The following is a 111,969-nucleotide window of genomic DNA, read 5'->3' as shown; positions in this document are numbered from 1 at the left end:
ACACCCTCCCCAGCTACATGCTCCCCGCCGCCGTCGTCATCCTCGACACCCTCCCCGTCACCGCCAACGGCAAAATCGACCGCCGCGCCCTCCCCACCCCCGACTACACCAGCACCACCGAAGGCCGCGCCCCCCGCAACACCACCGAACAAACCCTCTGCACACTCTTCGCCGACGTCCTCGGACTCACCACCGTCACCATCGACGACCGCTTCTTCGACCTCGGCGGCCACTCCCTCCTCGCCACCAAACTGGTCAGCCGCATCCGCACCGCCCTCAGCACCGAACTTCCCATCCGTGCCCTGTTCGACGCCCCGACCGTCGCCGCCCTGGCCGCCGTCCTGCCCGCCTCCGGCACGGCCCGTCCGGCCCTGCGGCCCATCGACCGGCCCGAGCGCATCCCGCTCTCCCCGGCACAGCAACGCCTGTGGTTCATCGACCAGTTCGAGGGCCCCAACGCGCTCTACAACACCCCGTGCGCGGTGCGCCTGACCGGCCGGGTCGACGCCCCCGCCCTCCAGGCGGCGCTGACGGACGTCCTCGACCGCCACGAGGTGCTACGCACCGTCTACCCGACCACCGACGGCCAGCCGCACCAGCTGATCGTCGAGCGTCCCGAACTCCCGCTGCACACCGTGTCGGTGGCCACCGAGGAAGCGCTCCAGGACGCCCTGGCCGAGGCCGGCGGGGAGGTCTTCGACCTCGCCCACGACCTGCCCGTCCGCGCCACGCTGTTCTCCCTCCCGCACGACGAACACGTCCTGCTCGTCCTCATGCACCACATCGCCACCGACGGCTGGTCCGTCGCCCCGCTCCTGCACGACCTCGCCACCGCCTACGAAGCCCGCCTCGCCGGCACCGCACCGCAGTGGGAGCCGCTGCCGGTGCAGTACGCCGACTACGCCCTCTGGCAGCACGAACTCCTCGGCACCCCGCAACAACCCACCACCCTGCTCACCGAACAACTCGCCCACTGGCAGCAGGTGCTGTCCGGCCTCCCCGAGGAACTGGCGCTCCCCTACGACCGGCCGCGCCCGACCGCGCCGACCCGTCGGGGTGCGGCGGTGGAACTGCACCTGGACGGCGAACTCCACGGCGCCCTGGTCGAGTTGGCGCAGCAGAGCCGAGCCAGCGTGTTCATGGTGATGCAGGCGGCACTCGCCACCACGCTGGGCCGCCTGGGCGCGGGCACCGACCTGCCGATCGGCACCGTCGTCGCCGGGCGCACCGACGAAGCGCTCGACGACCTGGTCGGCTTCTTCGTCAACACCCTGGTGCTGCGCACCGACACGTCCGGCGACCCGAGCTTCCGGGAGCTGCTGGAGCGCGTCCGGATCGGCGCCCTGGACGCCTTCGGGCACCAGGACGTGCCCTTCGAGCGCCTGGTCGAGCTGCTCAACCCGGCGCGCTCGACGGCCCGGCACCCGCTCTGCCAGGTGATGCTGACCTCCGGCGGCGACGCCGGAACGATCCGCCTCGGCGGCCTGCCGGGCCGGGTCGAGGCGCTGGATTCGGACCTCGCCAAGTTCGACCTGACCTTCGCCTTCAGCGAGGCCTTCGACCGTGACGGCACCCCCGCCGGCCTGGAGCTGACGGTCGAGTACGCCGTCGACCTGTTCGACCGGGCCACGGCGGCGGCGACGGCCGCGCGGTTCGAGCGCGCCCTGCGCGCGGTGCTGGCCGACCCTGACCAGCGGGTGGGCCAGGTGGAGATCCTGGCGCCGGAGGAGCGCCGACAGCTGATCACGGCCTGGAACGACACCGACCACTCCGTCGCCCCCGCCACCTTCCCGGCGCTCTTCCAGGCCCAGGCCGCCGCCCGCCCCGACGCCGTCGCCCTCGCCTTCGGCGCCGAGCAGCTCACCTACGCCGAGCTGAACGGACGCGCCAACCGCCTCGCCCGGCTGCTCACCGCACACGGCGCGGGCCCCGAGCGGTTCGTCGCGATCGCCCTGGAGCGCTCGATCGAGCTCATCGTCGCCCAGCTCGCCGTCCTCAAGGCCGGCGCGGCCTTCCTCCCGCTCGACCCGCGCTACCCGGCCGACCGCATCGCCTACATGCTCGCCGACGCCGCCCCCGTCCTGGTCCTCACCACCGGCACGGTGGCCGCCGGCCTGCCGGCCGACAGCGCCGTCCCGCGCCTGCTGGTCGAGGAGCTCGACACCTCCGGCCACCCGGCACACGACCTCACCGACGCCGAAACCGACGCCGAAACCGGCACCGAACCCGACGCCGAAACCGGCACCGCCACCACCCCCGACGCCGCCGCGTACGTCATCTACACCTCCGGCTCCACCGGCCGCCCCAAGGGCGTCGTCGTCCCCCACACCGGCCTCGCCGCCCTGGTCGAGAGCCAGCGCCAGAGCCTGGCCGTGACCCCGGACAGCCGCTACCTGCTGTTCGCCTCCCCCTCCTTCGACTCCGCCGTCGCCGAACTCAGCCTGGCCCTGCTCACCGGCGCCCGCGCCGTCCTCGCCGACGCCGACCAGCTGCTGCCCGGCCCCGCCCTGGTCGAACTGATCGCCGAGCAGGGCGTCACCCACGTCACCCTGCCGCCAACCGCCCTGGCCGTCCTGCCCCCCGACGCGCTCGCGCACGTCGAGACCCTGGCCGTCGCCGGGGAGGCCTGCCCGCCCGACCTCGTCGAGCACTGGTCCGCCCGCCTGCGGATGGTCAACGCCTACGGGCCGACGGAATCCACCGTCTGCGCCAGCATGACCACCCCGCTGTCCGGCCGGATCGCACCGCCGCTGGGCCGGCCCATCCTGAACACCCGGCTGCACGTCCTGGACGCCGCCCTGCAGCCCGTCCCCGCCGGGGTCGTCGGCGAGCTCTACCTCGCGGGCTCCGGCCTGGCCAGGGGCTACCTCAACCGGCCCGGCCTGACCGCCGAGCGCTTCGTCGCCAACCCGTACGGCGCCCCCGGCAGCCGGATGTACCGCACCGGTGACCTCGCCCGCCGCCGGGCCGACGGCTCCCTGGAGTACCTCGGCCGCACCGACCACCAGGTCAAGGTCCGCGGGTTCCGCATCGAACCCGGCGAGATCGAGGCCGCCCTCGTCCGCCACCCCTCCCTCGCCCAGGCCTTCGTCCTGGTCCGCGAGGACCGCCCCGGCGACCGGCGCCTGGTCGGCTACGCCGTGGCCCGGCCCGGGCAGACGGTCGACCAGGCCCTCCTGCGGGCCCACGTCGGCGCGACCCTGCCCGACTACATGGTGCCCTCCGCCGTCGTGGCCCTGGACGCCCTCCCCCTCACCGCCAACGGCAAGGTCGACCGCCGCGCCCTCCCCGCCCCCGACACCGCCGCCTGGCCCGGCGCCGGGCGGGCGCCCGGCACGCCGCAGGAGGAGGTGCTCTGCGGGCTGTTCGCCGACGTGCTCGGGCTCGAACGGGTCGGTGTGGACGACAACTTCTTCGAGCTGGGCGGGCACTCGCTGCTGGCCGCCCGGCTGGTCGCGGGGCTACGGGAGCTGGTCGGCGCGGGCGAGGGGATCGGGGTCCGCACCGTGTTCGAGGCGCCGACCGTCGCCGGGCTCGCCGAGCGGCTCGCCCGGGGGCCGGGCGCCGAGAGCTTCCCCGTCCTGCTGCCGATCCGCACCCGGGGCTCGCGCCCGCCGCTGTTCTGCGTCCACCCGGCCGCGGGCATCAGCTGGGTGTACACGGGGCTGCTGCGCCACCTCGACGCCGAGCAGCCGATCTACGGCCTCCAGGCCCCGGGCCTGGCCGATCCGGGCCACCGCCCCTCCTCCGTCGCGGAGTTGGCGCGCGACTACCTCGCGCAGATCCGCGCCGTCCGCCCCGAGGGCCCGTACGCCCTGCTCGGCTGGTCCTTCGGCGGGGCCGTCGCCCACGCGATCGCCGCGCTGCTGCGCGACCAGGGCGAGGAGGTCCGGCTGCTGGCCCTGCTGGACGCCTATCCGGGCGCCGGCGAGGCCGGGCCCGAGCAGTGGCGGAACGACCCGGAGCAGCTGGCGGTGATCCTCGACTCGCTCGGCCACCCGGCCGGGGAGATCGGCGCCTGGCCCGAGGACGAGGACGGCTACGCCGAGCTGGTCCGGCACGGCGAGGGCCCGCTCGCGGGCCTCAGCGGCGCCGCGGTGGCCCGGGTGGTCGCGGTCTTCCAGGCCAACGCCGAGCTGGCGCACGCGCTCCCGCTGCCCGGCTACGACGGCGACGCGGTGGTCTTCACCGCCGCCAAGGACCGCCCGGCCGACGCCCCCGACCCGGACGGCTGGCGCCCCCACGTGGGCGGCCGGATCGACGTCCACGAGGTGCCGAGCACCCACGGCGCCATGACGGGCCCCGAGGCGCTCGCCGTCATCGGCCCGGTGCTCGCCGGCCGCCTGACCGGCCGACCGGCCACCTGACCGCCTGACCGACCGGCCGCCGACCGGCCTCCTGACCCGCCGACTTTCGCATCCCTTCCGACCGCAGGCCACCGACCTGCACCCACCGCGCGGGCCGCACCCGGCCCGCCCACCGAGAAACGGACACCACCATGACCACTGCCGCCATCCCCGACACCTGGCGCGGCGTCACCCCGTCGCCGATCACGTCGACCGACGCCTACAACGGCTTCATCGCCGCCAACGTGATCTTCGCGCTGGACCGGATCGGCGTGCTGGAGAAGCTCGGGCGCGGCGAGCCGCTCTCGGCCGTCGAGGCCACCGCCCAGGGCGGTGACACCGCCCGGACCGAGGCCGTCCTGCGCGCCGCCGCCGACTGCGGCTACGTCAAGGCCGACGGCGGCACCTACGTGCCCACCGAGGTGGGCCTCGAAGTCGCCGCCGCGCGCGGCTACTTCACCTGGGCCGTCGGCGGGTACCACGACGTGTTCGGCCGCGCCGGGCACCTGAGCGCGGGGACGCACCGCTACAGCGAGGACGTCCTGCGCGACGAGGCGATGGTCGCCCTCGGCTCCGCCCAGTGCGACCAGTCGCTGTTCGCCGCGCAGCTGACCGACGTGCTCTCCGGCATCGACTTCCGCACCATCGCCGACCTGGGCAGCGGCACCTCCGCCCGGGTGCGCCGGGTGGTCGGGCAGCGCGAGGGCACCCGGGGCCTGGGCATCGACATCAGCCGCCCGGCCACCGACATCGCCCGTCGCGACATCGTCACGGCCGGGATGCAGGACCGCGTCACCGCCGTCCGGGCCGACGTCCTGGGCCTGCTCGGCACCCAGATCGACAACGACGCCGAGGCCGCCGAGGTGGCCGAGGTCGACACCGTGATGAGCTTCTTCCTGCTGCACGACCTGCTGGCCGACCCGGCCACCCGCTCCTCGATCTTCACCCGGATGCGGGAGGCCTTCCCGAAGGCCCGCACCTTCGTGCTCGGCGACACCATGCTGCGCGGCCCGGGCGAGTCCCAGAGCGCCCTGCCGGTCTTCTCGGTCGGCTTCGAGCTGGCGCACGCGATGATGGGCGTGCCGCTGCACACCAAGGAGACGTACGAGGAGCTGTTCACCGACGCCGGACTGCGGATCGACCGCGTCGAGGCGCTGGCCACCCCGCACTCCTGGCTCTACGTCCTCCAGGCCGACTGATGGCCGCCGCCGCCAGACACCTGCTGGCGCAGAACGAGCACCCGGGCCCGCCGCTGCCGTCCGTCGTGGCCGCCCTGGCCGCGGCCGCCGGCGACCTGCACCGGTACCCGGACTTCCGCCCGCAGCGGATCGAGGGGATCATCGCCGACTGGCAGGGCGTCCCGGCCGCTCAGGTCGTGGTCGGCCACGGCTCGGCGGGCGTGGCGCTGGACCTCTTCCACGCCGTCGTCGGGCCCGGCGACAACGTGGTGCACTCGGCGCCCTGCTTCGACGCGTACCCGCTGTTCTGCGAGATCGCCCGGGCCGAGGCCCGGGCCGTCCCGCTCGGCCCCGACGCCCGGCACGACCTGGCCGCGATGGCCGATCGGCTGGACGAGCGCACCCGGATCGTCGTGCTGTGCAACCCGCACAACCCGACCGGCACGGTCTACTCCTGGGCGGAGCTGACGGACTTCTTCCGCCTGGTCCCGGCCACGGCGCTGATCCTGCTGGACGAGGCGTACGTCGACTTCGCCCGGGACTGGGCGGCCCCGGCGGTGCCGGACCGGATCTCCGAGTGGCCGAACCTGGTGGTGCTGCGCACCCTCTCCAAGTCGCACGGCATCGCCGCCCTGCGGATCGGCTACGCGCTCGCGGAGGAGTCCGTGGCCCAGCGGGTACGGGACCACCAGGTCCCGTACGCGGTGAACCGGCTCCAGGAGGCGGGCCTGCTGGCCGCCGTCTCGGCCCAGGACGAGGTGGACCGGCGGATCGCCGAGATCGCCGCCGAGCGGGAGCGCCTGCGGGCCGAACTGCTGCGGCTGGGCTGGACGGTGGCGCCCAGCCTGACCAACTTCCTCTGGGTCGTCGCGCCGGGCGACCAGCTCCCCCTGCGGGCGGAGCTGGAGCGCCGAGGGGTGGCCGTCCGCTACTACCCCGGCCAGGGCATCCGGATCGCCGTCGGTGAGAAGGACGCCAACGACGCGGTGATCGAGGGCTTCACCGCCACCGCGCCCGCCGCTCCCTGACCGCACCCCGCGCCCGCGCATCCCGGCCGTCTCCGCACGTCCCAGCACGTCCCCGCACGTCCCCGCACGTCCCCGCGCACGGCGCGTGAGGGCGCACCGTCCGCGCCCCACGCGCCGAGCAGCCCAGCACCCTCAGCAACCCAGCACGCCCGGCACGCCCAGCACCCGAAGCGCCGTCGGCGCAGCGAAGGAACCGCGATGCACCCGCTGTTGGCCCGCCCGGAGTTCCGGCGCTACCTCGCCGGGCAGACCCTGTCCGTCCTCGGCGACAGCGCCCTCTCCATCGCCCTCGGCATCTGGGCCAAGGTGCTGACCGGCAGCAACTCCGCCGCCGGGCTGGTGCTGTTCTGCTTCGCCGCGCCGCTGCTGCTCCTGCCGCTGGGCGGCCTGCTCGCCGACCGGGTCCGGCGCAGACCGCTGCTGGTCGGCGTCAACCTGATAGTGGCAGTGGGGTTGACGCCCCTGCTGCTCGTCGACGGTCCGGACCGGGTCTGGATCATCTACTGCACGGCCTCGCTCTGCGGTCTCGCCGGGGCCGTGCTGGCCCCGGCGCAGAGCGCCCTGCTGCGGACGATCCTGACGGATCGTCAGGACTTCGGCGCGGCAGCCGGGTTTACCCAGAGCGCCCGGGCCGGCACCACGCTGGTCGCGCCGCTGCTCGGCTCGGGCCTCTACAGCTGGCTGGGCGGGCACGCCGTGGCGCTGGCCGACCTCGGCGTGCTGCTGCTGGCGGCCCTGGCCTTCCTCGGCCTGCGGGCGGACGAGCCCAGGCCGGAGCCCTCGGGCCTCCGGTGGCGCACCGAGGTGCTGGCGGGCTTCGCCCACCTGCGCGGTGCGACCGGGCTGCGCCCGCTGGTGGCGGCCACCGCCGTCACGGGCTTCGTGCTGAGCCTGCTCCAGCCGGTGCTGTTCGCGCTGACCCAGCACGGGCTGCACCGCCCGCCGCAGTTCCTCGGCGTGCTGGAGACGACCGAGGCGGTCGGGGCGCTGGGCGGCTCGGTGGTCGGCGGTCTGCTGATCGGCCGGCTCGGACCGCGCCGGACGGTCATGGCGGGGTCGGTGGTGTTCGGCCTCGGCACGGTCCTGCTGCTCGCGCCGTCCCTCCCCGTGGTGGCGGCCGGCCTGGTGATCGCCGGGGCGGGCATCCCGGCCGCCATGGTCGGCCTCGCCACGGCCGCCCAGGCGGCCACGCCGCCCCAGCTGATGGGCCGCGCCCAGGCGGCCGTCAACCTCTCGCTCACCGCCCCGCAGGCCCTCGCGGTCGGCGTCGGCTCCGGACTGGTGGCCGCCCTGGACTTCCGGGTCGTGCTGGCCGTGATGGTGCTCGGCGCCCTGCTCGCGGCCGCCCACCTGCTCGGCAAGCCCGAGGCCCCGACCGGGCCCGAGGCCCCCGCCGGCACCGAGACCTCCGCCGAGACCTCCGCCGAGCCCGCGGCCCCCGAAGAGCCCGAGAGCCCCACCGAGCCTCCGGCCGGCTCCGAGAGCCCCACCGAGCCCGGGAGCGCCCCGGACCTCCAGCGCACCTGATCGCCCGATCACCCTCGACACCTCCTCTCCTCCTCACCAGAAAGCTCCTCAGATGACCGACCGCTCCTCGCCCACCACCGCCCCGCTCCCCGTCGAACTGGACCACGTCGAGTTCTACCTGTCCGACCTCACCGCCGAGACCGCCCGGCTGACCAGCGAGTACGGCTTCGAGCTGCTCGTCCCGCCCACCGAGCGCGGCGAGGCCGCCGAGCGCTGCCTCTCGGCGCTGGTCGGGCAGGGCACCATCCGGCTGCTGCTCACCCAGCCGCTGGCCGGCGGCCACCCGGCCACCGACTACCTGGCCCGGCACGGCGACGGCGTGGGCGCACTGGCCCTGCGGGTGCCGGACGCCGCCGACGCCTACCGGACGCTGACCGGCCGGGGCGCCGACGGCCTGCGCCCGCCGCAGGCCGCGCACGGCTGCGTCACGGCGGTGGTCGGCGCCTTCGGCGACGTGGTGCACACCCTGATCGAGCGCGGCCCCGAGGCCCCCGCCGACCGGATCCCCGGCCTGCCGGACGCCGCCCCGGTCACCGACACCGGCACGACGGGGCTGCGCTCCGTCGACCACTTCGCGGTCTGCGTCCCCTCCGGCGAGCTGCGCGAGACCGTCCGCCGGTACTGCGAGGTCTTCGGCTTCCGGATGATCTTCGAGGAGCGGATCGAGGTCGGCGCGCTCGGCATGGACTCGGCGGTCGTGCAGAGCGCCGACCACAGCGTCACGCTCACCCTGATCGAGCCGCTCAGCCCGGACGCGGGCGGCCAGATCGCCTCCTTCCTCGCCGACCACGGCGGCGCCGGGGTGCAGCACGTGGCCTTCTCCTCCGCCGACGCCGTGCACTCCGTCTCCGCGATGGCGGAGCGCGGCGTGCCGTTCCTGCGCACCCCGGGCGCGTACTTCGACGCGCTGCCCGCCCGTCTGACGCCACTGCGGCACTCGCTCGACCAGCTGCGCGCCCTGCACCTGCTGGTCGACCAGGACCACGACGGCCAGCTGTTCCAGATCTTCACCCGCTCCCAGCACCCGCGCGGCACCTTCTTCTTCGAGGTGATCGAGCGCATCCGGGCCCGCACCTTCGGCAGCAACAACGTCCGCGCCCTCTACGAGGCCGTCGAACTCCAGCGCAGCGCCAGCGAAGTGGCCGGATGAGCGCGCCGGCCCTGACCGGGCACCAGCCCTCCCCCGCCCCGTCGCCCTCCTCCCCGTCACCCTCCCCCCAGCCGCTCTCCGTCGCCGAGTACGCGGAGCCCGCCCGGGCCGTCCTCGCGCCCGAGGTCTGGGACTGGCTGGAGGGCGGCGCGGAGCGCGAGAGGACCCTCGCCGGCAACCGGGCGGCCTTCGACCAGCTGGCCCTCGTGCCCCGAGTGCTGGCCGACGTCTCCGCCTGCGACACCGCCACCACCCTGGTGCGCAGCCGCGCGACCGTGCCGGTGGCGGTGGCGCCCGTCGCGTACCACCGGCTGTTCCACCCCGAGGGCGAGCTGGCCTCGGCCCGGGCGGCGGCCGCGGCGGGGGTGCCGTTCACCGTCGGCACGCTCAGCAGCGTCGGCTTCGAGGAGCTGGCCGCGACGGGAGCCACGCTCTGGTTCCAGCTGTACTGGCTGCGCGACCGGGGGCGGCTGCTCGACCTGGTCGCGGCAGCCGAGGCGGCGGGCAGCGAATGCCTGGTCGTCACCGCCGACGTGCCGTTCATGGGCCGCCGCCTGCGCGACGCCAAGAACGCCTTCGCGCTGCCCGCGGACGTCCGCGCGGTCCTGCTCGAAGACGGCGCCGCCGGGCGGGCCCACCAGGCGACCACCGCTGTCTCGGCCGTGGCCGCGCACACCGCCGAGCTGCTCTCCCCCGCCGTCACCTGGGCGGATCTCGCCTGGCTGCGCGAGCACACCAGCCTGCCGCTGATGGTCAAGGGGGTGCTCGACCCGGCGGACGCGGTGCGGGCCGCCGAACTCGGCGCCGAAGCCGTGGTGGTGTCCAACCACGGCGGCCGCCAGCTCGACCGGGCCGTCCCCTCGATCACCGCGCTGCCCGCCGTCGCCGAGGCGCTGGCCGGCCGCGCCTGCCAGGTGCTGCTGGACAGCGGGGTGCGCGGCGGATCGGACGTGCTCACCGCCCTCGCCCTCGGGGCGTCCGGGGTGTTGCTCGGACGCCCGATGATCTGGGGCCTGGCGGCCCGGGGCGAGGCCGGCTGCGCCCACGTGCTCGACCTGCTGGCCGCGGAGCTGCGGCACGCGCTCGGCCTCGCGGGCTGCGCCGACCTGAGCGCGGCCGCCGCGCTGCGCACCACCCCCATGCCCTGCCCCACCTGGAGTGCACCGTGACCACCACCGCCCCACCCCGCGGCCTGCTGCGGGCCGACCTGCACCCCTCCCTCGCCGACCCGGCGATGACCTCGATGAACCTGCTCAACGAAATCTCCATCCGCTACCCGGAGGCGGTCTCCTTCGCCGCGGGCCGCCCGGCGGAGCAGTTCTTCGAACTCGACGCCGTCCACCGCCACCTGGACCGCTACGTCGCCCACCTGCGCGCCGAGCGCGGGCTCTCCAAGGAGGCGGCCCGGCGGCAGGTGCTCCAGTACGGGCGGACCAAGGGGATCATCCACGAGCTGATCGCCACCCACCTCGCGGTGGACGAGGGCATCGAGGTGCCCGCCGAGTCGATCGTGGTGACGGTGGGCTGCCAGGAGGCGATGTTCCTGGTGCTGCGGGCGCTGCGCCGCGGCCCCGAGGACGTGGTGCTCGCCGTCTCGCCCACGTACGTGGGGCTGACCGGCGCGGCGCTGCTCGCCGACCTGCCGGTGCGGCCGGTGGCCGACGGCCCGGACGGCGTGGACCTCGCCGACCTGCGCCGCCAACTGGCCGCCGCCCGGGCCGAGGGGCTGCGTCCGCGCGCCCTCTACCTGGTACCGGACGTCGCCAACCCGAGCGGGGCCAGCCTGCCGCTGGAGCTGCGGCGGGAGCTGCTCGCCCTGGCCGCCGAGGAGGACTTCCTCCTGCTGGAGGACAACCCGTACTGCGTCTTCGCCGGCGAGGAGCGGCTGCCCTCGCTCAAGGCCCTGGACACCGAACGGCGGGTCGTCCACCTCGGCTCCTTCGCCAAGACGGCCCTCCCGGGCGCCCGGGTCGGGTACGTGGTGGCGGACCAGCCGGTGGCGGACGGCGCGGGCGGCACCGACCTGCTGGCCGACCTGCTCGGCATGATCAAGAGCATGACCACGGTGAACACCTCACCGATCGCCCAGGCCGTGATCGGCGGGGCGCTGCTCGAACACGGCTACAGCCTGCGGGCCGCCAACACCGAGGTCGCCGCGCTCTACCGGCGCAACCTCGCGCTCGTCCTGGCAGGCCTGGCCCGGCGCTTCCCGCCCGGCAGCGGGGTGAGCTGGAACGAGCCGCGCGGCGGGTTCTTCCTGGTGGTCACCGTGCCGTTCGTGGTGGACGACGCGCTGCTCGAACTCTCGGCCTCGGAGTACGGGGTGATCTGGACCCCGATGTCGCACTTCTACCCGGACGCGGGCGGGGAGCGGCAACTGCGGCTCTCCGTCAGCCAGGTCGACCCGGACACCGTCGACCGCGGGCTGGACGGACTGGCCGCCCTGATCTCCGCACGGTCCTGATCTCCGCACGGTCCTGATTTCCGTACGGTTTTGATCGCCACACGGTCCTGATCACCGTACGGTTTCGATCGCCGTACGGTCCTGACCTCGGAGGGGGCGCCCGCTCCGGCGCCCCCTCCTTGCCGGCCCCGCGTCAGGGGCAGCGGTTCGGGCCCGGGTCGGCGATGCCGACGCTCCCGGGCGCCCGGTCCGCCGGCGTGGCGTCCTCGGACAGCATCTTGATCCGGACCTGCCGCACATACCGGTCCACCAAGTGGCGCAGCACGCTGACCGTGGCGGCGACGTCCGGCGCCGGAATGCCGTCCAGCGCATTGGCCAGACCGGCGATGTTGGCCTGTTTCAGACGGTTGAGCATCGCCCGCCCCTCGGCCGTGAGCGCCACCTGGCGGGCCCGGCGGTCCAGCACGTCCGGAGTGCGTTCCACCAGTTGCTGGGTCTGCAGCCGGTCGATCTGCCGGGTGACGTGGGAGGGCTTGACCATCAGCCGGGCGGCCAGGTCGCCCACGCGGCTGACCTCCTCGGCCTCGGCGAGCGCGCGCAGCAGGTAGACGTCCGAGCGCGCCGCCGTGATGCCGGCCCGCGCCGTCTGGCGCTCGTGTTCCTGCGAGCGGGTCAGCAGGTAGGCCAGCGAGGCCAGCACCTCCTCCAGTTCGGAGGTGGCGGTCGGATTGTCTGTTGCGTCCGGCATGGGGGAACTGTAGCGACCCCGTTCGGGGAGTGGCTCCCCTCTCGACCACTGACCGGTTTCCAGACAGATTCGTTCGCCACCGGATGGGCCCTTTCGCCACCACTGACCGCGAGTTAGCGTGACGGTGAGTTAGTTGCTTAGGGCATGCAACGGTCCCGGGCGCTACCCCACGGCACCGCAGGCCCATCCGCTCGGCGCCACCGGCAAATCCGCTCCGCGAAGGGAGCCCATGATGGCCACCGCCGCTCACAACCCCCGGTTCACCCACCCCGCCGCCCGTGGCGGCTGCCCGTTCGACCCGCCGCCGGCCTACCAGCAGGCCCAGCAGGACGAACCGATCAGCCGGATCACCCTCTGGGACGGCGCCCCCAGCTGGCTGGTCACCCGCCACGACGACATCAAGGCCGTGCTCAGCGACGCCCGCTTCAGCTCGGACGCCGCCCGGCCCGGCTTCCCGTTCATCAGCGCCGGAGCCCGGCAGCTGAGCACCGGCCAGCGGACCTTCATCCGGATGGACGACCCGGAGCACGCCCACCTGCGCCGGATGCTCACCAGCGAATTCATGATCAAGAAGGTCGAGGCACTGCGCCCCGAGGTCCAGCGCATCGCCGACGAACTGCTCGACGAGCTGACCGCCGGCCGCAACTCCGGCGACCTGGTCCACGAGTTCGCGCTGCCGCTGCCGTCCCTGGTCATCTGCCTGCTGCTCGGCGTCCCCTACCAGGACCACGACTTCTTCCAGGAGTGCAGCCGGGTCCTGCTGCGCCGCGACTCCTCGGCCGAAGAGGTGCAGATCGCCCAGAAGAACCTGGTCGACTACCTGGTCAAGCTCACCGACTCCAAGCGCACCGAGCCCGACGACGGCATCCTCAGCCGCCTGGTCGCCCGCGGCGAACTGAGCACCGAGGAGATCGGCGCCATGGGCCGGCTGCTGCTGGTCGCCGGACACGAGACCACGGCGAACATGACCGCGCTCTCCATCCTGGCCCTGCTGCAGAACCCCACCCAGCTCGCCCACCTGCGCGAGCACCCGGAGTCGGTCGCCGGCGCCGTCGAGGAACTGCTGCGCTACCTCACCATCGTGCACTCCGGCCTGACCCGGGTCGCCACCGAGGACGTCACCGTCGGCGGCGTCCGGATCCGAGCGGGCGAGGGCGTGATCTGCATGATCAGCACCGCGAACCGGGACGAGCAGAAGTTCCCCGACGGCGACGAGCTCGACCTCTCCCGCGACGCGCGCCTCCACCTGGCCTTCGGCTTCGGCGTCCACCAGTGCCTCGGACAGCCCCTGGCCCGGCTGGAACTGCAGATCGCGCTGAACTCCATCCTGCAGCGACTGCCCGAACTGCGCCTGGCCGTACCGTTCGAGGAGATCCGCTTCCGGGGCGACATGCTCATCTACGGCGTCCACGAGCTCCCCCTCGCCTGGTAGCGGCCCCCCGCGTCCGAACCGATCCTCCGAAAGGAAAGCCATGCTCATCCACATCGACCAGGAAAAGTGCTGCGGCGCCGGCCACTGCGTACTGGCCGCCCCCGAGGTCTTCGACCAGCGCGAGGAGGACGGCATCGTCATCCTCCTCGACGCCGCACCCCCCGCCGACCTCCACCAGGCCGTCCAGGACGCCGCCGCGGTCTGCCCGGCCGCGGCCATCCGCCTCGAACACCTGTAATCACCCCCACTCCCCAACCCGCCGCCGGGCGAAGACCTTGACCGCGCGTCGGGTCCGGCCGAACCGACCGGTCCCGACCGAGGCCGAACCTCGACATCCACGCCGTGGAACAATGGACGGACCTCGCGAGGGGAGGCGGCGAGCATCGAAGGAGCGGCGGGTTGGCAGGGCTGGTGACCGACTGGATCCGGGTTCCGGTGGGCGAGGACGCTTCGAGGTGGACCACCCGCGGTGGCTGCCGCCGGGTTCTCCTCGTCGTCCACAACGTGACCTCCGCGACCCGTCTCCTGGACGTCGTTCCGCTGTTCCGCGACGACCTCAGGATCCAGCTGCTGGCCGCCTGTACGGGATCGTCCCCCTTCAGCGCAGGAGTCGCCGAGCTGCTGAGCTCCCTCGGGGTTCCGGTACTTCCGTGGGAGCAGGCCAAGCAGACACCCGTCGACCTCGCCCTGTCAGCCAGCTTCGGCGGTGAACTCTCCGTTTTTCAGGGGAAGTTGGTCGTCCTCTCGCACGGAACCGGATACAATAAAAGGCTTGCGACACCGAACACCGAACACCGAACACCGAACACCGAACACCGAACACCGAACACCGAACACCGAACACCGAACACCGAACACCGAACACCGAACACCGAACGCGCCGCATGCCCCTGTCTTCGGCCTGGCGCCCGAGTGGCTGCTGTCCGACGGGGTTCCGCTCGCCCGGGCGATGGTGCTCTCCCACCCCGAGCAGCTCGGCCGGCTGCGCGAAGCCTGCCCCGAGGCCGCTCCGACGGCGGTGCTCGGCGGCGACCCCTGCTTCGACCGCATCCTGGCCGCCCTTCCGTACCGGGAACGCCATCGCCGCGCGTTCGGCGTCCGGCCCGGACAGCGGCTCGTCGTGCTCAACTCCACCTGGAACCCGCAGTCGCTCTTCGGGGACGCCGGCACGGACGACCCGCTGCCGTGGCTGCTCGACCGCCTCACCGCCGAACTCCCGGTCGACGACTACCGGGTGGCGGCCGTCCTCCACCCGAACATCTGGCACGGCCACGGCCCCGGCCAGGTCCGCCTCTGGCTGGACCGCGCCGAGCGGGCCGGCCTCACCCTGATCGACCCCCTGGACAGCTGGCGACAGGCGCTGATCGCCGCCGACGCGGTGATCGGGGACTTCGGCTCGGTCAGCTACTACGCCGCGGCGCTGGGCACCCCCGTTCTGCTCGGCACGGCCTCCGACGAGGTCCTGGGCGCCACCTCGCCGGTAGCGGCCTTCGTCCGCGAAGCCCCCCGACTCGCCCTGGACTCCCCCCTGCGACCACAGCTGGACCAACTCCTGACGTTCCATCAATCCATGACCAGTGCCAGCGAATTGACGACCTCGGCGCCCGGCGAGGCGGCCGGCCTGCTGCGTTCGCTCTTCTACGAGGTCATGGGGCTGCCCGAGCCGACAGAGCCGGCTCTCCTGGACCTTCTCCCACTCCCGGACTACCGGCCACCGACCCGAACCGTGCCGCTGCGGGTCCGCACCCGCCCGGGGCCCCGCCCGCACGAAGTCACCGTCGAGCGGGTCGCCGAAGGCCGGTACGGGCCTTCCGGGCCCGGCTCCGATCACCTCGCGGTGCACGAGGACACCCTCGACCAGGGCCTCCTCGGTCTGGCCGACGCGATCCTCCGCTACGGGGAGGCCGACGACCCCCGGATCGGTCCGCCCCGGGAGTGGGCCGCGGCGACGCTCGCCCGCTACCCGAACTGCTCGCTCGCGGCCTTCGTCTCCGGTCCGGACACCTGCGAAGTGCTGATGCGTGAGTGGGGATTCGTCCGCCTCACCAGCCCCTCGCTCGACCCGGCGGCGGCCGCCTCGGCGCTGTTCGCCCAATTGGACGGCGCCGCCGTCCCCCGACCCCTGCGACCCCTGCCGCCGATGGAGCTGACGGTGCGCACCGGCGGCGCGTCCCACCCGGTCCTGGTCAGTCCCGTTCCGTGAGGCACTGCTGCCGCAGGCCCGCCAGGTAGCGCAGATGGGGCTCCGCCTGCTCACGGTCCAGGATCGCGGTGGCCTCGTCGATCGCGGCCAGCGCCTGATCCGTCGCCGAGGTGTCCGCCCAGGTCTCCGCGAGATTGGTGAGGGTGCGGGCCGCGTTGTAGTTGTCGCGCAGACGCCGGAATTCGGACAACGCCTCCGTCAGCCAGACCCGGGCCCGCTCGTACTCGGCCAGGCCTCGCAGCGCCCGCCCCCGGTGCCGCTTCAACAGCGCCCGGGCCCGCGGAACGTCCCCCGCCCGCTCGTGGTCCGGGCCGATCGAGGCGAGCAGTCCGTCAGCCCGCTCGAAGCAGTCGTACGCGGGCTGCCACCGCCACTGCCGAAGCCTCAGCAGCCCGAGCGACTCGACGGCCGTGGCCTGGCCCAGCAGGTGGCCGGCCCGTTCGAACGCCGAGGAGGCGTCGACCAGACAGCTCTCGGCCTCGGCCAGCAGGTCCAGTTCCATCAGGGCGAACGCCAACTGGGTGTGCATCCGGCCGGCCATCGCCGAGTCCGGGTCGTGCGCGACCGCCGCCCGCACGGCGGTTCGCAGCGCCGGCAACAGGGCCTCGTGCCGACCGGCCTTGAGCTGCACCGCCCACGACGCCTCCGCCAGCTCGCACGCCGTGGCCGGCGCGGCCAACTCCTCGGCGGCGAGCACCGCCTCGACCAGGTTGCCCACCTCCGCGGCCAGAGCGGCCAACGCCGCACCGGCGTCCGGGTAGTCGCCGGGCCCGAGCTCGCGGTAGAGCGGCCCGACGTGCCAACGCTCCCGCAACGCCGCGTAGTCGGCCCGGACGGCGAAGCGCAGCAGGTGCTCCACGGCACGCGTCACCGCACCCGCGCACGCGGCCAGCCCGTCCACCCGCGCCGCCTGCTCCTCGGCGAACCGGCGCACGGCGGGCCGGTAGCGGTAGCGGCCCTCGGGTGTGGCCTCCACCAGGCCGGCCTCGGCGAGCCCGGCCAGCAGGACACCAGCACGCTCAACCGTGGGTCCGCCGGGGCCTGCGACCGCCACGGCCAGCTCGGGACCGACGGCCGGCCACGGCCGCAGGGCACAGAGCCGGAACAGCCGGGCCTCCTCCGGCTCCAGTACCTCGTACGACTCCTGCACGGCGGCGCGCACCGGATCACCCGCGTGGGGATCGCCACCGCCGTCGCCACCACCGCCCCGGCCCCGGCGCTGCTGGGGGATGAACGCCAGCCGGGGAGCCGCGGCGCGCAGGGCGAAGGGCGATCCGCCGCACCGTTCGAGAACACCCGACAGGGCGGGGCCGGCGGCGGAGACGGTCTCCTTCCCCGCGAGGTCCGTGAGCAGCCGCCTGGCGTCCTTGTCGGACAGCGGCCCCACCGGAATCGGAACGGCGTCGAGACCGGTGAGCGGACGCCGGGCCACCACGACCGTGACGACGCCCGGGGCCGCGGTGATCAACGGCCGGACCTGGGCCGCCGAGCGGGCGTGGTCCAGCACGACGAGCAGCTGCCGCTCGGCGACCAGCGACCGGAACCGCTCGACCCGGTCCTGCGCGGCCGGCGGAACCCGGTCCGCCGGCATGCCGAGGTGGATCAGGAACTGCCGGAGCACAGCGGCCGCATCGGGTGCGGTGGCCGGCGACCCGCCGGAGAGGTCCGCGTAGAGCTGCCCGTCCGGAAACCGCTTCCGCTGCAGCGCGCCCCAGTGAACGGCCGCGGCGCTCACACCCATTCCCTGAGGCCCGTACAGGACACTGACGCGGGGCGTGCCGTCCGCCTTCCGTCCGGCCTCCTTGTCCAGCAGCGCCAGCACCTTGCGCCGGTCGGTGAAGAAGCGGTCGGAGGGCGGCAGCAGGGAGGGCGCCGCCAACGGCCCGGACCAGCCCCCGCCCTGGCCACCCAGCCAGGCGCGAAGCGCCCTGGCCTGCGCGGGATCCGACCCCGCCGCATCCAGCAACAGCTGCGCCACAGTGGCCCGTTCGGCGGCATCGGTCGGCGCCGGCACGTCCCGCCCCGTCACCCGGCGGACGAAGGCACCCGCCGACTCCCAGGCCCACTTGCCGGCCTCGTTCGCCACGCTCGCACCCACGGCGCCGAAAACAGCGGCCACCGCCGACAGCGACACCGGCTCGAACACCCCACACCCCCTGGTCCATCGCGGCACACCCGACCAGCAGCCGCCGCACCCTCGCGTCCGGCCCCACGGTAGCCTGCGCAACCTCACCGTGGGTGCACAGCCGCCTGCTTGCGCACGGGCGGGTCCGGTTCCGTTTCCTCCCCCCGCGGACCGGGGTCCACGACGCCTACGCCCGACTCGTGGCCCGCCGGGCCCTCCGCGCGCCGAACGAGGCGTCCTCCGCCACGCCGGCCGCGTTCATGGAGAGCATCATCCTCAACGGCCGCATCCGCCTCATCGACGGCCGCAACCTCAAAGCCCTGCCCGCCGAGCACCTGACCATCGACGTCCCGATCGAACTGTCCAGGGTCCCCTGAGGCTGGCAGGCTGGCAATCTCATGTAAGGGCGGCTGTGGGGACGCCGCAGCAGGTTGCAGCAATCCTCCAGCTGGTCCCCGGCAAGATCGCAAGACGCCGGTGCCACGGCCATCGATCACCTGTCGGCCCATCAACAAAAGGGCCGCTGACCTGGGATTCCTCCCGGCCAACGGCCTTTCCGACTCGCGTCGGGACGACAGGATTTGAACCTGCGCCCCCTTGACCCCAAGCGGTCGAAAGAGCGTCCAGTTGGCATTCGACAGTCTGAATCCCGCAGGTCAGGGCCCATCCCGTCCAGCCCACATGACGCCCGATGGCATCTCATGACGCCCAGTCCGTGAGAGGCGCGTGAGAGGCGGCGAGCGAGGGGGAGTTCGAGCGTGATTTGCCGCGCATCCCCATGGTGGCGCTACCCAGCAGGCTGAAGCCATCCCACGCAGTAAACCGCCCGCCGCGGCCCGGTGACCCACCCGAGCACCTCCGCCCCACCAGCCAGCTCGCCGCAGCCCCGCGCAGTGATCGACTCCGACACGTCCACCAGCCTGGCCACTGCCGCGATCCCGTCCTGATATCGCGAGGAGTACCAATAGCGGGCTAGGCATTTCGCCCAGGTGGCCGCATTGTTGGGGTGGTCCTGAGGCTATAGTCGCCAGCTCATATGAGCACAGTCCGACGGCTCGCCGGGGCCTTTCGCGTGCTGTCAGCCCGCGGCCAGGCCGGCCAGGGCCTGCTCGATCGGCAAGGTGCCGGAGATGACGTCGAGGGCGCGGTTCCGGGCGGCCGGGTGGGAGAGGGCGGCCACCACGACGGCAGCGAGGTCGTCGCGGGGGATGCTTCCGTCGGGCAGCGCGGGGGCGAGGGCGATGCGCCCGCCGCCGCTGCGGTCGGTGAGGCCGCCCGGGCGCAGGACTGTCCACTCCAGGCCGGAGCGAGCGAGCACGAGGTCGGCCTCGTACTTGGCGCGCAGGTAGGAGCGGAAGCCCAGCGGTGCCTGGTCGGCGCGGTCCGCTGGCATGGCGGAGACCTGGACGTAACGGCGGACGCTGGTAACCTGGGCGGCCTCCACAGCGGCGATCGCTCCGTCGCGGTCCACCCTGAGAAGGTCGCGCGAGCGGGGGCTGGACACCCCGGCGCAGTTCACCACGGCATCGCTGCCGGTCAGGAGCTCGGCCAGGGCAGTGGTCCCTGCGGTCAGGTCGCCGAGGACCGGGGCCGGCCCCTGCTGCCCGCCGGTCCCGGTTCGCTTGCGGTCGCGCGAGACCGCACGGACCTGGTGACCCGCGTCGAGCAGCAGGGAGACGACCCGGGAGCCGGTCCGGCCGGTCGCGCCGAACACAGTGATGATCACGATTTACGTCCTTGGAGGTGTCACGAGCGGTCGATGGCATCGGCAGGGCCCGCGGCGGAGATCGTCCTGGGTGCCAGGGTGGCGTTCCAACTGGCCAGCAGCCGCAGCACGGTAGCCGCGTCGGAGCCCGCCTCGGCGGCGTACGCGATGAGCTTCTGCTCCGGGTCCTCCGTCAGCTGGAACGTGCTGAAGTGGAGCTTGACCAGCCCGACTTCGGAGTGCCGGAAGGTCTTGGTGCCGAACGTCCTGGACTTGACGTCGTGCCCCGCCCACCAGTTGCGGAACTCCGGGCTCCGGAGCGACAGGTCGCCGATCAGTCCGGCCAGCCGGGGGTCGTCGAAGTGGCGCCCGACCTCCAGCCGGAGGTTGCCCACCACGTTCCTGGCGATGTGCTCCCACTCCGGATAGATCTCCCGGGCGCGCTCGTCCAGGAACACCAGGCGGGCCAGGTTGCGCTCCTTCGGGGTCAGCGCCGGGAAGTCCGCGACCAGCGCCCGAGCCATCTCGTTCCACGCGAGGACGTCCAGCCGGCGCCCCACGATGTAGGCGGGGACGTCGGTCAGCGCGTCGAGCATGATCCGCAGCCCCGGCCGGACGCGCTGCTGCGCCGGTTCCCGCGACGCCTGACGAGAGGGCTGCGCGAGATTCCGGAAGTGCTCCTGCTCGTGCTGGTCCAACCGCAGCGCGCCGGCCAGCGACTCAATCACGCTGTCCGAGACCCGGCGGATCCGGCCCTGCTCGACCCGGGTGTAGTAGTCGACGCTTATTCCGGCCAGTTGGGCCAGTTCCTCCCGGCGCAGTCCTGCGACCCGGCGGACTCCGGGGACCGGCACCACGCCGACCTCCTCGGGCCGCAGGCGCGCGCGTCGGGTCCGAAGGAACTCGCTGAGTTCGGCGCTCGGGTTCATATGGTCGAGTATCGCCCGGCTCCCCGCTCCCAGCCTGGCCCAGTTTTGACCAGGCTGCGGAACCGGGCCCTGGGGCATGCTGATCTGGACTGCGCCTGACGCCAGGTGACTGATCGTCACGCACATGGCATGAAGCGGCATGTGACGCATGGGGGTTATGGAGATGCCGAGGAGCACTGGCGCCGCCGTCGCGTCGGCGGCCGACTACCTGGACAGCCGTAGGGCCGACATCCTGCGGACGTACCGGGCCGGTCTGCGGGAGATCGGCAGCGCACTGGACAGCCAGGAGGATGCCTGGCAGGAGTTGGAACGTCAGGCCGGCCAGGTGATCAGCGTCTGCGTGGCAACGCTCGCTCGGGGAGTGCCCGTCCCGGACCGGGTGGCGTCCGACCCCCTGGAGCTGATCAACGCGGGACGGGCGGTACGCCACCTGCACCCCATCGAGGCCCTGCGGGCGAATTCGCTGCTCTTCGACGTGATCATGGCGGAGATCACCAAGGCGCTGGACAGGCACCCGAACTCCGAGGACCTGCTCGGGACTATGGCCCACGTGCTGAACCGGAGCGTCAATCAGCGAGCCGAGGCCATGATGACGGGCTACGACGCCTTCCTCTACCGCCGGTTCAAGGACGGCCACCTCGCCGAACGGCGCCGGCTCGCCCGCGAGATCCACGACCACATCAGCAACAGCGTGAGCGCCGCCCTGCGGGGCCTCGAACTGTACGAGATCTACCGTGACAACGCGCCGACGGTCGCCGCCGATCGGTTCGACCAGGCCCGGGCGGTGCTGTTGGAAGCGCTCTCCGCCATGCACAGCACCATCGCCGAACTGCGGATGTTCAATCCTCCGGGCACGGTGGCGAGCGGTCTCCAGACCTTCCTGGCCTCGGTCCAGAACGGCGACATGGTCGACATCCGGGTCACCGGGAACGAGTGCTGGCTGCCCGGCGAGCACCGCGAGCAGATCTTCGTGATCATCCGTGAGGGGCTGCGGAACATCTTCGCCCACTCCCACGCCACCAGGGCGACCGTCCGGCTGGACGTCACGCCCCACCGTGCCCGGGTGGTGATCGAGGACGAGGGCGTGGGGTTCGACGTCGCCACCGTCCTCGCGCAGGGCCGTTCGCACGGGCTGGCGTCGATGCACGAACGGACCGAGCTGCTCCGCGGCCGAATGCGGCTCGCCAGCGTCCCTGACGTGGGAACGGTGATCGACCTCTCGATCCCGCTGCCGCCGTGCGAGTGCGACCACGAGGACCAGCCTGGTAACACGATGCCTAGGCAGAGTTGAGCACTGGTTGTGGCGAGCGCCCGACGGAACGCTGGTGGATGCCCGGCCGGAGCAGCCAGGCCGGGACCGACAGCGCGAGATTCGGAGTTCCATGTCCACATCCCACAACGCACCGCAACACTCGGCCAGCCGCCCGGCGGGCGAAGACGGCTGGTTGGAGACGGTCGAGACGATCGCCGGCGCACCGGCGGCCGGGCCCGACGAGCTGCAGCACGTCAAGGTGCTGAAGGTCGGCCCGGCCGAGGCGACCAGGGTGCTGGTCCTGCTCGGCGGCCGGGAGGGCGCGGCCGGCGGATTCCGCGTCCTGGCCCGTGAACTCGCCCGCACCGTACCTGGGCTTCAGGTCTGGGCGGTGGACCGGCGGGAGCAGAACCTCGCCGACCTCCGGGACTACCAGGCCGACCTGAACACCGCCATCGACTACTACCTCGGCGGGAAGTACACCAGCCTGGAGGGTTCCGGCGCACCGTTCGCCGGCTCCTGGGGGCTCGACGTACTGCTTCGGGACGTCCGGCAGGTGGTCAAGGCGGCAGCCGACGGCGGGCGACGCGACGTCGTCCTCGGTGGCCACTCGGTCGGCGGCGCCGCCGTCGCCCACTATGCCGCGTGGGACTTCGACGGGACCCCGGGCTACCTCGACCTGTCCGGGCTGGTGCAGATCGACGGCGGCGTCCGGGACGCCTTCAAGGGCGCGGGAATGGAGTTCTCGCTGACCGCCCAGGACGCCATCGGCTGGCGGAGCGTCATCACCGACGGCTCCGTGTTCGAGAACGCGACGAGCTTGGCCGTCCGGGCGGGCGACCGTCCGGAGGACGCCGCCATCCTCTACCATCTGGCCGCCCGCTGCGCCCTCGCCGACCCGCACGGCCCGGCCCGGCTCACCGGCGGGCTCCCGGCGGCCTACGCGACCGGCGGTCCGCTGACCAACGCCGGCCTCTTCGGCAAGCTCGTCGACGCCGCCGTCGGCCACCCCGGGTACGCCGTGCACTCGGGACGGATCGGTCAGGACGGGAACTGGATCGACGACGGCCCGACGCCGCTCGCCCGGGTCGCCGAAGCCCACGCGGAGGGTCCGTCCGGGGCCTTCATCTGGTACACCCTGAACCGCGTGATGCTCGACTACGTGGCCGGCAACGCCTTCACGGACAACGACGTCACCCGGGAACTCGGCCTGCGCCTGCACCACGTCGAGGCCATCGACATCCCGCTGTACGCCTTCGGTAGCAGCCTGACCAACGGTACGGTGGCCGCCGCCGCGGAGCAGTTGGGGGCGAGCACCGCGATCCCCGCCGTCACCACGTACACCGACCTGGAGCTGACGCACCAGGACCTGCTGTACGCCGTCCCCGAGCAGAACCGCCTCCTGCGCACCCTGGTCGAGTTCCTACGGACGCTCCCGCACCGCTGACCGGCCCATCGAGCTCCGGGCGACCCCTGCGCCCGGTGACACCTTCCGGGCCCGCCCCGGGGCGGGCCCGGAAGGCCCCCTCCTCAGACCGCTCCGTCCACACGCCCCTCACGCCAGGGAGTCGACCCACCATGAGCTCTTCACCGCCGGGCGGCACCACGCAGCCCCGGGAACGACTGGTCCTGCTCGCGATCTGTCTCGCCGTCCTGATGGTCCCAGTGTCGCTGAGCGGCACCTCGCTGGCCCTCCCGGCGATCAGCCGGTCGCTGGACGCCGACATCGTCCCGCTGCAGTGGGCGGTCAACGCCTACAACGTGACGGCGGCCAGCTTCATGCTGGCGGCCGGGTCGCTGGCCGACATCATCGGCCGGCGCAGGATGTTCGTGATCGGCACCACCCTGTTCGCCGCCGGTTCGCTCGCCTGCTCACTAGCCGGCGACATCTACCTGCTCGACGTCGCGCGCGCGGTGGCCGGCATCGGTTCGGCCGCGATCCTCACCGCCGGCACCGCCGTCCTGGCGAGCACCTTCGACGGCCCGGCGCGCAACCAGGCGTTCGCCGTGACCGGTGTGGTCATCGGGGCCGGCCTGGCCCTCGGCCCGACCACCTCCGGCTGGCTGATCTCCCTCATGGGCTGGCGCGGCATCTTCCTGACCCAGCTCGCCATCGCGGCCGTGGTGCTGCTGCTCGCCCGGATCATCCCGGAGTCCCGCAACTCGCAAGGCAGCAAGGTCGACTGGATCGGCACGGTGCTGTTCACCTCGGCCCTGTCGGTGCTGACCATCGCGGCCGCCGAGGGATCGCAACTCGGCTGGACCGGGCCGGAGATGATCGCGCTCGCGGTCCTCTTCGTGGTCCTGATGACGGCCTTCGTGCTGGCCGAGCGCCGACAGGCCCAGCCGATGTTCAACCTCGGCCTCCTCGCCAGGCCGCGCTTCGTGGCCCTGTGCCTGCTGCCGGTGATCTTCTCCTTCGGCTTCGTCGGCCTGGTGGTGCTGGTGCCCTCGTATCTGATCGGCGCCGACGGCCTGTCAAGCGGCGACGCCGGCCTGACCATGCTGCTGCTCACCGGGCCCGTCCTGGTCGTCCCGCTGCTGGCCTCCCGGATGCTCCAACGCGGCCTCTCCAGCCGGGTGCTGCTGACGGTCAGCCTGCTGGTCACCACCCTGGGGGTGGCCTGGCTGTCGGTTATCCACCCTGGCATCGGGCCGCTCGCCCTGGCCGGGCCGCTGCTGACCATCGGGGTGGGCCAGGGCCTGTCCTCCGGGCTGATGGACGGCGCCGCCGTCTCCGCCGTGGAACCGGCCCGGGCGGGCATGGCCGCGGGCATGTTCAATACCATGCGGCTGGCGGGCGAGGCGGTGGCGATCGCGGCCATGGGTGGGGTGCTGGTCTCGCTGATCAAGGGCCGGCTCGCGGACGGCATCGATGCCTTCGCGGGGAAGACCCCGAGCAACGTCGGCAGCCTGGCCGACAGCGTCGCAAGCGGCGACCTCACCGGACCGGCCGCCCAAGTGCCCGCCGCCGACCGGGGCGCGTTCACGGACCTGCTGGCCAACGGTTACACCGGTGCGATGCACACCATCCTCTGGGTGGTGGTCGGCCTCTGCGCCGTCGCCACGGTCGCGGTGTGGTTCCTGCTCGCCGAACGCCGCGCGGACGAGCCGGACGAGCCGGACGAGCCGGCGGAGGCGGCGGAGGCGGCGGAGGCGGCGGAGGCGGCGGAGGCGGCGGAGGCGGCGGAGGCGGCGGAGGCGGCGGAGGCGGCCGCGGAGCCTGCGGGCCGGTAGCCGCCCAGGCCCGGGAACGCGAGGGGCACCCGCCGGGCCGATGGCCCGACGGGTGCCCCTCGCCGCGGGTCGTGGAGAGTGGATCAGTGCCCCATCCCGTGGCCGCCGCCGACCGGGACGACCGCGCCGGTGACGAAGCTCGCCTCCTCGCTGGCCAGGAAGCGGACCACAGCGGCCACCTCGGCCGCGGTACCTGGGCGGCGCAGTGCCGTCCCGGCGACCAGCTCGGCGCGGCGTTCCGGTGTGAGGTGGGCGATCATGTCGGTCTCGATCAGCCCGGGTGCCACCACGTTGACCGTGATGTTGCGCCGGCCGAGCTCCCAGCACATCGACCGGGCCAAGCCGATCAGGGCGGACTTGGAGGCGGCGTAGTTGGTCTGGCCGGGCGAGCCCGCCATCCCGACCGTGGAGGACACCAGGAGCACCCTGCCCCACCGTGCCGTGGCCATCCGGACGGCCGCCCTACGGGCCACCCGGAACGCCCCCATCAGGTTGGTCTCGATGACGGCCGCGAAGTCCTCCTCGGACATCCCGAGCATCAGCATGTCCCGGGTCGCGCCAGCGTTGGCCACCAGCACCTCCACCGGTCCCTGCTGGGCTTCCACCTCGGCAAAGGCCCGCTCGACCGACTGCGGGTCGGTGACGTCACACCGTACGCCGAACAGGCCGGCCGGCGGCTCCCCGGACCGGTAGGTGACCGCGACCTTGTCGCCGGCCTCCGCGAAGGTACGGGCGACCTCAAGCCCGATTCCGCGGTTGCCACCGGTGACCAGTACGGAACGACTCATCGCTTCCCCTCCTGGGCGGATACCGACAGGTCCGCCGGCGCCTCACCCCCGGCATCGGTGAGACCGGACAGCCGGGCCAGGGCCTCGGCCGTGCCGGTGAAGTGCGCGGCGTGCCAGCCCGCTGCCCGGGCGCCCGTGCAGTTGGCGCCCAGGTCGTCGACCAGGAGGCACTCCTCGGGCCTCAACCCGAGGCGCTCGGCAGCTAGTCGGAAGATCCCGGGCTCCGGCTTGCGGTGCCCGACCTGGAAGGAGAGCACGATCTCGTCGAACAGCTCGACCGGGACCATCCGCCGCCAGTGCTCGTCCCAGCTGGGCACCATGTTGGACAGCACGCCAATCCGGTACCCGGCATCGCGGAGCTCTGCAAGCCTCGCCAACCACGGTTCGTTGACCTGGCGGTCGGTGAACCACTTGGCGGCGAAGTCGGAGAGGTCGACCACCGCGCCGTGTTCGGTCCGCAGCACCTCCTCCACCTGCCGGGACCACTCCGACTCCGAGACCAGGGGCGTGTCCAGCGGAGCCATCACATCGGTGCCGTACCGCGCCGCCACCTCGTACATGGCCCGCCGGAGCAACTCCGGTTCCAGGCCCATCGGACGGCAGAACGCCGCCATGGTCACCTCGATCGGCGGGGTCAGCACGCCCCCGAAGTCGGTCCAGACCGCGCGGATCGCCATGTCAGTCCTCCTCGACGGAGTTGGCGGGGGCCAGAGTCACCGTCGTCTTCGCGACGGTCACGTCCCCCTGGGTGAACGCCACCGGGACCGTCCACCGGCCGGCCGGGCTCTCCGACAGGGCCGCGGGTACGGCCACCGTCACCGGCTCGTCCAGTTCGGTGAACCGCCGGAACCCGGCGGTGGCACCCACCACCGCGACGCGGCCCGCCACCCGGCCGGCGCCCTCGGCGAAGGCCAGCAGCGCGAGCTGCCGGGCGGCCTCCAGCAGCACCATCGCCGGTAGGTGGTCGTAGGCGTGGTCGAACAGGCTGCGGTTGTCAAAGCGCGGGGCGACGACGGCGCGGAGCATGCCCCCGGCCCACCCCGGATCGGCCAGGACCACGTTGTCGGCCCGTCCCCGTCCCACGCGTTCCGGCACCACCGCCGTCCCTGCGGGGGCCGGTCCGGCGTCCGAGGTGGAGGACGGGGGGTCGCGCCGCTGCAGGTAGCGCAGGGCGTCATGCTCCCGGGCGGTGAGGGCGCTGACGGCCATGGTCGCCGAACCGACCGGGGAGCCGTCCAGGTAGAGCCGCTGGTCCACGACGATGCTCCGGATCCGGTCGCCCTTCCGCGTGACCTCCGGGTAACCGGTGCTGATGTGCAGCTCTCCGGGCAGTCGGCCGCGGAGCGCCGCCGTGGGACCGTCCAGTTCGATCGCCAGCGTGTTGACCAGGAACGCGGTCCGGACCGGCACTTCGAGGAACCGGTGCGCCCCGTAGACGGCGGCCTGCCGGGACGCTTCGAGCAGCAGCAGGAGGTCGAAGGCCGCAGCGGCCAGGTGATCGCTGTAGTAGGAGTGCGCCAGCGGCAGTTGCGCGCCGGCCAGGTAGCGGTCGCCACCAACCGGCCTCATGTCCGTCACGAAGACCTCGGCGAGCGCGGTGCGGTGCACCAACTGCCGCTCCACGGTTCGACCGAAGCTGATCACGCCGACTGCCTCCGGGTTGGTGTCACTCAGTTGATTCGACGTCATGCCCGCAGGATGGGCCACCGCCGCGCCCCTCCACCCGGCCGATCAACCCAAGAGCCGGGTACACCCATCACTTTGGTTATATCCGGCACTCCTCTTGGTGATAGGCGGCAACCGAGAGCGGATCGACCCCGCCTAGCGTGGCTGACGTCCGCAAACCCGGAAGGAGTTCGCACCATGGCCCCGAACAGCACCGAGCTCACCACCGACCGGCAGGAAGTGATCCGCCGGATCGTCGCCGAGGAACTGGACCTGGAGACCGCCGAGCTGAGCGGAAGCGCGCTCTTCATCGAGGACCTGGAGGCCGATTCGCTCTCCCTCATCCAGATCTTCTCCCGCATCGAACGGGAACTGGCGGTCTCCATCCCGCAGAGCCAGATGACGGCGATGGTCAGCCTGGACGCCATTGAGGAGGTCGTCGCCCGGTACGTCGACGGGGGACCGAGCGGTGCCTGAGTTCACGCACCGGCGGGTCGTCATCACCGGCCTGGGAGCGGTCAGCAGCCTCGGCATCGGCGCCGGCGCCTTCAGCGACGGGATCCGCGCCGCCCGCAGCGGCGTCTCACCGATCACCAGCTTCGACGCCGCCGGATTCCCGTACATCAACGCCGGCGAGGTGAAGGACTTCGAGCCGTCCGCGATCCTGGAACGGATCCGCCCCGAGCGCTGGGGCCGCAGCAGCCTGCTGGCCGCGGCCGCGGCCCGGTTGGCCCTCCAGGACTCGGGCCTGGACCCGGACGAGCTGTCCCGCTCGGCCGCTGGCTCGGTGATGGGAACGACGAGTGGAGAGTCGACCGTCGTCCAGCAGCTCACCGAGCAGTGGGTGGCCCACGGCCTCCAGGGGCTCGACCCCGCCCTGATCGCCCAGGTCCCGGCGAGCCGGATCGCCAACGCCGTCAACCACGAGCTACAGCTCACCGGGGACGCGCAGACCATCCCCACCGCCTGCTCCGCGAGCAACTACGCGCTGGGCTACGCCTACGACCTGGTCCGCACCGGCGAGGCGGACTACATGCTGGCGGGCGGTGCCGACTCGGTGAACCGCTACACCCACGCCGGCTTCTACCGGCTGGGCGCCCTGGCCGAGAACACCTGCCGCCCGTTCGACGTCGACCGGGCCGGCATCATCACGGCCGAGGGCGGCGTCTCGCTGCTCCTCGAACCGCTGGAGGACGCGGTCCGGCGCGGCGCGCGGATCTACGCGGAGGTCCTCGGATACGCCGTGAACTGCGACGCCGCGCACATGGTGCACCCCGACCCGACCAGCATCGCGAACTGCATCCGGCAGGCGCACCGGAACGCGGGGATCGAGCCCGACCAGGTCGACTACATCTGCGCGCACGGCACCGGCACCCCCACCAACGACGCCACCGAGGTACGGGCGGTCCACGAGGTGTTCGGGGACCGGCTGCCACCGATCAGTTCGATCAAGTCGATGATCGGCCACACCATGGGGGCCGCCAGCGGTTTCGGTGCGCTGGTCTGCTGCAAGGCTTTGGAGGGCGACTTCCTCCCCCCGACGGCCAACGTGCGGACCGTCGACCCCGCGCTGGGACCGGGGCTCGACTGCGTCCCCGGGCAGGCCCGGCCCGCCCGGCTCGACGTGGTGCAGAACCACGGCTTCGCCTTCGGCGGGAACAACGCCATCACTGTTCTGGGGAGGTTGACGTAATGCCGAAGACCCTTCCTCGGGGGACGGTCGAGCCCCTCGCGATCACCGGCGCCGGCGTGGTGTCGGCAGCCGGGCTCGGCCTGGCGGCGCTCGGTGACGCGATCGCCGGGAAGCCGCTCGCCGACTCGCCGCCGGCCGACCCGCAGCCGGGCGACTACCCGGCTGGCCCGATGAGGCCCGTGCCGCCGGTGGACTTCGCCGAGCACCTCGGCAGAAAAGGGCTGCGCCACCTGGACCGGACCACCAAACTCGGACTGCTGGCATGCAAGTTGGCCTTGGACAGCACCGACGACCAGGCCTCGGATCCGGCCACTGGCGTGGTCATGGGCACCAGCACCGGAAGCATCCGCAGCACTGCGGAGTTCTGCCGGGACACCCTGGTCCACGACCGTCCGTACCTGGTGGACGCCGGCTCGTTCCCGAACACGGTCATGAACTGCTGCGCCGGCCAGATCGCTATCCGCTACGGCCTGCACGGCGTGAACGCGACCCTCGCGGGCGGCCAGCTGTCCAGCCTGCTCGCCCTCCGGTACGCGCGCAACGCCCTGGTCGGGCGGCAGTCCCCACGCCTGCTGGTCGGCGGCGTGGAGGAGCTCGGACCGCAATCGGCCTGGGCCTGGCACCTCGCGGGCGGTCTGGCGCCCGAGGCGGGGCTGGGCGAGGGGTGCGCGGTGTTCGCCGTTTCCGGCGCCCCGGAGGCGGCTCCGGACGGCGGAACTGCGGACCCTACCGGAGACGGTCGATCGGCCGCCCCGCCACTCGCCTGGCTGCTCGCCTGCGAGGTCGCCTATCTGGGAGGCGAAGTCCATCGGGGCCGCCTAGCCGAGGGCCTGGCCAGGGTGATCACGCGGGCCATGGGGCGGAGCGGCGTTCGCCCCGAGGAGGTCGACCTCGTCTCCATGGGCGCCTGCGGCCACCGCGGACTGCGGCGGATCGAGGAGCGCGCCGTGACCGCGGCGCTGGAGCGGGTGCCCGAACGGGTCCTGCGCGCCGGGGAAGCGCTCGGCGAGTGCTACAGCGCGGCCGGCTCCCTGCAACTGGCCGCCCTGCTGGGCGAATGGCAGGAAAGGCCGGACTCGGCCGGCCGGGTCGGGCTCGTCACCGCGGTCGGATCGGACGGGAATGCTGGATGTGTCGTGGTGCGCGCACCGGCTCCGGTCGGCTGATCAGCGAGGCCTCGACAGCCTTGTTCACCGCGTCGATCCGGGAGACCGCGTCGAGCTTGCGGAAGACGTTGCGCAGGTGGAGCTTTACGGTGCCCTCGGCGATCGACAGCCGCGCCGCGATCTGCCGGTTGCTCATTGCGCCCGCGACCAGCGCCAGAACCTCCTGCTCGCGGGTCGACAGCAGCTCGGCGTCGCCGACGGCCGGGGTGAGCTGGATGCTGTCCCTTGTCACGGAGAGGATCACCCGGTCGCGGTCCTGCCAGACGCCCCTGATGGCGGCGGCCAGATCGCGCTGGCTGATGGTCTTGTGCAGGTAGCCGCGGATGCCCAGTTCGAGCAGTTCCTGGATGAGTCTCGGGTCCGCGTACATGCTGAGGATGATCACCTGCGTCCGGGGCGAGGCCTCACGCAGCCGGCGCACGGTGAGCAACGGTTTGCTGCCGGGCATCTCGATGTCCAGCAGCGCGATGTCCGGCTTGATCCTGGCGCTCAGTGCGACCGCATCGGACCCGTCCCCTGCCTGGGCGATCACATCGAAGTCGGACTGCGCGGAGAGCACCTCACACAGCACCTCGCGCAACAGCGTGTGATCGTCGGCGACGAGGATGCGGATAGGGTTTTCCATCGTTGAAATCACAGACAATCCTCCCGTGGGGAATGTTTCCAATCCCAAAGCCTGCCTTTCCCACATCATAACCCGCCGATCAACCCTCCAGCCTCTCATTCGGCTGGCGCGTCTCGGCTGGTCGAAAACTAGCCATCCGGCACAGAACGACCACGTGTAAGAAAGTTCACGAGAGCTCTGCGTTTGAAATCCTATGCGCCCCGCATTCATGGAAGATTTCCGAAAGGATTCATGATGTCTGATTCATCCGGCGTTCTCGTCGTCGGCGCCGGCCCGACCGGTCTGACCCTCGCCGTCGAACTGCTCTCCCGAGGCACCTCGGTACGTGTGGTCGACCGCGCCGAACGCCCGCACCCGCACTCCCGCGCGCTCGTGCTGTGGCCCCGAGCCCTCGAGGTGCTCGACCGGCTCGGGGCCGGAGCGGCTCTGGCCCGGCAGTCGATGCCCATCCACGGCCAGGTCTACTACTCCGGCGGCAGCCGCAAGGCCAGGGTCGACTTCGAACGGCTGGCCGGGTCCCGTTTCACCTCTCCGGTATCAATCCCACAACTGGAAACCGAAAAGGCTCTACGGGAACGATTTGCGGAAATGGGCGGGCAAATCGAGTTCGGCGTCGAATTGGCCGACCTCAAAGATACCGGCGGGAAGGTCGAGGCGACGCTGGTATCCCCGGGGTCAGACCGGGCCGAAACCGTCCGGACTGATTGGCTGGTGGGCTGCGACGGGGCGCACAGCAAGGTCCGTGAACTCATCGGGGTCAGCTTCGAGGGCGCGCCGTACGAACAGAAATTCGTACTCACCGACGGAGCCTGCGCCACCTCGCTGGCCCACGACGAAGCCCACCACTTCATGACCGACACCGGCGTCCTGACCGTCCTGGGCCTGCCCGGAGGCGACTACCGGGTCGTCGCCAGTGTCGCCGCGGACATGAAGATCGACGACCCGGTCGCCTTCGTCCAGGCGGCCGCCGCCGAGCGCTGCCCGGTGCCGCTCCAGTTGCTCAGGAAGCAGCGGACCGGGGACTTCCGGGTCCAGCGGCGACTGGCCGGCGCCTTCAAGGTCGGCAGGGTGCTGATCCTCGGCGACGCGGCCCACGTCAACAGCCCGGTCGGCGCCCAGGGGCTCAACACTGGCATCGAGGACGCCCACGGGCTCGGCTGGCGGCTCACCCAGGTGCAACGAGGCATCCACTCCGAGGAGGTGCTGGAGGAATGGGCCGCCGAGCGGCGCCACATGGCTGGCATCGTGGTCGCCGACACCGACCGGCAGACCCGGATGTGGATGCTGACCGGCCGGCGAGCCACCGTCCGCGACCTCGCCCTCGCGGCGGCCCAGCGCACCGGGCTGCTCAACCGCTACATGCCCGCCAGGTTTGCCCAGTTGAGCAACTCCTACCCGAGCGACGGGCCCGGCATCGGCTCGCTGCGGGCTGGCATGCGCCTGCCCGACGTCCGCTTCGAAGGCGGGTGGCTGCGGGACCTGCTGTCTCCCGACGACCTGCTGCTGCTGGTCCTCCCAGCCGACCGGCGCGACCCCGGCCGGCTCGCGTCGGCCCAGCGACTGGTCTCGCGGGTACGGGACCATGCCGCCTCCAGCCCGGTCGGGATCCGTCAGGTCGTCCTGTCCCGGCGGGCGGCCGCCACCGACCCCGCGGACTCCACCGGCGCGGCGCACTCCGCGCTGGAAGCCCGGGAACCGAGCGTGATCCTGGTCCGTCCGGACGGGATCATCGCGCTGGCCTGCCGGTTCGACGATCCCCGGATCGCCCGCCGGATCCGGGAGCTGGCCCCCGCCCGGCGCACGCCACGACTGGCGGCCGACCCGGTATGACCCTCCTCCACCCCGGCCCCACCCGCCCTCCGGGGCCCCGGGATGCGACGCACCGGGTCGTGCTGGTGCACCACGCTGGCGGCTCTGACGTGGAATATCGGCGGTGGGCCCGGTACTTCCCGCCCGAGTGGGACGTCTTGGCCGTCGGGCTGCCCGGCCGGGGCGGCTCCCGCGGAGCACCGGTCGTGCGCACCATCGCGGAGCTGAGCGACCGGCTCGTCGCCGAACTCTCCTCGCTGCCCGACCGGCCACTCGCCCTGTTCGGCCACAGCATGGGCGCGCTGGTCTGCTACGACCTGGCCCGCACCCTGATCGTCCACGGCCTGCCTGCGCCGCTGTGGCTCGGCGTCTCCGCACACCCCGGCCCCGCCCACCACGTCGGCGGCCGGCCCGCCCCGACCGCCCTGCCCAGCGAGGAACTGCGGGCGCTGGTCAGCGAATGGGGCGGGCTGGAGCCCCGTCTCCTCGCCGATGACACCCTCTGGTCCTTCGTCGAGCCTCCCTTGCGCCAGGACCTGGATCTGGTGGCCTCCTGGTCGCGGGACCGGCTCGGCGCCCCGCTACCCGTCCCCCTGACCGCCTTCTGCGGCTCCGCGGACCGCCTCGCCCGCCCGGCCCAGGCCGCCAGCTGGGCCGAGCACACCGACCACTTCCTCGGCCTCAGAGTGCGGACCGGGGGCCACTTCTACTTCCGCGGCGACGTCCGGACCGTCATCGACCAGATCGTGTTCGAGATCCGCTCGGCCGCCCGGCACACCACAGTTCGCCAGTCCCGCCGACGACCCAGGAGCCGATCAGCGTGAAGGAACGAACCGCTGCAACCCTCCGCCGCGCGGACGAGGACCGCCCCGCCCCCGACGTCCTCAGCGTCGACCCCTACGGCGAGCTCGTACGGCTCGGCCTACTGCCCGGAGCCCGCAACGACGCCCGCCCCGCCGCACCGGAGGCTCCGCGCGCCGAACGGCTCCCACCCGAGTAGCCGCACCGCTTCGCCGACGCGCAATCTCGCCTACCGGCGGGGGAGGCTGGGGATGCGACAGGAGGGGCCACGGAGTAATCCGAGAGACTGCGAGTGCCGGGAAAAGTCAGGCCAGCGGGTATCTGGCCTGGTCTCAGCTCGGTGAGCTCTCCAGGAGCTCGAACGTGTACGCCGAAGGCCGCTTTCTCGTGAACGAGAAAATGGCCTCTGGCCTACGACTATGGAGTTGAACTCCACTCGAGACGACAGGAGTTGAACCTGCGACACCTTGACTCCCAAGTCAAGAGGTTCAACTATCGTCGGGAACAAGGACCTTGAGGTCTCGGGCTCTTGCTTCCCAACCATCTTGAGGAACCCGCGAGTTGGTGGTTTTCGACGAGAGCGATACGGCGAGGAGCTGACAGTTCGCCAATGTTTGCTTTGCGCACAAGCGTCCGCTTTCGCCCATCGGCGTTCATGAGCGCTCATCCTGCGTGGTCCCAAAATGGCCCCCAGGCCGACCACCCCGCGACAGCTACTGCTCGTGACCGAGATCTGTCGGCTCCTCAGCAAGCACCACCGCGTGATCCCGGCAGCCGCTGCGCCGACGGCGCCGGTCAGCTCGCAGGGCCGCCTCCTACGGGCGGATCACGCTCGCTTACCCACCGGTTGCGGATCGTGATCGTCCGGACGGTGTGTCGTCTTGAGCGTGTCGTCTCCAGATGGTTCTGACGCGCTTCGTGCACCGCCCCGCACGCTCTGCCGCCACACCCGACATGGCAGCCACTCTTATCCCAGAGGCACCACCCAGTCCGAGAGAAGGGGAAGCTCATGGGACAACGTGCGCAGCGTGGCCGGGTCTATCGGCGGTGTGCTTGTTCGGACGGGCACGAGAGGCAGTTGGGTCCGTGGTGTGTGCGGTTGCTGGAGGAGGCGGGTCGCGGGTCGTGGACGTACTGCGTTGACCTGGCCCCTGAGTACGGGAAGCGAAAGACCCGCCGGCGGGGCGGGTTCGCCAGCCGTGCGGAGGCGGCCCGGGAGATGAGGGCGGTGCTGGACGGTGAGCTGCGCGGCCTGTACGAGGACCGCCGCATAACCGTGGCGGGCTTCCTGCGGCAGTGGCTGGCGGTGAAGATGGAAGAGCTCGCTCCGAACACCGACGCCGGCTACGAGGCGTGCGTGGAACGGGACCTGATCCCCGCACTCGGCCGCTACCGTCTCCCGGACCTACGCCCGAAGCACATCGCGCGCTGGATCGCCGCCCAGCGCAAGGCCAAGCGCGGCAAGGTCACCATCTACCGGATCGTCTCCACCCTTCGCAACGCCATCAACACCGCCGTGCGCACCTGGGGGCTGCGCTACAACCCCGCCAAGCACTCTCCCGCCCAGGCCCCGCGCTGCCGAGCGCACCTGCTGGACCCCCGAGCAGGCCGCCACCATCCTGCGCCGAGCACTACGCCGACCGGCTGACCGACCTCTTCGAGGTCATGCTCGACACCGGCATGCGCCGTGGCGAGATCCTCGCCCTGCACTGGTCCGACGTCCACCTCATGGACCGCCAGCTCTACGTCCGCTGGACCCTCGCCGCCATCGACAACGGGAAGACCCACCTCCGCGAGCCCAAGACCGAGGCCAGCCGCACCTGGATCAACCTCTCCCCCGGAGTCATGACGCCCTCCAGGTGGAGAGGTGAGGTTCACGGACGCCGTGGTGGCCGGCAGCGCAGCGATGTGGTGTAGCAGTGACCGAACCCCTCGGAGTGAACGGACAGGTCGTTTGACTGCGTTTGCTCGTCGACTGGTTGCACCATGTGCACAGAGCTGACACGGCGGCGACCAAGATCCCCGACAGAGTCACGCTCAGTCGGCCTCACTGTCACGGGCGGCGGTGCTCGGCGGGACGGGTCCGGGGCCGGCACCCGGCGCCGCCTTCTCCAGGTGCCCTGTTGATCCCCGGCAAGCAAGGCCCCGCACCCGGCACACTCGAACGAAGACCTTGCCTGTCGCGTACAGCTACGGCCGCCCGGTCAGGACCAGGTCTAGCGGCCCCCGGCGTGAACCGGGCCCATCAACCGCCGCTCTTGCGGCGAAAGTTGCGCTTACCGCCCACCGCGCCGTGGGCGCCGTGGATCTTCGAGTCGCCATTCAGGCCGCTGGCCACGCTATCGGCCCGCTGCCAGAGGTCGATCTGGCGGTGGACGGAGGCGAGGACGGGCGCCCAACCTTCTTCGAAAACCCCGGCGATGGCCCTGCCACCGGCGTCTGCCGCTTTCAGGCCTGTGATCTCCCGCGTGCGCAGACCTCTCTCAGGGCCAGACCGAACGCACGGTCCGCGGGGGGGGCGAGGCCGGGGCGGTCTTCGTCTCCACCATGGTGGCCTCGACAGCCGGAAGAATCAGCGGGTCGTGTCCGACCGCGAGTTCGTCCTGGTGTCAGCCCCGGTCCTGCAATACCTCGTGCGCCTGCCGCCACGCGTTCTGGCCCGTCATGCGCCACACGCTACGGATACGGTACTGAATCCGGTCGCTCAGCGCCGCGGCCAACAACCGAGCCGCCCTGCCGCGCCTCGCCGCCCGGCCAGCCCACTGCCCCGAGTCCGGGCGAACTCATGATCACTCTCCGGCAGCGAGATAGCTCGACCACCCAAGAAGGTCGGCGGCAACCAATGACCTCTGCCTGCCGACCGGTCCGCCTCAGAAGTCCCTGAACACCCCGTCCTCATCGACGGCGTCGGCAAATTCGTCGAAGTCCATGTTCGCGATCGACAGGTTGTTCTCGATCCCCCAGAGCTCAGCGGCGACAACCCTGATGCAGCGCCCCGGCTCACCCCACAGGTCCACGACGACGACCGGCAGTTCGGCCGAGCCGAGCGCATCCGCGTCCGCCAGGACGAGCAGTGCGTGCCAGTAATCGCCCGGCAGCAGGTTCCTCGCCTCAGCACAGGTCGCACCCGCGAAATAGGGATTGTCCACAAGCTCTACGCCGGGAAGGAAACCGTACTCGTTCGGGGTGGCCAGGACCTCGCGCAGACGCTCCCACGACACGGGGCTGGAGAAGTCGGTACGCACCACCAATGTGGCCAAACTACTGGGAAGCGGCGGCCTCCGCGGGTGATCCGGGCGGCAGTGTGCAGGAGGCGGTAGCGGAGCTTCTTGGGTTCGGCGGTGGCCAACTCGCCTTCTAGCAGCGGGGTTCGGGTCCAGGCGAGCAGGTCGAGGGCGGTCAGGGACAGTTCCAGCCAGGCCTGGTTGATGGCGAAGTGGCGGGAGGGGAAGCGGCCGAAGCCGGTGCTCTTGCCGCAGCGGATGTGGTCCTCGATGCGGGCGTGGGCGCGGTGGACCTCCAGGTGCTGCAGCGAACCTTCGCCGACCGGGGTATCTGTGAGGAACGCATGGTGGCGCATGCCTTCGTCCTGGTCGAGCAGGGACAGCTGGGCGCCGGGGTGGGGACGCTCGCGGCGGACGATGATGCGGGTGCCGTCCGGGTGTCCGGTGAGGTCGACCAGGCCGGTCAGCTCGGCGACCTCGGCGCCGGCACGGAGGGAGCCGTCCTGTTCCAGCGCCGGGTGCCAGACCTGTTCGGGTAGGGCACGGATGGCTTTTCGGACCTGTTCGGTGACGGCGTGTCCGACGGAGAAGGTGGTCCGGATCCCGTGTTGCCGCAGGGCGCGCAGGTGGGCCAGGAAGGCCTTGGCGCCGCCCGCGCTGTCGGCGCGGACGAGGATCGGGGTGCCGTGGCGGTGGGCGTCGGGGATTTGGGCGAGGGCCTGGTCGAGGACGGTGATGTGGTCGGCGGCGGTGTTCGCTCCGGCGTTGCCCGGTCGCAGGATGCCGGCGAGGGCCTCACCGGTGTTGTCGAGGAAGCAGAGCATCGGGTGGTAGCCGAAGCCACGTTTGTAGGTGGCGGCGGCCTGTTCCTTCTCGGAGTGGCAGGTGACCAGGGTGGCGTCGATGTCCAGGACCAGGCCTGGTAGTTGATGTATTCCGGCATGCGAGGCGGGTATCGGGCGTGCGGTCTCGCCGGCCTGCAGCCAATCGTTGCAGCTCAGAAGGCACTTTCGCTTTTCCGATCATGATCCGGACGTGACCCCAGATGAAACGCGCAGGCTAGTTCCGCAGCCCGCCGTGGCCAGCCTGGCCAACTACGCTTCGGGCGGATTTCATGCTGTCCAAGACGGTGCCGATGGCGTCGTAGCGCCTGGCGGACGACTGCTTGATGGGATGCTCGGCCATGGCCGCCGGATGAATGTTCGCGAAACCGGCCCCTACAGCCCCGGCCACTATCCACCCTCCCGGCCGGCGAGGTTAGAGTCCACGAACTCCGATTACCTTCGGCTGGTAAAGCTTCGGAGCGAGTCATCGACGAGCGTCCGGAGCTCTCCGTCGAGGTCCTCCACGGACAACGAGTCAAAGGATATGAAGGCCTGAAGCCTCAGGATCCGTTTCAGGAGGTCTCGGAGGAAGCCCCGCTCGGTCACCGTCTCCAGGGGGATATCTACTGTCTGCCAGACCCTGAGGATCCCGCGCACGATGTGGGGGCTGCCGCCGATGGAGGTCCGGCGGGCGTAGATCTGGTCGAAGGCGGACTCGCCGAGGACGGAGAGGGCGGCGTAGAGGTCCTCGGACTCAACGTCCCGATCGTGGACGAGATGGGCCCGCCACCAGAGACGACCGAAGACGTGCCGGGTGACGTCCGTACCCAGGACCCGGTCGTGGTGGAAGTCGGTGTATCGCCACGCGGCCACGTCGGGCATGACCACGAGGGAGAGGAAGGCCCAGAGATCGCCCACGACCGCCTCGGCGGGGATGATCCCCGAGTCCCGATGGAGGATCTCGGCCACGGCGATGTCGAACCCGCCGGCCTGCTTCCGGTTGTGTGGGGCCGGGAAGCCTCTCTCGCGGGCCGCGTCGACGATGGCGGCCCGAAGCCTCAGCAGTCGCTCCGGGGGTAGCCGTACGCCACCGGTCGCGGCGTAGAACATGGCGAGGTGCGACTGCGCGGCACAGCCGCTCAGTTCGTCGGGCGACTTGTCGAGGTACGACGCCCTCAGTTCCTTGGCCGCTCCGGCGAGCAGGCGTGGGTAGAGATACGCCATCACGAGTCCTTCGCGAAGAGGCCGACGGCACTCTGCACACAGGCGGAGAAGTACGACGGGTCGCTGCGTCGCATGAGTCTGAGCGAGGCCAGCGGCGTGCCGGGTAGGTGTGTGCGGACTGCGCCGAGGAGCATGTGGCCCAGGGTGTCCGGCTCGAAGGTCGATTCGTCGTCGAGGTCCTCGTTGCCGACGGCGTGCTCGATCATGAGCCGCACGACGTCCTGACGGAGTGCCGACTGGATCAGCCGTTCCGCGTGGGTCGCCTTCTCGGCCTTCCGCATGGCGTCGAGGACGATCGTGGTTCGGCTGTTGACCAGCAGCAGGACCGCGCCCATGGTCGCGGCTTCGAGGTTGGGCCCGATGTCCAGGTACCAGGGTGCGTCCTCCGGATAGCCCGCCTCCGCGAAGTCGACGACGGCCATCGGGAACTGTGAGGCGTCTCCTTGGAGGCGGACCTGTTTACGGTGCTGCCACAGGATGGAGCCGGCGCGCCGTGGTCCCGTCGGGTCGGGGTTGTCGAGGTGCTTGGCGAGAATCATCTGAGTGTCGATCGAGAGCACGCCTCCGCTGTCTCGTCCGAGGACCGTGAAGGCCAGGTGCACCGATCGCCTCCCCTCGTCGGTCAGTCGCTCCTCGGCCGCAAGCATGCGTAGGCCGGAGCCGGACGAGCTCCACACGGTCGTGAGGGCGAGTTCGGCGTCCGGGGGCAGCGCCGCGCTCTCTCGGACCGTGTCGAGGTCCACCTCGACGGTACATTCGAGTTCGAGATCGCGTTGGTAGTCCCAGTCGACGACCGAGGGCGGGAGCGGGACGCCCTCGCCGTCCTCCTGTTTGAGGAGCCATCCGTCGGTGGTCACCGCATGCGGGTGCGGGCGTCGGTAAGGGTAGGCCCGACGGCTCACACGTCACCGCCCTTACGCTCCGAGACCATGACGATCTCGGTCACGGTGTCGGGTGCGGGCGTGACGATCAGCGCCCAGACCCGCCCGTCGCCTCCCTCCGCGGAGAGTTCATCGGATCTGTGGATCTCCCCCGTGTCCGACCGCCACCCGAGCACGGTCGGCACGAACGCGCCCCGTGGCGGTTCGCCCTCTCGACCCAGGGCGTCGTTCAGCGCCACCGCGAGTCGGCTTCGGACCGTCTGTTTTCCGATGTCGACCAGCTCGAATCTCTGCACGAGGACGGCGCGACCGTCCACGGTGTCGTGGAACGGCTCGTCCAGGTAGCGCAGCCTGGCGCCACGTCGGCCGTGTGTCACGGGGCGGTCGGGCAGGTTCGACCCGGCTTCCCAGGTGTTCGAGGCGTCGGTGCCCGGACTGCCGCTGGCCGGTCCCGGGGACCGTGTGTCGCCGGTCGCCGGGAAGACCGCGGAGCCACCGAGTCCGGGGGCTCCCGCCATCAGCCCCGCCATCATCTTGCTCATACCCGCGAGCGAGACTCCGTCCCCGGCGTTGTTCACGACGGCCGCGGGTCCGGAGGCGGCCTTCATCTCGTCCGCGATCTTCTTCAGGGCGTGCTTCGCGAGCCTGCGCTCGTCCAGGTCCTGCAGCCGGTCCACCATCCAGTTGTCATGGCTGGCCGGTTCGGAGAGCGCGAAGGTGCGGTCCATGCCCTTGTCGGCGCGGAAGACGGCGGCGTAGCCCCCGTGCTCCTCGAAGAACGGCGGGCCTTCTAGGTACTTCACCACGAGGTCCACAGGGCGCATGAGGCAAGTGTGATGCAGCCGGCCCCCGATTCCGGCCTCCTGGGCGGCTCTCGGCGGCTTGCCGGGGGGTGCGATGAACTTGCGTACGCCGAAGCGTCCCAGAGGTCGTTTCCTCGTCTTGTGTTCGATGAGGACGTTCATGCCGCCGTGGGCCCAGAGGAACGGGCGCAAGTGCGGTACCTCGGACGGACGGGGGACGGGGACGTCCGTCCCGTCGTACGTGATCGAGAACCGCATCGGCGGTTGCCCGCCTTCGGGAAGCATCTTGGGCCAGAGGTTCCAGACGATCGCGTCGGCGATCCAGCGCATCGCCTCGGCGTCGTCCCGCTCTCCGAATCCGGGTTCGATCACCGCGACGGTGGTGCCGGTCTCGCCTTCGGGCAACGCCCTCAGGCCGAGCCTTCGGGCAACCTCGTCGGCTTCCTCGCCGACGAGCGGTTCGACGTATCCGTCCTGGACGCGTCCCCAGTAATGCCGGCCGGTGAACGTCTTCGGGCCCTCGACGGTGTCGGTGCTGTAGCTCTCGTTGACAGCCCAGCCGATGAGTCGGGTCTCCAGGCGGCCGCTGGCCCGGCAGCGGGTGTGGACGAGGACCGTATGCGGCTTGGAGGCGAGGTGGAAGACCACCTTGCCGTAGCCGTAGGTGCCGCCGCGACTGTCGAGGTCCTGGGAGCTGCCGGTCTTGCGGACGAAGGAGACGAAGTCGCTGTCGCCGTCGGCGACGACGTCGGCGCGGGTCGGGCCGCCGAGCCCCTTGGTGCCGGTGTCGGTGACCGTGAGGACGCGGATGACCGGTCGAGCGAGGGAGGCGCGCAGTTCGAGGTGTTCGGTCGTGGGGGCGTTCTCGAGGAGCAGGTCCCGCCAGATCGGCGCTTCGGTGGGGCTCAGGGAACGCAGCTCGACGCGGTAGTCGACCGGGCCGTCGCCGGTCCGGGCGTCCCAGCTGTTCTGCGCCGACTCGCGGACGAGAAGGGTCAGCGGATCAAGTTCGGTGGCGTCGAGGTGTCGGAGTATGCCCTCGGCCGCTCCTCCTCCACCGGGTCCGTAGGACTCGGACAGCCAGCGTGGCGTCGTTGTCACGTCGGCTCTCCCATCCGGGCGAGGACGTCGTTCACGGCGTCGTCGTCGAGGCGGTCGGTCCGGACGCTGGCGAGGTCCACCGTGTAGCGGACGTCGAGGACCCCCGCCGGTACCTCCGCGCCCGGTATGGAGGTCGTGGTGAGCTTCGGGAACCCGTCGTCGACGGGGTACCAGCGGCTCTCGACCGGGGAGAGCCGCTGGCCCTCCTGACCCTGGTCGGACCGCTGGTAGCCGAGGCGGGCGAGCTTGGACAGGAACGCGACCTCGTCGTCGCACAGTTCCCTCGCGTGTGTCACGAGTTCGTCGAGGGTGCGTCCTCGCGGATCCGGCTGAAGCCGTTGCCAGGCGATGAACAGCTCGCCGTCCTCCGGCGGTTCGAGTTGGTCTAGTCCGTGGACCTGGAGGAGTCTCCTTTCGGAGACCGTGGTGCTGCTCTTCACCTCCACGGCCAGGCGGCCGTCGGTGAAGTCGTGTCGCTCCCCCTCGGGGCCCGCCCAGTGGCGGACGGCTCCCGAGTCGCCTTCCAGCAGGCGGATCAGGACGAGGAGCTCCCCGAAGAGACCGACGACCTGTTCGTCCGTCAGAGGACGCCTGCCACCGCTGAACAGGCGGCGCCAGCGTTCCACGACCGCGCGGGCGGTGCGGTAAGGCCGATCACCGTCGGCGGCCAGCGCGACGAGCACGTCATGGCAGAGGCCGGTGAACACGTCGTCGAGTTCGCGGTTGGTGCAGGTTACGTCGGCGAAGCGGCCGTAGCTATCGTCGTCTTCGAGCGGGCGCTCGAAGATCCGGAGCGATCCACCGGCGACGCCCGCCGAGAGTCGTTGTCGCGTCGCCAGCGGTATCAGCAGGTGCCTCATACCGTCCGCGTCGACCGCCGCCAGGAGCGGACCGTGGGCAGTCGTCACCGGGAGGGAGGAGGTCCTCAGGACGTGTCCCTCCGCGACCGGGGCCACGTCGAGACCTCGCCAGTGTTCGTCGAGGACGAGACGGAGGCCGGGCGCGCTCATCTGCCGTCGTCCTCCATCAGGAGGGCGAGCTCGTCCTCGTCGATCGTGTCGAACTCGTCGTCGTGGACGACGCCGGAGAGATCGGCGCTGTACCACTCGACCTCGCTGTCCTCACCGCGGGGCAGGGGGAAGACGAGACCGACCCCGATGACGTGGTCGGCGGCGTCCAGCGGTACGCGGCGTTCCTTCGTGGGGGGCGAGATCCGGTCGATCGGATAGAGGGTCAGCAGAGCGGTCTCGGGACACTGCGTCTGGCGGGCCACCTTCAGGACCTTCTCCGTGATCTCCTCGAACCGGCTCAGGTCGAGGTCGACGCCGGCGTCCCGACGGCTCATGAGGGTCTTGATGTCGGCGGCGTCGTGAGCGCTCTCCAACTTCGCACGGATCACCCGGTTCACGGCGACGCCTGGGGCGAACTCGTAGGCGGCGTCGGGATCCTCGGTGAGCGGCTTGCCGATGATCGCCACGTTCCACCGCTTCAACGCCCCACCGCCCGGTGCCTTGAGCCGCCTCTCCACGTACCGACGGAGCAGATCCGCGTCGCAGTCCATCGACTTCTCGTGGAAGCGGTAGCGGCCGAGGAAGTCGAGGACCATGTCGTAGGGAACGTCGCGCAACAGGTGCCGGCCCTGGGCCGAACGATCCTCGTGACGGGCCCCACCGACGCGGAGAGCCTGTTCGACGAGCTCGCCGGCGGCCTTCCGGTTGGCCCGGAGCCATTCCGCGTCCGCGGTGCGGAAGTAGCGGGTCTGAACCCGCTGCCCCCCGTAGGCGGCGCTGGCCTTGACCGCGTCCCGCATCTTGGTCGCGGCGGTGATGCGCAGCGCAGGGTGATTGCGAAGGCGGACGGCGAAGGTCAGCGGGGTCTTGTCCTCGATCATGAAGGAGTCGATGTCCCGCCTCATCTCCGACTCCACGGTGGCGATGTGGCGGAACCAGTCCCGCAGTTCGTCGGTCATCCAGATGCGGGGGAGGTCGGCGTAACCGTCGCGGAATCCGAACCAGCGGCCCATCTGGAGCAGGGTGTCGTAGGTGGAGGCGCCTCGGACGAAGTAGCTGACGGCGAGGCCTTCGAGGGTCAGGCCGCGGGAGAGCGTGTTGCCGCCGACGGCGATGGCGACGATCGGGCCGGTCTCGTAGTCGAGACGTTCGAGGCTCTTGGAGTTGTCGAGGATGACGCGGCAGTCGTCGACGACGCCGGGGAATTTCGGGAGGAGCTCCTCGAAGGGCACTTTCCATTCACCGAGGTCCGCCGCGGGCACCCGGGCCGTTTCCGTGTCCCACAGTTCACGCAGTTCGTCGAGAAGTTCCGGTTCCTCGGCCGTGATCATGTCCAGGATCGTGGACTTGAAGCGCTTGAGCGGTTCCTCGAAGCTCTGGTGGACCACCGTGCTGACGCTGGTGTGGACGAGCATCGTCGAGTGGGGCACGCCCTGTCCGCGTACGCGTCGGGCCGCTGTGGCGAGCCAGAAGTAGAGGACGGCGGTGCGGAGGGAGCCGTCGATCTCTGGGCTGAATCCGTCAATCTCGTCCCGGCCCGGTCGGACGAGTTCGACCTCCTCCTCGGGCACGGTCCGGATCATGTCGTAGCCGTCGGGTACCTCCTGCGGGTCCTCCCCGTCGAACGGTTCCCGCCCGAACAGGACCTCGGTGCCGAAGTGGCCGCGCGGCTTGGGCAGGTTGACGATGAAGTCCCGCGGATAGAGGTCCTTGGCCGTCGGGTCGATGAGGAGGTTCGCGAAGGGGGTGGCGGTGTATCCGACGTATCCGCCCCGGGGGAAGAGGTCGATGATCTCGCGGATCAGCGGGTTGGTCCGCTTGGACGCGATGCTCGCTTGGTCCGCCTCGTCGTCGATGATGAGCGTCGGGCAGTTCTTCAGGTGTTCGGGGGCCTTCTCCAGCCAGTCCTTGAGCTTCCTGAGCCTGGGGACGTTCTTCTTCACCACGCACAGGACGTGTTGCTCGCTCTTGTGGGTGAAGAACGCGGCGGGGTTGCCGGCGGGCGGTTCGAAGTCGCCGTCGACTCCGGTCAGGGGGTGCCACTGGTCGATCACCGGCTGGAGGAGCTGTCGCTCGAGCCGCAGCTGGGTCTGTCGGCGGAGACCGTTGTGGATGCCGGCGAGCACGATGAAGAACTTATATCCGGCGTCCGCGGCCTTGGCGATCAGAGCGGTGAAGTTGGTGGTCTTGCCGGACTGTACGTAGCCCACGACGAGGCCACGGGTGGAGAACTTCTTCTCCTTGGGGTGGTCGAGCAGCGAGACGACCTTGGTGGAGGCGGCGTCGAGGTCCCGAAGGCCGTCGCCGTGCCACGACGGCTGCCGTCCCAGGAGGTCGTGGAACGCGGGCCAGCAGCGGTCGCCCTCCTGGGGGCCGACGTACCAGGTCTCGCGGTTGTTGCGGACGACCGAGCCGGGCTGGCGCTTGTCGCGGATCTCGATGGTCTCCCGCTGGTGGCGCTCGCCGATGCGCTTGACGATGTCCTCGTCCACCCGGAACAGCTTGAGCATCGCCAGGGCCTGCTCCGGCGTATGCAGTTTGATCAAGCTCCGGAATTGCTCGTACTGCGCGTCGAACTCGTCCACGGATCCCCTTCCGCCCCACACCCGGCCCGACACGAAACCCCTGTTCGGCCGGACCCCACGACGTGACGACCGTACAGCAACGCGACCATCGTTCCCATACGCACCAATGTCGCGGTCGCGCGCGGCCCGACTGTCAGGCGGCGACGAGGGCCAGCTCCTTGGCGCGACGGCGCCGCTCCGGAGCGGGCGAGGGAAGCTGTTCGACCTGAGCCACCAGAAGCGGTGCGAGGTGCTCCGCGATGGCGCGCGCCAGACCGACGGGCACGGCGTTGCCGATCTGGCGGGCGATCTGGCCGCGGCTTCCACACCACTTGAAGTCCATGGGGAAGCTCTGCAGGAGCGCCGCTTCGAGATGGGTGATCGGGCGGTGAAGCCAGGGGTGGAGGTACCGACCCTTCTCCGGCTTGAAGAACTCGGTCCGGATCGTCACGGAAGGCTTGTCCCGGAACATCCGGCCCATGACGTCGGCGGAGCCGCTCTTGTGCTTCTTCCAGCAGGCGGACAGCAGGTCGAACGGGATATCGAAGCGGTTCCCGCCTTCCGGGATGGAGGCGTAGCGCTCCATCGACTTCTGGGTGATGCCGCTTCGCCGGAGGTGCAGTTCCTCCATGGAGAACGGACCCGGGACGCCGTTGACCGTCGACCCTCGGGTGGGCAGTTGCGGGGTCTGCTTCTTCAGGACGAGTTCCGAGATCGTCTGCCAGACGGTACGTGGCCGGCCGACGGTAGGTGCGGGGATCAGCAGGGCGACGAGTTCCATCTCCGAGAGCTGGTCGAGCCGCTTGCCCGCGCCCGGGGCGATGAGGTCCTTGCGCGCCCCAACGAGGATGGTCCGCCTCCTGCGCTGCGGCACACCGTGATCGTCGGCGTTGATCAGTTCATGCCGGATGAGGTAGTCCTCGAGAAGCCCCCCGGTGCGGGTCTCGTTCACGAGCAGGGCGAACTCGGGGGACCGCCGGAAGGCGTCGACGTTCTCCATCACGAAGAACTTCGGTTCGGCCGCAGCGACGACGGTCAGGTAGTGGCGCCACAGCTGGTTACGCTCGTCGTCGGGATCCTGGTTTCCGAGCCTGGAGAACCCCTGGCACGGGGGACCGCCGAGGACCACGTCGGCCTTGGGGATCCCCGCCTCGCGCTTCACCCACTCGGCGATGTCGCCCTGATGGATGTGAGCGCCGAAGTTCGCCTCGTAGGTGGCCGCGGCGGCCTTGTCGAGCTCCACTGCGGCGATGGGGCGGTACAGCGACTTCCCGTGGTGCCTGGCGTCGACGAACCCCTTGGTCAAGCCGCCACAACCCGCGAAGAGATCGATCACCCGGAAGTCCCCGGCCCGGGGGGTCTTACCGCTGCGAGGCGGGTCGAATGCGCTGATCGTGGAGGGGGTGTCGGCCATGCAGGCACTCTAGCCGGCCGGACCTATCAGGAACAACACACAGCGCAAACTTGGATTCTACTACGCGAGGAGGCATCGCGCCGGCCCTGATTCCGCCCCGTTCCGACGGGCGGGACCCCGGCGTCGACCCACGGCCGTATCGTCGACTCCGTACCGCACACACGACGGGTAGGGGATCATCGGTGGCTGTCGCAGCTCCCGGCGGGTCGTCGAAGCCGGGCTCGACGGACCGCTCATGGCGGCCGAAGCCGGGACTGGACACGGCCCAGCGCTCGAAGGAACAGGACCGGGCCGCCGGAGGCTACGACCACCGTCTGGTGGACGCGGGCGAGGGACGACTCCGGCCCGCGAGCGTCGTGCTGAACAGGTCCGCCCGGACCGGCCGGATCAAGGCGGTCCTGCGCTGGTCCGCCGACGGACGGTCGAAGACCGTGTCCCTCGGTGAGGTGGATCACCCCACGCGAGCCGCCAACCTGCGCGAGGGCTGGCACCTGGCCCAGGAGGCCGGACTGCTGACCGAGGCCTCCCTCCCTCCGGACTCGTGGGCCTCCTCCCTGGGGACGCGGGCGTCCATGCGCTCGAACACGGGCAGGGACACCAAGCCCGAGCTGCGCCTGCGGTCACTGCTGCATCGGGCCGGGCTCAGGTACCGGGTGTCCGCCCGGCCGGTCCCCACCCTGCGCCGGACCGCCGACGTGGTCTTCACGAGGGACAGGGTCGCAGTCTTCGTGGACGGCTGCTACTGGCACTACTGCCCGGAACATCGCAGCGTGCCCGCGACGAACCGGGACTTCTGGGTCGAGAAGCTGGAGAAGAACAGGGCTCGCGACGCCGAGACGGTACGGCTGCTGCAGGATCACGGGTGGACGGTCATCCGCATCTGGGAACACGTCCCCGCCGAGGAGGCGGCCCGCCTGGTCATCGAACAGGTCCACCGGGCTCACGAGGCGGGCCGTCACTGATCGGAAGATCTCGGTTCGGCCTCTCATCCCGGATCCGTCGTGTCGTCAGGTCCGTTGGTCTAGAGTCCTGTGCAGTGGGGATGTGCGGGGGACGTGCACGTCCTGCCAGCAAGCGGTGACATGCGGGGGACGGACTGAAGGATCGGCACACAGCCCGAATCGCGGCCGACTGTGCCGTCGTCGGACGCCCGAGGCGCGCCTTCACGAATCACCTGGCGGGCGGCGCAGGCGACCCCGCCCACAGAAGGTTTCCCTACCCGACATCGCGTGGCTCCAGGAAGTCTCAGACTGCTCCGAGCGGATGTACGACTGGCCGCAGCGCGGAAGACCCGGACGCGAGGAGTACACACCTGTGACGACGGAACGACTGTCCTGGACACCGGACTCGTGTCTTGTCGAGGAGGTCGAGACCCAGTTCGCCAGAGCCATCGCCTCCTACCGGGCGAACCCGCACCTCGTCTCCGAGCACGCGAACCACGAGGAGTCCATCCGGGTCGGGGGATACGCCACCCGCACGCTCCTGGAGCTGGTTCAGAACGCCGCCGACGCGATGTCGGGCGTGGGCGGGGACGAGGGCGGGTTCACCGGCCGTGTCGAGATCGTCCTCGACACGCAGAACCGGACCCTCTACTGCGCCAACGACGGTCGCCCGTTCTCGAGGAACGGGCTCACCGCGATCACCCACGCGCACCTCAGCGGCAAGCGGGGCGACGAGATCGGGCGTTTCGGTCTCGGGTTCAAGTCCGTTCTCGCGGTCTCGAGCGTCCCTCAGGTGTTCAGCCGCTCGGTGTCGTTCGAGTTCAACTCGCCTTTGGCCCGGGGCGAGCTCGCGAAGATCACGGCTGCCGTGAAGCGGTATCCGGTCCTCCGCACCGCAACGGTCCTCGACCCGGACGCCGCGTTCGCCGAGGACCCCGTTCTCGCGGGGCTCGCGTCGTGGGCGTCCACCGTCGTGAAGCTCTCGGACGCGTCCGGCCTCGGCAGGATCCGCGAGGAGATCGAGGAGTTCTCCTCGGAGTTCCTCCTGTTCGCCGGGGCCGTGCGGGAGGTGCGGCTCAGGGTGCTCGGGCAGGACTCGTTCGAGACGACGCACACGTCCCGGGACCTGGGAGGAGGCGTCTTCAGGATCGAGGACCCCGACGGCAACGGCGACGAGTGGATCGTCGAGAACCGGATGCACACGCCCTCCCCGGAGGCACGCCGGCAGGTCGGGGAGGCCGTCTCCCGCAACCAGGTCAAGGTCACCGTCGCCGTTCCGAGGCGCCACGCGAGGCAGCGCATCGGGCGGTTCTGGTCCTACTTCCCGCTCCAGGACCAGACCTCGGCGTCGGCGCTGTTCAACGCCCCGTGGAGCGTGAACGACGACCGGACGACGCTGCTCAGGAACAAATACAACCAGGAGATCCTCGAGACGCTGTCGGCGATGTTCGTCGACGTGCTGCCGTTAGTGGCCACACCCGACGACCAGGCGGCCCACTTCGACTACATGCCGGCGCGAGGAAGGGAACAGCTCTCGTTCGGCGACGAGTACTTGTGCGCGTTCATGCCGGGGATCTCGGCCTCCCACGCGCTCGTCCCCGACGCCACGGGCACGTTGCGGAACTCCTCCGAACTCACCGCGTTGGATTTCGCCGTCGAGGTCGACCAGACCGTCCATCAGGCGTGGATCCACTCCCCGAACACCGGCGACGACGTTCCGCACTGGCGTTGCTACGCGTCCCGACAGCGGTTCACCCGTCTTCGGCAGCTTTTCGCGGCGTCGACGTCCCGCAATGTCTTCGGCCAGGACGACCGGGACATGAAGCGGGCGCTGACGGAGCTGCGAAAGCGCGGGCTTCTCTCCTGGCTACGCGAGTGGGCCGAGGGAACGGACGCGCCGTCCGCGGCGAACGCGTTCAAGTTCGCGCTCGGGCACCGGAACCTGCCCGACATCGAACGGGCCAAGGTGATCCCCACCACCGACGGCCTGCACGCGATCTGCGACCGGAACACCGTCTTCCTGCACCAGGAGGAAGGAGTCGAGATCGAGGGGGCGGTCTTCGTCTCCCCGAGCTTCCTGGCAGAACCGGGAGTGGAGGCGGGCCTCAGGGAAACAGGTTTCCGGGACCTGGACCCGCTCGCGATCCTCAACGCGCGCCTCGCCGCCCTTTCCACCGTGTCGGGCGACGACGAGCTCGTCAAGCTCTGGACCGCGGTCCGAGGCGTCACCGGCGCCGTCGCACTCAAGGCCCTCGCCGCTCACCCGGCCACGGTCAAGGTACCCACGCTCGAGGGCGGTTGGGCCTGGCCCCACCAAGTCCTCGACCTCGATGAGCCGTTGGGGGGCGACGACCACAAGAGGAGGTCGTTGGACCGCAAGCGCTGCCTGCCGGAGGTCGCCCACGGGCTCGGGGTCGTCCGCGCCCCCGTGAAGGACTACGCGCTCGAGGACGAGCCGTGCCTCGGGCGGTACCGGGAGTGGGTCCTGGAGACGCTCAACGCCCAACGGGGCCCGGGTGAACGTCCGATCCAGAACATCGACTTCCTCCGAAATGAGGGTCCGGGTCCGTTCTCCGTCCTGTTGCTCCTGCGCGACGCGGACGCGTCGAAGCACTTGCGCGCGACCTGGACGACCGGGCTGCTTCAGACGGGCGACCCGGACTGGACCTGCGAGGACCTCGACACGGGCGCGGTGCACGCCGTCCGGCCACCGGTCCGTTGGGCGGTGGAGCAGGCCGGGCTGCTGCAGTCGAACCGGGGCTTCCACGCGCCCGCCGACGTGGTGGCGCCGTCCCTCGTGCAGTACGCGAGCCTGCTTCCGCTGTTCAAGGGGTCGCAGCGGGTGGCCGACGTCCTGGAACTGCCGGACGAGCTCGACGCCGTGCCCGCCCATGTGTTCAGGGAGGCGCTCGACGCACCGCTGTTCGATCCCAACACCCGGGACACCGTGCTCGTCGACTTCCTCCGCACGGCGTGCCGCGTCGCCTATCCCGGTACCCGACCCCCCGGTATCCCCGCCAGGGTGGGGCGCGTGATCGAGCGACGTTCCCCGTCATCGGTGTATCTCGCCACCACAGACGAGCAGGAGGACTACCTCTCCACACGTCAGCGCCCCCGCCTGAGGGTGACGGAGGAGCAGGCCGAAGAACTCGTCGCGTTGGCCGGTTGCGGCCGGTTCGAGGACAGCTTCGCCTTCTCGATGATCGTCGAGGGGGTCCAGGAGAGCGAGCGGGTGCTCGACGTCTTCACCGGGCTCCGCGGCACACTCGTGGCCGACCGCCTTGTCGACGCCACGATCACCAGGGCCGTCCAGGTGGTCAAGCGGGTGACCAAGGACGACGGCGTCGAGGACGACTCGCTCGAGTGGCACCTCGACGGGCACGATCTGGTCGCCCGCGGCGACGCGGACGACCAACGCCTCCTGCGCATCGTCAACGACGCCTTCGAGCTGCGCCTGACGAACGCCGAGCTCGAGGACGTCCGCAAGACCGGCATCGGCGACAGACTCGAACTGCTCCGTCAGGAGGCCCTCGCCGCCGCGAGCGACGAGGAGCGGCTCGACGTCTACATCGGCCCCGACGACCTGCGCGACGCCTTGCCCAAGGGCCTGTGGCAGGCGCTCGAGGCACAGGGTCTGGTCGACGACGACACCTCCGTCGCCGACCTCTTCCTCAAGGTCTACGGCGCGGACTCGATCAGACTGCTCGTCACCCTGTTCCGGGACATGGGCTTCCCCGACGTTCCGACGACGTGGGCCGGCGGTGCTCTTACCGTCTCCTGGCTGCGGAGGATGGGGTTTCCGGCCGAGTACGCCGGCCGTCGGACCGAACGCCAGCCCGCCGAGTTCGTCGTCCCGGGCGCCGTGAAGCTCAACGACCTCCACGACTTCCAGGCCGACATCAGTCGCCGGCTGGCCGACGTGCTCACTCTTCGGGAGGAGGGGGGCCGCCATCGGAAGGCGATGGTGGAACTGCCTACCGGTGCGGGCAAGACCCGTGTCGCGGTGGAGACCGTGCTCACGCTCTTCATCGAGGGCCGTCTCCGCGGCGCTGTGCTGTGGATCGCGCAGTCGTCGGAGCTCTGCGAGCAGGCCGTCCAGACCTGGAGCACGGTGTGGCGGGGGCTCGGTGACGAGCGTCCGCTGACGATCGGGCGTCTGTGGGAGAACAACGTCGTACACCAGCCGGACACCGAGTTCAGCGTCGTGGTGGCGACAGACGCCAAGCTCGACGTCGTCCTGGGCGCGGCCGAGTACGAGTGGTTGAGCAGGGCCTCGGCCGTCATCGTCGACGAGGGGCACCGAGCGGGCGAGTCCGAGCGCTACACCCGGATCCTGAACTGGCTCGGCGTGGCCGGCCGCGGCTGGGAACGGCCTCTGGTGGGACTCTCCGCGACGCCCTTCAAGGGCAGGTCCACGACGGGGACAGCCGCTCTCGCCAGCCGGTTCGGCAAGCACAAGCTCAAGGCGTTCGAGGGGAACGTCTACGAGGAGCTCGTCGCGCGCGGAGTGCTGGCACGGGTCGAGCACGAGGTGCTCGACGGCATCAAGGTCGTCCTCAAGGACGAGGAGCGTGACGAGGCCACACGACTGCGACGCATCAGTCCGACCGTTCTGGACCGCATCGGCCAGAGCCACGTTCGGATGAAGACCCTGGTCGAGGACATCATCAGCCGCGATCCGGACTGGCCGGTGCTCGTGTTCACCCCGAGCGTCCTGTCGGCCCAGGTACTCGCCGCGACGCTGCGATACCGCGGCGTGGAGGCGGCCTCGGTGAGCGGACAGACCGGCCGGCAGGAGCGCCGCGACATCATCGAACGGTTCAAGGACCGGAAGATCCGCGTCCTGGCCAACTGCGACCTGTTGATCCAGGGCTTCGACGCACCGGGCGTGCGGGCGCTCTACATCGCCCGTCCGACCTTCAGCCCCAACGCCTACATCCAGATGGCCGGCCGCGGCCTGCGCGGCCCGAAGAACGGTGGAAAGGAGATGTGCCTGATCGTGGACATGGCCGACAACTTCGGAGGAGACATCAACTCGTTCCTCGGGTACCGCGAGTACGAGGACCTCTGGCAGGAGCAGCGCGCGTGATCCTGGTTCCCGGTCTGAAGGACATCGAGCGCAACGCCGCGAGCGACGCCGAGCTCCGGCTCGCCCGTCTGCTGCGGGACGTGGAGGGCGATCCCGAGGCCGTCGCCTTCCACTCGGTGCGGTTGCGCTCGCACGCCTACAAGCAGCGGGCGGAGGCGGACTTCGTCATCCTGTGGAAGAAGGTCGTGATCGTCGTCGAGGTGAAGGGGGGCGGGGTCGGCAAGCACGACGGGAAGTGGTACAGCGTCGACCGACGTGGCGACTGGCACAAGTTGTCCGACCCTCCGATGAAGCAGGCCGAGTCCGCCATGTACGCGCTGAGGGACGTCCTCCAGGAGGAGGGCGCCGGCTGGTTCGCGCACGAGGCCGTCGTCGTCACGCCCGACATCCCCACGCCCCCACACGCGATCGAATGGCGCCCGACCCACTGGCTGGCGAAGGACGACATGACCGTCGCGGGGCTGACGGCCGCCCTCGACGCGATCGCGAAGGCGTCGGCGGCGCCTCCGGGGAACCGGAGGCTCGCCCGGCCGGAGGAGCTGCGCACGCGCCTGTTCGGGGAGTTCACGCGCATGCCCGTCGTCGACGCCCAGCGCGGCGCGGTCATCGAGGAGCAGAACCACGCCACCGCTGGCCAGACCCGGGTCCTCGCCTCGATGGCGCGCAACCCCCGAATCATGGTGTTCGGCGGCGCCGGCACGGGCAAGTCACTCGTCCTCGCGGAAGCGGCCAAGCAGGAGGCGGACCAGGGACGCTCCGTCCTGATCACCTTCCACTCCCCCGAGCTCCTGCGTTTCTTCGCCCCCCACGTGGTCGGCCTCGACATCGACGTCGTCCCGTTCCACCGGCTCGGGCCCGACAAGACCTACGACGCCGTGTTCGTCGACGAGGCACAGGACCTGATGACCGCCGAGGCGATGGACACGCTCGACCAGGTCGTCGCGGGCGGCCGGGCCGCGGGCCGATGGCGCATGTTCCTCGACATGAACAACCAGGCGCACGTCGACGGCAACTTCGACGAGGACGTCCTCGAACTCGTCAAACCCGAGGCCTCCCTGTTCGACCTCAGCCTCAACGTCCGCAATACCCGGGCGATGGTGCACATGGTCCAGGAGTACCTGGCCGCGGACGTCGGGGACCCGGGCATCGTGCACGGCGAGAAGGTCCAGTGGCACACACCCGACGGGGACACCGGCATGGACGAGGCCGCGGCCGTCGCCCGGAAGCTGGTCACCGACGGAGTCCGCAAGGACGACGTCTGGATTGTCGACGTCGCGTCCGGTGCCGCTCCGGCCAGGACAGACGACGGATTCGTCGTGACGAGCCCGCGGTACGCCAAGGGCCTGGAGGCGGAACACGTCGTCGTCTGCGATCTGCCCACGACTTTCGACGACGCCGGAACGGCGGCGCTCTACGTCGCGGTGACCCGCGCCCGTGTCTCGTTGCACATCGTCGCGTCCAAGGACGACAGGCGGCGCCTCCAACAGCTCGTCCGACACCAGCTGGAGACCGCATGAGCATGACCGCGGCGCAGAGGAGCGCCCTGAAGCACCTTCGAGCGGCCTACGTCGGACCGGACGGCGGCGACGAAGAGGTGGTGTTCAACCTGCCGGACCGACAGTACGCCGTCGGGATGCTGTTCCCGCCCGCGCCGTTCGGTCCTCCCACCACGGAACCGGCGTCCACGGCCGGGATCGCGGACGACGACGTCGAGGCGGACGTACCCCGGGGAGAGGTGGAGGAAGGCGCCGCGTCCGCGCCCCTCGCCGAGGACTGGCGCCCGTCGTCCGTCGCGATCTCCTTCGTCACGGACCAGTCCACGGTGCTCTGCGACTTCTCCGGAGGCACGTACGAGCCGATCGCGGACGACGGTCCACCGCGCTGGCGGCGCCGCCCGTTCTCCTTCAAGGGACTGGAGCTCGCTCAGAAGCTCGCCCCGCATGCACTCCGGGCGGGCGACGTCGAGTTCGAGATCGGCTCGAGGTGGCGTCCCCACGGAGACGCCCATCTGGTGACGGTCCACGCACGCGTACGGTCGGAGTCGCAGGACAATGACCGGAAGGACATCGCCCGGATGCTCTTCCAGGTCGCGCTCCACGCCATGCCGGCTCCCGGCGGCCGGATCCTGGAGTACGACGTCCCGCGGTCCTTCGACGTGGACGACGAGTCGGCGGAACTGCGCCTTCGTTACCGCGACAAGAAGGTCTACGCGGTGGGACACGGCATGGCGGCCGATTGGAAGGTCGAGGACGGTGTGTGCACGCGCGTCCTCCTGGCCCCCGTGCCGTCGTTCGTGGTGCCCACCGTGGAGACCGTCGGGTTCGACGTCGACTCGGAGGCGGCCCGGGCACTGCTGCTGGAGAACCTGTCGCGGATCGACACCCGACCGGAGGAGGTCGTGCCAATGCTCGACGCGTTCGTCCGGTCCTTCTCCGACTGGGTCTCGGAGCAGCAGGGGCGCGTCAAGGACTTCGGCGCGGACGCCCCGGTCGCGCGGGCGATCACCGACCGGGCACGCGCCGCCGCGGACCGGATGGCGGACGGCGTCGACCTTCTGCGAGACCCGGGGCAGGAGAAGCTGAGGATCGCGTTCGCACTGGGCATGGCTGCGATGAGGCTGCAGATTCGCCAGGCTTCGATCAGACGCGAGGGGGCCTCGGAGAACGTGGAGGAGCCCCGGTGGCGCCCCTTCCAGCTCGGCTTCCTGCTGGTGGCGCTGGCCTCGACCGTCGACGAGGCCCACGGCGACCGGGAACTCGTCGATCTGATCTGGTTCCCCACCGGTGGCGGCAAGACGGAGGCATACCTCGGTCTCGCGGCGGTCGAGATCTTCCGCCGCCGGCTCGTCCACGGGACCAAGGGCGCCGGCACCGCGGTCATCACCCGCTACACGCTTCGCCTCCTGACGGCCCAGCAGTTCCAGCGCGCGGCCTCGCTCGTCTGTGCGATGGAGCTTCTGCGGCACGACGACCCACGGGCGGCGGGGATGGCCCGGTTCTCCATCGGGCTCTGGGTCGGCAACGAGGTCACTCCCCGTTCGAGGGCCGACGCCAAGGGCGCCCTCGACCGTCTCCACAAGGCCGCGAAGCCCGAGGAGGCGAACAAGTTCCAGATCGAGGGGTGTCCGTGGTGCGGCGTCCCACTCGTACCTGAATCCAGGAACATGGACCGGGCCCGGTACGGCTTCCGGCTCGTCGGCAACGACGTCCTCGTCCACTGCACGGACGGCGCCTGCCGGTTCAACCGAGGGCTCCCCGTGGCCGTGGTCGATGAGGTCCTCTACGAGGATCCGCCGACGATCCTGCTGGCGACCGTCGACAAGTTCGCCCGCCTGCAGTTCAACACCGCGGCGGGCGCCCTCCTCGGTCTCGGTAGGCCGTACCTGCAACCGTCGATGATCATCCAGGACGAGCTCCATCTGCTCTCGGGCCCGCTCGGCACGACGGTCGCCGTCTTCGACGCCGTGATCCAGCTGCTCCTGAGCCGGGGTGACACCCCACCCAAGATCATCGCCTCGACGGCCACGATCCGCGCCTCCGGCGAGCAGGTCCGAGGGCTGTACGGGCGCGAGGTCGCCCTGTATCCGCCAGCGGGGCTCGACGGGGACCGCACCTTCTTCTCCCGTCCCGTCGAGAGCGGCGAGGGCCGTCTCTACGTCGGACTGATGCCGCAGTCCCTGTCCCAGGTCTCCGCGGTCATCTCCGCGGCGGCGCCGCTGATCGAGATCCCGGAAGTGCTCGCCCGGACCCCCGACTCGGGAGGGACGCGCGACTCGTACTGGACAACCGTGATGTACCACAACAGCCTCCGCGAGCTCGGGCGCACCGGGTCTTTGGTCGTCGACGACGTCAACGGGCGTCTCGAACCGCGCTCGGACCGGCTGGCCCTACCGCTGCGCCGGGTCAGGGCCGGGCGGGTGCTGGAGCTCACCAGTAGGCGGGGCCCGGAGGAACTGCCCAACGACCTGCGCGAACTCGGCCGCAGCGTCGACACCACCGAAGACGCCGTCGACGTCGTTCTGTCCTCCAACATGCTCTCCGTCGGCATTGACATCCCCCGCCTGGCCCTGATGCTGATGGTCGGCCAGCCGAAGACGACCTCGGAGTACATCCAGGCCACCAGCCGGGTCGGCCGCGGGAAGAACAACGGCATCGTCACGACGTTGTTCCGCTCCAACCGGGCACGGGACCGTTCACACTTCGAGTCCTTTCGCGGTTTCCACGAAGCGCTCTACCGCAACGTCGAGCCGACGAGCGTCACCCCCTGGTCGACGGCGTCCCGTGACCGGTCGTTGGCGGGCGCCCTCGTGGCGCTGCTGCGGCACTCGTTGCCGTCCCTCGCCGCAAACGACGCCGCAGACCGCCTCGATCTGGACGACGACCGGATGCGTGGGTCGGTCGAACGGATCGTCTCGGCGTTCGTCGCCCTGGTAAGCCGCTCGGAGGCCGTCGAGGCCGAGGAGACCGAGGCCCAGGTGTGGCGACTACTGAACGAGTGGGACCACCGCGCGAATCGCGCCCGTGACGACCACGCCCCGCTGCTGTACGAGTACAAAAAGTCCGAGGACCGGGCGCTGCTGAAGCGATTCAACCAGAACAGGGAGGGATGGCTCGTCGGCGACTCGATGCGGTCCGTCGAACCGAACGTCGCCGTACAGGTACGCGAGCCGTCGGAAGGAGCCGACCGTGGAACGAATCCTGCATGACCTGCGTCTCTCGGAGACGATCACGCCCTTCGGGGTGGGGGCCGTGGTGGACGTGCTCGGGGAGTCTCTGATCGCCCCCGACACCTCGTGGTGGGACCGCAAACGGGCCCCGGAGATCAGCTGTGACCGGCTGCTGGCGCGGCTGGGCGCCGGCGTACTGCGCCAGGCGCCCGCTCACGCCGGGCGGGCGGCCAAGGACACCGACCATCTGCTCTACTGGCGCTTCCCCGCCTGGCGGTTCTGCGAGCAGTGCACGCGACTCTCCAAGGTCACCGGCAGGAAGAACGGCCGCTGGATCAACAAGTGCGACTGCGGCGGCGCGCTCGTGCCGATGCGCTATGTCGCCGTCTGCCGCAAGGGCAGCCACATCCAGGACATCCCCTGGTTCAAGTGGGCGCACCGCGGCACCGACGGCGGCGTCACCGAGGTCGTACGACACTGCCGCGCGTTCACGGAGCTGAAGTTCGTCCGCTCGATGCGGCACGGTGAGGGCCTGGCCGCGCTTCGCGTCCACTGCAGCGCGTGCAAGCGCTCCCGCCCGCTCTCCGATCTGACCGGCGAGGACTCCCTGCACCGCGACTACGTCCGTTGCGACGGCACCCAGCCGTGGGAGGAGCCGAAGCCAGGAGAGGTCTGCGACCACCGGCTCGTCGCCGTCCAGCGCGGTGCCACCGGAAACTACATCGCCGAACGTCTCTCGGCCCTGGACATCCCCGAGGAACGTCCGCAGTCCGCACAGGTCACGGAACGCATCCGAGGCCACCTCTACTTCGACAAGGTGGTCGCCGACAACGGCGGTCCGCAGGCGGAGATGGTGGCGGGATGGATCGCGGGCGAGGTCGGCGTGACGGCGGAGGAGGTCCTGCGCGTCGCGGCCGGGGACGACGACTCCGCGGACACTCCCCTCCTCGACCTGAAGGACGGCGAGTGGGCCGCGTTCCTCGGGAAGCTCGAAGCCGGAAGGGACGACGGCGCCGGCGACTTCGTCGTCGACGGCTGGAAGGTCCCCGCCGGCCCGAAGTGGCCCTCCTCTCTGACGAGCCACCTCGTCAATGTCGGTCAGGTCCGGCGCGTCCGGGAGGTACGGGCCCTCAGGGGCTTCCGGCGCCACGACGCCGAGGCCGACCTCATCCCCGCCGATCTCGGCCCCGACCGGCGGCGTATGCCGGTCTACCCGGCCGTCGAGGTCTTCGGTGAAGGGATCTTCCTCCGTTTCGACGAGGAGCGGCTCTCGCACTGGGAGAACCTGCCGAAGGTTCGTGACCGGGCCGAGATCCTGGTGGACCGACGCGCGGCGAGCCAGTGGGCCCATCGGCTCGACTCCCCCGAGCCCCGCTTCATCGCCCTGCACACGATCGCCCACCTGCTCATCCGCCGGCTCGCGTTCGCCAGCGGCTACGCATCGGCGGCACTCCAGGAAAGGGTCTACGCCAACTCCGACCGTGCGGACCGCACCGCCGGCATCCTCATCTACACCGCTGCGGGCGACGCCCAGGGCACACTCGGCGGACTCGTCCGACTCGGCGCCACCGACAAGCTCCTCCCGTTGCTACTGGCCGCCCTCAACGACGCGGATGTCTGCTCGAACGATCCCGTGTGCATCGAGAGCGACCATCAGGGTTCCTCCTCGCTCAACCTGTCGGCATGCCACGGCTGCGCGCTCGTCAGCGAGACCTCGTGCGAGACGGCGAACCGCCTGCTGGACCGCCAACTCGTCCTCGGCGGTCGGGACGTGCCCGGCCTCCTCGAGGCCGTCCTTGACGAAGCTCGGCGCGGGGCGATCGTGTAGCGCGACAACGTCGAACGAGCGCCCCCGCGTACATCGGGTCTTCCCGGGCACCGGGGGCACTCGGCGGCAGCTTCTGCAAGCGCGCGGTTGACTGGAAAGGTGTCCTTGCCCGGTCTCCCTGGCAAGGACACCTGCGCAACCGACTGCCGCCTCTATGCTCCTGGTCTGCGACGCCCAAAGCAGGCGACGGACAGAGCAGTATGGCGTCCCGTGGAGTGGTGTAGCAGGGATCTTGGTGCAACCCCTGGTCATGAAGCAGCCACCGCGCAATTCTCCGAGTTGGTGCTCGTTGAAGGGAGAGGTGCGAGATGGCCTTTTCCTAGCCTGCCCTACTCCGTCTCATGGAGTCACTGCGTACAGCGGACGGAATCGAGTTGATCAGGACTCTCGCCCAGCGGATCCTGCAGGAACGCATCGAGGCCGAGGCCACCGCCCGGATCGGCGCGGAGCGGGGCGAACACACCGAGGCCCGCATCACCGCCTGGCGCAACCGTCGCTGGGACAAGCCCTTGACCACTCAGGCCGGCCACCTGGAACTGGCCATCCCCAGGATCCACGCTGGCTCCTTCTTCCCGAGCCCGCTGGAGCACCAGCGCCGTATCGACCAGCCCAGCTGCCCCGCCATTCGGTGACACCGTGTAGGCGGTCCTGCGGAGGTAGGCGTTCGGTGGCCACGCCGGGCTGCATGCCCCCGCGACCCCCGTCACGAGATCCCCGGCCCGAAGTCCGTCGCCCACCCGGTCCGCGCGAGCACCACGTCAGCCGGAGAGGGGGCCAACGAGCCCGAGCAGCAGCTGCCCCTGAGCCCGACGTGCCCAGATGCGTCGCCTCTTGCGGCTACGCCCACGAGATTGGCAGAGCGCGCACCCAGCGCCGCCGGGTCAACCCTGGCTCCGAGTCGGATTGGGGTGAGCACCGTGTCGTGCGCTGTGGGTGTGCTTCGGGTCCCTTTACTCGGTGCGACTTCGTGGCTGCTTGGCGGGCATGCATGTGGCGGAAGTTGCTTGCGTGAAGGGAAAGTTCAATGGTGAGCACTGCGGCTGAGTTCGAGCGTGGGCGGGTCTATCGGCGCTGTGGCTGCCGGGGCGCGGATCGACGTCCGACCGGGGCGCGCTGCCCGCGACTGGCGGCGGATGACCTGCACGGGAGTTGGGCGTACGCGGTGAACATGCCGACGAACGGGGAGGGGCGAAGTACTCGGCGGCGCAGCGGTTACGGGTCACGGGAGGATGCCGTGTACGCACTGCAGTGCGTGCTGAACGCGGAGGCGACGGGCGTGTTCGAGGACCGCAAGCTGACGGTCGGTGCGTTCCTGCTGGAGTGGGTGGCGTTGAAGGAGCGGACGCTCAAGCCGTCCACTGCGGCCTCCTACGGCAAGTGCGTCCGCCAGGAGCTTCTTCCAGTGTTCGGCCGGATGCGGCTGAAAGACCTGCGCTCCCGGCACGTCGCCGCCTAGCAGGCCAACCTGCGGGATCAGGGCCGCGGCGCGCCGACGGTCTACCGGCTCGGGGCGACGCTGCGCAGTGCCCTGAATCATGCCGTCCACAAGGAACGTCTGATCGGCTACAACGCGGCCGAGGGTGCCATCGGCGCGCGGCCGGCGGCGGCCGAGCGCCTGTGCTGGACCGCGGTGCAGGCGGCGGCGTTCCTGCGTCACAACGAGCTGTACTACCGCGACCAGGTCGCCGACGTGTTCGAGGTGATGCTGGGAACCGGGATGCGGCGCAGGGAGGCGCTGGGGCTGCACTGGGAGGACGTCCACTTCATGGAGCGCAAGATCTTCGTCCGCTGGACGCTGGCCACCATCGACAACAACGAACTGCACCTGTGCGCGCCGAAGACCAAGGCGAGCAGGAACTGGGTCAGCGCCAACCCGCGGGTCCTGGCCGCGCTGCAGCGCCAAGCCGACCACCAGCAGTCCCTGCTCCCTCCGGGAGCACCACTGCGTGGACTCGTCTTCGCGGACGTCGACGGAGCCCCGCTGCACCCGCAGTACCTCCTGGACCAGCTGCGCCGCCGCCAGGCCGAGGCCGGGCTGCCGCAGATCACGATTCACGATCTGCGGCACACGGTGGCGACCATCATGATCACCTCCGGGGTGTCCATCGCGATCGTGTCGAAGGCGCTGCGGCATTCGACCATCGCGACGACCATCAACATCTATGGGCACCTGCTCAAGCACGCTACGGACGACGCGGTCAACGCGCTCGCCCATGCCTACGAACTGGCCGCCACGGACCTTGAGGATTGCCGGTTTCCAGCCCCGCCACGCTGCTTGACCGGCCCGGGTGTCAGCTGCCCAGGAGCAGATCGGCCACCGCCTGGGGGACGGTGAGCGAGGCCTGGCCAGCCAGCCAGTCGACACCGGTCTGGTGGGCCGCTATCACCTCGGCCTGCCAGAAGGTGAGGAAATCGTGCTCCCGACCGGTGAACGGCTCCTTCTCAAGTAGCGGGAGCGCCATCTGAACCAGGTGTCCGGGCCCGGCGTACTCCTCTTCAGCGAGCCGCCATGCCTGGTCGGTCGAGGCCGTGATGAGGCGCTGGACGTTGTCCAGCGCCTCATCACGCGCCTTGCGCCGTCTGCCGAACGCTTCGTAGACCGCTGCGGACGCCGCCCGCACGCAGTCCGCCACCGGCGCCTCGCCTTCGGCGCAGGCGCTCTGCCCGCGCATCCACGCCTCCAGCAGCAGCCACTCCCCGTCGACCCCCCAACTCCCCACACACGCCGGCAGCCCTTCCCGCAGCCCGACCGGCACGGGCAGGGCCGCCACGCAGGCAGCCGTCAGCAGTTCGCGCGGGTCAACACGGCGGGCAACCGCTCCGCGAGCCTGCTCGACCGCGCCGGTCAGCGCGGACAGCCTGGGCCCTACCCAGGGCTCCAGCCAAGGGAAAGCGGCAGCGGCCGCGAAGCCCTCGAGCGTGCGCGTCTGCGCGCGCCGCCACACCCGCACCGCCTGGGTGGGCTCAGCGCCCGCAGGCCCTGGTGTCGGCACCGGACCCGCCGGCGCGCCGGCGCCCGGCACCACTGCGGGAGTTCTCAGCCCTGCCACCGCGACCGCGAACTCGCTCACGGGATGGTCCGCCGGCAACATCCACGCGCAGGACCCGCACAACGGCCCGGCCGCGAGCCCAACACGGCGCAGCCGCGCACCCGGCCCAACTGGCGGCATGCCAGGTCGCCGTGAAGCACAGCCTGGCTCCCGGGGACGCTGTAGCAGTCCAGGAGGAGAGAACCCAGCGCACCCAGGGGCACGTCATCGCCGAAGATCTGCCCCAGCCGCACCAGGCGCGCTCCACCCCTCAGCACAACGTCTCCCGAAGCCCACGGCCTGCCGGGCCCCTTTGCGCCCCAGCAAGGAGGACCACCCGGCCAGGGCGGCTCCCGCCTGCGTGGTGGTCGCATGGTGGTCGCAAACCTCCGCCTTGCGAGGCCGCCCCCGCACCGACATCCGATCCGGAAAATGCGGACAGAGCGGAAGGAGGCGCATAAATTGAACGATGCTCACGCCCGGCCGCGTCAACCCCGCGCCACGGGGTCACCCTCCACAGGACGTCGTGAGTGGTTAACGATCCGGCCGCCGATCGGGCCATGTGCGCTAACTCCAGCCATACAGCGGCGAGTTGACTAGGTCAGCCCGCGCCCGGCTGCGCTCCACGGCCGGACGAGGTGCGACCACCCTGCGACCACTACCCCGAGACACGCACAAAAAGGCCGTCCCCATCTTCAGATGAGAACGGCCTCCGACCTGCGGTTACGCAAGTCGGGACGACAGGATTTGAACCTGCGACCCCTTGACCCCCAGTCAAGTGCGCTACCAAGCTGCGCCACGTCCCGTGGTCTCGGTGCCCGGTAGCGGGGCCTGGGGGGCTCTGCTGTGGGCTTCTCGACCTTGTCTCCGGTTGTCCCGGCGACGTGGAAAACAATACAGCACGTGGAGGGGTGCTCGCTGCCGGGTTGGGGGTGGGCGGGTCAGGGGCGGGTCGGGGTGGGTCAGGGGGTGGGGTGGCGGGCGTCGTAGGTGAGGAAGGCGGGGCGGCGGGCGGCGAGGAGGACGACGGCGGCGACGCAGGCGAGGCCGCCGGTGATCACGGAGGTGGCGGGGTTGGTGAGGGCGGCGACGGCGCCGGACTCGAAGTCGCCGAGGCGGGGGCCGCCGGCGACGACGACGATGAAGATGCCCTGGAGGCGGCCGCGCATCTCGTCGGGGGCGGCGACCTGCATCATCGTGTTGCGGAAGATCATGCTGACGGTGTCGGCGCAGCCGGCGACCGCGAGCAGGAGGAGGCCGAGCCAGAGGTTGTGGAGGGCGCCGAAGGCCGCGATGGCGAGGCCCCAGGCGGCGACGGCGACGAGGACGGCGGCGCCCTGGCGGTGGATGCGGCCGACCCAGCCGGAGAAGAGGGCGCCGGTGAGGGCACCGACGGCGGGGGCGGCGACCAGGAGGCCGACGGTGCGGGCGTCGCCGCCGTAGAAGGTGACCGCGATGGCGGGGAAGAGGGCGCGCGGCATGCCGAAGATCATCGCGGCCAGGTCGGCGAGGAAGCTGGTGCGCAGGTTGGGCTGCTCGCGCAGGAAGCGGAGGCCGTCGAGGACGGAGGCGCGGCCCTTGCGGTCGCCGAGCGGGCGCATGGCGGGCAGCCGCCACATCGCGTAGAGGGTGCCGGCGAAGGCGACGGTGTCGACCAGGTAGGCGGCCTGGGTTCCGTAGGCGCCGATGAGGACGCCGCCGATCATGGGTCCGACGGTGAGGCCGAGGTTCATGCTGACGGTGTTCAGCGCGTTCGCTGCGGGGAGCTGGTGGCTGGGGACCAGCCGGGGGATCATCGCGGAGCGGGCGGGCGAGCTGAGGGCGAAGAAGCCGGCCTGGGCGGCGACGGCGGCGTAGAGGACGGCGACCTGGCCGAGGCCCGCCAGTGCCTGCACGGCGAGGACGGCGGAGACGGCGGCGAGCCCGGCCGAACCGATCAGGCCGAGCTTGCGCCGGTCGACGGTGTCGGCGATCGCGCCGCCGTAGAGGCCGAAGGCGACGAGCGGGAAGAAGGAGAAGAGGCCGACCAGGCCGGTCGCGAAGGCGGAGCCGGTCTCGTCGTAGACCTGGACGGAGACGGCGACGGCCGTCATCTGCTGGCCTATGGAGGAGACCGCCTGCCCGAACCAGACCCGGCGGTAGTCGGGGTGGTCTCGCAGTGGGCTGAGGTCGGCGAAGGCCCGCCGGTACCAGGGGAGGGCCTCGGTTCCGGCCGGCGGAGAGGAGGCGTCGGAGGGTGACTCCTCCGCCGGAACAGCGGCGGTGGCCGGGGCGGCATCGGACGCCGGGGCAGGGGTGGGCGCCGGGGCAGGGGCAGGCGTCGGGGCGGGATCGGACGCCGGGGCGGGATTGGCAGGATGATTGGTCGACACAACCCTCCATGGTCCGCCCCGGCCTCCCCGCTCCCCGCACCGGGGCCGGGCAGCGGCCCGTCCTACCTGGTCAGGACCTGCTTCTCCCCTGCCTCCACCGCGAAGTCGAGCCGGTTGCCCGGCGGCGGGAACGGGCAGATGAAGTGGTCCGCGAAGGCGCACGGCGGCAGGTAGGCCCGGTTGAGGTCGAGGACGGTGCGGCCGTCCGCGTCCGGGGCGGGGAGGGTGATGAAGCGGAACCGGTAGGTGTCGATGCCGCTGGTCGCGTCCGCGATGACGCCGGTGAGGCGGTCGCCGGAGCGGCTGACGGTCAGCTCGCGGTGCTCGCCGGCGACGGTGAAGGCGATCTGTCCGGTGACGGCGAGCGGGCGCTCCTTGCCGTCCGCGTTGGGGACGAGCACGGACTGGGCGCCGTCCTGCTCGAACGGGGTGAAGACGGCGGGGACGGCCCACTCCGGCGAGTACGGGTAGGCGGAGATGCCCGCGAAGGCCGTCCGGCGCGGCGCGGCCGGGTCGAAGACCCGCAGGGCGAGCTCGCCCTCGCGCTCGATCGGGACGAGCAGGACGTCGCCGAGGGTGGCGGTGTCGGCGGCCGGATCGGTGTCGGGGCGGAGCAGCGCCTCGCCGTCGACCGGGCCGTCGGCGCCGCCGACGGTGATGTCGTCCGCGGCCGCCGCCCGGACCCGGACGCCCTCGGCGTCGGCCCACCAGCGCCCGGGCAGGCCGACGATCTCGGCGGGTTCGGGCTCCAACCAGTGCGTGCCGGTGAGTGCGAGCTGGCCGTGTGGCGCGCTCACCGATGCCGCCCGGCCGTCACTCCAGTGCTTCCAGTCCTCCGCGGCCGTCGCCGTCATCGGTACACCCTCCCACTGCGGTTCTCGGACGGCCCGCTGTTCGGGCCGTCCAACTCGGTCACCCACCACAACGCCGCGCACCCGGACGGATCATTCCCGCCTGCCGGAACCGCCACAGGGCGGCCACCGTACGGCAACACGGCGTCACGACGGCAACACCACGGACACGACGCCCGCCAGGACGAAGGCCGGCCCACTCGGCCGACGCCCGACGCCCGACGCCCGGCACCCGGCACCCGGCACCCGGCACCCGACGCACCCACGCGCCCGCCCCGTCAGCTGCCGGCGCCCAGCGGCCGGAACAGCCCCTCCTGCACCACCGACACCACCAGCCGCCCGCTCCGGTCGAAGATCTGCCCGCGCGCGAGGCCGCGCGCGCCGTGGGCGATCGGGGACTCCTGCTGGTACAGCAGCCAGTCGTCCGTACGGAACGGGCGGTGGAACCACATCGCGTGGTCCAGCGAGGCCATGTCGAAATGCCGGGTGCCCCAGAGCGGCTCGACGGGGGCGCGGACGGCGTCGAGCAGCGTCATGTCGCTGGCGTAGGTGAGGGCACAGACGTGGATCAGCGGGTCGTCCGGCAGCGGGCCGTCCGTCCGCAGCCAGACGCCGCTGCGCGCCTCGACCCCGGCCAGCTCCTCCTTCGTCCAGCGCAGCCGGTCAACGTAGCGGATGTCGAAGGGCTGGCGGCGGCTGATGAACGGGGGGAGTTCGCCGAGTCGGGAGCCGACCTCCTCCAGAGCGCTGGGCAGGTCCTCGGGCGCGGGGACGTCCGGTATGGGGTGCTGGTGCTCGATGCCGCCCTCTTCGGGGCGGTGGAAGTCGGCGGTGAGGGCGAAGATCGACCGACCGCCCTGGATGGCGAGCACCCGGCGCGTGGTGAAGGAGCGGCCGTCGCGAATCCGGTCGACCTGGTAGACGATCGGCACGCCGGGCACCCCGGGGCGCAGGAAGTAGGCGTGCAGCGAGTGGACCGGACGGTCGCCGTCCACCGTGCGCCCGGCCGCGACCAGCGCCTGCCCGGCGACCTGGCCGCCGAACGTCCGCTGCAGCGCCTCCTCGGGGCTGCGCCCGCGGAAGATGTTCAGTTCGATCTGCTCCAGGTCGAGCAGGTCGACAAGGTCGTCGACGGGGGTACCCATGCGTGCGCTTCCTCTCCAGGCCCACGGCCCCGGCGGAGGTCTTCCGCCCGGCTCCGGTGCCCGTCCTGATCGAATTCTCCAACCCACTCGAATTCTCCGGCGACCGGGGTCATTCCCGCCCACCGGGCCGAAGGAGCCGATTCACTCGAACGAGTAAGCGAGCGGCGAGCGAGCAGTAGGGGGAGAGCGGACGAGCGGCCGCCAGGTGGACGGACGAACGAACGCCCACCCGGACTCAGGCCTCCCCCGCCGCCAGCCCCGACTGCCGCACGGTGATGTTGAGTCGGCCGACCAGACCCAGCGCCGGATCCGCCGTGCCGGGCAGCGTGCGCACCACGCCGTGGTAAGCGAACCGGGCCGGGCCGCCGAACACCAGCAGGTCCCCGCTGCGCAGCTCCAGGTCGGTCCACGGGCGGGTCCGGGTCTCGGTGTTCCCGAGCCGGAACACGCAGGCGTCGCCGAGTGAGAGCGAGACCACGGGCGCGTCGGTCCGCTCGTCGCGGTCCTGGTGGAGGCCCATCTTCGCGCCGTGCGGGTAGTGGTTGACGATCGCGATGTCGGGTTCGTACGACGCGGCGCCGGCGATCTGCCGGGCGTCCGTCCCGTAGGCGTCGGCGACGGCCCGGCGGGCGAGGCGGTCGAGTTCGGGCGGGAACGGCTTGACGGGCGTGCCGTCCTCCGCGTCCCTCCGATAACCGTACGGATACCAGTGCCATCCGAGGCTGACCATCCGTACGGACATCATTCTGCCGGTGGGCATCCGCACGGCGTGCAGGCCGGCCGGTGGGCGGGCCCACTCCCGGCAGGCGGCGACCAGGCGCAGCTGGGCATCGGCGTCCAGCCAGCCGGGGAGGAGGACGGCACCGGGGGCGGGCTCGGCGCGCCCGCGCGCGGCAGCGGACCCCGACCGGCCGGCCGGGACGGCACCGGGCAGGTCACCGAACAGTTCGCCCTGGATCACCCCACCATCCTCCCGCACCGCCACGGCCGAAGCCCGGCCGGCCTCAGAATCCCTGTCGGCCTCACAAACCCGGCCAGCCTCAGAAACCCGGCCGGTCTCGGGAGCCCGGACCGCCACCGGGGGGCGGACCGCCACCGGGAGTCGGGCTGCCGCCGGAGGTCGGGCTGCCGCCGGGGGCCGGCGATCCGCCGATCAGCCCCAGCTCCCGCGCGCAGTCCGGCCACGCCTCCCAGCCCTGCCGTCGGAGGATCTCCTCGCCGACCGTCGTCTGCTCCCGGCGGCTCGCGTGGTCCGGCCGGTCGGCGAAGCGCAAGCCTCCGGCGACCTCCCAGGTGGGCGGCCAGATCTGCAGGCCGCCGTAGTAGCCGTTGCCGGTGTCGGCCTGCCAGTCGCCGCCGCTCTCGCACTCGGCGAGGCCGTCCCACACGACGTCCGCGACCCGGACCGCCGCACCGGCCCGCTCCCAGGGGATCGCCGCCGACCCCGCCAGCAGCACCACGGCGACGCCCAGCCGAAGCACGACCCGGCACATACGCTCGTCACACGGAGGCAGCACAGCAGCCGACCCTAGGCTGGTCGCCGCACGACCCTCCCCAACGACACTCCGAACGCGCCGAACGCGCCAGAAACACCAGAGACGCCAGAAGCACCGGAAACGCCAACGGCCGCTCCCCCGCACAGCGGAGAAGCGGCCGTGGTGTCAGCACAGCGCCGGGGCCGGGAGGCCCGCTGAACCGAGCTCAGGCCGGGGACGTCGGACACCCGACATCAGGCGGCAGACCCCGGAGAGCCGGTGTCAAACGCTCAGCTGCTCAAACACTCAGAGGCTCAGAGGCTCAGAGGCTCAACTGATCAGACGCTCAGGGTCTGGCCCGGGAGGATCAGGTCGGGGTTGCCACCGATGACCTTGGCGTTGTTCTTGTACAGGTCGTGCCAGTCCAGGCCCTGCGCGGCGGCGATCGAGCTCAGGGTGTCACCGGACTTGACGGTGTAGCTGTCGCCCTTGGCCGGCTTGGCGTCGTTCGAGCCGGTCCAGCCCTTGGCGCCCTTGGCGGCGTCGTTCTTCGGCGCGGCCTTCGGCGCGGCCTTCGGCGCGACGTCAGCCTTCGGCGCAGCGGCGGCCTTCGGGGCGGCGGCCTTCGGCGCGACATCGGCCTTCGGGGCAGCGGCGGCCTTCGGGGCCTGGGTCTGCGCCGGCTTGGCGGCCGGGGCAGCCGGCTTGGCGGCGGTCGAACCGGCCGAGGTGTCGACGGCCGCCGGGGCGCCGCCCTTGGTCAGGCCGGCCTTGACGGAGCACACGGGCCAGGCGCCCGGGCCCTGCGAGGCGAGGACCTTCTCGGCGACGGCGATCTGCTGCGCCTTGGTGGCCTGGTTGGCCTGCGAGGCGTAGGCGGTGCCGCCGAAGGCGGCCCAGGTGCTGGAGGTGAACTGCAGTCCGCCGTAGAAACCGTTGCCGGTGTTGATGGCCCAGTTGCCGCCGCTCTCGCACTGGGCGACGGAGTCCCAGGTGGAGACGGAGGCGGCGGAGGCCGAGGTGGCCGTGACGAGGCCGGCCACCGGCAGGGCCGCGACAGCGGCGCCCGCCACGACAGCCATCCGGACGCGGTTGCGCTTGGTGGCCGTGGAGGTGGTGGCAGCGGCGGTCTCGTGACGGAAGGTCATGGGGTTCCTCTCGAAAGCCCCGGGCGGGCATGCGGAACCAGGCCCTGGAGAGGGCCGCGTTCACTTGCCGCGTCCATCGGGCGACCGTGCACGTGTCGGACGTGCCGCTTGCCGCCCCGGCCACCCAGCCGCTCACCGGCGACCTGTTCGAGCGATCGCGTCGGCGGGCACCTGCCGCATCCGGCGGGAAGCCGGAGGGGCGGTGCGTCGGGGGTGAACCCGGGTGGCGCTCGTTGCGCCGCCAATGAAGCTACGAGCCGGTCGGCGGGGAAACCAAAACTCCACCGGTCTGCCCAGCTCAGCCAAGGGTTACCGGCGGTAATGACCGCACAATCTCGCCCGAAATGCCCGTTTTAGCCGTCGATTCGTAGATCAAACATCACGGCGGCGTGACTCACCTCACGGCTTCATTCCGGCAGGCCTGCCACCGACATCGACACATTGCGACCACGAGAACACGCGGCGCGGTCGGATCAGAGGCAATTCCCGTCAGCCTCGTCGACCACCCGTGACGCCTGACACAAGGGCCCGTTGGTCATGGCGACCTCCCCGTACCCGCCCCCCGACCGCCAACCGCACCCACCAAGAGGAGAACCCGTGCCGCGCATGCTCGACGTCAGCGACGAGGTCCGGTCCGAGATCGGCGACGACGAGGCGGACCGCCTCCTCGGCGGCGACCGCGCACCCGACAGCTACGAATGCACCTCCTGCCGCACCTCCGGCGACACCCACGCGGAGCCCACCAGCACCGTCCTGTTCGTCGGCGAGGAGACCGCCGTACTCGCCTTCGCCCACGCCCGCTGCATCCCGTCCCAGGTGGTGCCGGTGGCCGAGGAGCAACTGGTCGGCGCCGTCCGCAGCATCAGCCAGGCCCAGACCGGCGCCCCGGCCGCGCCCGCGCACCCGCTGGTGCCCATTCCCGCGCCGACCCCGGCGACCGCCCCCACCCTCCAGCCCAGCGCGCCGGGCCAGGCCGCCATCCTCGGCATCACCTGCGGGCTGGTGCTGCACGGCAAGGTCGGGCACGCCTCGCTGGTCGTCGAGCCGACCGGTCCGGTCGGGCGCCCCGGCAGCACCTCGGGCGAGGACGAGTTCCTCGACCTGCTCCAGGACGCCGGCTTCCAGGCCATCACCGACCTCGACGAGACCCCGGACCAACTGGGCGGCTGGTCGGTCCTGGTGGCGATGGGCAAGCTGCACGCGATCCTGCAGCCCGCTGCCGCCGGCGGCAGCACCGGCTGGTGGCAGGCGCACCAGCCGCTCCAGGTCACCGACGCCTGGCGGATGGCCGCGAGCCAGCTCTCCGAGGTCACCATGTACGCCGTCCCGGCCGGGATGGTGGGCCGTCAGCCGCGCGAGGACCTGCTCCGCCAGGCGCTGGAGCGGGCGGTGGCACTGGGCCAGGTGGTCGCCGCCTCCCTCCCCCTCGCCGGCACCTGAGCCCCTCGGCACCCAGCCCCAGCAGCGCGCGCCCGACCCAGCCCCAGCCCCAGCCCCAGCCGCGCCCCAACCCGCCGGCACCCGGGCTCCACGCCCGGGCTCCGCACCCGCCGGAAGGCGGCCTCCCCCTCGGCACAAGCCGCCTTCCGGCCGGGCCCCGGCAACCCCGCATCCCTGTGCCCCCTCACTCGTTGGCCCCTGTGTGTACAGCTACGACGTCTCCGCGTCCCCCGGCCGGTCCACCACCGCCCCCCGCTCGATCCCCGGCATGCGCCCGTCGTACGACGCGGAGCACCCGCACTCGACGACGCCGATCTACGACGAGCTGTACTCCGAGTACCGGCGGCTGTTCCGCGCGCTCCCGGGCGACCGCTCGGGCGAGGAGGACCTGAAGTTCACCGGCTTCGCAGTCCGCGACGGTTACCCGGTGCTCGGCGAACCGCGCCCGTACCCGCCCCAGCACCAGGCCTTCCACAGCTACGGGGGACAGGCGCCCGGCCTGCCGCAGTACATGCCGAGCCAGCAGCACGGCCACTCCGCAGGGCACGCCGCCAACCACGGCGCCACCGGGCACTCCGGCCACGGCGCCACCGGCCACACCCACCACAACGCCACCGGCCACACCCATCACGGCGCGATGGGCCACACCGGCCACAGCGCCCCTCAGCCGCACCCGCACGCCGAGCCCGCCGCCCCGACCAGCGACGGCTTCGGCCAGGCCGCCCCGGCGGCCACCGCCCCTCAGCACACCCCGCCCCCGCCGCCCCAGTTCACCAACGGCCAGGGCTGGGTGGCCGCCGGCTACCTCGGCCCGATCCCGCACGCGATGCCCGCGCCGCCCCCGGCCCCCGCCCCGGCCATGGGCACCGCCACCGGCGTCGCCACCGCCGCACCCACCGGCGGCCGCCACCGCCAGATGCTCTCCCTCCCCCCGGGCCGCAACGGCGACCACCACTGAACCGCCCGCCTGCGCACCACCCCCACGGCGCCCGCACAGCGCCCGCACGACCCCGTACACGCGACGAGGGCCCCGCCACCACCGTGACGGGGCCCTCGCCCACACCTGCTGCCGGCACCCACCGACTACTGCCGGTGGATCACGACGTCCTACTTCCTCTTGCGCTTCTCCCGGACCCGCACCGAGATCGAGATCGGCGTCCCGACGAAGCCGAACTCCTCACGCAGCCGGCGCTCGATGAAGCGCCGGTAGCCGGCCTCCAGGAAGCCCGAGGCGAACAGCACGAACCGCGGCGGACGGATGCCCGCCTGGGTGCCGAACAGGACGCGCGGCTGCTTGCCACCGCGGATCGGGTGCGGGTGGGCGGCCACCAGCTCGCCGAGGAAGGCGTTCAGCCGCGCGGTCGGGATGCGGGTCTCCCAGCCTTCCAACGCGGTCTCGATCGCCGGGACGAGCTTCTCCATGTGCCGGCCGGTCTTGGCCGAGACGTTGACCCGGGGGGCCCACTGCACCTGGACGAGGTCGCGCTCGATCTCGCGCTCCAGGTAGAAGCGGCGCTCCTCGTCCATCTGGTCCCACTTGTTGTAGGCGATGACGACGGCGCGCCCGGCCTCGACGGCCATCGAGATGATCCGGGTGTCCTGCTCGGCGAGGGTCTCGCTGGCGTCGACCAGGACGACCGCGACCTCGGCCTTCTCCAGCGCGGCGGAGGTCCGCAGCGAGGCGTAGAAGTCGGCGCCGGCGGTCAGGTGGACGCGACGGCGGATGCCGGCGGTGTCGACGAACTTCCAGGTCTTGCCGGCGAGTTCGATCATCTCGTCGACCGGGTCACGGGTGGTGCCGGCCAGCTCGTTGACGACCACCCGCTCCTCGCCGGCGACCTTGTTCAGCAGGCTGGACTTGCCCACGTTCGGGCGGCCGATCAGCGCGATGCGGCGCGGGCCGCCGGGGGCGGCGTCGCCGAAGGTCTGCGGCGGGGCCTCGGGCAGCGCGTCCATGACGGCGTCGAGCAGGTCGCCCGAGCCTCGGCCGTGCAGCGCGGAGACGGGGTACGGCTCGCCCAGGCCCAGCGACCACAGGTAGGCGGCCTCGGCCTCGGTGGACGGGCCGTCGACCTTGTTGGCGCACAGCACGGTCGGCTTGCCGGCCCGGCGGATGAGCTTGATCAGGGCTTCGTCGGTGTCGGTGGCGCCGACGGTGGCGTCGACCACGAACAGCACCGCGTCGGCCTGCTCGATGCCGAGCTCGGCCTGCGCGGCCACCATCGCGTCGATGCCGAGGACGTCGATCTCCCAGCCGCCGGTGTCGACGACCTTGAAGCGGCGGCCGTTCCAGCTGGCCTCGTAGGTGACCCGGTCGCGGGTGACGCCCGGCTTGTCCTCGACGACGGCCTCACGGCGGCCGATGATGCGGTTCACCAGGGTCGACTTGCCGACGTTCGGGCGGCCGACGACGGCCAGCACCGGCAGCGGTACGTGCTCGGCGCCGTCGAAGCCGTCCACGCCGTCGACGTCGAAGCCTTCCTCGGCGGCGATGGCCATGAACTCGGCGTAGTCGGCGGCGTCCAGTCCACCGTGGCCGGTGTCGGAGTGCTCTGCGGTCATGTTCGTCTGTTCCGTTTCCCGGCGCGGCCCTTCCCAGGGGCGCGCCGTGCGTACCTGCCCCGCTCGGGGCAGCGCGATGGTTTTCTCCGCGGCACCTCGGCGGCACCGCAGCTCATTCGGCCGTTCCGGCCATTCCGGTTGTTCCGGCCGTTCAGACCGTTCCTGCCGTTCCTGCCGTTCCTGCCGTTCAGACCATTGTGGCCGTCCAGACCGGTCCGTCCTTCAGACCGGTCCGTCCCTTCAGGCCTGTCCGTCCTCTCAGACCGACGACATCCCGGCCCGCTCCTCCACCAGCGCGGCGATCCGGTCGATCACCTGCTCCAGGGTGAGCTCGCTGGTGTCCACCAGGACGGCGTCCGCGGCCTGGGCCAGCGGGGCCGTCTTCCGGGAGGAGTCCGCGGCGTCCCGGCGGGCGAGGTCGGCGGCCATCGCGGTGATGGTCGCCTCGTCGACGCCCTTGGCGCGCAGCTCGGCCGCCCGGCGCTCGGCCCGGGCCTGCTCGGAGGCGGTCAGGAACACCTTGACGGTGGCGTTCGGGAACACCACCGTCCCCATGTCCCGGCCCTCGGCGACGATGCCGCGCTCGGCGACCTCGGCGCAGCCGCGCTGCAGCTCCACCAGCCGGGAGCGCACCGCCGGCACCGCGGAGACGGCGCTGACCTGCGCCGTCACCTCGGGGCCGCGGATCGGTCCGGAGACGTCCTGGCCGTCCACCGTGATGGTGGGACCGTCCGCGTCCGTGCCCGACACGATCACCGGCTTGCCGCACGCGACGGCCACCGCCTCCGGGTCGGCCACGGCGACGTCGTTGGCCAGCATCCACCAGGTCATCGCCCGGTACATGGCTCCGGTGTCCAGGAAGCTCAGGCCCAGCTGGGCCGCCACCGCCCGCGAGACGGTCGACTTGCCCGAACCGGAGGGTCCGTCGATCGCGACGACGACCGGGGCGTGCGCTCGGTCGGCAGTGTCCACGGGGCCGAACCTCTCTCTGGGCGTGAAAGCCGGGGCCTGGGGAGGCAGACGGCAGGGGGTTGTCTCCCTCAAGGTTAATGGACCGCCGCCCTACCCACTCCGCCACCCGATCAGCCCAGTGCCAGCCCCCTGCCGGCCCCCTTGGCTCCGGTACAGCCCCGGTATCAGCGCCGATATCGGCCCCGGTATCAGCCCTGGTCGGGGCCCAGGATCCGCAGGACGGCGTTGCCCAGCCGGGGCCGCAGGTACTCCCCGTCCCACTCGATGCCGAGGATGCCGGCGGTGAAGGCCATCGGGATCTCGCGGCCGAGGTGGTCCCAGACGAACGGCACCTTGGAGACGTGCGAGGGGAAGTCGTTCACCGCGAAGGAGTCCCGGTGGTACGGGTTGGCGTCCGCCTCCCGCCAGCCGAAGGACTGGCGCAGCCGGGGCCCGTCGGGGGTCTGGGTGTGCGCGAGGAAGGCGGTGAGCCAGCCGGTCACCCGTGGGCCGCCGGACATCGACCGCCACTTGAAGAGCGAGCGCCAGAACTCGTCGTCGACCGTCCCGCCCGCCGCGGTCGCCGCGATCTCGTCGAGCACCGGGCGCAGTTCGGCGAACCACGGCGCCAGCCAGTCGAAGCGCTCCGCCAGCCCGGCGACCCGCGCCACCAGCAGCGCCCAGTCCTCGACCGTGCCCTCCAGCCGGATCCGCGGGATGCCACAGCGGGTCTCCCAGCGGAAGGCGTAGTAGGGACTGACCACGTCCATCAGCGCCACCAGCGCGGAGGAGGCGTCGTCGGGCGTGGTCGTCGAGAACGCCGGCTGGAACAGCTCCACCAGTTCGGCCCCGACCGCCGCCGCCAGCGGCTCCCGCACCAGCCGGACCGACCGCGACCAGTCCGGGCCGGGCGCCGCCAGGGCGTCGTCGCGGACCACGATCGCTTCCCGGCGTCCCTCGGCACCGCCGAACAGCGCCCGGTACCTCGGCGCGTACATCCGCGCGTGCACGGCCACCTCGTGCACCACCGCGTACCAGAGCACGTCCGGCGACAGGCTGAGCGGCAGGTGCTCCGCGAAGGCGGCGTGGACCGCCCGCACCAGCAGGCTGCAGGTCGGCTCCGGCTCGGTGGACTCCGGGTCCGGCGGCGTCGGCCGGGGCAGTTCGACCAGCGCTTCGACGCTGCGGTGGTGGATCCGGAAGTCCCCACCCACCACCGCCCGCAGGAACCGTTCGTTCCCCAGGTCCACCGGCCGGCCGTAGGACCCGTGCCGGGTCTCGCCCAGCGGCAACTCGATGATCATCCCTGCTCCCCCTCAACCGAACCGCTCGACCGAACCGCTCAACCGAAGTCCCAGAAGCCGACCGGCCCCCGCAGCCCGATCAGTCCCGGACGCTCCACCCGCTCGCCCGCAGCGCCACCGTGAGCGGCTTGACCGCCCCGGGCGCCACCGACAGCTGGACGAAGCCCACCTGCTGGCCGGTCGAGTGCTCGATGACGACGTCCTCGATGTTGACCCCGGCCGCGCCGACCTCGCCGAACAGCCGGCCCAGCTCGCCGGGCTGGTCACCGAGCACCACGGCCACCGTCTCGTACCGGGTGGGCGGCGCGCCGTGCTTGCCGGGGATGCGGGCCTGGCCGGTGTTGCCGCGCCGCATGACCGCCTCGATCCCGGCCGCGCCCGCCCGGCGCTCGCCCTCCTCGGGGGCGTCCAGGGCGCGCAGCGCGGTGACGGTCTCCCCGAGGTCGGAGGCGACCTCCTCCAGGATGTCGGCGACCGCGCCGGCGTTGGCGGAGAGGATGTCGACCCACATGCCGGGGTTGGAGGCGGCGATCCTGGTGACGTCCCGGACACCCTGCCCGGAGAGCCTTATGGCGGTCTCGTCGGCGTGCTCCAGCCGGGCGGCGACCAGCGAGGACACCAGCTGCGGGGCGTGCGAGACCAGGGCGACGGCCCGGTCGTGCGCGGTCGCGTCCATCACGATCGGCATCGCACCGCAGAGCGCGACCAGTTCCAGGGCGGCGTTGAGCGTCTCGGTGTCGGTGTCGTCGGTGGGGGTGAGCACCCAGGGGCGGCCCTCGAACAGGTCGGCGCGGGCGGCCAGCGGGCCGGAGCGCTCGCGGCCGGCCATCGGGTGGCTGCCGATGTAGTGGACGGTGTCGCAGCCGAGCGCGGCGACCTCGATGCGCGGGCCGGCCTTGACGCTGGCGACGTCGGTGTACCAGCGGGCCAGGTTGCGGCGCTGGCAGTCGGCGAGCACCTTGCCGACCAGGGCGGGCGGCACGGCGATGATCGCCAGGTCGACCGGGCCGTCGGCCGGCTCGGTGATGCCGGCGCCGAGCGAGGCGGCGGTCCGGGCGGCGTCCGGGTCGGCGTCCTCCAGATGGACGGTCAGCCCGCGGCCGGCCAGGGCGAGCGCGGCGGAGGTGCCGATCAGTCCGGTACCGACGACGACGGCAGTGCGCATGGCGGGTCGCGCTCCTTCTCGAATTCTCGGGCTTCGCGTTCCGGGCTGCCCGACCTCGCCGGTTCTCGGTCCGGTCGGCGCCCCGGCACCGGCCGGGAACACCCGCGCCCCATCCTCTCGCATCCGCCCCACCCACGCCCCCACCGCCCACCCGCTGGGCAACCACGGCGGCCCCGCCCCCGTCCCACACCATGCGGAGGCACGCCGGACACGGCGGGCACCACAGGACCGCGAACGCGCCAGGCCGCCAGACCGCCAGACCGCCAGACCGCCAGACCGCCAGACCCGCCAACGGGCACACACGCCGCACCCCGCGAAATCCGGCGACGCCCGCACCGAAGCGGGGCAGACTGGCCGCCCGGGCACGGCGCGGGCGACACGCGGAACACGGCACGCGAACGAAGGGATTGCGCATGGACGATCAGCACAGCGGCGACGATCAGCAGAACGGCGAGGCCCGACACGTCGGCGAGGCCGGGCCCCCGAAACCCCCCGCCGTCCCCGCCCACCCGTCGGTCCTGGACTCCGTCGTGGTCTACGCCGAGGGCGCGGTGTGCCGCCGCCGGGCCAGCGTCCCGCTCCCGGCCGACGGCCGGCTGCGGCTGACCGGTCTGCCCTCCTCCCTGGACGGCCGCTCGCTGCGCGCCCGGGTGCTCGACGGCCCGAGCGGGACGGCGGTCACCGAGGCCCGGCTGGAGCTGCTCGCCGAGTTCCACGAGCCGACCGAACTCCCCCGGCTCCGCCGCGAGTTGGACGAGGCCATGGAGCGCCAGGGCGCACTCACCGAGCGCCGCCGACTGGTCCTGACCGCGATCGCCGAGACCTCCGCCCTGCGCGCCGTACCACCGCAGCGGCGGCCCGAGGAACCGCTGCGGCGGACGCCCGCCGACGCCTGGCTGGAGCTGGCCGACTTCGTCGACGAGCGCCTGACCCGGCTCCAGCGACGCGCCGAGGAGCTCACCAAGGAAGTCGAACTCGCGGACCACGAGCGCGAATTGGCCGCCGACCGGCTGGACCGCGCATCCACGGCCGGCCCCGCCCACCCGGTCGGGACCGCCGCCACCGTCCTGCTCACCCTCACCACCGCGCAGGCCTCGGCGCTCTCCGCACAGCCCGCCCCGGAACCCACCATGGAACCCACCATGGAATCCGCCCCGGAATCCGCCGGGGAACCCGTCGCCCCAGCCCCCGAGAAGCCCCCCGCCCGGCTCGACATCGAGCTGGAGTACGGCGTCCCCGCCGCCCGCTGGGCGCCCGCCTACCGCCTCTCCTACCGCCAGGGCGCCGACACCGGCCGACTCGTCCTGCGCGCCTCCGTCGCCCAGCAGACCGGAGAGGACTGGACCGGCGTCCGGCTCGCCCTCTCCACCGCCGACCTCGACCGCCGCACCGACCTGCCCCGGCTCCGCTCGCTGCGGATCGGCCGCAGCCAGCCCGCCCCGCCGCCGTCCGGCTGGCGCGAGCCCCCGGCCGGCCTGGCCGACCTCTTCACCGGCTACGACGACGCCGGAGCCGGAGCCCGCCCTGCCCCGCGCCGCAAGGCCCCGCTCGCCGTCTCGGCCCCCGGCCCGTACGGATCCGCCGCCCGGCTCAACCGCCTCGGGGGCGCCCGGCCCGCCGACGCCGGCCTCGTGGCCGACGCCGCCCGGCTGGCCGCCCCCACCGGGCGCGGCGGCACCCTGGACATCGACGAACCCGTACCGGAGCCCCCGCCCGCCCCGAGCGGCTTCGCCGGATACGGCGGTGCACCCGCCGCCGCCCCGATGCCCCAAGCCCCCCTGCCGCAAGCCTCGATGTACCAAGCCTCGATGCCCCAGGTTTCGATGCCCCAGGTTTCGATGCCCCAGGCCCCCGCGCCGCCGCCCGCCCCCGTGGCACCGGGCGGCGCGCCCCCGCCGGACCTGCACCCGCTCGCCCGCCGCTCCCGCCGAAGCGGCGGCGGCACCGAGGCCCCCGGCACCGGCTTCGCCCCGGACGCCTCCCTGCTCGACTACCCCGGCCTCGTCCTGGCCGGCCCCGACGCACCCGCCGCCCACCGCGGCACCCTGCGCCCCCAGGCCGAGCAGGCCGACCACTACGGGCCGGCGGCGATGCCCCCGGGTGACACCGGCGGCGAGCGGGTCCGCCATCTGGCACTCCCCCGGCACGCCATCCCGCCCCGCGAGTCGGCGGGCTCCTTCGATCACCGCTTCGACTCCGCCGCCCCCGCCGACATCCCGTCCGACGGCACCTGGCACACCGTCACGATCGACGAGATCCCGGTGTCCGTCCGCCCGGAGTACGTCACCGTCCCCGCCGTCGAAGAGAAGGTGTACGCCACCCTGGTGCTCGCCAACCGGACCGACCGCGCCGTGCTGGCCGGCCCGGTCGAGGTCACCGTCGACGACGAGTTCCTGCTCACCGCCGCCCTGCCCACCCTCGCCCCGGGCGGGCTGCGGAGCCTGGGCATCGGGGTCACCGAGAGCATCGAGGTGGCGCGCCGCACCGAGCTGCACGAGTCCACCGCGGGCATGCTGAGCAGCAGTACCGTGCTCGACCACCGGGTGCGCGTCCAGCTGGCGAACCGGCTCGGCCGCACCGTCACCGTGGAGGTCCGCGAGCGCGTGCCGGTCACCTCCGACGCCGAGATCCGGATCGAGGAGCGGGCCGACTGGCAGGCCCCGGCGGTCTCCACGCCGGACTGCCCGCCCAGCACCCGGCTCTGGCGGGTCGAGCTGCCGCCCGGCGGCCGCACCGAGCTGGACGGCGGCTACCAGATCAAGATCCCGGCCGGAAAGGCCATCGTCGGTGGAAACCGGAGGAACTGAACGATGACCGGAACGACCATCCCCCTCCCCGTCACCGCCGTCACCTGCCTGGAGGACCGCAGCCAGGTCGAACGCACCACCACCGTCAACCTCACCGCAGGCGTCCAGCGGCTGCGACTGGGCCCGCTCACCGCGCTCGCCGTCGACCGCACCCTGCGCGCCGAGACCACCGCCCCCGGCACCCGCGTGCTGGACGCCCGGATCGTCCGCGACTGGATCCCACGCGCCCCGCTGCCGCCCGGCCCGGAGGACTCCCGGCTGCGCCACCGGCTGCACGAGCTGGAGACCGCGAGCCGCCTCGCCGACCAGACCCGCGCCCGCCTGGAGGCCCGGCTGGCACTGCTCGCCCAGCTCTCCGCCGACCTGCTGCGCGAGATCGGCGAGGGCGCCGGGATCGGCGAGCTCGAACGCACCCGTTGGGCCCGCGAACTGGACCGGGTGGACGCCGAACGCGAGCGCCACGGCGAGGAGCTGCGGACCACCCACTCCCGGCTGCGCCGCCTGGACCAGGAGCGCTCGCAGGCCCTGCTCACCCTCGACCAGGCCGAGGAGGAACCGGCCGAACTGGTCGCCCACCTGGAGCTCACCGTCGAGGCGGCGCAGCCCGGCCCAAGCGGGCTGGCCGTCACCCATCTGGTGCCGTGCGCCCTCTGGCGTCCCTCGTACCGGGCCACCCTGGACGGCGGGAGCCTGCGGCTGGAGTCGGAGGCGGTGGTCTGGCAGCGCACCGGCGAGGACTGGACCGGCGTCCGGCTCACCTTCTCCACCGCCCGCTCGGCCCTCGCCACCGACCCGCCCGCCGTCGCCGAGGACGTCCTGATGCTGCGCGAGCGCACCGCGGAGGAGCGCCGCACGGTCGAGGTGGAGCTGCGCGAGGAGGCGATCAGCGCGCTCGGCCCGGCCGCCGGGGTACCGGGGGTGGACGACGGCGGGGAGGTCCGGGTGCTGCCCGCGCCCGCTCCGGCCACCGTGCCCTCCGACGGCCGGGCGCACCGGGTGCCGCTCGGCGCCTTCACCGGGCAGGCGAGCAGCGAGTACGCGTGCGCGCCGGAGCTGTCCCCGCTGGTGACCCAGGTGGTCCGGTTCCGCAACACGGCCGGGCACCCGCTGCTGGCGGGTCCGGTCGAACTGGTCCGCGGCAGCGGCTTCACCGGCCGGGGCGAGCTGGGCTTCACCGCCGCCGGGGCCGACGCCGAGCTGGCGTTCGGCAGTTCGGACGGCTACCGGGTGGTCCGCGAGGCCGAGGAACGCCAGGCCACCGCCGGGCTCACCGGCCGCCAGACGACCACCCGGACGGTGCGGCTGCACCTCTCCCGCTTCTCCGGCCCGGAGGAGCGGGACGAGCAGGTCGTCGCGGTCCGCGAGCGGGTGCCGGTCTCCGAGGTGTCGGCGGTGGAGGTGCGGCTGCGCAAGGAGGAGTGCTCCCCGTCGCCGGACGCCTTCGACGCCGAGGGCATCCTCCGCTGGGACGTCCCGCTCGGGCCCGGCGCCCGTCGGACGGTCACGCTGGTCTACGAGGTCTCCGCCACCGCCAAGGTCGCCGGACTCTGAGGAGCCCGGCCTCCGCCGCCGTCTGAACACCGGTCCGCTCGTGACGACCGCTCAGGACCAAACCGGGTAGAACAGGAACATGATCCTCCACCTCGCACCCCTGGACGACTGGCTGTCCGACCCCGGTCGGCCGTACACCACCGCGTCGTTGCTCACCGACGGGTTCATCCACTGCTCGGCGGACGAACAGACGGCGCTCGCGGTGGCCAACGCCTTCTTCGCCGACACTCCCGACCCGCTGATGGCACTGCTGATCGAGGAGTCACAGGTGGAACCGATGGTCAAGTGGGAGGCCCCGCACGGCGCACCGCCGCCCGGGGCCACCCCCGGCCTGCTGTTCCCGCACGTCTACGGACGACTCAACCGCTCCGCCGTCAAGGGCCTGCTGAAGGTCGAACGCGGCCCGGACGGCCGCTGGGCCGCCCTCACCCCCTGGAGCTGACGCCCGACCCCCGACGTCCGCCCGGCCCGGTGCACAGCCAACTCCTGTCACAACCAACCCCGCTCCCGGGCCGCCATACCGGCCTGGAAGCGGGTGGTGGCGCCCAGCGAGCGCATCAGGCTCTGCAACCGGCGCTGGGTGGTGCGGGCGCTCCAGCCGAGCGACCGGGCGATCGACTCGTCGGTGAGGCCGGCCGCCAGCAGGCCCAGCAGCTTGCGGTGGTCGGCCTCCGGCTCCAGCGTCGCGTCCCCGGTGCCGATCGCGGCCTGCAACTGGACGGCACGCTCCCACTCCGCCTCGAACAGCGTGTCCAGCGCCTGGAGCAGCGCGGAGGGGTGGATGACGTACGCGGCGTCGAGGACGCTGTCGCCCACGCTGATCGGGATGATCGCCATCCGGTCGTCCGAAATGATCATCTTCATCGGCAGCGACGGCCGGACCCGGGCCTCCTCGCCGTCCGCGACCCCGGCCAGGATGTTCCGCTCCAGTCGGCCCGGCCAGGCCACCGCGTCCCGGTCGTAGACGGTCCGCAGCCGCAGGCCCTCCCGCAACCGCCGCCGCTGCAACGGGATCGGGGTCACCGGATCCTGGATGTACGGCGGGCGGTCGAAGCCGCGGACCTGGTACTGGCTGGTCTCGGTGATGTGCTCCAGCCGCTGCGCGATCGCCTCGCCACCGGTCAGCACCTCCACCGAGTGCGCCGGATCGGTGTACCGCGAGGCCTCCCGGAAGGCGTCCATCAGACGGTGCATCTCGGCCCGGGCGTGCCGCAGTTCGGACTCGCGGTGGCCGATCAGGGTGCCGATCGCGACGTCGGGGGCGACCGGCAGGTAGCGCTGCCGGTCCACCGGCGCCCGGGTCGCCATGCCCTGCTGCGCCAGGCGGTCCAGGGCGCGCACGCTCTGCTGGAGCGTCAGGCCACAGCCCTCGGCCAGTTCCTCCGCGGTGGACTGCGGATTGGCCACCAGCGCCGCGTAGACCTGTCCGTCCGGCTCGGCCAGTCCCAGTGCGCTGAGTGGTGCATCCGACACGACGCCGTCTCCCCCGTTCGCCCCCCCACCGGCGCCGGCCCTGGCGCAGTCCCGCCACTGGGCGGATGGTGGTCCGGTGGCAATCCTCTGCCACGGATCATGGCGCTGACAAGGCCGTGACCAGGGGTTGCGCCCCGCCTCGCACCCCGCCCACCCCCACCGAACGACCGAGGGCCTCCCCGCCTTTCGACGGGGAGGCCCTCAGCAGAAGCCCGAATATACCGACCGGTCTACAGACTCCGGGGGAGAATATGCCGACCGGTCTACATAGCCCAATCGGAATATACCGACCGGTCTATAGAAATATACCGACCGGTCTACAGACCGACCTCGCGCATCAGCTGACCGACCTCGGGGTTGGTCAGACGGCGCAGCCAGCCCGACTTCTGGTCGCCCAGCGCGATCGGGCCGAAGTGCGTGCGCACCAGCTTCTCGACCGGGAAGCCGGCCTCGGCCAGCATCCGGCGGACGATGTGCTTGCGACCCTCGTGCAGGGTCACCTCGACCAGGTAGTTCTTGCCGACGTTGGAGATCACCTTGAAGCTGTCGGCGCGCGCGAAGCCGTCCTCCAGCTCGATGCCCTGCGCCAGCTGCTTGCCCAGGTCGCGCGGGATCGGGCCCTGGATGGCGGCCAGGTAGGTCTTGGTCACGCCGTACCGGGGGTGGGTGAGACGGTGGGCCAGCTCGCCGTGGTTGGTGAGCAGGATGATGCCCTCGGTCTCGGTGTCCAGACGGCCGACGTGGAACAGCCGGGTCTCCCGGTTGGTCACGTAGTCGCCGAGGCACTGGCGCCCGTCCGGGTCCTCCATGGTGGAGACCACGCCGGCCGGCTTGTTGAGCGCGAAGAACAGGTACGACTGGGTGGCGACGGTCAGGCCGTCCACCTTGATCTCGTCGTTCTGCGGGTCGACCCGCTTGCCCTGCTCGGTGACGAGCTTGCCGTTGACCTGGACCCGGCCCTGCTCGATCAGCTCCTCGCAGGCGCGGCGGCTGCCGATGCCCGCCCGGGCCAGCACCTTCTGCAGGCGCTCGCCCTCGGGCTCGCCGAAGGTCTTGGGCAGCTTGACGGCCGGCTTGTCGTGCCGGGCGAGGACGGCGTCCTCGATCTTGGCCTGCAGCTCGCGCGAGCGCTGCGGCTGGCGGCGCGGGTCGCCCGGGGCGCCCTGGCCCTCACGGCGCGGGCGCGGGGCCGGGCTGGGGCGCCGACCGGAGTAGCCGCCGCGGGCGGGGGTGGCGTTGGGGCCACCGCCGAACTCGGGGCGGTCGTAGCGCCGCTCCTCGGGCCGCAGCGGGCGGTCCGGGTACCGGTTGTCGTCGCGCCGGTCGTCCCGGCGACTGTCACGCCCGTACGAGCCGGAGCCGCCGCGCGAACCGGCACCGCTGCCGCCGCCGTACGAGCCGCCGCGCGAGCCGGAGCCCGAGCCGGACCCGCCGCCGCGCGAGCCGGAGCCCGAGCCGGACCCACCGCCGTACGAACCCCCACGCGAGCCCGAGCCCGAGCCGGACCCACCGCCGTACGAACCCCCACGCGAGCTCGAGCCCGAGCCGGACCCACCGCCGTACGAACCCCCACGCGAGCCCGAGCCCGAGCCCGAGCCGCTGCGGCCGCTGCCGCTGCCGCCGTAGGAGCCGCCGCCCCGGCCCCCGCCCTGTCCGCTGCGACCGCTGCCGCCGCCGCTGCCGTTCCTGCCGTTGCCACTGCTACGCATCAAAGTGTCCGTACGTCGTTACCGTCTGGGATGTGCGGTCGTTTCGGCCGACCTCACCGCCCCCTACCGATCAGGCGCAGCCCGACCGGCCTCGCCACTGCCGCCCACGGCCTGCACGGCAGCGGCGGCGACCGCCTCCGCGATCATCGTGCCCTCCAGGGACTCCGCTTCCACGTCGTCGACCTCGGGCAGGAAGGGAGCAAGCTCCGGCAGCTCGTCCAGGCCGCGGAGCCCCATCCGTTCCAGGAAGTAGTTCGTCGTCCGATACAGGATCGCACCTGTTTCGGGCTCGGATCCGGCCTCTTCCACCAGTCCTCGCTGTACCAGGGTACGCATCACGCCGTCACAGTTCACACCGCGGACGGCGGAAACCCTAGATCTGGACACCGGCTGCCGGTAGGCGACGACCGCCAGGGTCTCCAATGCGGCCTGCGTGAGCCGGGCCTGCTGGCCGTCCAGCAGGAAGCGGTCGACGGCCGGAGCGCAGGTGTCCCGGCTGTAGAACCGCCACCCGCCGGCGACCAGCCGCAGGTCGAATCCGCGGCCCTGGGCGGTGTATTCGGCGGCCAGTTCGCGCAGCGCAGCGGCCACCTGCGCCCGGGGCCGCTCCAGCACGCCGGCCAGCCGCTCCTCCCCGGCAGGCTCGTCGACGACCATCAGGATCGCCTCCAGCTCGGCCTTCAACCCGGCCCCGGGCGTCTCCTCGCCCCCGGCCGGATCAGCGACGCCGACCACATCAGTGACGCCGGAGGTCGACGGGGCCGACTTCTGGTGCACGACCCGGGCCTCGCCCTCCGCCGACGCACCCACGGACGCCGCTACCGGCTCCACCACCGACCCCGCCGCCACCGGATCCGTCACGGGCCCCGCCACCGGCTCCGCCAGCAGCTCGAAGGCCGGCTCCAGCCACTCCCCGGCCCGCGGCCGCCCCGGCAGCCCGAGCGGGCGCCGCACCGGCCGCCCGCCGACCCCGCTCCCGCTCGGGCTCGGGCTCCCGCTCCCACCACTCATCGACTCTCCTCCCGCTCCCGCTCACCCACCGGCCGGTCGAACTCGTCCGTCACCTCGACCACGCCCCGGTCCTCCTCCGCCACCCAGCGCACCAGCAGTTCGCCCAGCGCCTCCGGCTGCTCGAAGGCCAGCACCCGCTCCCGGTACAGCTCCAGCAGCGCCAGGAAACGGGCGACGACCACCAGCTCGTCCGACGCGTCCTCGACCAACCGCTGGAACGACGCCTCGCCGAGCTCGGTGAGCAGCCCGACCACCAGCCCGGCCTGCTCGCGCACGCTGACGGGCGGGCTGTGGATGTGGTCGACGTACACGACGGGCTTCGGCTTGGGTTCCATGGCCCTGGCCGCCAGCTGCGCGAGCCGCTCCGGGCCGATGGTGATGACCACCTCGGGCAGCAGCCCGGCATGCCGGGGCTCCAGCCCGACGGTGCGTGGGCGTCGGGCCAGCTCGGCGGCCCAGCGCTCGCCGAAGAGGGCCGCCGCCCGCTTGTACGCCCGGTACTGCAGCAACCGGGCGAACAGCAGGTCACGGGCCTCCAGCAGCGCCAGGTCCTCCTCGTCCTCGACGTCGGCGACGGGCAGCAGCCGGGCGGCCTTGAGGTCGAGCAGGGTCGCGGCGACGACCAGGAACTCGGTCGCCGCGTCCAGGTCCCAGTCCGGGCCCATCGCCCGGATGTGTGCCATGAACTCGTCGGTGACGGTGGCCAGCGCCACTTCGGTGACGTCGAGTTTGTGCTTGGCGATCAGACTGAGCAGCAGGTCGAAGGGGCCTTCGAAGTTGTCCAGCCGCACCCGGAAGCCGCCCCGCGGCTGTTCCTCGGTCGCGTTCACGGCGGTGGTGGGTGGTTCGGCGGTGCTCGGCATGACGGTCCATCTTCACCCGGCCCGGCCGCCCGCCCCGCCCCCGGGGCCGTCGACACGCCGCCGTCACGCCGTCGTCACGCCGTCGACGCCTCCCGGCGTCGGCCCTCGGCATCGACATCGACGCCACCGCAGGACGTCACCACAGGACGTCGACACGCCACACCAGGGATGCCACACCGGGACCGCCGCACCGGAGGCACCGCACCAGCAGCACCAGAGGCACCACTGACGGCCAGGAAGGGGCCTAGCGGCCGCGCAACCGCCGGACCAGGATGGAGGCCTCGCCGCGCTGCTCCAGGTCCGCCAGGACGACCGCGATGGCCTCCCGGACGATCCGCCCGCGGTCCACGGCCAGGCCGTGCTCACCGCGCAGCACCAGCCGGGCGTGCTCCAGGTCCATGAGCTCCTCGGCGGACACGTACACGGTGATCTTCTCGTCGTGCCGCTCGCGCCCGCTGGGGCGGCGCGGCGCGCGGCCGCGCGGCCGGGCGCGCCCGGTGCCGCCGGCCTGCTCCTCGGCGGCGCCGGGGTGCTGGCGGCCGGCCGGCACGGTGCCCTGGGGCCCGGCGGACGAGGCGGAGCGCTGGGCCGGCGGCTGGGCGCCCGCCGGGGCGCCGGCGGCCGGCTGCTGGTCCTGGGACGGCTGCCGCCCGGCCTCGCCGGTGCGCTGGGTGCCCTGAGCGTCCTCGGCGCCTTCGGCGCCGTCCGTGCCGTGGACGGTCCGCGCGGTCTCCGCTCTGGCTGCCTCGGCGGCCGGACGCGGCGCGAGGGACGGCGACAGCGCCATCCCGCCGGTGGTCCGGAACAGCTCGTCGGCCCCCGGGAGACTCACTCGGCGGGGCGGCACCGGTCGAGCACCTCCCTGGCGAGCTGGCGGTAGGCGGCGGCACCGACCGAGTTGGTCGCGTACGTGGTGATGGGCTCGCCGGCGACGGTGGTCTCCGGGAAGCGCACGGTCCGCCCGATGACGGTGTGGAAGACGTGCTCGCCGAACGCCTCGACGACGCGCGCCAGCACCTCGCGGCTGTGCACGGTGCGCGAGTCGTACATGGTCGCGAGGATGCCGTCCAGGCGCAGCTCGGGGTTGAGCCGCTCGCACACCTTCTCGATGGTCTCGGTCAGCAGCGCGACGCCGCGCAGCGCGAAGAACTCGCACTCCAGCGGGACGATGACGCTGTGAGCGGCGGTCAGCGCATTGACCGTCAGCAGGCCCAGCGAGGGCTGGCAGTCGATGATGACGTAGTCGTAGTCGGGCAGCAGCGGCTTCAGCGCGCGGGCCAGCGCGGACTCCCGGGCCACCTCGCTGACCAGCTGCACCTCGGCGGCGGAGAGGTCGATGTTGGACGGCAGCAGGTCCATGCCCGGCACGGCCGTCTTGAGCAGCACTTCATCGGCCGTCAGGCCCCGCTCCATGAGCAGGTTGTAGACGGTGACGTCGAGCTCCATCGGGTTGACGCCGAGGCCGACCGAGAGCGCGCCCTGCGGGTCGAAGTCGACGAGCAGCACCCGGCGGCCGTACTCGGCCAGCGCGGCGCCCAGGTTGATGGTCGACGTGGTCTTGCCGACGCCGCCCTTCTGGTTGCACATGGCGATGATCTGCGCGGGGCCGTGCTCGGCCACCGGGGCGGGGATCGGGAAGTACGGCAGCGGGCGGCCGGTCGGGCCGACCCGCTCGCGGCGCTGGCGCGCGGCGTCGGGGGCCAGCGTGGCGGCGTACTCCGGGTCCGGCTCGTACTCGGCGTCCGGGTCGTCGTAGGCGCCGTAGGCGAACTCGCCGTAGGCCAGGCCGTAGGCCGCCAAGTCGGCGTCGTGATCGGTCACCGTGGTCACCTGCGCTGTGTTCTGGCGTGCTTCGAAGGTGCGGAGTGCGACCGAGCCGACCTCGGCCGAGCCCACGGAGGGCTGCCGGGCCCCTGGCTCCTCACTCGGCTGGCCGGCGGTGCGCTCCGCCAGTCCTGGCTGACCACCCCCGGGAGCAAATGTCGACTCATTCACAAGTCGTCTTACCTCCTTGGGCATCCAGGACTCTATGTCGATTCGTCAGCGTGGCAGCATGCCGACGGTTTGCGACTCTAGGCCGTTCAAGGCGTTCGCAGCAACACAATCCACGGTAGTGGGCCGGATGTGTCGACTATCGGGCGGGCCGATGTCAAGGGATGAGTAGGCCGTTGACCCTAACGTTTCTGCGGTGGGGTGACACGACCGACAGAAATTGACGACAGAGCGACCCGTCCGCTCCACCACCCGTTCACGGGCACGGCGAAGCCCCCGGCCCGAGGGGATCGGGTCGGGGGCGAACGACCGCCGGACGGTCTACCGGATCGCAGGATCTCTGGATCACCGGATCGCAGGATCAGCGGATCTCTGGATCACCGAATCGCAGGATCACCGGATCAGGCGAGCACGCTCTCCAGCGAGACCGACTCCAGGCCGAAGGCCTCGGCCACGGCCGGGAAGGTGATCTGGCCCTCGTGCACGTTCAGGCCCTTGGCGAGCGCCGGGTCACGGCGCAGCGCCTCCTTCCAGCCGCGGTTGGCCAGCTCGACGACGTACGGCATCGTCGCGTTGGTCAGCGCGTAGGTGGAGGTGTTCGGGACGGCGCCCGGCATGTTGGCCACGCAGTAGAAGACCGAGTTGTGGACCTGGAAGGTCGGCTCGGCGTGCGTGGTGGCGTGCGAGTCCTCGAAGCAGCCGCCCTGGTCGATGGCGATGTCGACGAGCACGGAGCCCGGCTTCATGCGGGAGACCAGCTCGTTGGTGACGAGCTTCGGGGCCTTGGCGCCCGGGATCAGCACCGCGCCGATGACCAGGTCGGCCTCGATGACGGCCTTCTCCAGCTCGAAGGTGTTGGAGACGATGGCCTTGATCTTCGTGCCGAAGATGCGGTCGGCCTCGCGCAGCTTGTTGATGTCGCGGTCGAGCAGGGTCACCTCGTAGCCCATGCCGATGGCGATGGTGGCCGCGTGCCAGCCGGAGACGCCACCGCCGATGACGACGGCCTTGGCCGGGTGGGTGCCGGGCACGCCGCCGGGCAGCACGCCGCGGCCGCCGGCCGGGCGCATCAGGTGGTACGAGCCGACCTGCGGGGCGAGACGGCCCGCGACCTCGGACATCGGGGCGAGCAGCGGCAGCGCGCCGTTGCCGAGCTGCACGGTCTCGTACGCGATGGCGGTGGTGCCCGAGGCGATCAGCGCGTCGGTGCCGGCGCGGTCGGCCGCCAGGTGCAGGTACGTGAAGAGGGTCTGGCCCTTGCGCAGCCGGTGGTACTCGGAGGCGATGGGCTCCTTGACCTTCAGCAGCAGGTCGGCGGTGGCCCACACCTCGTCGGCGGTGGGGAGGATGGTGGCGCCGGCGGCCACGTACTCCTCGTTGGGGATCGAGGAGCCGACACCGGCGTTGTCCTCGATGTAGACCTCGTGTCCGTTGCGGACCAGCTCATGCACGCCGGCGGGCGTGATGGCCACGCGGTACTCGTGGTTCTTGACCTCGCGGGGGATGCCGACCTTCACGGCTAAACACGTCCTCTTGCCATGGGGGTCCCTACCGGAGAAGACCGGCGGGCGACGCGCACGTGGGGAAGCCTCCGGGGCAGCCCGGGGCGGGGATCGCTGCGCGACTGAGTTCGAGTGTAATGAAGCCCAGTCGGCGTGTCAGCCTTCCAAAGTGAATAAATCTGCCGAACACATTGGCAGGTTCGTAGGCTTCCCTTGCGATCTTCCCACCAAAGATGTGTTAACCGGGCATCTTCGACAATACCTCCGAAAGACCCCTCACCACCCGGCGTCGACCCGTTCCCGCAGGTCCGCGAGGGCGGCCCCGACGGCCTCCCGGCCGCGCTCGTCGCCGAGCCTGCGCAGCACCGCCAGCGCGGCCCGGTACTCGCGGTCCGCCTCGTCGAAACGGCGCTGCGCGGTGTGCGCCTCGGCCACCCGGGCGAGCAGCCGGGCCTCGGCGGCGGGCTCCCCCATCGACTGCCGCAGGCCGAGTGCCCGCCCGTACCAGTCGGCGGCGCGCACCGCGTCGCCGAGCGCCCGGTGGCAGCCGGCCGCACCCTCCAGGGCCCGGGCGCAGAGCGGTTCGTCCCCGGCCGTGCGGGCGTGCTCCAGGGCGGCCCGGTAGTGCGTGACGGCCTGCTCCCAGCGGCCCGCGGCGGCCTGTAGGTCGCCCAGGTTGAGCAGCGCGGCCGAGGCCCGGCGGGGTCTGCCGTGCCGCTCGGCGACGGTCAGCACCAGTTCGTGCAGCCGGTAGAGGTCGGCGGGGGCGGCGGCGCCGGTCAGCGGCAGCGCCCGCAGCAGCGCGGTGACCAGCCGGCCCGCCGAGCCGTCCAGGTCGCCCTGGCCGATCGCGTCGGCCACCGCCCCGAGCAGCAGGTCCCGCTCGCCGAGCAGCCACTCCCGGGCGTGCTCCGCCGAGCCCAGCCGCAGGGCGGCGGGCAGCGGGTCCGGCCCGGGGCCGCTGCCCGCCGGGTCCAGCAGGGCGCGGGCCGACTCGGTGAGCCGGACCAGCCGCTCCAGCAGCCGGGCCCGGGCGAGCTCGGTCTCGGCGGGCCGGTCCTCCTGCTCGCGCAGCCGGACCAGCCTCGGGTAGAGGCGCCCGGGCACCCGGTAGCGCGGGCTGCCGTCGGCGGCCGGCGCCTCCTGGCCGAGCAGCTCCCGTTCGGCCAGTGCGGCGAGCGTCACGGCCGCCTCCGGTGCCGGGCAGCCGACCAGGGCGGAGGCGGTGCGCGGGTCGGCGGTCTGCGCCGGGGCCAGGGTGAGGGTGCGCAGCATCCGCGCCTGGGCGGCCGGGAGGGTGCCGTACAGCAGGGTGAACGCGCCGATCAGCGGGTCGCTGTCGGGGACGGGCACCGGCTCGGCCGGCTCCGGGCCGGGCTTCACCCAGGCCGCCTGCTCCCCGGCCGTCTCGCCGGCGGCGGGCTCCGGCGGCGGGCCCTCGGCCGGCTTCTCCCCCGGCGGTGGGGGCGTCGCGGCCTTCCCGGGCGTCGACACCTGGGCAGCCTTCGGCCCCTGTACGGACTTCGCGGCCTTCCCCGACGCCGCGCCCTGCACGGGCTTCGCAGCCTTCCCCGGGGCCGCCCCCTGTACCGGCTTCGCGGCCTTCCCGGGCGTCGGCGCCTGGGCGGTCTTCGGCCCCTGAACGGGCTTCTCCGCCTTCTCCCCCTCCCCCTTCGGCGCCGCCGACCGTGCCGACTCCTCGCCCACCACCCGGGTGAGCTCGCGCGCCGCCTCGGTGACGGCCGCCTTCGGGTCGCCGCGCAGCCATCCGGCCATCAGCCGCAGGGCGGCCGGCCGGGCCGCGCAGGCCTCCGCCAGGTCGGCGCCGCCGACCGGGTCGCAGGAGATCCGGGTGCCGCCGACCAGGTCGGCGAGCAGTTCGCCGGAGGCCTGCCGGTCGAGCCCGCCGAGGATCACCGGGTCGATGTCCTCGATGCCGGTGAGCGGCCCGGCGGTGGTGGCGAGCACCAGGCAGCCGGGTTCGTCCGCGAGCAGCGGCCACAGCTGCCCGGCGTCCCGGACGTCGTCCAGCACCAGCAGGACCCGGCGGCCCACGAGCGCCTCGCGCAGCGCGACGCAGGCGGGCTCGTCCCGCCCGTCCCCGGTGGCGCCGGGCAGCGGCACGGGGGCCTCGGGATCGAGCTGCTCCAGCAGCAGGCGGGCGGCCCGGGCGGGCGCCACCCGGCCGCCGTCGGGGGCGGACAGACGTGCGAAGAGCACACCGTCGGGGTGGTCCGCGGCGGCGGTGCGGGCGAAGCGGACCGCCAGCGTGGTGCGGCCGGAGCCGGGGCGACCGGCCAGGACCAGCACCGGGCTGCGGCCGGTGGCCGGGCGCGCGGCGGCCGCCCGCAGCGCGGCCAGTTCGGTGCGCCGCCCGACGAACAGCGCGGGCCCGGCCGGCAGCCGGTCGAGGCCCGGAACGGCCCCGACGGGCGCGTCGGGGCCGGGGTCCATCGTCGCCGTCTTCCTCGCCACCCGTGCCACTCCCGACGTCATCCGGCCTCAGCGGAGGCGGCCCGGGACGGGCGCCCTGTCTGCGAAGCGTAGTTCGACCGTCCGGCTCAGCCGAGGTGACATCCGGTCGTACGAACCGGTAAATCACCCTTGCGGATCAACAGCAGGGTGCTCAGGAGGCGTACGGGCCGTTCGCTCACCCCTCGAAGGGGCGGGCCGGCCAGGGCGAGTCCGCCGGGCGCAGTCCGTCCAGCCCGTCCGGTCCGGTGAGCGCGGCGTGCACGGCGAGCGTGCCGGTGACCAGGGTCGGGTTGTGCAGCCGCCCGGCGTGGATCAGCCGGATCAGGTCGGACACCGGCACCCAGGCGACCTCGATCTCCTGTTCCTCGCCCTCCGCCGCGTAGCGCTCGCCCTCGGCCTCCGCGAGGTCGGTGGCGAGGAACATCCGCAGCGCCTCGTCGGTGCCGCCCGGGGAGGTGTAGTAGTCGGCGAGGATGCGCCAGGTGCCGGCCTTGCAGTGCGCCTCCTCGTACAGCTCGCGCTGCGCGGCGTGCCACGGGTTCTCGCCGGGCACGTCGAGCAGGCCGGCGGGCAGCTCCCACAGGCGCTGGCGAACGGGGTGCCGGTACTGCCGCAGGATCAGCACCCGCTGCTTGTCGTCCAGGGCGAGCACGGAGACCGAGCCGGGGTGGGTCTGGTAGTCGCGGCGGGCCCAGCTGCCGTCGGGCATCCGGACCTCTTCGCTGCGCACACCGGTGACCTTGCCCTGGAACGGCGTCCGGCTCTCCCGGACCTCCCACTCCTCGGCCACGTCGGCGATCCCCTGGTCGCGCTGCTCGTCCATCGCTCTCCCCTTTTCGTCAGTACGACACAATCTAACGCCGGACGGCGGCCCCGCGGGAATCGCGGGGCCGCCGTCCGGTGAACGACCGGCGACTTACTCGGCCGCGGTGGTCTTGATCTCGATGGCGGCCTTGACCAGACCCGCGAACAGCGGGTGCGGGCGGGTCGGGCGGGACTTCAGCTCCGGGTGGGCCTGGGTGGCCACCAGGTACGGGTGCACCTCGCGCGGGTACTCGACGTACTCGACCAGGTCGCCCTTGGGGGAGAGGCCGGAGAACTGCAGGCCGGTCTTCTCGAGGTCCGCGCGGTAGGCGTTGTTGACCTCGTAGCGGTGGCGGTGGCGCTCCTCGACGTACTGCTCGCCGCCGTAGACCTCACGGACGATCGAGCCCTCGGCGAGCTTGGCCGGGTACAGGCCCAGACGCATGGTGCCGCCCAGGTCGCCCTTGCCGTCGACGATGGCCAGCTGCTCGGCCATCGTGGAGACGACCGGGTGCTTGGCGGCGGCGTCGAACTCGGTGGAGTTGGCCTCGGGCAGGCCGGCCAGGTTGCGGGCCGCCTCGATGACCACGCACTGCAGACCCAGGCACAGGCCGAGCAGCGGGACGCGGTTCTCGCGGGCGAAGGTGATGGCGCCGACCTTGCCGTTGACACCGCGGTCGCCGAAGCCGCCGGGGATGCAGATCGCGTCCACGTCGCCGAGCTGCGCCCGGGCGCCCTCGGGCGTCTCGCAGTCGTCCGAGGTCACCCACTTGATCTCGACCCGGGCGTTGTTGGCGAAGCCGCCGGCGCGCAGCGCCTCGGTCACCGACAGGTAGGCGTCCGGCAGGTCGATGTACTTGCCGACCAGGGCGACCTTGACGATGTGCTGCGGCTCGTGGACGCGGCGCAGCAGGTCGTCCCAGGTCGTCCAGTCCACGTCGCGGAACGGCAGGTCGAGCCGGCGCACCACGTAGGCGTCCAGGCCCTCGCCGTGCAGGACCTTGGGGATGTCGTAGATCGACTTGGCGTCGATGGCCGCGACCACGGCCTCCTCGTCCACGTCGCACATCAGCGAGATCTTGCGCTTGATGGCCTGCGGGACCTCGCGGTCGGCGCGCAGCACGATGGCGTCGGGCTGGATGCCGATGTTGCGCAGCGCGGCGACGGAGTGCTGGGTGGGCTTGGTCTTCAGCTCGCCCGAGGGGCCGATGTACGGCAGCAGGGAGACGTGCACGAAGAACACGTTGTCCCGGCCGACCTCGTGGCGGACCTGGCGGACGGCCTCCAGGAACGGCAGCGACTCGATGTCGCCGACGGTCCCGCCGACCTCGGTGATCACCACGTCGACGTCCTCGGTCGCCATCCGGCGGATCCGGGACTTGATCTCGTTGGTGATGTGGGGGATGACCTGGACGGTGTCGCCCAGGTACTCGCCGCGTCGCTCCTTGGCGATGACGGTGGAGTAGACCTGGCCGGTGGTGACGTTCGCCGAACCGTGCAGGTTGGTGTCCAGGAACCGCTCGTAGTGGCCGATGTCCAGGTCGGTCTCGGCGCCGTCGTCCGTGACGAAGACCTCACCGTGCTGGAACGGGTTCATGGTGCCCGGGTCCACGTTGAGGTACGGGTCGAGCTTCTGCATGGTGACGCGCAGGCCGCGGGCCTTGAGGAGCGCGCCAAGGCTGGAGGCGGTGAGGCCCTTGCCGAGCGAAGAGGCGACACCCCCGGTGACGAAGAGGTGCTTGGTCGTCACGGCGCGGCCGTTCGCTGCCTTGCCGGAATGGGGCTGTGCCAAGAGGGGGCTCCCGTGGGTCGCGTGTCGAAGGTGACGTGGGCGGGATGCTCTCGACTCGCCGAACGACGGGAGGCGGTGCGGTGCACGGCACTCGGGGGGTCGTCGATTCGGCTGGTCCGGGGCGTTTGATCCCACCGGTCCACGGGATACCAGGGTATCAGTGACGCGACCGGGACGCCTTCCGGCCCGCTCGCGGCGCCCCGGGGGCGTGCGCGGGGCGCACCACCGGCGCATCATCCGGCGCAGCAGTCACACCGGTCGCACCCCGGCCGGACCGGGCCACTTCGGAGCACTCCGTTCGGGCCATGACAGCCCCTCCACTGGGACCAGCCGGAACTGATCCGTCCGGACCATCCTGCCCGGCGTCCTCGCGATGCACGGCATTTCCGCCGAATTGTGGCGCCACACGAGGCTGCGCCCGCGTGCTTCGCCCCTTTCGTCCGTCGTAAGCTGCACGGACGCATCGCCGACAGCACGAGCACGCGGAGGGCGTGGGAGGTCAGGACACTCCCGGTCCCCGATGCGCGACCGGACCTCCCCGTATTCCAGCTCCTCCCCTCCCACCCCAGGGGCTCGACCGAGCCCCGCGCGGACACTCCAGCAAGGCCCGCCACCACCCCTCGGCGAGCCGGACGTCCCGGGGTGGGCTCCGGCCCCGCAGACCGCTCGCTCCCCCAGATCGCCGATGCGTCGTGACCACATTGCGAACTGGAGATCCACGTGGCCGGCCGTATCGAGGACTACGCACTCATCGGGGACATGCAGACCGCTGCCCTGGTCAGCAGGGACGGGGCGGTGGACTGGCTCTGCCTGCCCCGCTTCGACTCTCCGGCCGTGTTCGCCGGCCTGCTCGGCACCGATGAACACGGCTTCTGGCGGATCGGTCCGGCCGAAGCCGTCGCGACCGAAGTCCCCACCCCCGCGGCACCCCCCACCCCGGCCGCCCCCGCCCTCGGCCTCCCCCGCTTCACCGACACCGCCGATCTGAGGGTCCCGCCGCCCACCGCGGCCGCCCCCGCGGTGCCCGCCGACCGCCGCCGTTACCGGGGCGACTCGCTGGTCCTGGAACAGGAGTGGGACACCCAGGGTGGCACCGTCCGGGTGATCGACTTCATGCCGCCGCGCCCGCTGGCCGGCCGCGACGCCGTCCCCCAGGTGATCCGGATCGTCGAGGGCGTGTCCGGCACCGTCCGGATGCGCTCGGCGGTGCGGATGCGCTTCTCGTACGGGCGCATCGTGCCCTGGGTGCACCGGGTCGAGCAGGCCGGCGGCGGCCACCGCACCGTCGCCGTGGCCGGGCCCGACTCGGTGTGGCTGGACGGCGAGTCCGAGACCTACGGCCGCGACCTGACCACCTACGCCGACTTCACCGTCACCGCAGGCGAGCGGATCGCCTTCGCGCTGACCTGGCAGGCCTCCCACCTGGACGCGCCGAAGGCCCCGGACGCCGAGGAGATGCTCGACGCCACCACCGACTTCTGGCACGAGTGGGCCGCCCAGTGCACCTACCAGGGCCCCTACCGCGAGGCCGTGATCCGCTCCCTGATCACCCTCAAGGGCCTCACCTACGCCCCCACCGGCGGCATCGTCGCCGCCCCCACCACCTCGCTGCCCGAGGACATCGGCGGTGAGCGCAACTGGGACTACCGCTACACCTGGCTGCGCGACGCCGCGATCACCCTCTCCTCGCTGCTGCGCACCGGCTACCGCGACGAGGCCAAGGCCTGGCGGGAGTGGCTGCTGCGCGCCGTCGCCGGCGACCCGGAGAACCTCCAGATCATGTACGGCATCGCCGGCGAGCGCGAGCTCACCGAGTCCTCGCTGGACTGGCTGCCCGGCTACGAGGGCTCACAGCCCGTCCGGGTCGGCAACGGCGCGGCCGGCCAGCTCCAGCTGGACGTCTACGGCGAGGTCGTCGAGGCCCTGCACCTGGCCCACATGACCGGCCTGGTCCGCAACGACCACGCCCACCACCTCCAGCTGCGCCTGATCGAGTACCTGGAGGACCACTGGCAGGAGCCGGACGAGGGCATCTGGGAGGTCCGCGGCCCGCGCCGGCACTTCGTCCACTCCAAGGTGATGGCCTGGGTCGCCGTCGACCGGACGATCAAGCTGCTGGAACAGACCCCCGAGGACGCCCCCTCCGACGGCCACCTGGAGCGCTGGCGCGAGCTGCGCGAGACCATCCACCGGGACGTCTGCGAGAAGGGCTACGACCCGGAGCGCAACACCTTCACCCAGTACTACGGCGGCAAGGAGCTGGACGCCTCGCTGCTGCTCATCCCCCAGGTCGGCTTCCTGCCGCCGGACGACAAGCGCGTCATCGGCACCATCGAGGCGATCCAGCGCGAGCTGTCCACCGAGGACGGCTTCGTGCTGCGCTACCCGACCCACGACGAGAGCGGCAACAACGTCGACGGCCTCTCCGGCCACGAGGGCGCCTTCCTGGCCTGCTCGTTCTGGCTGGCCGACGACCTCGCCATGATCGGCCGGGTGCAGGAGGCGCGCGAGCTGTTCGACCGGCTGCTCGCGCTGCGCAACGACCTCGGACTGCTCGCCGAGGAGTGGGACCCGCGGCTCAAGCGCCAGGTCGGCAACTTCCCGCAGGCCTTCAGCCACGTCCCGCTGATCGACACCGCACTGCGGCTGACCGCCTGCGGCGGCGCCTACCTGTCCGCCCAGCCGGACGGCCTGGCGGCCGAGCGGGTCGAGCAGGCGACGGTCTAGCAGCCCGGCGGCCGGTGGTCCGGCGGCCTAGGGCCGCTGGACCAGCTCGTCGTAGGTGCTGAGCACCTGGGCGACGGTGGCGGCCTCGTCCGGCCAGGTCTCGGCCTGCTGCCGGCCGGCCGCCACCAGCCGCTCGCGGCCCGCCGGGTCGGCCAGCAGCCCGCGCACCGCCCGGCCGATCGCGACCGGGTCGCCGGCCGGCACCAGCACGGCCGCGTCGCCGACCAGCTCGGGGATCCCGCCGACGGCGGTGGCGACCACCGGCACGCCGGCCCGCATCGACTCCTGCACCACCAGCGAGCGGGCCTCCCAGCGACTGGCGACCACCACCACGTCGGCGGCCGCCAGCAGGTCGGGCACGTCGGTGCGAAAGCCGAGCAGCCGCACCGGCAGCTTCTCGGCGGCGACCCGCTCGCGCAGCCCGGCCGCCTCCGGGCCGTCCCCGGCGACCAGCAGCAGCGGCTCCGGGTCCAGCACGGACAGCTCGCGGGTGGCGTCCAGCAGCAGCCCGAAGGCCTTCTGCGGGACGAGCCGGCCGACCGCCAGCACCAGCGGCCGGTCCGGGCCGTCGCCGAGCAGCGCGGCGCGCGCCGCGGCCCGGTCGAGCCGGCCCTCGGGCATCGGCGGGGCGGCCACCGGGCCGAGCCGGGCGTCGGTGGCGCCCAGCTCGCGGGCCCGGGCGACCAGGTCGGAGGAGGCGCCGAGGACGAGGTCGGCGGCGCGCGCGACCCGGCGCTCCATCAGCCGCTGCAGGCGGCGTTCCAGGCCGGTGGCCAGCAGCGCGTGGTGGGAGGTGACCACCAGCGGGGTCTCCGGGCGCAGGCCCGGGAAGCGGCCTGCCGTGCGCAGGGCGAGGTCGGCGAGCAGTCCGGCGCGCAGCCCGTGCGCGTGCACCACGTCGGCGCCGGTGAAGGCCCGGCGCAGCTCACCGATCGCGGTGGCGTCACTGCGGGCGCCGGCGGTGGGGGTGATGTCGACGGTGTGGAACCTGGCGCCGGTGCGGGAGAAGCCGAACAGCGCGTCCGTGCCGGCCGGGGCGCACACCGTGACGATCACGCCGTGCGCGACGAGGCCCTGCGCCAGGGAGCGCACGTGGGCACCGATGCCGCCGGTGCTGGCGGCCAGGACGAGTACCACGTGCAGTTGTCCCGGTTCTGGGGTGGCAGCGGCGGCCCGGGCGGCGGAATGGTCCACGTTCTCTCGCATCCGACTCGATCAGGTTCGCGCGCCGCTTCGCGAGGGTTGCCCGTCGGCGGCGCTCGGGACTGGAAAGCCAATGTCCAGCCGCCACCATGCCAGGTCGGCGGCCCTCTTGGACAGTCGGCGCCACCAGGGGCGCGTCGCCTTCCGTCCGCAAGGGCCACCCGACCCTGTCGGCGGGTCGGGCACCCCGGCCAGGACCTGTCGCAGCAGGTCCGGCCGGGCGCTCGACGCGAAGTGCCCCAGGCCCTGTCCGGCAAGATCGGCCGGACACGCCCTAGCGGTGGCGCGGGGCCCGGGCGGCGGCCAGCAGTTCCTCGGCGTGGGCCCGGCCGAGCTCGGAGTCCTCCAGTCCGGCCAGCATCCTGGAGAGTTCGCGCACCCGCTCCTCGTCGTTCAGCACCTTGACGCCGCTGCGGGTCACGGTGCCGTCGTTGGTCTTCTCCACCACCAGGTGCCGGTCCGCGAAGGCGGCGACCTGCGGCAGGTGGGTGACCACCACGACCTGGGCGGATTCGGCCAGTTTGGCCAGCCGGCGGCCGATCTCGACCGCGGCCTTGCCGCCGACGCCCGCGTCCACCTCGTCGAACAGGTAGGTGGGGACGGGGTCGGCGCCCGCGAAGACCACCTCGACGGCGAGCATCACGCGGGACAGCTCACCTCCCGAGGCGCCCTTGGCGATCGGGCGGGGCTGGGCGCCGGGGTGCGGGGCGAGCAGCACCTCGACCTCGTCCACGCCGTGCGGGCCGTAGGCGACGGTGCGGCCGTCGACCTCGATCCCCGACAGGTCGTCGACCTGGGCGATCGAGAAGGTCACCCGGGCGTGCGGCATCGCCAGTTCGGCGAGTTCGGCGGAGACGGCCTCGGCGAAACGCCCGGCCGCGGCCTGCCGGGCGCCCGACACCTCGGCCGCCAGCTCGGCCAACTCGGCCCGCAGCGCGGTCTCCTGGGCGCCGAGCCGGTCGATCCGGTCGTCGTCGCCGTCGAGTTCGGCGAGCCGGGCGGAGCCGGCCTCGGCCCAGGCGAGCACCTCGGCGAGGGAGTTCTCCGGGCCGCCGTACTTGCGCAGCAGCTGGGCCAGGACGGCCCGGCGGTCCTCGACGGCGGCGAGCCGGACGGGGTCGGCGTCCAGGTCGTCCGCGTAGCCGGCCAGGTCGCCGGCCACGTCGGCGAGCAGGTAGCCGACCTCGTTGAGGCGGTCGGCGAGGCCGGCGAGGCGCTCGTCGTGGTGGCGCACAGCGTCCAGCGCGCGGCGGGACTGCGCGAGCAGGGTGCCCGCGTCCAGTGCCTCCGGGTCGGCCGGGTCCCCGGCCAGGGCGGCGTGGGCGAGGGTCGCGGCGGAGGACAGCGCGTCGGCGTGGCCCAGCCGCTCGGCCTCGGCGGCCAGCTCCGTGTCCTCGCCGGCCACCGGCTCGGCGGCGGCGATCTCGTCCAGGCCGAAGCGCAGCAGATCGGCCTCCTGCGCGCGTTCACGGGCCCGGGTGGTCAGCTCCTCCAGGGTGGCCGAGACCTCGCGCAGGCTCCGGTAGGTCTCCCGGTAGCGGGCCAGCGGTTCGGCCACCGCCTCGCCCGCGTACCGGTCCAGCGCGCCGCGCTGGCGGGCCGGGCGCAGCAGCCGCTGCTGGTCGGTCTGGCCGTGCACGGCGATCAGTTCCTCGCCGAGTTCGGTGAGCAGCCCGACCGGGACCGCCCGCCCGCCGACGTACGCCCGGGAGCGGCCCTCGGCGGAGACGGTCCGGCTGATCAGCAGGGCGCCCTCGTCCAGTTCGGCCCCGGCCTCGGCCGCGCGGATCGCCGCCGGGGAGCCGGCGGGCAGCTCCAGCCGGCCCTCGACGACGGCGCGTCCGGTCCCGTTGCGCACCAGGCCCGGGTCGGCGCGACCGCCGAGCAGCAGGCCGAGGCTGGTCACGACCATGGTCTTTCCGGCGCCGGTCTCACCGGTCACGGCGGTGAAGCCGGGGGCGAGTTCGACCACCGCGTCGTCGATGACCCCAAGATCCCGTATCCGCATCTCGTCCAACACGGAGACGACCTTACGAGGTTCCACCCCCGGCGCGCGACGAGCGGCAACGCCGCGCGGCAACTCCGTGCCCGGAAGTTCACCCCTTCCGGGGCGTTTGCCCGGGTCCCGGTACCGTGCACCACGGCAGGAAGATCTGCACCAGCGGGCCGATCGCCAGTGCGTACGCGACCGTGCCGACCCCGGCGGTGCCGCCCAGCAGGACACCGGCGACCAGCACCGTCACCTCGATGCCGGTGCGGATCAGCCGCAGCGAACGCCCGGTGCGCCGGTGCAGGCCGGTCATCAGGCCGTCGCGCGGGCCGGGGCCCAGGCGGGCACCGATGTAGAGGCCGGTGGCCAGGCCGTTGAGCAGGATCGCGGCGGCCATCAGCGCGATCCGGGCGGGCAGCCCGTGCGGGCCGTCGACCATCCGCAGCGTGAGGTCCATCGAGGCGCCCAGCACCAGCACGTTGGCGACGGTGCCGACGCCCGGGCGCTGGCGGATCGGGATCCACAGCAGCAGGACCAGGGCGCCGCAGATGGTCACCCAGGTGCCCACCGAGAGGCCGGCGACGCGTTGCAGGCCCTGGTGGAAGACGTCCCACGGGTCGAGGCCGAGGCCGGAGCGCAGCATCAGCGCCATGCTCGCGCCGTACAGGTAGAGGCCGACGGCGAGCTGCGGGATCCGGCGGCCCAGGGCGTGGGTGTCGCCGAGCACCCGGGCGGCGAGCGGGGGCCGGGCGGCCTCCGGGGCGGGTTCGGACGTGGTCGTGGGCGTGGTCGTGGTGGCCATCGGGCGCTCCTGCGGGTGGTGCTGCACCCCGGGCGGCCCCGGCGGTGGCGGACTCGACGGCCGCACTGCCATGATGGTCAGGCCAATAGAGCCCGCTCCAGGGCCAATTTCGAGCAAGTGGACTGATCAGCCTTGGCCGACTGGCACACCACCATCACCCCGCCCGCGCTCGCCCGGCTGCTCGCCGCCGCCCGGCTGCCCGAACCGGCCACCGCCCGCCGCCCCGCCTACCGGACCCTCGCCGGGCAGATCCGGCTGCTGGTCACCGAGGGCCGCCTGCCGGTCGGCGCCCGGCTGCCCGCCGAACGCGAACTCGCCGGCGCCCTGGAGCTGAGCCGCACCACCGTCGCCACCGCCTACGAGACCCTGCGCGCCGACGGCTACCTGCTCAGCCGCCGAGGCGCCGGCAGCTGGACCGCCCTGCCCGAGGGCGCCCCGCCGCCCAGCGACGCGCTGCACCCCGTCCCCCCGGACGAGCAGGGCCGCACCCTGGACCTCGGGGTCGCCGCCCTGCCGGCCCCGCAACCGTTCCTCGGCGAGGCCACCGTCCGGGCCGTCGAGCAGCTGCCCTGCTACGCCGCCGGGCACGGCCACTACCCCACCGGCGTCCCGGTGCTGCGCGAGGCCCTCGCCCGCCGCTACACCCAGCGCGGCCTGCCCACCACCCCCGACCAGATCCTCGTCACCACCGGCGCGATGGGCGGGCTGCACCTGGTCCAGCGGGCGCTGATCGGTCGCGGCGACCGGGTCGCCGTCGAGGCGCCCAGCTACGCCCACACCCTTCAGGCGCTCCGGATCACCGGCGCCCGCCTGGTGCCGGTGCCGTACGGCTACCGCCCCCAGCCCGAGTGGGACCTCGCCGAGTGGCGCGGGGTGCTGCGCGGGGCCGCGCCCAAGGTCGCCTACGTGATCCCCGACTTCCACAATCCGACCGGTGCGCTGATCGGCGAGGAGCAGCGCCGCGAGCTGCTGGCCGCCGCCCGAGCCGCCGGCAGCATCGTCCTGGTCGACGAGACCACCGCCGAACTCGGCTGGGGCGTACCGGAGTCCGTCCCGCTGCCGCGCCCGATGGCGGCGCTGGACCGGTCCACCCAGGTGGTCACCGTCGGCTCGGCCAGCAAGCTGCTCTGGGGCGGCCTGCGGATCGGCTGGGTCCGGGCCGCGCCCGCGCTGGTGCGCCGGCTGGCCGCCGACCGGGTCTACAGCGACGTCGGCACGCCGGTCCTGGAACAGCTGATCGCCGCCGAGCTGCTGGGCGAGCCGCTGCCCGCCGTCCGGGCGCACCAGCTGGACCGGCTGCGGGCGACCGCGCACGCCTTCGCCGCCGCACTGCCCGAGCACCTGCCGGGCTGGTCGTTCACGCCACCGCCCGGCGGCCTCTCGCTCTGGGTGTCCACCGGCGGGCTGTCCGGCGCGGCGCTGGCCCGGGCCGGGGAACGCGCCGGGGTGCGGATCGCCTCGGGCAACCGGTTCGGCTCGGACGGCGCGTTCGAGCACCACATCCGGATCCCGCTCACCGTGCCGGCCCCGGCCGTCCCCGCCGCCGTGCAGCGGCTCGCCGAGACCGCCGCCCGGGCGACGGCGGGCGGCCGGTACGGGCCGCCCGGCGACACCCCGCCGCTGGCGATCTGACCGGCGAACCGACGGGCGGTCAGCAGTGGGTGTTCGCCCGCCCGCGCCAACCCGTCACCGGCAGCGCGAACTTGGCCACCAGCCGGTCGGTGAACGGCGCCCGGTGCAGTCTGGCCAGGCGCACCGGGGTCTGCCCCCGGCGGACCTCCACCCGTGCGCCGGCGGGCAGTTCGACCGTGCGCCGCCCGTCGCACCAGAGCACGCCGTGCGGGGTCTTGGGCTGCACCTCGACGGCCAGCACCGAGTCCGGCGAGGTCACCAGCGGGCGGGCGAACAGCGCGTGCGCGGAGATCGGCACCATCAGCAGCGCCTCCACCTCCGGCCACACCACCGGCCCGCCGCCGGAGAACGCGTACGCGGTGGAACCGGTCGGCGTCGCGCACACCACGCCGTCGCAGCCGAAGTTGGAGACCGGGCGGCCGTCCACCTCGGTCACCACCTCCAGCATCCGCTCCCGGGACGCCTTCTCTATCGACGCCTCGTTCAACGCCCAGTCCTGGTGCACCACATCGCCGTTGGTGCGGACGATGACGTCGATCGTCATCCGCTCCTCGACCTCGTAGTCGGCGTCGACCACCCGCTCGACCACCACGGCCAGATCGTCCCGCTCGGCCTCGGCGAGGAACCCGACCCGGCCCAGGTTGATCCCGAGCATCGGCAGCCCGTGCTCGCGGGCCAGCTCCGCCCCGCGCAGCAGCGTCCCGTCCCCGCCGGCGACCAGGATCAGCTCGCAGCCGTCCGCCGCGCCCGGCCCCCCGGCCACCTTCTCGACCCCGTCCGGCAGGTCCAGGTCCAGCGCCTCGGAGGCGAGCAGTCTGATCCGGATGCCCGCCTTCAGCAGCCCGTGCACCAAGGCCTCGACGCTGCGCAGCGCCGCCGCCCGGCCGGTGTGCGCGATCAGGAAGACCGTACGTTCTTCATCGCTCATGCCGCTGCCCTCTCCCTCACGCCTGCCGGGTCGCCTTCGGCCCCGGTACGGCCGCGTCACACAGCATGACGGACCGGACGCCCCCACAGCACCCTATCGGGGCCCCTCCGCGACGGCCCGGTCCGCCTCGGCGGGATCCAGCTGCGGGGCGTCCCGGCGCAGCCACAGGAAGTACTCCACGTTCCCGGACGGGCCCGGCAGCGGGCTCGCGGTGACGGCGCGCACGCCCAGCCCGAGCTCCCACGCCTGCCCGGCGACCTGGCGCACCATCTCGGCGCGCAGCTGGGGGCTGCGCACCACCCCGCCGCTGCCCAGGCGCTCCTTGCCGATCTCGAACTGCGGCTTGACCATCAGCACCAGGTCCGCGTCCCCGGCCGCGCAGGCGGCCAGCGCGGGCAGCACCAGGCCCAGCGAGATGAACGACAGGTCGCCGACCACCAGGTCGACCGGGGTGCCGCCGATCAGCCCCAGGGTCAGCTCCCGGACGTTGGTGCGGTCCATCACCGTCACCCGCTCGTCGCTCTGCAGCGACCACGCGAGCTGCCCGTAGCCGACGTCCACCGCCAGCACGCCGGCCGCGCCGGCCCGCAGCAGGACGTCGGTGAAGCCGCCGGTGGAGGCGCCCGCGTCCAGCGCCCGGCGGCCCTCGACCACCAGGCCCTGCGGGACGAAGGCGGCGAACGCCCCGGCCAGCTTGTGCCCGCCGCGCGAGACGTAGTCGGGGTCGTTGTCGTCCTCGGCCACCACGACCGCGGCCGAGGTCTCCACCTGGGTGGCCGGCTTGGTCGCGGTGGTGCCTCCGACGGTCACCCGGCCGGCCGCGATCAGCTCGGACGCGTGCTCACGCGACCGGGCCAGCTTGCGGCGGACCAGCTCCGCGTCGAGTCGGCGTCGTGCCACTGCCACTGGTGTTTCAGCTCCTACGGGTCCTGCGGGTCGTTCCAGGGTCATTCCTGGTCGAGCGCGGCCAGCGTGTCGGCCAGCCGCTGGTGAACATCTTCGTACACCTCGACGTGTGCCTCGGCCGGGACCCCGTCCAGGGCCTCCAGCCGGGCCAGCCCGGCGTCCACGACGGGGTGGCCGGTCGGGGTCGGTTCCACGCCGAGCGGTTCGACGGCTTCAGCTGGTCCGGTCATCGGGCTTCTTCGTGCTGGTGGCCTTGCGGACGGTGGTCTTCTTCGTCGCCGTACGCTTCGCGGGCGCCTTGGGCTGCGCGGGCGGCTCGGCGGCGGTCTGCTGCGCGGTGGCGGTCTTCTTGACGGCCGTCTTGCGCACGGTCGTCTTCCTGGCGGTCGTCTTCTTGGCCGCCGGCTTCTTGGCCGCCGCCTTCTTCGCCGGGGACTTCTTCACCCCGGCCCGGCCCGCCGCCGGGGCCTTCTCCGCCGAGGTCTGCTCCGCCGGGGCCGGCTCCGCTGCCGTGGGCTTCTTCGCCGGGGTCCGCTTCGCGGCGGCCTTCCCCGGTAGCGACGGCCGTACCGGCGGGACGGGCGGGTCGACCTCGACCGGCTCGTCCACCTCCACCCGTTCGGCCACTACCGGCTCCCCCGCCGCCGGGGCCGCCGGCTGCTCGTCCGCCCGCTCCCAGCCGCGCCCGAACAGGTCGTCCGCCCGGGGCGCCGGCGCCGGCTCCGCCGCCTCGTCGAACCCGGCCGACCGCACCGCGGGCTCGGCCTCCTCCTCGACCTCGCGCAGCTTGCTCTCCAGATAGGCGAGCACCACGCCGACCTTCATCACCTGGTCGCCGACCTTCTCGAAGGCCTTCTCCACCTCGCCGCGCGCCACCCCGACGGCCAGGTCCACCCCGGCCCGCCCGGCGGTGACCGCCTCCTCCGCCAGCGTCTGCAGCGTCTTCGCCGACGGCGGGAACTGCCCGCCGAGCCGGCGCTCGACCTCGGTGACGTCGACCCCGGTCCGCTCCAGGATCACGGCCGCCGTCCCGACGACCCGCTTGCCGACCTCCTCCGCCAGCCCGGCGGCGACCTCCACCACTCCCCGCACCGTCCTCGGCAGCATCCGGGTGCCTCCTTAGCGCCTGCGCGCATCGCTCCGTCGCCGTCGGTGCCCGGGCCGATCCGGGCACCCCACGGACGACGCTACCGCCAAAACCCGCCTGCGGTACCGTGGCCCGGCAGGGACCATCGCCGTCACCTGCCGCAACCACCGGGGAACCCAGGGAGGGGAACCACCGCCATGGCCAACGCCGAGGAGTGCCGCGAGGCGCTGGAACAGCTCAGCCGGAACATGGCGAAGTCCACCGGTGACGTCCGCAGGGCGGCCGCTCTCGACCGCTCGCTCAGCTGCCGGATCACCGACCTCGACCTGACCTTCACCGGCCAACTGCGCGACGGCCGGATCCACGACCTCGCCTCGGCCCCCGGCGCCCCGGCCGAGAAGGCGGCGATCCGGCTCACCATGAGCAGCGACGACCTGGTCGCCGTGGTCTTCGGCGGGCTCAACTTCGCGTCCGCCTGGGCGGGCGGCCGGATCCGGCTGGAGGCGAGCTTCCGCGATCTGCTGCGGCTGCGCACCCTGCTCTGAACCCGGCCGCCGTGGTCCTCCCCTCTTGGACCCGAGCGCTCCGGACCCGAGTGCTCCGGGCCCGACCGCCCTCGCGTTGAGCGCCGCGCGGCGGCTCAGAACCCCAGCTCGGCCAGGGCCTTGCGCCCGTCGGCCGGTGCGCCGTCCGCGTCCAGCGCCGTCCACGCCGCCGCGCACAGCGCCCGCAGACCGTCCCAGCGGTCCCCGCCGCCGTCCAGCCGCAGCACGCCGCCGGCGGCCGACGCGACCCAGCCGCCGCAACCGAAGCCGTCCGCCCCGGTCGTGACCGCCGGGTGCGGCTCCAGCAGCCCGCGCAGGTCCGCCGACAGGTAGGTCGGCCGGTGCTCGGCCGGGGCCGCCAGCAGCTGCGCCGGGGTGGTCACCCCGGTGAAGACCAGCAGGCTGTCCACCCCGCCGTTGAACGCGCCCTCGATGTCGGTGTCCAGCCGGTCGCCGACCACCAGTGGCCGCCGCGCACCGGTCCGCAGCACGGTCTCCCGGTGCATCGGCGGCTGCGGCTTGCCCGCCACCACCGGGTCCACCCCGGCGGCCGCCCGCACCGCCGCCACCAGCGTCCCGTTGCCGGGCGCGATGCCGCGCGCGGTCGGGATGGTCAGGTCGGTGTTGGAGGCCACCCACGGCAGCCCCTGCTGCACCGCGTACGCGGCCTCCGCCAGCTGCGCCCAGCCGACCGACGGGTCGTAGCCCTGGACCACCGCGAGCGGCTCCTCGGCCAGCGAGCGGACGGCGACCAGCCCGCGCTCGGCCAGAGCCTCCTCCAGCCCCGGGCCACCCACGACCAGCACCTTCGCCCCGGCCGGCACCTTCTCGGCGACCACCCGGGCGGCCGCCTGCGCCGAGTTGATCACGTCGGCCGGCTCGGCCGGCACGCCCAGCCCGGTCAGGTGCTCGGCCACCACCCGCGGCGGGCGGGAGGCGTTGTTGGTCACGTACGCGAGCCGCATCCCGGCCGTCCGGGCGGCGGCCAGCGCGTCCACGGCGTGCTCGATCGCGTGCGGGCCCGCGTAGACCACGCCGTCCAGGTCCAGCAGCGCCGTGTCGTACGCCTCGGTCAGCGGCTGCTCGCTGCCGCCGGGGGCGGTCCGTCGCACGGTGGTGGCCGTCTCGGTCATGGCTGCGCTACCTCATTCACTGCGTCGTTCGCTTCCTCGGGTGCCCCCGAGCGGGTGGCCCTTGAGCCGGTGGGCCCTTGAGCGGGTGGGCCCCGAGCCGGTCAGACCTCGTCGTCCGCACCGGCGTCGCCCGTCGGCGCCCCGTCCGGGCCCGGCGGGGGCGCCAGGTACCCGGGTGCCCCGGGCAGCAGCGGGCCGAACGCCCCGGCGCGGGCCGCCAGGGTCGCCCTGGTCTGCCGCAGCGCCGCCTGGTAGTGCTCGGTGCCCGGCCGCATGGCCACGGCCAGCGCCAGGTGCTCGGCGGACGTCTCGAAGTCGCCCAGCCGGGCCGCCGCGACGCCCCACCCGAACTGAGCGTAGTCGTCCGACGGATCGGCCAGCGCGACGGCCCGGAAGTTCTCCAGCGCCGCCGCGTACGAACCGGTGTCGAACTGGGCCCGCGCCAGCGTCTCCCGGATGCTGCGCGACTGCGGCTCGGCCGCCGCCGCCCGGACCAGCAGCTGCTCGGCGGCCGCCGGGTTGCCCTGGGCCAGCAGCCTGCCGCCGCGCCGGAACCAGTCGTACACGTCCCCGGTCGGCTCGCCGGAACGCCCCTGCGCCGGCACGCCGCCGTGCGCCGGAGCGCCCCCGCCGCCGACGCCGGCCGGCCCGCCCTGCTCGGCCGGGCCGCTGCCGTCCAGCCGTTCCTGCCCGTCGTCCATGCGGTACCTCGCCCTCGGTCGCACACCCGTCCCACAGGTCAGCACGGGTATTCCGATCTCTCAACAACGCGTACCCGGTTACGATGCCCAGAATGAGCACACCCAGTGCAGAAGACGGAGTCGAGACTCCCGAGGGCGGCCCCGGCAATCCCGGGCACGTCGCCACCGCAGGCCTGTCCCTGTCACCCTTCCGAGGCCTGCGCTACGTCCCCGATCGGGTCGGTGCCCTGGCCGCGGTCATGTCACCGCCGTACGACGTCGTCGACCCCGGCCGCCGGCTCGACCTGGAGACCGCCGACCCGCACAACGTGGTCCGGCTGATCCTGCCCAGGCCCGAGCCCGAGGACGCCGGCGATCGGCCCGACCGCGACACCAAGTACCGGCACGCCGCCCGGCTCCTGGCCGCCTGGCAGCGCGAGGGGATCCTCGCCGCCGACGCGGCGCCCGCGCTCTACGTCTACGAGCAGCGCGTGCCCGCCACCGGCGACTCCCCCGAACTGCTCCAGCGCGGGCTGATCGGGGCCCTCGCGGTGAGCGGTCGCGAGGCCGGCGTGGTCCTCCCCCACGAGGACGTGATGCCGCGGCCGGTCGCCGACCGGGTCGGCCTGATGCGCACCACCCGGGCCAACCTCGAACCGCTGCTGCTCACCTACCGCGGCGGCGGCGGCGCCTCCGGCGTCATCGAACGGACCGTCCAGGGCGAGCCGCTGCTCTCCACGGCCACCAGCGACGGCACCCACCACCGCCTCTGGGCCGTCGCCGACCCCGCCGAGATCGCCGAGATCAGCCGCGACCTCGCCACCTGCCGGGCCCTGATCGCCGACGGCCACCACCGCTGGGAGATGTACCTCCGCCTCCAGCGCGAGCACCGCCACCTGCCGCGCAGCCCGTGGGACCGCGGCCTGGTGCTCCTGGTGGACACCGCCCGCTACCCGCTGCGAGTCCGGGCCATCCACCGGGTGCTGTACCGGCTGCCCGTGGCCGAGGCACTGGAGAGGCTCGGCGACCAGTGGAAGGTCAAGGAGGTCCCCGGCCCGCTGACCGCCGCCCTCCAGGCGCTCGCCGAACAGAAACGGCACGGCGGCAACGGCTTCATACTGACCGGCGGGGACGGCGTGTACTGGCTGCTCGGCGAGCCCGAGGAGGCACTGCTCGACGCCACCGTGCCGCACGACCGGCCCGAGGAGTGGCGCCACCTGGACGCCACGGTCCTGCACGCCACCCTGCTCGACCGCACCTGGCACGTCCCCGACGGCCCGGACGACATCGGCTACCTGCACACCGCCGCAGCCGCCGAGCAGGAGGCCGCGCGCACCGGCGGCACCGCCGTCCTGCTGCACCCGGTCCGGGAGAGCGTGGTCCGCAGGCTCGCCGAACAGGGCGTCACCATGCCGCGCAAGTCCACCTCCTTCGGGCCGAAGCCGGCCACCGGACTGGTGCTGCGCAACCTCGAACTGGGCTAGGTTCCCCGCCGAAACGCGAAGAGGCCCTGCCTGCTTCCCCTGGAATTCCAGGGGAAGCGGGCAGGGCCTCACTCGTCGGTCGGAGCCGCTCAGCTGCGGGCGTCGCCCTTGGCCTCGGCGTCAGCCTTCGCCTCGTCCTTGGCCTCGGTGGCGCGCGCGGGCACCACGCCGTCGAACTCCTCGTCGATCTCGAGGTCGTCCTCGTCGTAGTACTCCTCGACGTCCTCCTCGTCCTCGAAGATGACGCGGTCGTCGGAGGCCTCGCCGCCGCGCTTCTTCGCCGGGGCGTCGGCCTGCTCGGACTCCTCCTCGGCCATCTCCGGGTCGAGCGCGTCCACGAACTCCACGCCGTCGATCTCGGCCAGGCGCTCCGCCGCGTTGGTCGTGCCGTCGGTGTCGGCCTCGGCCGCCTTCGCGAACCAGTCACGGGCCTCGTCGCCACGGCCGGCCGCGATCAGCGCCTCGCCGTAGGCGTACCGAAGACGCGCGGTCCACGGGTGCACGGCGCTGGAGGCCAGCTCCGGGCTCTGCAGGGTCACCACGGCCGCGTCGAACTGCTCCATGTCGGAGCGGGCGCCGGCGGACACCAGGCGCATCTCGACCTGGCCGGCCTTGTCCAGCTGCTTCACCTCGGGCTCACCGGCCATCGCCAGTGCCCGCTCCGGACGGCCCAGACCGCGCTCGCAGTCGGCCATCACGGGCCACAGGTCCGCGCGGCCGGTCATCCGACGGGCGGCACGGAACTCGGTCAGCGCCTCGGAGTACCGCTGCGTCATGTACGAGGCGAAACCGGCCGCCTCACGGACGGCGGCCACGCGGGAGGCCAGACGGAGCGCGACGCGGGAGAACTGGTAGGCCTCCTCCGGCTCGGTGTCGAGCAGGCGGGCCACCATCACCAGGTTGCGGGCGACATCGTCCGCGAGCGTCTTGGGAAGGCTCTTGAGCTCCTGGCGCACGTCCCCGTCCAGCTCGAAGCCGGTGACGTCCTCCGGGATCGGCAGGCGCTTGACGGGCTCGTAGTTGCCACGACGGTCGTCGTAGCCGCCCCGGTCGTCACGGCGGTCGTCGCGGTTGCCGCGGTAGCCGCCGCGGTCGTCCCGACGGTCGCCGCGGTCGCGGTTGAAACCGCCACCGGACGGGCGGTCGTCACGACGGAAGCCGCCACGGTCGCCACCACGGTCATCGCGGTTGAAACCACCCGACGGGCGGTCCCCACGGTCACGGTTGAAGCCACCGCCGGAGGGGCGGTCGTCACGACGGAAGCCACCGCGGTCGTCACGGTCACGGTTGAAGCCGCCACCGGACGGGCGGTCGTCACGACGCGGACGGTCGTCACGGTCACGGTTGAAACCGCCCGGACGGTCATCGCGACGGAAACCGCCACCACCGGACGAGCGGTCGCCACGGTCGCGGTTGAAGCCGCCACCGGAGGGGCGGTCGTCGCGACGGAAGCCGCCACGGTCGCCACCACGGTCATCGCGGTTGAAACCACCCGACGGGCGGTCGCCACGGTCACGGTTGAAGCCGCCACCGGACGGACGGTCGTCACGACGCGGACGGTCGTCACGGTTGAAACCACCACCCGAGGGGCGGTCGTCACGGCGGAAGCCGCCGCCGCCCTGACGGTCGTCCCGACGGGCGCCGCCACGGTCGTTCGACCAGCCCCCACGGGACCGGGGCTCGTAGCCTCGGCCGTCGTCCGATCGACGCTCGGGACGGTCCTGGGGCTGGTTCGACATCGTGGTGACTCCTTCTGCTGCTTCAGCTCCACCGCGGACTGAGCAACTCCGCTGCCGTCACGCGGTTTCGGCGCCGGCCTCCTGGCCGCGCACCATCTCCATTGTCCGACATCCCGGAACACTCCGCCTGGGCGAAGGTCCCGGCCTGCCGGGGTACTACTCGTTCGCAAAACACAAAAAGGCCGCGGCCCCAGCGAGTCGCTGGGGCCGCGGCCTTGAATAATTGTTCGGCGGCGTCCTACTCTCCCACAGGGTCCCCCCTGCAGTACCATCGGCGCTGTAAGGCTTAGCTTCCGGGTTCGGAATGTAACC

General features: G+C 72.3%; 86 protein-coding genes, 1 tRNA gene, 1 rRNA gene and 3 pseudogenes. 40 read left to right on the top strand and 51 right to left on the bottom strand.

Features of this window, described 5'->3' with window-relative positions:
- The first annotated feature begins 17 nt into the window (after nucleotides 1-17).
- The 7 genes from ACIP37_RS28860 to ACIP37_RS28830 all read left to right on the top strand — a co-directional run bounded on the left by ACIP37_RS28860 (nucleotide 18) and on the right by ACIP37_RS28830 (nucleotide 11,693).
- On the top strand, nucleotides 18-4,367 hold the full coding sequence (locus tag ACIP37_RS28860; RefSeq protein WP_400811582.1) for an amino acid adenylation domain-containing protein: 4,350 nt from the start codon (nucleotides 18-20) through the stop codon (nucleotides 4,365-4,367).
- A 131-nt stretch (nucleotides 4,368-4,498) separates the two neighbouring features.
- Nucleotides 4,499-5,545, top strand: coding sequence for a class I SAM-dependent methyltransferase (locus ACIP37_RS28855; RefSeq protein WP_363586159.1), 1,047 nt, complete (start codon nucleotides 4,499-4,501; stop codon nucleotides 5,543-5,545).
- Entirely contained in the window at nucleotides 5,545-6,552 is a 1,008-nt protein-coding gene (locus ACIP37_RS28850; protein WP_400811579.1) for a pyridoxal phosphate-dependent aminotransferase, read from the top strand. Before ACIP37_RS28855 ends, ACIP37_RS28850 begins: the two co-directional genes overlap by 1 nt.
- A gap of 198 nt (nucleotides 6,553-6,750) precedes the next feature.
- Nucleotides 6,751-8,079, top strand: a complete 1,329-nt coding sequence (locus ACIP37_RS28845; RefSeq protein WP_400811577.1) for an MFS transporter — start codon at nucleotides 6,751-6,753, stop codon at nucleotides 8,077-8,079.
- Nucleotides 8,080-8,131: 52 nt separating this feature from the next.
- Entirely contained in the window at nucleotides 8,132-9,229 is a 1,098-nt protein-coding gene (gene hppD / locus ACIP37_RS28840; RefSeq protein ID WP_363586156.1) for a 4-hydroxyphenylpyruvate dioxygenase, read from the top strand.
- Nucleotides 9,226-10,398, top strand: a complete 1,173-nt coding sequence (locus ACIP37_RS28835; protein ID WP_400811574.1) for an alpha-hydroxy acid oxidase — start codon at nucleotides 9,226-9,228, stop codon at nucleotides 10,396-10,398. The genes hppD and ACIP37_RS28835 overlap by 4 nt, the downstream gene beginning before the upstream one ends.
- A gap of 65 nt (nucleotides 10,399-10,463) precedes the next feature.
- Nucleotides 10,464-11,693, top strand: coding sequence for a PLP-dependent aminotransferase family protein (locus ACIP37_RS28830; RefSeq protein ID WP_400811596.1), 1,230 nt, complete (start codon nucleotides 10,464-10,466; stop codon nucleotides 11,691-11,693).
- A gap of 133 nt (nucleotides 11,694-11,826) precedes the next feature.
- Here ACIP37_RS28830 and ACIP37_RS28825 read toward each other — a convergent pair whose 3' ends face one another.
- The gene (locus ACIP37_RS28825) at nucleotides 11,827-12,381 is read right to left on the bottom strand and encodes a MarR family transcriptional regulator (protein ID WP_363586154.1); all 555 of its coding nucleotides are present in this window, start codon (nucleotides 12,379-12,381) and stop codon (nucleotides 11,827-11,829) included.
- 232 nt (nucleotides 12,382-12,613) lie between these two features.
- On the opposite strand from ACIP37_RS28825, the gene ACIP37_RS28820 reads away from it, so the two are divergent.
- The 3 genes from ACIP37_RS28820 (at nucleotide 12,614) to ACIP37_RS28810 (ending at nucleotide 16,016) form a co-directional block, all read left to right on the top strand.
- On the top strand, nucleotides 12,614-13,813 hold the full coding sequence (locus ACIP37_RS28820) for a cytochrome P450 (protein WP_363586153.1): 1,200 nt from the start codon (nucleotides 12,614-12,616) through the stop codon (nucleotides 13,811-13,813).
- 40 nt (nucleotides 13,814-13,853) lie between these two features.
- Nucleotides 13,854-14,051 (top strand): 4Fe-4S domain-containing protein, encoded by a 198-nt coding sequence (locus ACIP37_RS28815; RefSeq protein ID WP_363586152.1) that lies wholly within the window; start codon nucleotides 13,854-13,856, stop codon nucleotides 14,049-14,051.
- A 711-nt stretch (nucleotides 14,052-14,762) separates the two neighbouring features.
- Entirely contained in the window at nucleotides 14,763-16,016 is a 1,254-nt protein-coding gene (locus ACIP37_RS28810) for a hypothetical protein (RefSeq protein ID WP_400844697.1), read from the top strand.
- Here the strand turns inward: ACIP37_RS28810 and ACIP37_RS28805 are convergent.
- Complete coding sequence (locus ACIP37_RS28805) at nucleotides 16,000-18,162, bottom strand: tetratricopeptide repeat protein (protein WP_400811566.1); 2,163 nt, start codon at nucleotides 18,160-18,162, stop codon at nucleotides 16,000-16,002. The two genes, ACIP37_RS28810 and ACIP37_RS28805, sit on opposite strands and share 17 nt — an antisense overlap.
- A 92-nt stretch (nucleotides 18,163-18,254) precedes the next feature.
- Here ACIP37_RS28805 and ACIP37_RS28800 point away from each other — a divergent pair, with 92 nt between their 5' ends.
- On the top strand, nucleotides 18,255-18,518 hold the full coding sequence (locus ACIP37_RS28800; RefSeq protein WP_400811563.1) for a hypothetical protein: 264 nt from the start codon (nucleotides 18,255-18,257) through the stop codon (nucleotides 18,516-18,518).
- A gap of 701 nt (nucleotides 18,519-19,219) precedes the next feature.
- On the opposite strand, the gene ACIP37_RS28795 is transcribed toward ACIP37_RS28800, so the two are convergent.
- Both ACIP37_RS28795 and ACIP37_RS28790 read right to left on the bottom strand, forming a co-directional pair.
- On the bottom strand, nucleotides 19,220-19,867 hold the full coding sequence (locus ACIP37_RS28795; RefSeq protein WP_400811561.1) for an SDR family oxidoreductase: 648 nt from the start codon (nucleotides 19,865-19,867) through the stop codon (nucleotides 19,220-19,222).
- A 20-nt stretch (nucleotides 19,868-19,887) separates the two neighbouring features.
- A complete protein-coding gene (locus ACIP37_RS28790) occupies nucleotides 19,888-20,775 on the bottom strand; it encodes a helix-turn-helix transcriptional regulator (RefSeq protein ID WP_400811558.1) in 888 nt (295 codons plus the stop codon).
- A gap of 163 nt (nucleotides 20,776-20,938) precedes the next feature.
- Here ACIP37_RS28790 and ACIP37_RS28785 point away from each other — a divergent pair, with 163 nt between their 5' ends.
- The 3 genes from ACIP37_RS28785 to ACIP37_RS28775 all read left to right on the top strand — a co-directional run bounded on the left by ACIP37_RS28785 (nucleotide 20,939) and on the right by ACIP37_RS28775 (nucleotide 25,264).
- Complete coding sequence (locus ACIP37_RS28785) at nucleotides 20,939-22,066, top strand: sensor histidine kinase (protein ID WP_400811556.1); 1,128 nt, start codon at nucleotides 20,939-20,941, stop codon at nucleotides 22,064-22,066.
- 91 nt (nucleotides 22,067-22,157) lie between these two features.
- Entirely contained in the window at nucleotides 22,158-23,474 is a 1,317-nt protein-coding gene (locus ACIP37_RS28780; protein WP_400811554.1) for an alpha/beta hydrolase, read from the top strand.
- Nucleotides 23,475-23,605: 131 nt separating this feature from the next.
- Nucleotides 23,606-25,264: an MFS transporter gene (locus ACIP37_RS28775; protein WP_400844694.1), complete on the top strand. Its 1,659-nt coding sequence runs from the start codon at nucleotides 23,606-23,608 to the stop codon at nucleotides 25,262-25,264.
- Nucleotides 25,265-25,347: 83 nt separating this feature from the next.
- Here ACIP37_RS28775 and ACIP37_RS28770 read toward each other — a convergent pair whose 3' ends face one another.
- From ACIP37_RS28770 to ACIP37_RS28760, 3 genes are read right to left on the bottom strand one after another with little or no spacing between them, the layout of a single operon-like run.
- Nucleotides 25,348-26,052, bottom strand: a complete 705-nt coding sequence (locus tag ACIP37_RS28770; RefSeq protein ID WP_400811549.1) for an SDR family oxidoreductase — start codon at nucleotides 26,050-26,052, stop codon at nucleotides 25,348-25,350.
- Nucleotides 26,049-26,729 (bottom strand): HAD family hydrolase, encoded by a 681-nt coding sequence (locus ACIP37_RS28765; RefSeq protein ID WP_400811546.1) that lies wholly within the window; start codon nucleotides 26,727-26,729, stop codon nucleotides 26,049-26,051. Before ACIP37_RS28765 ends, ACIP37_RS28770 begins: the two co-directional genes overlap by 4 nt.
- A gap of 1 nt (nucleotide 26,730) precedes the next feature.
- Nucleotides 26,731-27,741, bottom strand: coding sequence for a ScbA/BarX family gamma-butyrolactone biosynthesis protein (locus ACIP37_RS28760; RefSeq protein WP_400811543.1), 1,011 nt, complete (start codon nucleotides 27,739-27,741; stop codon nucleotides 26,731-26,733).
- A 174-nt stretch (nucleotides 27,742-27,915) separates the two neighbouring features.
- Between ACIP37_RS28760 and ACIP37_RS28755 the strand changes: the two genes are divergently transcribed.
- Genes ACIP37_RS28755 through ACIP37_RS28745 form a run of 3 tightly spaced genes read left to right on the top strand, consistent with a single transcriptional unit; the run spans nucleotide 27,916 to nucleotide 30,576 of the window.
- On the top strand, nucleotides 27,916-28,194 hold the full coding sequence (locus ACIP37_RS28755; protein WP_400811541.1) for an acyl carrier protein: 279 nt from the start codon (nucleotides 27,916-27,918) through the stop codon (nucleotides 28,192-28,194).
- Nucleotides 28,187-29,410, top strand: a complete 1,224-nt coding sequence (locus ACIP37_RS28750; RefSeq protein WP_400811538.1) for a beta-ketoacyl-[acyl-carrier-protein] synthase family protein — start codon at nucleotides 28,187-28,189, stop codon at nucleotides 29,408-29,410. The genes ACIP37_RS28755 and ACIP37_RS28750 overlap by 8 nt, the downstream gene beginning before the upstream one ends.
- Complete coding sequence (locus ACIP37_RS28745) at nucleotides 29,410-30,576, top strand: beta-ketoacyl synthase N-terminal-like domain-containing protein (protein ID WP_400811535.1); 1,167 nt, start codon at nucleotides 29,410-29,412, stop codon at nucleotides 30,574-30,576. Before ACIP37_RS28750 ends, ACIP37_RS28745 begins: the two co-directional genes overlap by 1 nt.
- On the opposite strand, the gene ACIP37_RS28740 is transcribed toward ACIP37_RS28745, so the two are convergent.
- Nucleotides 30,509-31,201 carry a response regulator gene (locus tag ACIP37_RS28740; protein ID WP_400811532.1) on the bottom strand — a complete coding sequence of 231 codons (693 nt, stop codon included), beginning with the start codon at nucleotides 31,199-31,201 and terminating at the stop codon, nucleotides 30,509-30,511. The genes ACIP37_RS28745 and ACIP37_RS28740 overlap by 68 nt on opposite strands.
- A 234-nt stretch (nucleotides 31,202-31,435) precedes the next feature.
- Here ACIP37_RS28740 and ACIP37_RS28735 point away from each other — a divergent pair, with 234 nt between their 5' ends.
- The 6 genes and pseudogenes from ACIP37_RS28735 to ACIP37_RS28710 all read left to right on the top strand — a co-directional run bounded on the left by ACIP37_RS28735 (nucleotide 31,436) and on the right by ACIP37_RS28710 (nucleotide 35,728).
- Nucleotides 31,436-33,031: an FAD-dependent monooxygenase gene (locus ACIP37_RS28735; RefSeq protein ID WP_400811530.1), complete on the top strand. Its 1,596-nt coding sequence runs from the start codon at nucleotides 31,436-31,438 to the stop codon at nucleotides 33,029-33,031.
- Nucleotides 33,028-33,834 (top strand): thioesterase II family protein, encoded by an 807-nt coding sequence (locus ACIP37_RS28730; RefSeq protein WP_400811528.1) that lies wholly within the window; start codon nucleotides 33,028-33,030, stop codon nucleotides 33,832-33,834. Before ACIP37_RS28735 ends, ACIP37_RS28730 begins: the two co-directional genes overlap by 4 nt.
- Entirely contained in the window at nucleotides 33,831-34,010 is a 180-nt protein-coding gene (locus ACIP37_RS28725; protein ID WP_400811525.1) for a hypothetical protein, read from the top strand. Before ACIP37_RS28730 ends, ACIP37_RS28725 begins: the two co-directional genes overlap by 4 nt.
- Nucleotides 34,011-34,820: 810 nt before the next feature.
- Nucleotides 34,821-35,030, top strand: a pseudogene (locus ACIP37_RS28720) (Arm DNA-binding domain-containing protein); the annotation flags it as partial.
- Nucleotides 35,031-35,459 carry a hypothetical protein gene (locus tag ACIP37_RS28715; protein ID WP_400811593.1) on the top strand — a complete coding sequence of 143 codons (429 nt, stop codon included), beginning with the start codon at nucleotides 35,031-35,033 and terminating at the stop codon, nucleotides 35,457-35,459.
- A 17-nt stretch (nucleotides 35,460-35,476) separates the two neighbouring features.
- The gene (locus tag ACIP37_RS28710; RefSeq protein WP_400811522.1) at nucleotides 35,477-35,728 is read left to right on the top strand and encodes a hypothetical protein; all 252 of its coding nucleotides are present in this window, start codon (nucleotides 35,477-35,479) and stop codon (nucleotides 35,726-35,728) included.
- Between the two features lie 328 nt (nucleotides 35,729-36,056).
- Here ACIP37_RS28710 and ACIP37_RS28705 read toward each other — a convergent pair whose 3' ends face one another.
- The 9 genes and pseudogenes from ACIP37_RS28705 to ACIP37_RS28665 all read right to left on the bottom strand — a co-directional run bounded on the left by ACIP37_RS28705 (nucleotide 36,057) and on the right by ACIP37_RS28665 (nucleotide 46,856).
- Nucleotides 36,057-36,149 (bottom strand): DUF5302 domain-containing protein, encoded by a 93-nt coding sequence (locus ACIP37_RS28705; protein WP_400811519.1) that lies wholly within the window; start codon nucleotides 36,147-36,149, stop codon nucleotides 36,057-36,059.
- A gap of 532 nt (nucleotides 36,150-36,681) precedes the next feature.
- On the bottom strand, nucleotides 36,682-37,032 hold the full coding sequence (locus ACIP37_RS28700) for a DUF6924 domain-containing protein (protein WP_400811516.1): 351 nt from the start codon (nucleotides 37,030-37,032) through the stop codon (nucleotides 36,682-36,684).
- Nucleotides 37,033-37,082: 50 nt separating this feature from the next.
- Nucleotides 37,083-38,021 (bottom strand): annotated as a pseudogene (locus tag ACIP37_RS28695) (IS1380 family transposase); the annotation flags it as partial.
- Nucleotides 38,022-38,312: 291 nt separating this feature from the next.
- Complete coding sequence (locus ACIP37_RS28690; protein WP_400811513.1) at nucleotides 38,313-39,083, bottom strand: DUF6339 family protein; 771 nt, start codon at nucleotides 39,081-39,083, stop codon at nucleotides 38,313-38,315.
- The gene (locus tag ACIP37_RS28685) at nucleotides 39,083-39,940 is read right to left on the bottom strand and encodes a hypothetical protein (RefSeq protein WP_400811511.1); all 858 of its coding nucleotides are present in this window, start codon (nucleotides 39,938-39,940) and stop codon (nucleotides 39,083-39,085) included. Before ACIP37_RS28685 ends, ACIP37_RS28690 begins: the two co-directional genes overlap by 1 nt.
- Before the next feature lie 41 nt (nucleotides 39,941-39,981).
- Nucleotides 39,982-41,868, bottom strand: a complete 1,887-nt coding sequence (locus ACIP37_RS28680) for a hypothetical protein (protein ID WP_400844691.1) — start codon at nucleotides 41,866-41,868, stop codon at nucleotides 39,982-39,984.
- Nucleotides 41,865-42,878, bottom strand: a complete 1,014-nt coding sequence (locus ACIP37_RS28675; protein WP_400811505.1) for a PD-(D/E)XK motif protein — start codon at nucleotides 42,876-42,878, stop codon at nucleotides 41,865-41,867. The genes ACIP37_RS28680 and ACIP37_RS28675 overlap by 4 nt, the downstream gene beginning before the upstream one ends.
- Nucleotides 42,875-45,463 carry a Z1 domain-containing protein gene (locus ACIP37_RS28670; RefSeq protein WP_400811502.1) on the bottom strand — a complete coding sequence of 863 codons (2,589 nt, stop codon included), beginning with the start codon at nucleotides 45,461-45,463 and terminating at the stop codon, nucleotides 42,875-42,877. The genes ACIP37_RS28675 and ACIP37_RS28670 overlap by 4 nt, the downstream gene beginning before the upstream one ends.
- Before the next feature lie 133 nt (nucleotides 45,464-45,596).
- On the bottom strand, nucleotides 45,597-46,856 hold the full coding sequence (locus ACIP37_RS28665; protein ID WP_400811499.1) for a DNA cytosine methyltransferase: 1,260 nt from the start codon (nucleotides 46,854-46,856) through the stop codon (nucleotides 45,597-45,599).
- A 182-nt stretch (nucleotides 46,857-47,038) separates the two neighbouring features.
- Here ACIP37_RS28665 and ACIP37_RS28660 point away from each other — a divergent pair, with 182 nt between their 5' ends.
- From ACIP37_RS28660 to ACIP37_RS28625, 8 genes are all read left to right on the top strand, one after another.
- On the top strand, nucleotides 47,039-47,818 hold the full coding sequence (locus ACIP37_RS28660; RefSeq protein WP_400811498.1) for a very short patch repair endonuclease: 780 nt from the start codon (nucleotides 47,039-47,041) through the stop codon (nucleotides 47,816-47,818).
- A gap of 82 nt (nucleotides 47,819-47,900) precedes the next feature.
- A complete protein-coding gene (locus ACIP37_RS28655) occupies nucleotides 47,901-52,886 on the top strand; it encodes a sacsin N-terminal ATP-binding-like domain-containing protein (RefSeq protein WP_400844688.1) in 4,986 nt (1,661 codons plus the stop codon).
- Nucleotides 52,883-54,403 carry an NERD domain-containing protein gene (locus ACIP37_RS28650; protein WP_400811494.1) on the top strand — a complete coding sequence of 507 codons (1,521 nt, stop codon included), beginning with the start codon at nucleotides 52,883-52,885 and terminating at the stop codon, nucleotides 54,401-54,403. The genes ACIP37_RS28655 and ACIP37_RS28650 overlap by 4 nt, the downstream gene beginning before the upstream one ends.
- A complete protein-coding gene (locus ACIP37_RS28645; protein ID WP_400811492.1) occupies nucleotides 54,400-57,591 on the top strand; it encodes a helicase-related protein in 3,192 nt (1,063 codons plus the stop codon). The genes ACIP37_RS28650 and ACIP37_RS28645 overlap by 4 nt, the downstream gene beginning before the upstream one ends.
- A complete protein-coding gene (gene drmB, locus ACIP37_RS28640; protein WP_400811490.1) occupies nucleotides 57,572-59,380 on the top strand; it encodes a DrmB family protein in 1,809 nt (602 codons plus the stop codon). The genes ACIP37_RS28645 and drmB overlap by 20 nt, the downstream gene beginning before the upstream one ends.
- A gap of 341 nt (nucleotides 59,381-59,721) precedes the next feature.
- Nucleotides 59,722-60,012: a transposase gene (locus ACIP37_RS28635; RefSeq protein ID WP_400811488.1), complete on the top strand. Its 291-nt coding sequence runs from the start codon at nucleotides 59,722-59,724 to the stop codon at nucleotides 60,010-60,012.
- Between the two features lie 602 nt (nucleotides 60,013-60,614).
- Nucleotides 60,615-60,836 carry a hypothetical protein gene (locus tag ACIP37_RS28630; RefSeq protein ID WP_400811486.1) on the top strand — a complete coding sequence of 74 codons (222 nt, stop codon included), beginning with the start codon at nucleotides 60,615-60,617 and terminating at the stop codon, nucleotides 60,834-60,836.
- A 174-nt stretch (nucleotides 60,837-61,010) separates the two neighbouring features.
- A complete protein-coding gene (locus ACIP37_RS28625; protein WP_400811484.1) occupies nucleotides 61,011-61,715 on the top strand; it encodes a site-specific integrase in 705 nt (234 codons plus the stop codon).
- Here the strand turns inward: ACIP37_RS28625 and ACIP37_RS28620 are convergent.
- From ACIP37_RS28620 to ACIP37_RS28585, 8 genes are all read right to left on the bottom strand, one after another.
- Nucleotides 61,672-62,451, bottom strand: a complete 780-nt coding sequence (locus ACIP37_RS28620; protein WP_400811482.1) for a hypothetical protein — start codon at nucleotides 62,449-62,451, stop codon at nucleotides 61,672-61,674. The two genes, ACIP37_RS28625 and ACIP37_RS28620, sit on opposite strands and share 44 nt — an antisense overlap.
- Nucleotides 62,452-63,141: 690 nt before the next feature.
- Nucleotides 63,142-63,215: transfer RNA gene (locus ACIP37_RS28615), tRNA-Pro, on the bottom strand.
- Nucleotides 63,216-63,371: 156 nt separating this feature from the next.
- Nucleotides 63,372-64,781 (bottom strand): MFS transporter, encoded by a 1,410-nt coding sequence (locus ACIP37_RS28610; protein WP_400811480.1) that lies wholly within the window; start codon nucleotides 64,779-64,781, stop codon nucleotides 63,372-63,374.
- A gap of 62 nt (nucleotides 64,782-64,843) precedes the next feature.
- Complete coding sequence (locus ACIP37_RS28605; RefSeq protein ID WP_363629134.1) at nucleotides 64,844-65,635, bottom strand: DUF1684 domain-containing protein; 792 nt, start codon at nucleotides 65,633-65,635, stop codon at nucleotides 64,844-64,846.
- Nucleotides 65,636-65,910: 275 nt separating this feature from the next.
- The gene (locus ACIP37_RS28600; RefSeq protein WP_363587009.1) at nucleotides 65,911-66,777 is read right to left on the bottom strand and encodes an acyl-CoA thioesterase II; all 867 of its coding nucleotides are present in this window, start codon (nucleotides 66,775-66,777) and stop codon (nucleotides 65,911-65,913) included.
- Between the two features lie 235 nt (nucleotides 66,778-67,012).
- Nucleotides 67,013-67,711, bottom strand: coding sequence for an alpha-ketoglutarate-dependent dioxygenase AlkB (locus ACIP37_RS28595; RefSeq protein ID WP_363587032.1), 699 nt, complete (start codon nucleotides 67,709-67,711; stop codon nucleotides 67,013-67,015).
- A 106-nt stretch (nucleotides 67,712-67,817) separates the two neighbouring features.
- The gene (locus ACIP37_RS28590) at nucleotides 67,818-68,258 is read right to left on the bottom strand and encodes a transglycosylase family protein (protein WP_400811477.1); all 441 of its coding nucleotides are present in this window, start codon (nucleotides 68,256-68,258) and stop codon (nucleotides 67,818-67,820) included.
- A 332-nt stretch (nucleotides 68,259-68,590) separates the two neighbouring features.
- On the bottom strand, nucleotides 68,591-69,400 hold the full coding sequence (locus ACIP37_RS28585; protein WP_400811475.1) for a transglycosylase family protein: 810 nt from the start codon (nucleotides 69,398-69,400) through the stop codon (nucleotides 68,591-68,593).
- Nucleotides 69,401-70,006: 606 nt separating this feature from the next.
- On the opposite strand from ACIP37_RS28585, the gene ACIP37_RS28580 reads away from it, so the two are divergent.
- Together ACIP37_RS28580 and ACIP37_RS28575 are read left to right on the top strand one after the other, a co-directional pair.
- The gene (locus ACIP37_RS28580) at nucleotides 70,007-70,840 is read left to right on the top strand and encodes a hypothetical protein (protein ID WP_400811590.1); all 834 of its coding nucleotides are present in this window, start codon (nucleotides 70,007-70,009) and stop codon (nucleotides 70,838-70,840) included.
- A gap of 202 nt (nucleotides 70,841-71,042) precedes the next feature.
- Nucleotides 71,043-71,798 carry a hypothetical protein gene (locus ACIP37_RS28575; RefSeq protein ID WP_363629137.1) on the top strand — a complete coding sequence of 252 codons (756 nt, stop codon included), beginning with the start codon at nucleotides 71,043-71,045 and terminating at the stop codon, nucleotides 71,796-71,798.
- 149 nt (nucleotides 71,799-71,947) lie between these two features.
- Here the strand turns inward: ACIP37_RS28575 and der are convergent, their stop codons facing one another.
- The 4 genes from der to ACIP37_RS28555 form a co-directional block, all read right to left on the bottom strand.
- Nucleotides 71,948-73,402, bottom strand: coding sequence for a ribosome biogenesis GTPase Der (der, locus tag ACIP37_RS28570; protein WP_363587005.1), 1,455 nt, complete (start codon nucleotides 73,400-73,402; stop codon nucleotides 71,948-71,950).
- 258 nt (nucleotides 73,403-73,660) lie between these two features.
- Nucleotides 73,661-74,374, bottom strand: coding sequence for a (d)CMP kinase (gene cmk / locus ACIP37_RS28565; RefSeq protein WP_363629139.1), 714 nt, complete (start codon nucleotides 74,372-74,374; stop codon nucleotides 73,661-73,663).
- Between the two features lie 188 nt (nucleotides 74,375-74,562).
- Nucleotides 74,563-75,657 (bottom strand): DUF4419 domain-containing protein, encoded by a 1,095-nt coding sequence (locus ACIP37_RS28560; protein WP_400811472.1) that lies wholly within the window; start codon nucleotides 75,655-75,657, stop codon nucleotides 74,563-74,565.
- Nucleotides 75,658-75,736: 79 nt separating this feature from the next.
- Nucleotides 75,737-76,822: a prephenate dehydrogenase gene (locus ACIP37_RS28555; protein WP_363624126.1), complete on the bottom strand. Its 1,086-nt coding sequence runs from the start codon at nucleotides 76,820-76,822 to the stop codon at nucleotides 75,737-75,739.
- Nucleotides 76,823-77,235: 413 nt separating this feature from the next.
- Between ACIP37_RS28555 and ACIP37_RS28550 the strand changes: the two genes are divergently transcribed.
- From ACIP37_RS28550 to ACIP37_RS28540, 3 genes are all read left to right on the top strand, one after another.
- A complete protein-coding gene (locus ACIP37_RS28550; protein WP_400811470.1) occupies nucleotides 77,236-79,629 on the top strand; it encodes a DUF4139 domain-containing protein in 2,394 nt (797 codons plus the stop codon).
- A gap of 3 nt (nucleotides 79,630-79,632) precedes the next feature.
- A complete protein-coding gene (locus ACIP37_RS28545) occupies nucleotides 79,633-81,180 on the top strand; it encodes a mucoidy inhibitor MuiA family protein (protein WP_400811468.1) in 1,548 nt (515 codons plus the stop codon).
- A gap of 79 nt (nucleotides 81,181-81,259) precedes the next feature.
- Nucleotides 81,260-81,622, top strand: coding sequence for a DUF952 domain-containing protein (locus tag ACIP37_RS28540; protein WP_350883713.1), 363 nt, complete (start codon nucleotides 81,260-81,262; stop codon nucleotides 81,620-81,622).
- Nucleotides 81,623-81,669: 47 nt separating this feature from the next.
- Here the strand turns inward: ACIP37_RS28540 and ACIP37_RS28535 are convergent, their stop codons facing one another.
- The 10 genes from ACIP37_RS28535 to ACIP37_RS28490 all read right to left on the bottom strand — a co-directional run bounded on the left by ACIP37_RS28535 (nucleotide 81,670) and on the right by ACIP37_RS28490 (nucleotide 94,801).
- On the bottom strand, nucleotides 81,670-82,653 hold the full coding sequence (locus ACIP37_RS28535; RefSeq protein ID WP_159398525.1) for a helix-turn-helix domain-containing protein: 984 nt from the start codon (nucleotides 82,651-82,653) through the stop codon (nucleotides 81,670-81,672).
- Between the two features lie 317 nt (nucleotides 82,654-82,970).
- Nucleotides 82,971-84,362, bottom strand: coding sequence for a pseudouridine synthase (locus ACIP37_RS28530; protein WP_400844684.1), 1,392 nt, complete (start codon nucleotides 84,360-84,362; stop codon nucleotides 82,971-82,973).
- Between the two features lie 63 nt (nucleotides 84,363-84,425).
- Nucleotides 84,426-85,097, bottom strand: coding sequence for an SMC-Scp complex subunit ScpB (scpB, locus tag ACIP37_RS28525; RefSeq protein ID WP_400811587.1), 672 nt, complete (start codon nucleotides 85,095-85,097; stop codon nucleotides 84,426-84,428).
- A gap of 272 nt (nucleotides 85,098-85,369) precedes the next feature.
- Nucleotides 85,370-86,236 carry a segregation and condensation protein A gene (locus tag ACIP37_RS28520; protein WP_400811463.1) on the bottom strand — a complete coding sequence of 289 codons (867 nt, stop codon included), beginning with the start codon at nucleotides 86,234-86,236 and terminating at the stop codon, nucleotides 85,370-85,372.
- Between the two features lie 244 nt (nucleotides 86,237-86,480).
- The gene (locus ACIP37_RS28515) at nucleotides 86,481-87,068 is read right to left on the bottom strand and encodes a hypothetical protein (RefSeq protein WP_400811461.1); all 588 of its coding nucleotides are present in this window, start codon (nucleotides 87,066-87,068) and stop codon (nucleotides 86,481-86,483) included.
- Nucleotides 87,065-88,132 carry a ParA family protein gene (locus tag ACIP37_RS28510; RefSeq protein WP_030245868.1) on the bottom strand — a complete coding sequence of 356 codons (1,068 nt, stop codon included), beginning with the start codon at nucleotides 88,130-88,132 and terminating at the stop codon, nucleotides 87,065-87,067. The genes ACIP37_RS28515 and ACIP37_RS28510 overlap by 4 nt, the downstream gene beginning before the upstream one ends.
- A 497-nt stretch (nucleotides 88,133-88,629) precedes the next feature.
- Nucleotides 88,630-89,745, bottom strand: coding sequence for an alanine dehydrogenase (gene ald, locus ACIP37_RS28505; protein ID WP_363624116.1), 1,116 nt, complete (start codon nucleotides 89,743-89,745; stop codon nucleotides 88,630-88,632).
- 261 nt (nucleotides 89,746-90,006) lie between these two features.
- Entirely contained in the window at nucleotides 90,007-92,205 is a 2,199-nt protein-coding gene (locus ACIP37_RS28500; RefSeq protein ID WP_400811460.1) for a tetratricopeptide repeat protein, read from the bottom strand.
- Nucleotides 92,206-92,380: 175 nt separating this feature from the next.
- Entirely contained in the window at nucleotides 92,381-93,028 is a 648-nt protein-coding gene (locus tag ACIP37_RS28495; protein ID WP_363586994.1) for an NUDIX hydrolase, read from the bottom strand.
- Nucleotides 93,029-93,121: 93 nt separating this feature from the next.
- Entirely contained in the window at nucleotides 93,122-94,801 is a 1,680-nt protein-coding gene (locus ACIP37_RS28490; protein WP_079135937.1) for a CTP synthase, read from the bottom strand.
- Between the two features lie 720 nt (nucleotides 94,802-95,521).
- Between ACIP37_RS28490 and ACIP37_RS28485 the strand changes: the two genes are divergently transcribed.
- Nucleotides 95,522-97,528: a glycoside hydrolase family 15 protein gene (locus tag ACIP37_RS28485; protein WP_400844681.1), complete on the top strand. Its 2,007-nt coding sequence runs from the start codon at nucleotides 95,522-95,524 to the stop codon at nucleotides 97,526-97,528.
- Between the two features lie 27 nt (nucleotides 97,529-97,555).
- Here the strand turns inward: ACIP37_RS28485 and ACIP37_RS28480 are convergent, their stop codons facing one another.
- The 3 genes from ACIP37_RS28480 to ACIP37_RS28470 form a co-directional block, all read right to left on the bottom strand.
- Entirely contained in the window at nucleotides 97,556-98,734 is a 1,179-nt protein-coding gene (locus ACIP37_RS28480) for a glycosyltransferase family 4 protein (protein ID WP_363589361.1), read from the bottom strand.
- A 271-nt stretch (nucleotides 98,735-99,005) separates the two neighbouring features.
- Nucleotides 99,006-100,739 carry a DNA repair protein RecN gene (gene recN / locus ACIP37_RS28475; protein WP_400812513.1) on the bottom strand — a complete coding sequence of 578 codons (1,734 nt, stop codon included), beginning with the start codon at nucleotides 100,737-100,739 and terminating at the stop codon, nucleotides 99,006-99,008.
- An 88-nt stretch (nucleotides 100,740-100,827) separates the two neighbouring features.
- Nucleotides 100,828-101,523: a YitT family protein gene (locus ACIP37_RS28470; RefSeq protein ID WP_400812510.1), complete on the bottom strand. Its 696-nt coding sequence runs from the start codon at nucleotides 101,521-101,523 to the stop codon at nucleotides 100,828-100,830.
- A 132-nt stretch (nucleotides 101,524-101,655) separates the two neighbouring features.
- Between ACIP37_RS28470 and ACIP37_RS28465 the strand changes: the two genes are divergently transcribed.
- Nucleotides 101,656-103,155, top strand: a complete 1,500-nt coding sequence (locus tag ACIP37_RS28465; protein WP_363589363.1) for a PLP-dependent aminotransferase family protein — start codon at nucleotides 101,656-101,658, stop codon at nucleotides 103,153-103,155.
- Between the two features lie 19 nt (nucleotides 103,156-103,174).
- Here the strand turns inward: ACIP37_RS28465 and ACIP37_RS28460 are convergent, their stop codons facing one another.
- The 4 genes from ACIP37_RS28460 to ACIP37_RS28445 all read right to left on the bottom strand — a co-directional run bounded on the left by ACIP37_RS28460 (nucleotide 103,175) and on the right by ACIP37_RS28445 (nucleotide 106,096).
- Nucleotides 103,175-104,083, bottom strand: a complete 909-nt coding sequence (locus ACIP37_RS28460) for an NAD kinase (protein ID WP_063349647.1) — start codon at nucleotides 104,081-104,083, stop codon at nucleotides 103,175-103,177.
- A 93-nt stretch (nucleotides 104,084-104,176) separates the two neighbouring features.
- Complete coding sequence (locus tag ACIP37_RS28455) at nucleotides 104,177-105,034, bottom strand: TlyA family RNA methyltransferase (RefSeq protein WP_363589365.1); 858 nt, start codon at nucleotides 105,032-105,034, stop codon at nucleotides 104,177-104,179.
- The gene (locus ACIP37_RS28450) at nucleotides 105,031-105,219 is read right to left on the bottom strand and encodes a hypothetical protein (protein ID WP_363589367.1); all 189 of its coding nucleotides are present in this window, start codon (nucleotides 105,217-105,219) and stop codon (nucleotides 105,031-105,033) included. Before ACIP37_RS28450 ends, ACIP37_RS28455 begins: the two co-directional genes overlap by 4 nt.
- On the bottom strand, nucleotides 105,203-106,096 hold the full coding sequence (locus tag ACIP37_RS28445) for a histone H1-like repetitive region-containing protein (RefSeq protein ID WP_400812508.1): 894 nt from the start codon (nucleotides 106,094-106,096) through the stop codon (nucleotides 105,203-105,205). Before ACIP37_RS28445 ends, ACIP37_RS28450 begins: the two co-directional genes overlap by 17 nt.
- Before the next feature lie 177 nt (nucleotides 106,097-106,273).
- Here ACIP37_RS28445 and ACIP37_RS28440 point away from each other — a divergent pair, with 177 nt between their 5' ends.
- On the top strand, nucleotides 106,274-106,621 hold the full coding sequence (locus ACIP37_RS28440; RefSeq protein WP_363589371.1) for an SCP2 sterol-binding domain-containing protein: 348 nt from the start codon (nucleotides 106,274-106,276) through the stop codon (nucleotides 106,619-106,621).
- Nucleotides 106,622-106,716: 95 nt separating this feature from the next.
- Here the strand turns inward: ACIP37_RS28440 and ACIP37_RS28435 are convergent, their stop codons facing one another.
- A complete protein-coding gene (locus ACIP37_RS28435; RefSeq protein ID WP_363589373.1) occupies nucleotides 106,717-107,754 on the bottom strand; it encodes an HAD-IIA family hydrolase in 1,038 nt (345 codons plus the stop codon).
- A gap of 101 nt (nucleotides 107,755-107,855) precedes the next feature.
- Nucleotides 107,856-108,455 (bottom strand): tetratricopeptide repeat protein, encoded by a 600-nt coding sequence (locus tag ACIP37_RS28430; protein ID WP_363589375.1) that lies wholly within the window; start codon nucleotides 108,453-108,455, stop codon nucleotides 107,856-107,858.
- Between the two features lie 92 nt (nucleotides 108,456-108,547).
- On the opposite strand from ACIP37_RS28430, the gene ACIP37_RS28425 reads away from it, so the two are divergent.
- Complete coding sequence (locus tag ACIP37_RS28425; protein ID WP_400812505.1) at nucleotides 108,548-109,918, top strand: DUF1015 family protein; 1,371 nt, start codon at nucleotides 108,548-108,550, stop codon at nucleotides 109,916-109,918.
- Nucleotides 109,919-110,007: 89 nt separating this feature from the next.
- On the opposite strand, the gene ACIP37_RS28420 is transcribed toward ACIP37_RS28425, so the two are convergent.
- From ACIP37_RS28420 to rrf, 3 genes and pseudogenes are all read right to left on the bottom strand, one after another.
- The gene (locus ACIP37_RS28420; RefSeq protein WP_363633575.1) at nucleotides 110,008-110,919 is read right to left on the bottom strand and encodes a hypothetical protein; all 912 of its coding nucleotides are present in this window, start codon (nucleotides 110,917-110,919) and stop codon (nucleotides 110,008-110,010) included.
- 39 nt (nucleotides 110,920-110,958) lie between these two features.
- Nucleotides 110,959-111,675 (bottom strand): annotated as a pseudogene (locus ACIP37_RS28415) (RNA helicase); the annotation flags it as partial.
- Between the two features lie 207 nt (nucleotides 111,676-111,882).
- Nucleotides 111,883-111,969: ribosomal RNA gene (gene rrf, locus ACIP37_RS28410) — 5S ribosomal RNA — on the bottom strand; the annotation flags it as partial.

The sequence above is a fragment of the Kitasatospora sp. NPDC088861 genome, from assembly GCF_044750105.1.
In the GTDB taxonomy this organism is placed as follows: Bacteria; Actinomycetota; Actinomycetes; order Streptomycetales; family Streptomycetaceae; genus Kitasatospora.
Note: the sequence above shows the minus strand (reverse complement) of the source record. Positions and strands in the feature narration are given on the sequence as shown.

Coding starts and splice junctions, on each gene's coding strand:
- ACIP37_RS28860 (WP_400811582.1), top strand. CDS start 18: ATGCTCCCCGCCGCCGTCGTCATCCTCGACACCCTCCCCGTCACCGCC.
- ACIP37_RS28855 (WP_363586159.1), top strand. CDS start 4,499: ATGACCACTGCCGCCATCCCCGACACCTGGCGCGGCGTCACCCCGTCG.
- ACIP37_RS28850 (WP_400811579.1), top strand. CDS start 5,545: ATGGCCGCCGCCGCCAGACACCTGCTGGCGCAGAACGAGCACCCGGGC.
- ACIP37_RS28845 (WP_400811577.1), top strand. CDS start 6,751: ATGCACCCGCTGTTGGCCCGCCCGGAGTTCCGGCGCTACCTCGCCGGG.
- hppD (WP_363586156.1), top strand. CDS start 8,132: ATGACCGACCGCTCCTCGCCCACCACCGCCCCGCTCCCCGTCGAACTG.
- ACIP37_RS28835 (WP_400811574.1), top strand. CDS start 9,226: ATGAGCGCGCCGGCCCTGACCGGGCACCAGCCCTCCCCCGCCCCGTCG.
- ACIP37_RS28830 (WP_400811596.1), top strand. CDS start 10,464: ATGACCTCGATGAACCTGCTCAACGAAATCTCCATCCGCTACCCGGAG.
- ACIP37_RS28825 (WP_363586154.1), bottom strand. CDS start 12,381: ATGCCGGACGCAACAGACAATCCGACCGCCACCTCCGAACTGGAGGAG.
- ACIP37_RS28820 (WP_363586153.1), top strand. CDS start 12,614: ATGGCCACCGCCGCTCACAACCCCCGGTTCACCCACCCCGCCGCCCGT.
- ACIP37_RS28815 (WP_363586152.1), top strand. CDS start 13,854: ATGCTCATCCACATCGACCAGGAAAAGTGCTGCGGCGCCGGCCACTGC.
- ACIP37_RS28810 (WP_400844697.1), top strand. CDS start 14,763: ATGGTGCTCTCCCACCCCGAGCAGCTCGGCCGGCTGCGCGAAGCCTGC.
- ACIP37_RS28790 (WP_400811558.1), bottom strand. CDS start 20,775: ATGAACCCGAGCGCCGAACTCAGCGAGTTCCTTCGGACCCGACGCGCG.
- ACIP37_RS28785 (WP_400811556.1), top strand. CDS start 20,939: ATGCCGAGGAGCACTGGCGCCGCCGTCGCGTCGGCGGCCGACTACCTG.
- ACIP37_RS28780 (WP_400811554.1), top strand. CDS start 22,158: ATGTCCACATCCCACAACGCACCGCAACACTCGGCCAGCCGCCCGGCG.
- ACIP37_RS28775 (WP_400844694.1), top strand. CDS start 23,606: ATGAGCTCTTCACCGCCGGGCGGCACCACGCAGCCCCGGGAACGACTG.
- ACIP37_RS28770 (WP_400811549.1), bottom strand. CDS start 26,052: ATGAGTCGTTCCGTACTGGTCACCGGTGGCAACCGCGGAATCGGGCTT.
- ACIP37_RS28765 (WP_400811546.1), bottom strand. CDS start 26,729: ATGGCGATCCGCGCGGTCTGGACCGACTTCGGGGGCGTGCTGACCCCG.
- ACIP37_RS28760 (WP_400811543.1), bottom strand. CDS start 27,741: ATGACGTCGAATCAACTGAGTGACACCAACCCGGAGGCAGTCGGCGTG.
- ACIP37_RS28755 (WP_400811541.1), top strand. CDS start 27,916: ATGGCCCCGAACAGCACCGAGCTCACCACCGACCGGCAGGAAGTGATC.
- ACIP37_RS28745 (WP_400811535.1), top strand. CDS start 29,410: ATGCCGAAGACCCTTCCTCGGGGGACGGTCGAGCCCCTCGCGATCACC.
- ACIP37_RS28740 (WP_400811532.1), bottom strand. CDS start 31,201: ATGGAAAACCCTATCCGCATCCTCGTCGCCGACGATCACACGCTGTTG.
- ACIP37_RS28735 (WP_400811530.1), top strand. CDS start 31,436: ATGTCTGATTCATCCGGCGTTCTCGTCGTCGGCGCCGGCCCGACCGGT.
- ACIP37_RS28730 (WP_400811528.1), top strand. CDS start 33,028: ATGACCCTCCTCCACCCCGGCCCCACCCGCCCTCCGGGGCCCCGGGAT.
- ACIP37_RS28715 (WP_400811593.1), top strand. CDS start 35,031: ATGAGGGCGGTGCTGGACGGTGAGCTGCGCGGCCTGTACGAGGACCGC.
- ACIP37_RS28710 (WP_400811522.1), top strand. CDS start 35,477: ATGCTCGACACCGGCATGCGCCGTGGCGAGATCCTCGCCCTGCACTGG.
- ACIP37_RS28690 (WP_400811513.1), bottom strand. CDS start 39,083: ATGGCGTATCTCTACCCACGCCTGCTCGCCGGAGCGGCCAAGGAACTG.
- ACIP37_RS28675 (WP_400811505.1), bottom strand. CDS start 42,878: ATGAGCGCGCCCGGCCTCCGTCTCGTCCTCGACGAACACTGGCGAGGT.
- ACIP37_RS28665 (WP_400811499.1), bottom strand. CDS start 46,856: ATGGCCGACACCCCCTCCACGATCAGCGCATTCGACCCGCCTCGCAGC.
- ACIP37_RS28645 (WP_400811492.1), top strand. CDS start 54,400: ATGAGCATGACCGCGGCGCAGAGGAGCGCCCTGAAGCACCTTCGAGCG.
- ACIP37_RS28635 (WP_400811488.1), top strand. CDS start 59,722: ATGGAGTCACTGCGTACAGCGGACGGAATCGAGTTGATCAGGACTCTC.
- ACIP37_RS28605 (WP_363629134.1), bottom strand. CDS start 65,635: ATGACGGCGACGGCCGCGGAGGACTGGAAGCACTGGAGTGACGGCCGG.
- ACIP37_RS28600 (WP_363587009.1), bottom strand. CDS start 66,777: ATGGGTACCCCCGTCGACGACCTTGTCGACCTGCTCGACCTGGAGCAG.
- ACIP37_RS28585 (WP_400811475.1), bottom strand. CDS start 69,400: ATGACCTTCCGTCACGAGACCGCCGCTGCCACCACCTCCACGGCCACC.
- ACIP37_RS28580 (WP_400811590.1), top strand. CDS start 70,007: ATGCTCGACGTCAGCGACGAGGTCCGGTCCGAGATCGGCGACGACGAG.
- der (WP_363587005.1), bottom strand. CDS start 73,402: ATGACCGCAGAGCACTCCGACACCGGCCACGGTGGACTGGACGCCGCC.
- ACIP37_RS28560 (WP_400811472.1), bottom strand. CDS start 75,657: ATGATCATCGAGTTGCCGCTGGGCGAGACCCGGCACGGGTCCTACGGC.
- ACIP37_RS28555 (WP_363624126.1), bottom strand. CDS start 76,822: ATGCGCACTGCCGTCGTCGTCGGTACCGGACTGATCGGCACCTCCGCC.
- ACIP37_RS28550 (WP_400811470.1), top strand. CDS start 77,236: ATGGACGATCAGCACAGCGGCGACGATCAGCAGAACGGCGAGGCCCGA.
- ACIP37_RS28545 (WP_400811468.1), top strand. CDS start 79,633: ATGACCGGAACGACCATCCCCCTCCCCGTCACCGCCGTCACCTGCCTG.
- ACIP37_RS28540 (WP_350883713.1), top strand. CDS start 81,260: ATGATCCTCCACCTCGCACCCCTGGACGACTGGCTGTCCGACCCCGGT.
- ACIP37_RS28530 (WP_400844684.1), bottom strand. CDS start 84,362: ATGCGTAGCAGTGGCAACGGCAGGAACGGCAGCGGCGGCGGCAGCGGT.
- ACIP37_RS28520 (WP_400811463.1), bottom strand. CDS start 86,236: ATGCCGAGCACCGCCGAACCACCCACCACCGCCGTGAACGCGACCGAG.
- ACIP37_RS28495 (WP_363586994.1), bottom strand. CDS start 93,028: ATGGACGAGCAGCGCGACCAGGGGATCGCCGACGTGGCCGAGGAGTGG.
- ACIP37_RS28480 (WP_363589361.1), bottom strand. CDS start 98,734: ATGCGAGAGAACGTGGACCATTCCGCCGCCCGGGCCGCCGCTGCCACC.
- recN (WP_400812513.1), bottom strand. CDS start 100,739: ATGCGGATACGGGATCTTGGGGTCATCGACGACGCGGTGGTCGAACTC.
- ACIP37_RS28470 (WP_400812510.1), bottom strand. CDS start 101,523: ATGGCCACCACGACCACGCCCACGACCACGTCCGAACCCGCCCCGGAG.
- ACIP37_RS28460 (WP_063349647.1), bottom strand. CDS start 104,083: ATGAGCGATGAAGAACGTACGGTCTTCCTGATCGCGCACACCGGCCGG.
- ACIP37_RS28455 (WP_363589365.1), bottom strand. CDS start 105,034: ATGACCCTGGAACGACCCGCAGGACCCGTAGGAGCTGAAACACCAGTG.
- ACIP37_RS28450 (WP_363589367.1), bottom strand. CDS start 105,219: ATGACCGGACCAGCTGAAGCCGTCGAACCGCTCGGCGTGGAACCGACC.
- ACIP37_RS28445 (WP_400812508.1), bottom strand. CDS start 106,096: ATGCTGCCGAGGACGGTGCGGGGAGTGGTGGAGGTCGCCGCCGGGCTG.
- ACIP37_RS28440 (WP_363589371.1), top strand. CDS start 106,274: ATGGCCAACGCCGAGGAGTGCCGCGAGGCGCTGGAACAGCTCAGCCGG.
- ACIP37_RS28435 (WP_363589373.1), bottom strand. CDS start 107,754: ATGACCGAGACGGCCACCACCGTGCGACGGACCGCCCCCGGCGGCAGC.
- ACIP37_RS28430 (WP_363589375.1), bottom strand. CDS start 108,455: ATGGACGACGGGCAGGAACGGCTGGACGGCAGCGGCCCGGCCGAGCAG.
- ACIP37_RS28425 (WP_400812505.1), top strand. CDS start 108,548: ATGAGCACACCCAGTGCAGAAGACGGAGTCGAGACTCCCGAGGGCGGC.